At 67.6% G+C, this 113287-nt stretch carries 99 protein-coding genes, 1 tRNA gene and 3 pseudogenes (2 of these 103 running past the window's edge); 55 read left to right on the top strand and 48 right to left on the bottom strand.

Translation table 11 applies throughout. The features are described from left to right. Together P5F91_RS26600 and P5F91_RS26595 are read left to right on the top strand one after the other, a co-directional pair. A protein-coding gene (locus P5F91_RS26600; protein WP_338424085.1) for a DUF1365 domain-containing protein crosses the window boundary here: on the top strand, window positions 1–681 show its 3' portion. It extends 183 nt beyond the left edge of the window; the window shows 681 of its 864 coding nt (coding positions 184–864); its start codon lies beyond the left edge, outside the window; it ends in the stop codon at window positions 679–681. 13 nt (window positions 682–694) lie between these two features. Beyond that, window positions 695–1921, top strand: coding sequence for an SAM-dependent methyltransferase (locus P5F91_RS26595; RefSeq protein ID WP_246134329.1), 1227 nt, complete (start codon window positions 695–697; stop codon window positions 1919–1921). Between the two features lie 6 nt (window positions 1922–1927). On the opposite strand, the gene P5F91_RS26590 is transcribed toward P5F91_RS26595, so the two are convergent. Together P5F91_RS26590 and P5F91_RS26585 are read right to left on the bottom strand one after the other, a co-directional pair. Beyond that, window positions 1928–3256, bottom strand: coding sequence for a cytochrome P450 (locus P5F91_RS26590; RefSeq protein WP_186454684.1), 1329 nt, complete (start codon window positions 3254–3256; stop codon window positions 1928–1930). A gap of 13 nt (window positions 3257–3269) precedes the next feature. Continuing rightward, window positions 3270–3872, bottom strand: coding sequence for an acyl-homoserine-lactone synthase (locus P5F91_RS26585; RefSeq protein ID WP_145610201.1), 603 nt, complete (start codon window positions 3870–3872; stop codon window positions 3270–3272). 130 nt (window positions 3873–4002) lie between these two features. Between P5F91_RS26585 and P5F91_RS26580 the strand changes: the two genes are divergently transcribed. Further along, window positions 4003–4770, top strand: a complete 768-nt coding sequence (locus P5F91_RS26580; RefSeq protein WP_277908718.1) for a LuxR family transcriptional regulator — start codon at window positions 4003–4005, stop codon at window positions 4768–4770. An 86-nt stretch (window positions 4771–4856) separates the two neighbouring features. After that, window positions 4857–5630: a sulfite exporter TauE/SafE family protein gene (locus P5F91_RS26575; protein WP_277908717.1), complete on the top strand. Its 774-nt coding sequence runs from the start codon at window positions 4857–4859 to the stop codon at window positions 5628–5630. Here the strand turns inward: P5F91_RS26575 and P5F91_RS26570 are convergent, their stop codons facing one another. From P5F91_RS26570 to P5F91_RS26530, 9 genes are all read right to left on the bottom strand, one after another. Further along, a complete protein-coding gene (locus P5F91_RS26570) occupies window positions 5631–6371 on the bottom strand; it encodes an alpha/beta fold hydrolase (RefSeq protein WP_277908716.1) in 741 nt (246 codons plus the stop codon). It lies immediately after the preceding gene. Beyond that, window positions 6368–7591, bottom strand: a complete 1224-nt coding sequence (locus P5F91_RS26565; protein ID WP_277908715.1) for a GNAT family N-acetyltransferase — start codon at window positions 7589–7591, stop codon at window positions 6368–6370. Before P5F91_RS26565 ends, P5F91_RS26570 begins: the two co-directional genes overlap by 4 nt. Window positions 7592–7677: 86 nt before the next feature. Then, a complete protein-coding gene (locus P5F91_RS26560) occupies window positions 7678–8145 on the bottom strand; it encodes a RidA family protein (RefSeq protein ID WP_088873137.1) in 468 nt (155 codons plus the stop codon). A gap of 19 nt (window positions 8146–8164) precedes the next feature. Beyond that, window positions 8165–8821: a phosphatase PAP2 family protein gene (locus P5F91_RS26555; RefSeq protein ID WP_145610196.1), complete on the bottom strand. Its 657-nt coding sequence runs from the start codon at window positions 8819–8821 to the stop codon at window positions 8165–8167. Window positions 8822–8835: 14 nt separating this feature from the next. After that, a complete protein-coding gene (locus tag P5F91_RS26550) occupies window positions 8836–10653 on the bottom strand; it encodes an ArnT family glycosyltransferase (protein WP_145610195.1) in 1818 nt (605 codons plus the stop codon). 15 nt (window positions 10654–10668) lie between these two features. Next, window positions 10669–11004, bottom strand: a complete 336-nt coding sequence (locus P5F91_RS26545) for a lipid-A-disaccharide synthase N-terminal domain-containing protein (RefSeq protein WP_145610194.1) — start codon at window positions 11002–11004, stop codon at window positions 10669–10671. A gap of 3 nt (window positions 11005–11007) precedes the next feature. Next, window positions 11008–11727 carry a glycosyltransferase family 2 protein gene (locus P5F91_RS26540; protein ID WP_145610193.1) on the bottom strand — a complete coding sequence of 240 codons (720 nt, stop codon included), beginning with the start codon at window positions 11725–11727 and terminating at the stop codon, window positions 11008–11010. A gap of 209 nt (window positions 11728–11936) precedes the next feature. Further along, entirely contained in the window at window positions 11937–12608 is a 672-nt protein-coding gene (gene pncA / locus P5F91_RS26535; RefSeq protein WP_277908714.1) for a bifunctional nicotinamidase/pyrazinamidase, read from the bottom strand. 213 nt (window positions 12609–12821) lie between these two features. Further along, window positions 12822–15974, bottom strand: a complete 3153-nt coding sequence (locus P5F91_RS26530; RefSeq protein WP_277908713.1) for a ribonuclease E/G — start codon at window positions 15972–15974, stop codon at window positions 12822–12824. Between the two features lie 720 nt (window positions 15975–16694). Between P5F91_RS26530 and P5F91_RS26525 the strand changes: the two genes are divergently transcribed. Further along, window positions 16695–18059 carry an N-acetylmuramoyl-L-alanine amidase gene (locus tag P5F91_RS26525; protein ID WP_145610190.1) on the top strand — a complete coding sequence of 455 codons (1365 nt, stop codon included), beginning with the start codon at window positions 16695–16697 and terminating at the stop codon, window positions 18057–18059. A gap of 159 nt (window positions 18060–18218) precedes the next feature. Beyond that, window positions 18219–20672 (top strand): penicillin-binding protein 1A, encoded by a 2454-nt coding sequence (locus P5F91_RS26520; protein ID WP_246134327.1) that lies wholly within the window; start codon window positions 18219–18221, stop codon window positions 20670–20672. Window positions 20673–20742: 70 nt separating this feature from the next. Here the strand turns inward: P5F91_RS26520 and P5F91_RS26515 are convergent, their stop codons facing one another. Continuing rightward, window positions 20743–21549: an SDR family NAD(P)-dependent oxidoreductase gene (locus P5F91_RS26515; protein WP_145610189.1), complete on the bottom strand. Its 807-nt coding sequence runs from the start codon at window positions 21547–21549 to the stop codon at window positions 20743–20745. A gap of 149 nt (window positions 21550–21698) precedes the next feature. Between P5F91_RS26515 and P5F91_RS26510 the strand changes: the two genes are divergently transcribed. Together P5F91_RS26510 and P5F91_RS26505 are read left to right on the top strand one after the other, a co-directional pair. Beyond that, entirely contained in the window at window positions 21699–22637 is a 939-nt protein-coding gene (locus P5F91_RS26510; protein ID WP_145610188.1) for a GlxA family transcriptional regulator, read from the top strand. Window positions 22638–22719: 82 nt separating this feature from the next. Next, entirely contained in the window at window positions 22720–23601 is an 882-nt protein-coding gene (locus P5F91_RS26505) for a hypothetical protein (protein WP_145610187.1), read from the top strand. Between the two features lie 9 nt (window positions 23602–23610). Here the strand turns inward: P5F91_RS26505 and P5F91_RS26500 are convergent, their stop codons facing one another. Then, entirely contained in the window at window positions 23611–24048 is a 438-nt protein-coding gene (locus P5F91_RS26500; protein ID WP_145610186.1) for a MarR family winged helix-turn-helix transcriptional regulator, read from the bottom strand. 114 nt (window positions 24049–24162) lie between these two features. Here P5F91_RS26500 and P5F91_RS26495 point away from each other — a divergent pair, with 114 nt between their 5' ends. The 6 genes from P5F91_RS26495 (at window position 24163) to P5F91_RS26470 (ending at window position 28285) form a co-directional block, all read left to right on the top strand. Continuing rightward, window positions 24163–25587 carry an MATE family efflux transporter gene (locus P5F91_RS26495; protein WP_145610185.1) on the top strand — a complete coding sequence of 475 codons (1425 nt, stop codon included), beginning with the start codon at window positions 24163–24165 and terminating at the stop codon, window positions 25585–25587. Between the two features lie 282 nt (window positions 25588–25869). After that, window positions 25870–26052, top strand: coding sequence for a DUF1843 domain-containing protein (locus P5F91_RS26490; protein WP_040847170.1), 183 nt, complete (start codon window positions 25870–25872; stop codon window positions 26050–26052). 60 nt (window positions 26053–26112) lie between these two features. Next, window positions 26113–26292, top strand: coding sequence for a DUF1843 domain-containing protein (locus tag P5F91_RS26485; RefSeq protein ID WP_145610184.1), 180 nt, complete (start codon window positions 26113–26115; stop codon window positions 26290–26292). 29 nt (window positions 26293–26321) lie between these two features. Next, entirely contained in the window at window positions 26322–26504 is a 183-nt protein-coding gene (locus tag P5F91_RS26480; RefSeq protein WP_277908712.1) for a DUF1843 domain-containing protein, read from the top strand. A gap of 29 nt (window positions 26505–26533) precedes the next feature. Beyond that, the gene (locus tag P5F91_RS26475) at window positions 26534–26716 is read left to right on the top strand and encodes a DUF1843 domain-containing protein (protein WP_277908711.1); all 183 of its coding nucleotides are present in this window, start codon (window positions 26534–26536) and stop codon (window positions 26714–26716) included. A 78-nt stretch (window positions 26717–26794) separates the two neighbouring features. After that, entirely contained in the window at window positions 26795–28285 is a 1491-nt protein-coding gene (locus P5F91_RS26470) for a GDL motif peptide-associated radical SAM/SPASM maturase (RefSeq protein WP_277908710.1), read from the top strand. Between the two features lie 4 nt (window positions 28286–28289). Here P5F91_RS26470 and gmk read toward each other — a convergent pair whose 3' ends face one another. Both gmk and P5F91_RS26460 read right to left on the bottom strand, forming a co-directional pair. Beyond that, a complete protein-coding gene (gmk, locus tag P5F91_RS26465) occupies window positions 28290–28952 on the bottom strand; it encodes a guanylate kinase (protein WP_145610451.1) in 663 nt (220 codons plus the stop codon). A 26-nt stretch (window positions 28953–28978) separates the two neighbouring features. Further along, window positions 28979–29848, bottom strand: coding sequence for a YicC/YloC family endoribonuclease (locus P5F91_RS26460; RefSeq protein ID WP_277908944.1), 870 nt, complete (start codon window positions 29846–29848; stop codon window positions 28979–28981). A gap of 237 nt (window positions 29849–30085) precedes the next feature. On the opposite strand from P5F91_RS26460, the gene P5F91_RS26455 reads away from it, so the two are divergent. After that, window positions 30086–30862 (top strand): SDR family NAD(P)-dependent oxidoreductase, encoded by a 777-nt coding sequence (locus tag P5F91_RS26455; RefSeq protein ID WP_277908709.1) that lies wholly within the window; start codon window positions 30086–30088, stop codon window positions 30860–30862. Here the strand turns inward: P5F91_RS26455 and P5F91_RS26450 are convergent. After that, window positions 30859–32076, bottom strand: a complete 1218-nt coding sequence (locus tag P5F91_RS26450; RefSeq protein WP_277908708.1) for an aminotransferase class V-fold PLP-dependent enzyme — start codon at window positions 32074–32076, stop codon at window positions 30859–30861. The genes P5F91_RS26455 and P5F91_RS26450 overlap by 4 nt on opposite strands. Before the next feature lie 5 nt (window positions 32077–32081). Then, on the bottom strand, window positions 32082–32540 hold the full coding sequence (locus tag P5F91_RS26445) for a RidA family protein (protein WP_277908707.1): 459 nt from the start codon (window positions 32538–32540) through the stop codon (window positions 32082–32084). A gap of 138 nt (window positions 32541–32678) precedes the next feature. Here P5F91_RS26445 and gcvA point away from each other — a divergent pair, with 138 nt between their 5' ends. Both gcvA and P5F91_RS26435 read left to right on the top strand, forming a co-directional pair. Continuing rightward, window positions 32679–33662 carry a transcriptional regulator GcvA gene (gcvA, locus tag P5F91_RS26440; protein WP_277908706.1) on the top strand — a complete coding sequence of 328 codons (984 nt, stop codon included), beginning with the start codon at window positions 32679–32681 and terminating at the stop codon, window positions 33660–33662. A 134-nt stretch (window positions 33663–33796) separates the two neighbouring features. Then, on the top strand, window positions 33797–34936 hold the full coding sequence (locus P5F91_RS26435; RefSeq protein ID WP_277908705.1) for an acyltransferase family protein: 1140 nt from the start codon (window positions 33797–33799) through the stop codon (window positions 34934–34936). Window positions 34937–34947: 11 nt separating this feature from the next. Here the strand turns inward: P5F91_RS26435 and P5F91_RS26430 are convergent, their stop codons facing one another. Both P5F91_RS26430 and P5F91_RS26425 read right to left on the bottom strand, forming a co-directional pair. After that, the gene (locus P5F91_RS26430; protein ID WP_246134326.1) at window positions 34948–35619 is read right to left on the bottom strand and encodes a class I SAM-dependent methyltransferase; all 672 of its coding nucleotides are present in this window, start codon (window positions 35617–35619) and stop codon (window positions 34948–34950) included. 271 nt (window positions 35620–35890) lie between these two features. Beyond that, complete coding sequence (locus tag P5F91_RS26425; RefSeq protein WP_145610177.1) at window positions 35891–37777, bottom strand: ABC-F family ATP-binding cassette domain-containing protein; 1887 nt, start codon at window positions 37775–37777, stop codon at window positions 35891–35893. A gap of 144 nt (window positions 37778–37921) precedes the next feature. On the opposite strand from P5F91_RS26425, the gene P5F91_RS26420 reads away from it, so the two are divergent. The 11 genes from P5F91_RS26420 to P5F91_RS26370 all read left to right on the top strand — a co-directional run bounded on the left by P5F91_RS26420 (window position 37922) and on the right by P5F91_RS26370 (window position 49209). Continuing rightward, a complete protein-coding gene (locus P5F91_RS26420; protein WP_145610176.1) occupies window positions 37922–38239 on the top strand; it encodes a nucleotidyltransferase domain-containing protein in 318 nt (105 codons plus the stop codon). Between the two features lie 184 nt (window positions 38240–38423). Then, window positions 38424–38612: a hypothetical protein gene (locus P5F91_RS26415; RefSeq protein WP_246134324.1), complete on the top strand. Its 189-nt coding sequence runs from the start codon at window positions 38424–38426 to the stop codon at window positions 38610–38612. A 145-nt stretch (window positions 38613–38757) separates the two neighbouring features. Next, complete coding sequence (gene ndk / locus P5F91_RS26410) at window positions 38758–39180, top strand: nucleoside-diphosphate kinase (protein ID WP_040844830.1); 423 nt, start codon at window positions 38758–38760, stop codon at window positions 39178–39180. Window positions 39181–39606: 426 nt separating this feature from the next. After that, window positions 39607–40902, top strand: a complete 1296-nt coding sequence (aptA, locus tag P5F91_RS26405; RefSeq protein WP_145610447.1) for an omega-aminotransferase AptA — start codon at window positions 39607–39609, stop codon at window positions 40900–40902. Window positions 40903–41071: 169 nt separating this feature from the next. Next, on the top strand, window positions 41072–42400 hold the full coding sequence (locus P5F91_RS26400) for an NAD(P)-dependent oxidoreductase (protein WP_277908704.1): 1329 nt from the start codon (window positions 41072–41074) through the stop codon (window positions 42398–42400). Window positions 42401–42417: 17 nt separating this feature from the next. Further along, a complete protein-coding gene (preA, locus tag P5F91_RS26395; RefSeq protein ID WP_277908703.1) occupies window positions 42418–43704 on the top strand; it encodes an NAD-dependent dihydropyrimidine dehydrogenase subunit PreA in 1287 nt (428 codons plus the stop codon). Between the two features lie 17 nt (window positions 43705–43721). Next, window positions 43722–44978, top strand: a complete 1257-nt coding sequence (locus P5F91_RS26390; protein WP_277908702.1) for a Zn-dependent hydrolase — start codon at window positions 43722–43724, stop codon at window positions 44976–44978. A gap of 40 nt (window positions 44979–45018) precedes the next feature. Continuing rightward, the gene (locus P5F91_RS26385) at window positions 45019–45711 is read left to right on the top strand and encodes a TetR/AcrR family transcriptional regulator (protein WP_145610172.1); all 693 of its coding nucleotides are present in this window, start codon (window positions 45019–45021) and stop codon (window positions 45709–45711) included. A 22-nt stretch (window positions 45712–45733) separates the two neighbouring features. Next, a complete protein-coding gene (hydA, locus tag P5F91_RS26380; RefSeq protein ID WP_145610171.1) occupies window positions 45734–47194 on the top strand; it encodes a dihydropyrimidinase in 1461 nt (486 codons plus the stop codon). Window positions 47195–47287: 93 nt separating this feature from the next. After that, window positions 47288–48751, top strand: coding sequence for an NCS1 family nucleobase:cation symporter-1 (locus P5F91_RS26375; protein ID WP_277908701.1), 1464 nt, complete (start codon window positions 47288–47290; stop codon window positions 48749–48751). Between the two features lie 107 nt (window positions 48752–48858). Then, window positions 48859–49209 (top strand): tRNA-binding protein, encoded by a 351-nt coding sequence (locus tag P5F91_RS26370; protein ID WP_145610169.1) that lies wholly within the window; start codon window positions 48859–48861, stop codon window positions 49207–49209. 4 nt (window positions 49210–49213) lie between these two features. On the opposite strand, the gene P5F91_RS26365 is transcribed toward P5F91_RS26370, so the two are convergent. Continuing rightward, window positions 49214–51640 carry a tetratricopeptide repeat protein gene (locus tag P5F91_RS26365; RefSeq protein WP_277908700.1) on the bottom strand — a complete coding sequence of 809 codons (2427 nt, stop codon included), beginning with the start codon at window positions 51638–51640 and terminating at the stop codon, window positions 49214–49216. Between the two features lie 196 nt (window positions 51641–51836). On the opposite strand from P5F91_RS26365, the gene P5F91_RS26360 reads away from it, so the two are divergent. Then, the gene (locus P5F91_RS26360) at window positions 51837–52760 is read left to right on the top strand and encodes a LysR family transcriptional regulator (RefSeq protein WP_145610167.1); all 924 of its coding nucleotides are present in this window, start codon (window positions 51837–51839) and stop codon (window positions 52758–52760) included. Between the two features lie 30 nt (window positions 52761–52790). On the opposite strand, the gene P5F91_RS26355 is transcribed toward P5F91_RS26360, so the two are convergent. Together P5F91_RS26355 and P5F91_RS26350 are read right to left on the bottom strand one after the other, a co-directional pair. Further along, complete coding sequence (locus tag P5F91_RS26355) at window positions 52791–53018, bottom strand: hypothetical protein (RefSeq protein ID WP_004272315.1); 228 nt, start codon at window positions 53016–53018, stop codon at window positions 52791–52793. 101 nt (window positions 53019–53119) lie between these two features. After that, window positions 53120–54613, bottom strand: coding sequence for an FAD-dependent oxidoreductase (locus tag P5F91_RS26350; RefSeq protein WP_145610166.1), 1494 nt, complete (start codon window positions 54611–54613; stop codon window positions 53120–53122). Window positions 54614–54734: 121 nt separating this feature from the next. Between P5F91_RS26350 and P5F91_RS26345 the strand changes: the two genes are divergently transcribed. Then, entirely contained in the window at window positions 54735–55217 is a 483-nt protein-coding gene (locus P5F91_RS26345; protein ID WP_145610165.1) for a MarR family winged helix-turn-helix transcriptional regulator, read from the top strand. Here P5F91_RS26345 and purN read toward each other — a convergent pair. After that, entirely contained in the window at window positions 55214–55888 is a 675-nt protein-coding gene (purN, locus tag P5F91_RS26340) for a phosphoribosylglycinamide formyltransferase (protein ID WP_145610164.1), read from the bottom strand. The genes P5F91_RS26345 and purN overlap by 4 nt on opposite strands. Continuing rightward, on the bottom strand, window positions 55876–56943 hold the full coding sequence (purM, locus tag P5F91_RS26335; RefSeq protein ID WP_277908943.1) for a phosphoribosylformylglycinamidine cyclo-ligase: 1068 nt from the start codon (window positions 56941–56943) through the stop codon (window positions 55876–55878). Before purM ends, purN begins: the two co-directional genes overlap by 13 nt. A 146-nt stretch (window positions 56944–57089) precedes the next feature. Between purM and P5F91_RS26330 the strand changes: the two genes are divergently transcribed. From P5F91_RS26330 to P5F91_RS26320, 3 genes are all read left to right on the top strand, one after another. Next, entirely contained in the window at window positions 57090–58352 is a 1263-nt protein-coding gene (locus P5F91_RS26330; protein ID WP_277908699.1) for a DUF2066 domain-containing protein, read from the top strand. 71 nt (window positions 58353–58423) lie between these two features. Next, window positions 58424–59575, top strand: coding sequence for an AI-2E family transporter (locus P5F91_RS26325; RefSeq protein ID WP_277908698.1), 1152 nt, complete (start codon window positions 58424–58426; stop codon window positions 59573–59575). A 66-nt stretch (window positions 59576–59641) separates the two neighbouring features. Next, a complete protein-coding gene (locus tag P5F91_RS26320) occupies window positions 59642–60340 on the top strand; it encodes an HdaA/DnaA family protein (RefSeq protein WP_277908697.1) in 699 nt (232 codons plus the stop codon). A gap of 62 nt (window positions 60341–60402) precedes the next feature. On the opposite strand, the pseudogene P5F91_RS29935 reads toward P5F91_RS26320, so the two are convergent. From P5F91_RS29935 to P5F91_RS26300, 4 genes and pseudogenes are all read right to left on the bottom strand, one after another. After that, window positions 60403–60519 (bottom strand): annotated as a pseudogene (locus tag P5F91_RS29935) (type II toxin-antitoxin system RelE/ParE family toxin); the annotation flags it as partial. A gap of 25 nt (window positions 60520–60544) precedes the next feature. After that, window positions 60545–60673 (bottom strand): annotated as a pseudogene (locus P5F91_RS29930) (hypothetical protein); the annotation flags it as partial. Beyond that, complete coding sequence (locus P5F91_RS26305; RefSeq protein WP_145610157.1) at window positions 60673–60855, bottom strand: hypothetical protein; 183 nt, start codon at window positions 60853–60855, stop codon at window positions 60673–60675. The pseudogene P5F91_RS29930 and the gene P5F91_RS26305, both read right to left, overlap by 1 nt. A gap of 35 nt (window positions 60856–60890) precedes the next feature. Then, window positions 60891–62780, bottom strand: coding sequence for a CYTH and CHAD domain-containing protein (locus tag P5F91_RS26300; RefSeq protein ID WP_277908694.1), 1890 nt, complete (start codon window positions 62778–62780; stop codon window positions 60891–60893). A gap of 316 nt (window positions 62781–63096) precedes the next feature. Here P5F91_RS26300 and P5F91_RS26295 point away from each other — a divergent pair, with 316 nt between their 5' ends. Beyond that, window positions 63097–66276, top strand: a complete 3180-nt coding sequence (locus P5F91_RS26295; RefSeq protein ID WP_277908693.1) for a phosphoenolpyruvate carboxylase — start codon at window positions 63097–63099, stop codon at window positions 66274–66276. Window positions 66277–66356: 80 nt separating this feature from the next. On the opposite strand, the gene P5F91_RS26290 is transcribed toward P5F91_RS26295, so the two are convergent. The 3 genes from P5F91_RS26290 to P5F91_RS26280 all read right to left on the bottom strand — a co-directional run bounded on the left by P5F91_RS26290 (window position 66357) and on the right by P5F91_RS26280 (window position 69392). After that, the gene (locus P5F91_RS26290) at window positions 66357–67334 is read right to left on the bottom strand and encodes a malate dehydrogenase (protein WP_277908692.1); all 978 of its coding nucleotides are present in this window, start codon (window positions 67332–67334) and stop codon (window positions 66357–66359) included. Between the two features lie 163 nt (window positions 67335–67497). Next, window positions 67498–68529 carry a methyl-accepting chemotaxis protein gene (locus P5F91_RS26285; protein WP_145610153.1) on the bottom strand — a complete coding sequence of 344 codons (1032 nt, stop codon included), beginning with the start codon at window positions 68527–68529 and terminating at the stop codon, window positions 67498–67500. Window positions 68530–68969: 440 nt separating this feature from the next. Continuing rightward, a complete protein-coding gene (locus tag P5F91_RS26280; protein ID WP_277908691.1) occupies window positions 68970–69392 on the bottom strand; it encodes a SixA phosphatase family protein in 423 nt (140 codons plus the stop codon). 282 nt (window positions 69393–69674) lie between these two features. Here P5F91_RS26280 and P5F91_RS26275 point away from each other — a divergent pair, with 282 nt between their 5' ends. The 3 genes from P5F91_RS26275 (at window position 69675) to P5F91_RS26265 (ending at window position 74155) form a co-directional block, all read left to right on the top strand. Beyond that, a complete protein-coding gene (locus tag P5F91_RS26275) occupies window positions 69675–71861 on the top strand; it encodes an RNA degradosome polyphosphate kinase (protein ID WP_246134323.1) in 2187 nt (728 codons plus the stop codon). 29 nt (window positions 71862–71890) lie between these two features. Then, a complete protein-coding gene (locus P5F91_RS26270; RefSeq protein WP_277908690.1) occupies window positions 71891–73423 on the top strand; it encodes a Ppx/GppA family phosphatase in 1533 nt (510 codons plus the stop codon). A gap of 90 nt (window positions 73424–73513) precedes the next feature. After that, entirely contained in the window at window positions 73514–74155 is a 642-nt protein-coding gene (locus tag P5F91_RS26265) for a hypothetical protein (protein WP_145610150.1), read from the top strand. Between the two features lie 15 nt (window positions 74156–74170). Here P5F91_RS26265 and P5F91_RS26260 read toward each other — a convergent pair whose 3' ends face one another. Continuing rightward, window positions 74171–74620 (bottom strand): helix-turn-helix domain-containing protein, encoded by a 450-nt coding sequence (locus tag P5F91_RS26260; RefSeq protein WP_145610149.1) that lies wholly within the window; start codon window positions 74618–74620, stop codon window positions 74171–74173. A gap of 592 nt (window positions 74621–75212) precedes the next feature. Here P5F91_RS26260 and P5F91_RS26255 point away from each other — a divergent pair. Further along, the gene (locus P5F91_RS26255) at window positions 75213–75623 is read left to right on the top strand and encodes a hypothetical protein (RefSeq protein WP_145610148.1); all 411 of its coding nucleotides are present in this window, start codon (window positions 75213–75215) and stop codon (window positions 75621–75623) included. Between the two features lie 117 nt (window positions 75624–75740). Here P5F91_RS26255 and purF read toward each other — a convergent pair whose 3' ends face one another. From purF to radA, 3 genes are all read right to left on the bottom strand, one after another. Next, on the bottom strand, window positions 75741–77195 hold the full coding sequence (purF, locus tag P5F91_RS26250) for an amidophosphoribosyltransferase (RefSeq protein ID WP_145610147.1): 1455 nt from the start codon (window positions 77193–77195) through the stop codon (window positions 75741–75743). A gap of 61 nt (window positions 77196–77256) precedes the next feature. Further along, complete coding sequence (locus P5F91_RS26245; protein ID WP_145610146.1) at window positions 77257–77955, bottom strand: CvpA family protein; 699 nt, start codon at window positions 77953–77955, stop codon at window positions 77257–77259. Between the two features lie 6 nt (window positions 77956–77961). Further along, window positions 77962–79389, bottom strand: coding sequence for a DNA repair protein RadA (gene radA / locus P5F91_RS26240; RefSeq protein WP_145610145.1), 1428 nt, complete (start codon window positions 79387–79389; stop codon window positions 77962–77964). A gap of 244 nt (window positions 79390–79633) precedes the next feature. Here radA and P5F91_RS26235 point away from each other — a divergent pair, with 244 nt between their 5' ends. Next, entirely contained in the window at window positions 79634–80995 is a 1362-nt protein-coding gene (locus P5F91_RS26235) for an amidohydrolase family protein (protein ID WP_277908689.1), read from the top strand. A 236-nt stretch (window positions 80996–81231) separates the two neighbouring features. Further along, window positions 81232–81600, top strand: a complete 369-nt coding sequence (locus tag P5F91_RS26230) for a hypothetical protein (protein ID WP_145748691.1) — start codon at window positions 81232–81234, stop codon at window positions 81598–81600. A 125-nt stretch (window positions 81601–81725) separates the two neighbouring features. Here the strand turns inward: P5F91_RS26230 and P5F91_RS26225 are convergent, their stop codons facing one another. From P5F91_RS26225 to cysQ, 6 genes are all read right to left on the bottom strand, one after another. Further along, window positions 81726–82520: an ABC transporter ATP-binding protein gene (locus P5F91_RS26225; RefSeq protein WP_277908688.1), complete on the bottom strand. Its 795-nt coding sequence runs from the start codon at window positions 82518–82520 to the stop codon at window positions 81726–81728. Then, window positions 82517–83287, bottom strand: coding sequence for an MlaE family ABC transporter permease (locus P5F91_RS26220; RefSeq protein ID WP_145610143.1), 771 nt, complete (start codon window positions 83285–83287; stop codon window positions 82517–82519). The genes P5F91_RS26225 and P5F91_RS26220 overlap by 4 nt, the downstream gene beginning before the upstream one ends. 29 nt (window positions 83288–83316) lie before the next feature. After that, a complete protein-coding gene (alr, locus tag P5F91_RS26215) occupies window positions 83317–84504 on the bottom strand; it encodes an alanine racemase (RefSeq protein ID WP_277908687.1) in 1188 nt (395 codons plus the stop codon). A 19-nt stretch (window positions 84505–84523) separates the two neighbouring features. Continuing rightward, a complete protein-coding gene (locus tag P5F91_RS26210) occupies window positions 84524–86026 on the bottom strand; it encodes a replicative DNA helicase (RefSeq protein ID WP_186454679.1) in 1503 nt (500 codons plus the stop codon). A gap of 154 nt (window positions 86027–86180) precedes the next feature. Next, window positions 86181–87497, bottom strand: a complete 1317-nt coding sequence (locus P5F91_RS26205; RefSeq protein ID WP_277908686.1) for an SAM-dependent methyltransferase — start codon at window positions 87495–87497, stop codon at window positions 86181–86183. A gap of 128 nt (window positions 87498–87625) precedes the next feature. Then, entirely contained in the window at window positions 87626–88426 is an 801-nt protein-coding gene (cysQ, locus tag P5F91_RS26200) for a 3'(2'),5'-bisphosphate nucleotidase CysQ (protein ID WP_277908685.1), read from the bottom strand. Between the two features lie 232 nt (window positions 88427–88658). Here cysQ and P5F91_RS26195 point away from each other — a divergent pair, with 232 nt between their 5' ends. The 10 genes from P5F91_RS26195 to P5F91_RS26145 all read left to right on the top strand — a co-directional run bounded on the left by P5F91_RS26195 (window position 88659) and on the right by P5F91_RS26145 (window position 97659). After that, entirely contained in the window at window positions 88659–89216 is a 558-nt protein-coding gene (locus P5F91_RS26195) for a thermonuclease family protein (RefSeq protein WP_145610139.1), read from the top strand. Between the two features lie 218 nt (window positions 89217–89434). Continuing rightward, window positions 89435–89653, top strand: coding sequence for a translation initiation factor IF-1 (gene infA / locus P5F91_RS26190; RefSeq protein ID WP_044559220.1), 219 nt, complete (start codon window positions 89435–89437; stop codon window positions 89651–89653). A gap of 47 nt (window positions 89654–89700) precedes the next feature. Continuing rightward, a complete protein-coding gene (locus P5F91_RS26185; RefSeq protein WP_277908684.1) occupies window positions 89701–90297 on the top strand; it encodes a Maf family protein in 597 nt (198 codons plus the stop codon). A 13-nt stretch (window positions 90298–90310) separates the two neighbouring features. Further along, window positions 90311–91642 (top strand): ribonuclease E/G, encoded by a 1332-nt coding sequence (locus P5F91_RS26180; RefSeq protein ID WP_277908683.1) that lies wholly within the window; start codon window positions 90311–90313, stop codon window positions 91640–91642. 11 nt (window positions 91643–91653) lie between these two features. Next, window positions 91654–91866, top strand: a complete 213-nt coding sequence (locus P5F91_RS26175; protein WP_277908682.1) for a DNA gyrase inhibitor YacG — start codon at window positions 91654–91656, stop codon at window positions 91864–91866. Between the two features lie 210 nt (window positions 91867–92076). Next, window positions 92077–92152: transfer RNA gene (locus P5F91_RS26170), tRNA-Phe, on the top strand. A 758-nt stretch (window positions 92153–92910) separates the two neighbouring features. Continuing rightward, window positions 92911–93405, top strand: a complete 495-nt coding sequence (locus P5F91_RS26165; protein ID WP_277908681.1) for a hypothetical protein — start codon at window positions 92911–92913, stop codon at window positions 93403–93405. Further along, window positions 93398–93913 (top strand): hypothetical protein, encoded by a 516-nt coding sequence (locus tag P5F91_RS26160; RefSeq protein WP_277908680.1) that lies wholly within the window; start codon window positions 93398–93400, stop codon window positions 93911–93913. The genes P5F91_RS26165 and P5F91_RS26160 overlap by 8 nt, the downstream gene beginning before the upstream one ends. Continuing rightward, window positions 93868–95775, top strand: a complete 1908-nt coding sequence (locus P5F91_RS26155; RefSeq protein WP_277908679.1) for a 5'-methylthioadenosine/S-adenosylhomocysteine nucleosidase family protein — start codon at window positions 93868–93870, stop codon at window positions 95773–95775. Before P5F91_RS26160 ends, P5F91_RS26155 begins: the two co-directional genes overlap by 46 nt. Window positions 95776–96330: 555 nt before the next feature. Then, entirely contained in the window at window positions 96331–97659 is a 1329-nt protein-coding gene (locus tag P5F91_RS26145; RefSeq protein ID WP_277908678.1) for an IS66 family transposase, read from the top strand. Window positions 97660–97698: 39 nt separating this feature from the next. On the opposite strand, the pseudogene P5F91_RS26140 reads toward P5F91_RS26145, so the two are convergent. Continuing rightward, window positions 97699–98151 (bottom strand): annotated as a pseudogene (locus P5F91_RS26140) (IS5 family transposase); the annotation flags it as partial. A 259-nt stretch (window positions 98152–98410) separates the two neighbouring features. Continuing rightward, the gene (locus P5F91_RS26135) at window positions 98411–99532 is read right to left on the bottom strand and encodes a DUF5694 domain-containing protein (RefSeq protein WP_277908677.1); all 1122 of its coding nucleotides are present in this window, start codon (window positions 99530–99532) and stop codon (window positions 98411–98413) included. 174 nt (window positions 99533–99706) lie between these two features. Here P5F91_RS26135 and P5F91_RS26130 point away from each other — a divergent pair, with 174 nt between their 5' ends. Beyond that, window positions 99707–100264 carry a DUF3833 domain-containing protein gene (locus P5F91_RS26130; RefSeq protein ID WP_277908676.1) on the top strand — a complete coding sequence of 186 codons (558 nt, stop codon included), beginning with the start codon at window positions 99707–99709 and terminating at the stop codon, window positions 100262–100264. Window positions 100265–100314: 50 nt separating this feature from the next. Here P5F91_RS26130 and P5F91_RS26125 read toward each other — a convergent pair whose 3' ends face one another. The 5 genes from P5F91_RS26125 to P5F91_RS26105 form a co-directional block, all read right to left on the bottom strand. Beyond that, window positions 100315–101994: a methyl-accepting chemotaxis protein gene (locus P5F91_RS26125; RefSeq protein ID WP_277908675.1), complete on the bottom strand. Its 1680-nt coding sequence runs from the start codon at window positions 101992–101994 to the stop codon at window positions 100315–100317. A gap of 202 nt (window positions 101995–102196) precedes the next feature. Beyond that, complete coding sequence (locus tag P5F91_RS26120) at window positions 102197–102853, bottom strand: PqiC family protein (RefSeq protein WP_145610133.1); 657 nt, start codon at window positions 102851–102853, stop codon at window positions 102197–102199. Next, the gene (locus P5F91_RS26115; RefSeq protein ID WP_145610132.1) at window positions 102850–104487 is read right to left on the bottom strand and encodes a PqiB family protein; all 1638 of its coding nucleotides are present in this window, start codon (window positions 104485–104487) and stop codon (window positions 102850–102852) included. Before P5F91_RS26115 ends, P5F91_RS26120 begins: the two co-directional genes overlap by 4 nt. Then, window positions 104480–105199, bottom strand: a complete 720-nt coding sequence (locus P5F91_RS26110; protein ID WP_145610131.1) for a paraquat-inducible protein A — start codon at window positions 105197–105199, stop codon at window positions 104480–104482. Before P5F91_RS26110 ends, P5F91_RS26115 begins: the two co-directional genes overlap by 8 nt. Continuing rightward, entirely contained in the window at window positions 105196–105843 is a 648-nt protein-coding gene (locus P5F91_RS26105; protein ID WP_145610130.1) for a paraquat-inducible protein A, read from the bottom strand. Before P5F91_RS26105 ends, P5F91_RS26110 begins: the two co-directional genes overlap by 4 nt. Window positions 105844–106201: 358 nt before the next feature. Between P5F91_RS26105 and P5F91_RS26100 the strand changes: the two genes are divergently transcribed. The 4 genes from P5F91_RS26100 to P5F91_RS26085 form a co-directional block, all read left to right on the top strand. Then, a complete protein-coding gene (locus tag P5F91_RS26100; protein WP_277908674.1) occupies window positions 106202–109006 on the top strand; it encodes a M16 family metallopeptidase in 2805 nt (934 codons plus the stop codon). 171 nt (window positions 109007–109177) lie between these two features. Continuing rightward, window positions 109178–111496 (top strand): ATP-binding protein, encoded by a 2319-nt coding sequence (locus P5F91_RS26095; RefSeq protein WP_186454678.1) that lies wholly within the window; start codon window positions 109178–109180, stop codon window positions 111494–111496. Between the two features lie 155 nt (window positions 111497–111651). Then, window positions 111652–112965: a pentapeptide repeat-containing protein gene (locus P5F91_RS26090; protein WP_246134321.1), complete on the top strand. Its 1314-nt coding sequence runs from the start codon at window positions 111652–111654 to the stop codon at window positions 112963–112965. 195 nt (window positions 112966–113160) lie between these two features. Beyond that, window positions 113161–113287, top strand: partial view of a hypothetical protein gene (locus P5F91_RS26085; protein WP_145610126.1) — the 5' portion only. Its footprint extends 116 nt past the window's final position; 127 of the gene's 243 nt are visible here — the first part of the coding sequence; it begins with the start codon at window positions 113161–113163; the stop codon falls past the right edge of the window.

The following is a 113287-nucleotide window of genomic DNA, read 5'->3' as shown; positions in this document are numbered from 1 at the left end:
CTTCGGCTTTTCTCCCACAACAGTTTCAATCTGCTGTCCTTTCATGACGCGGATCATGGGGACGGTTCCGGCAGGCCCCTGGCGGACCAGGTGGCGGGCCTGCTGGCCGAGGCCGGAGCGGGGTACGACGGCGGCGCGATCCGGCTATGGTGCATGCCCCGCGTCCTGGGCTACGTCTTCAACCCCATCAGCATTTATTTCTGCCATCGCCGCGACGGCACGCTCTGCGCCCTGGTGCATGAGGTGAACAACACCTTTGGATTGCGGCACAGCTACGTCATCCCGGTGGATGCCCAGGCCACCGCCGATGGCGTGGTGCGCCAGCACTGCACCAAACACCTTCATGTCTCTCCCTTCCTGGACATGGACGCGCGGTATGAGTTCCGTGTGTCCCCGCCCGCAGAGCGCTTGACCGTTGCCATTCAGGTGCGCCCTGGCGAGGACCGGGACGGTCGGTCCGCGCCCATTCTGTCGGCCTGCTTCAGCGGGCGGCGCCTGGCGCTGACTGATGTCGGCGTCCTGGTTGCTTGGGTGGCGCAGCCGCTGCTGACCTGGAAGGTCGTGGCCGCGATCCACTGGCAGGCCCTGAAGCTGTGGCTGAAGGGGGTCGGCTTCCGGTCCAGCCCGCCGCCGCCGCCCCGCTCCGTCACCATCGTCACCTCCGCCGACCCTGGCCTCTAGGACTTCACCACCCATGTCATTGGACGTCTCTCCCACCCCCGTGGCCTCATCCCCATCCCTGCAACGGCTGCCTGCCGCCCTGGTGTCGCGCCTGATGGCGCGGCTGGCGGTGGGGCAGGTCACGGTGCGGTTGCCGGACGGCACTCGGCTGACGCGGCGGGCGGCGCAGCCTGGGCCCGAGGGCGTGTTGGAACTCCATCGCTGGCGCGCCGTGCGGCGGTTGGCGCTGGGCGGCGACATCGCCTTCGCCGAGGCCTATGCCGATGGCGATTGGTCCAGCCCCGACCTGCCGGCCTTGCTGGAACTGGCGGCGCGCAACATTTCGCGGCTGGACGGCGCCATGGCCGGTACGCCGCTGGCCCGCATGATGAACCGGCTGCTGCATCGCGGCCGCGCCAACACCCGGGCCGGCAGCCGCCGCAACATCATCGCCCATTATGATTTGGGGAATGACTTCTATGCCCGCTGGCTGGACCAGGGCATGGCCTATTCCTCCGCTCTCTATACGTCTCCCAATCAATCGCTGGAGGCGGCGCAGGCGGTCAAGCTGGACCGCATCGTCCAGCTGCTGGGCATCAGCGGCGGGGAGCGGGTGCTGGAGATCGGCTGCGGCTGGGGTGGCTTGGCGGAACGGATCGCGCGCGAAGGCTGCCATGTCACCGGCTTGACCTTGTCGCCCGCCCAGCTGGCGGCGGCGCAGGACCGGTTGATCGAGGCCGATCTGGGCTGCCGCGCGGATCTGCGCCTGCAGGACTATCGCGACGTCACCGGCACCTACGACCGCATCGTTTCCATCGAAATGCTGGAGGCGGTGGGGGAACGCTACTGGCCACTGTATTTCCGGACGCTGCGCCAGCGCCTGTCCGATGACGGGGTGGCGGTGCTGCAGGTCATCACCATCGACGATGCCCGCTTCGAGCATTACCGCAGCAATGTCGACTTCATCCAGCGCCACGTTTTCCCGGGCGGCATGCTGCCGCCCCCCGGCCGCCTTGCGCGGGAGGCGGCGGCGGCCGGGCTGCGACTGGACGGGGCGGAAACCTTTGGCGACAGCTACGCCCGCACCCTGGCGGAATGGCGTCGCCGCTTCCATGCCGCCTGGGCCGACATCCAGGCCCAGGGCTTCCCGCCCCGCTTCCGCCGGCTATGGGATTATTATCTGGCGTATTGCGAGGCGGGATTCCGCGCCGGCCTGATCGATGTGGGGCTCTATCGCCTGGTGCCGGCGTCCGGTGCTTGAGGCCTATCAGGCCACCCTGCGCAGGGGCTCGCGTACCGACAGGCGCACCTTCATGCCGGCGCGGGGGGCGCCCAGGGTGATGCCGCCCTCCGGCACCTGGGCGGCCAGCGGCCCGGATAGCGCTTCGATGTCGAAGGTGGTGACCAGCATGGCGGCCAGGGCCGTCAGCTCCGCCGTCGCCAGCTGTGCCCCGATACAGGTGCGCGGGCCGGCGCCGAAGGGCACATAGGCGAACTTGTCCGGCTGCGGGCCTTCCAGGAAGCGGGCGGGCTTGAGGTCCAGCGGGTCCGCCCACTGGTCCGGCTGGCGGTGCAGGGCCCAGGGGCACAGCAGGATCGAGGCGCCCTTGGGAATGGCCACGCCCGACACCACGTCGTCGGCCAGGGCCGTGCGGGCGAACCACCAGGCACTGGGGTAGAGGCGCAGCACCTCCTGCACCAGGGCGCGGGTGCGGGGCAGCTCGCGCAATAGGCCGGGGCGCAGCTCCCCGTCGGCGGGCAGCCTCTCCTCCACCTCCTGCCGCAGCCAGGCGGCCAGATCCGGTCGCCGGGCCAGGGCGTAGGCCAGCCAGCAGCCGGCGGTGGCCGTGGTTTCGAATCCCGCCACCAGGGCGGTGATAGCCTCGTCCCGCATGACCGCCGGGCCGTACTCCGCGACCAGGGGGTGCAAGGCCGCCAAGAAGCCCTTGGGGGCCTGGGCGAAGCCGGCGATCTGGCGCTCCATTTCCGCGATGGCGCCGCGGAAGGCCCGGCCTTCCCGCGTGGGCAGGTACATATCCAGATCCACCAGCCGCCACATGGACAGGCTGAGATGGCGATGGGCGACGCAGCCCGCCCGGTAGATGGCATCCGCGGCCGCCGCGTCCTCCAGCCGTTCATGGAACAGGGCCGCGATCACCATGCGCATGGTCAGCCGGCCCATCAGGCCATGCAAGTCGATCTCGGACCCGCTGGTCCGTGCCAGGCCCGCCGCCTCCCGCGCCAGCACGCACAGGGCCAGCTCCAGCCCGTGGTTCAGGCGGCTTTGCGAAAAGGCGGCCTTGGCGGCCTGGCGCGCGGCTTCCCAGCGCGGGCCGCTGGCGGTCACCATGCCCTCGCCGAACAGGGGGCGCAGGCGCGCCTGTTCCGCCCCCTTGCCATAGGCGTCACGGTTTTCCACGAGCACGCGCTGGAAGCCCGCCGGATGGCTGATCAGGAAGGCGGGCTTGGGGCCCAGGCGCAGGGCCACAGGGGCATCGGCACCGATGCCGTGGCGCTCGACGAAGCCGATGGGATCGGCGGCGAAATCGGGCAGATCGCCCAGCAGGGCGCGCCGCAGGGTGGTGATGAAGCTCATGGATTGGTCTCCGTCAGGCGGCGCGCGGATCGGCGCCGGCGGTGATCCTGGATGAGGGGCTGCCAGCGTAGGCCGGCACATCCAGGGCGATGATCACGGCATGGATATCGCCCTTGTGGCCTTGGCCGACATGGATGGGGGCGGTCTCCTCCGTCACCGGCAGGCCGCACAGGCGCACAAAGCGGCCGAAGGCTGGTTCCACCACCGCGATCAGGCGGGTGGCAGCGCGCGCCACGCCGAAGGCGCCGATGGCCTGCACCAGCACCTTGCCGACGTCACGCCGATGGGCCACGTCGGGGCAAATGACGAAGCGGCTGATTTCCCACACGTCCGGGGCGTGGGGGGCCGGTCTATCCCCCAGCAACATGGGAAAGTCGCGTTCCAGCAGATAGGGTTCGGTGGTGGGCAGCGCCCGCCAATAGCCCACCATGCGGCCCCCCTGCAGGGCCGCGCAGTGCCAGGCCTTCCGGTCGAATCCGTCGAACTCCAGCAGGTCGACCGAGGCCACGTCCCAGCCTAAGCCTTCACGAAAAACCCGGTGCCGCAGCCGCCAGGCTTGGGCCAGCAGCTCCGGCGAGTCCGGTCCTGAAAAACTCACGACGCGCAACGATGACATGGTCCAACTCCGCCCGTTTTTCCGGGGTCAGTACGACATCGTTAGGGGCTTCGAAAAAGCTGGGCAAATGCCGGGGTATTCCCCTCGCGCCGGCCGTGTCGAGGCATCCACCCGCGATGAAGAGATGGCCATGCAAAAGATTGAGGAGATGTTGTCGGCCTTCACGTCCGCCGGAACCTTGGACGCTTTGAAGACCGCCCTGGACAGGCAGGTCGCCAATTTGGGCTTCGATGCCGCCAGCTACGTTGATGTGCGGCGCCTGCCGATTGCCGAGGAACCCGTTCCGTTCTACCAGACGTCGTTACGACCGGATTTTCTAGAGACCTATTTGGCAGAGGATCTTCTGGGGTACGACCCGGTGGTGAACCGGGCGGCCACCACCAACGCACCCTTCACTTGGGCCGATGTCCCGGAATTCCGGCCGGCCAAGGGCGGCGGCCGGGGGGCGCGCAACCGGGCGCGGCAGGTCATGGATATCGCCCGCGACTTCGGTTACCGCCAGGGTTTCGTGCTGCCGCTGCATGCGGTGGATAGCCACGGTTTTCCTGCTTCCGCCCTGATCAGCCTGTTCTGGCGCCAGGAACCGGAGCTGCTGGACCGGCCGGAACACCGGCCCGCCTGGCTGCGCCTGGCCGGCTCCTTCTATCATGAGCGGGCGCTGAACCTGCGCCGCGAAGCGGCGTTGCCGCCCTTGGTCCCGCCCTCGCTGACGGACCGTGAGAGGGAATGTCTGGTGTGGGCCTGCCGCGGCAAGACACGGGCAGAAACGGCCGACATCATGGGTGTTTCCGACCGTACCGTGGAATTCCACCTGACCAACACCATGCGCAAGCTGGGGGTGCACAGCAAGTACCACGCCATCGCGGTGGCGGTGCAACTGCGGCTGATCGCGCCATAAAAAGGCGGCACGACTGATCCGGATCAAGTGATGCGGCCGGCGCATGGTTTATGGCTGGAGGCAGATCCTGATCCGGACATCGCCCGATGCACGACCATCTGTCCCTGCTGCAATCCGCCCCCCTCAGCCTGCCCGCGCTGATGGCCGCCGTGTTCATGGCGGGCCTAACCGGTGGCTTCGGCCATTGCGTGGGCATGTGCGGCCCCTTCGTGCTGGCCCAGGTGGGGGCGGCGGGTGAGGCGTCCGGTCCGGCGCTGGCCCGCGCCGGGGGCGCCTTGCTGTTGCCATATCATCTGGGGCGCTTGACCACCTACGCCGCCCTGGGCGCGGTGGCGGGCGGCCTGTCCGGCCTGGTGGTGCAGGCGACGGAGTATCGCTGGCTGCTGGCCCTGTTCCTGGGCATCGCGGCGCTGCTGTTCCTGCGCCAGGGACTGGCGGGCCTGGGCCGGGTGGCGCCGCGCCTGTTGCGCCTGGTTCCGGCGGGGCGATTCAGCCTGGGGACGGCAGGGGCCGCCCGCCTGACGGCCTTGCTGGCGCGGCCCCTGCGGGGCCTTTTCGCCGACCCGCGCGGCCTCAACGGCTATTTCCTGGGCGTGCTGCTGGGCTTCATTCCGTGCGGCATGGTCTATGCCGCCCTGGCGGTGGCGGTCAGCAGCGGCTCCGCCGCAGGTGGCGCCCTGGTGCTGGCGGCCTTTGCCGTCGGCACTGTGCCTAGCCTGGTGACTGTGGCGGTGGCGGGGCGCGCCGTGGGGCGGCAGTTCGCCGGCCTGGCCGCCTGGATCACCCCGCCCCTCATGCTGTTGAACGCTGTCGTGCTGTTCAGCCTGGCCTTCGGCGTGCTGGACCGGGCACCCTTCTGATCACGCCGCGCACAGCGCCCGTGCCCGCTCGATTGCGGCCAGCACGTCCCGGCGCCGGGTCCAGGGCAGGAAGTGGCCGGCCCCCTCCAGCCTGCGCACCTCCACCATCGCATGGGTCAGGTGGCGCTGCAGATAGGCGACGTTGCCATAGGGCGATTCCCGGTCGGCAGTGCCGTGCAGGATGACGACGGGGCAGCGCAACTGGCCCAGATCGCGCGCCAGGGCGCGCAGTTCCGGCACGATGGTCAACAGTTCCCGGTTGGCATTGCGCAGGGGGCGGGGCAGCAGGCGGCGCCACGGCTCCCTGTCCGCCCAGGGCTGCAGCGGGTGCTGGTGTTCCAGGTCCGGATCGAAGGAGGTTGCGACCAGCACCAGTGCCGCCACGCGGTGCGGCTGCTCCAGGGCCAGGCGGGCCACGACCGGACCGCCCATGGAATGGCCTACCAGGATGGCCGGCGGATTGGCCGGGTTCAGCGACAGCAGCGGCGTCAGGCGCCCGGCCTGCGCCTTCAGCCCTATCAGCGCCTGTTTCGGCTCGCTGCGGCCGAAGCCGGGCCGGTCGGGCGCCAGCAGCGACACCCCCTGGGGCCCGTGCCCCAGGAACCAGCGCCAGCCGCCGGCGCTGCCCGGCGTGCCGTGCACCATGATGATGGGCCTGGCGGCCTGCTCCACCGGATCGGGCCCGGCGGCCAGCACGCTCAGGCCGTGGGCGCCCACGGATAGCCGGTGGACCTGATTCATTCGGATCCGCCGTCGCCCTGGCGGTAGGGGCTTTCGGCCATCAGCGTCTCGATGTCGGCGGCCACGCCCTCCCGTTCCCGCTCCACGAAATCGGCCACGGCGCGGCGCAGGGCGGGATCGACGATATAGTGGGCGCTGTGGGTGGTGACGGGCAGATAGCCGCGCTGCACCTTATGCTCCCCCTGCGCGCCGGCCTCCACCCGTTTCAGCCCGCGCGCGATGGCGAACTCGATGGCGCGATAGTAGCAGGCCTCGAAATGCAGAAAGGGGTAGTCCCCGGCCGAGCCCCAGTTGCGGCCGTACAAGGTGTCATGGCCCATCAGGTTCAGGGCACCCCCCACCCAGCTGGGGCGGCCTTTCGCATCCGGTCGGGCGGGATCGCGGGCCATGACCAGAACGACGCTGTCCGCCATCTCCGCTCCCAGCCGGTGAAAAAAGTCCTCCGTCAGGTAGGCCCAGCCCCACTTGCGGTCGCTGGTGGCGTTGTACAGGCGGAAGAAGGCGTCCCAGTGCTCCTCCCGCAGCTCGGCGCCGGTCAGGGTCAGCACCTCCACACCGCTGTCGGCCACGGCCTGGCGTTCCTTGCGCACTGCCTTGCGCTTGCGGCTGCTGAAGGCGCCGAGGAAGTCGGCGAAGTCGCGGTAGTCGCGGTTCTCCCAATGGTACTGGATGCCGTGGCGGTCCAGCCAGCCGGCGCCCGTCAGCGCGGTCCTGTCTTCCGGGGTGGGGAAGGTTACGTGGACGGACGACAGCTTGTTGTCGACCGCCGCGGCGCGCAGTGCCGCCACCATCAAGCGGCGCACGCCGTCGGGATCGGGGCAGGCGGGATCCGCCATCAGGCGGGGCCCGGTCACGGGCGTGAAGGGGACCGAGACCTGGAGCTTGGGGTAATATTCCCCGCCGGCGCGCTCATAGGCGTTGGCCCAGCCCTGGTCGAACACGTATTCGCCGTAGGAATGGGACTTCAGGTACAGGGGCGCCGCGCCCACCAGGCGGCCCTGGGCGTCGCGCACCGTCAGATGCTGCGGCAGCCAGCCGGTCTTGCGCCCGACGGAGCCGCTGTCCTCCAGGATGCGCAGGAAGGTATGGCGGGTGAAGGGATGGCCGGGATAGGCGTCACTGGCTGCGAGCCGGTCCCAGTCCGCCGAGTCCAGCGCGCCGATACGCGGCGCCACGGCCACCTTGAGACCTGTCGTCCAGTCGCTGCTTCCATCCGCCATCACGCTATCCCGCTCTACCGGCACCCGACGTAAATAGTCGGGTGCCGACGGGCATTTAACAAGGGCGGGCGAACAGGTATGCGGCTTCAGGCCACTTCCAGGATCGCTTCCACTTCCACGGCCACGCCCAGGGGCAGCGAGGCGGCGCTGACGGCCGAGCGGGCATGGCGGCCGGCGTCGCCGAAGACCTGCACGAAGGTTTCCGAGGCGCCGTTGATGACCTTGGGCTGGTCGGTGAAGTCGGCGGTGGAGTTGACGAAACCCACCAGCTTCACCACGCGCACCACGCGGTCCAAGTCGCCGTCCAGGGCGGCCTTGGCCTGGGCGATCAGGTTCAACGCGCACAGGCGGGCGGCTTCCTGCCCCTGCTCGACGGTGAAATTGTCGCCCAGCTTGCCGACGCAGCGCAGCTCCCCATTCCAGAAGGTCACCTGGCCGGACAGGAACAGGGTGTTGCCGGTGCGTACGGCCGGCACATAGGCCGCCACCGGGATGGCCGGGGTCGGCAGTTCGATGGCGAGTTCTTTCAGACGGGCGTCGATACGGCCGGCCATGGTGTCCTCCAGTGGGTCGTTACGATTGAAACGGTTCTTGCGGCCGGACCATAGCGCCATCCGGCGCTGGCAGCCAGCCGCGGCGTGTGAAGCTATCGCGTAAAAGCCGGGTGGTCAGCACTGCCATGGCCGCCCCCCCCAGCACGTCGGACGGATAGTGCGCGCCCACCCACAGCCGGGTGGTGGCCAGCGCCAAGGCCAGCGCCAACAGCCCCAGGCGCCCGCGCGGCCAGAGGATGCCGACCGACAGGGCCAGCGCCACCAGCGTGTCGGCGTGGCCCGAAGGGAAGGAGTAGTAGCGGAAACCCATGTGGAAGGGCTGGGGCCAGATGGCGCCCTCGGTCAGGAACACCACCGGCCGGGGGCGGCCCACCACGGCCTTGACGGCGTCCACCGCCAAGCCGGAAAGGGCGACGGCCAGGAAGACGAAGGCCACGGCCCCCAGCCAGCGGCCCAGCCGCTCGCGTTGCGCCCCCTCCGCCTGGGCGCGGGCCGTTACCAGGGCGATGGCCGCCAGGCCCAGGGGCACCAGGCTGTAGAGGCTGTCGCCCGTCCGCGTCAGGTGATGGCTGAGAGCCCTGGTCCAGGGCGGCAGATCGGCCGCCCACCGGGTGAAGGGCCGGTCGACCCACAGTACCAGGCCGGCCTCCAGCACCAGGAAGCCGGCCCAAGCCATCAACGTCCTGCGGTTCACGGCTGCGGCGTCGCCTGTGCTGGCTGGTCCGCCGCCGGCGGCTGGGGCGCAGGTTCGGTCGCCGCTGGCGCGTTCTGGGGGGCGCCGGCGCGGTACAGGGCCAGGTTGGCCCAATTGCCCCGGGAATAGTTGAAGCCCCGGAAGTGCTTGACCAGCTCCGGCGACAGGCCGCGCGCGGCCAGCTGGGCGGCGAAGGCCGGCTCTTCCTTGTCGCGCACCAGCGCCAGGGCGCAACCGGGATCGTCGGCCAGGTGGTTGGCCACCATGTCGGGCTCACCCAGCTTGGTCTTGGTGCCAGCCAGGAAAACCAGGCTGGGCTCGGTGTAGCCGGCGGCGGCAAGCGTGGTGGTGGGACACAGGCGGTGGTCGGCCACGGCCTGGGCGATGGTGGGGCTCAGCCACATGGCCTTCAGGCTGGGCATGACCAGCCCCAGGATGGAGATCATGCTGAGGGCGCCGCCCGCGGCGACGCCCAGGGTCAGCCGCTTCAGGCAACCGATGCGCTCCAGCACCACGAAGGCGATGCCGGTGGCCAGCGCCAGGCCGCCGGCGACGAAGCCGGCCGGTAGGTTGGTGCCCTCCAGCCGCAGCGGCGCGCCGGCACCCAGCACGGCCAGGGCGGCGGTGATGATCAGATAAAGGATGACGACCGCCCAGCGGCCGATGCGGCCGGCCAGCGGGGGCCGGACACGCTCTTCCCGGGGGACGTTGCGGTTGGCGGCCTTCTCGGCCGCCGCCTTGGCGTCGATGCGCGACAGCAGCGCCGCCATCCCCAGCAAGGCCAGGGCGGGGAAGGTGGGCAGGACGTAGTGGGGCAGCTTGGTCGCCACCGCCTCGAAGATCAGCCAGGTGGGCACGATCCAGGCGAGGCAGAAGCGCACGGCGTCGTCATGGCGGCGGCGCCAGGCCCAGGCGGCGCCCAGGCCCACCAGCAGGCTGCCCGGCCAGAAACTGAGCCAGAAGGTGATGAGATAGTAGCCGGGCGGGCCGGCGTGCTTCTCCTGGCCCGAATTCACCTTTCCCAGGAACTCGTGCCCGATGGCGTCGGCGAAGAACTGCCCCTTGGTGGCGATGGCGATCAGGATGGCCCAGGGCAGCACCATGGCCAGCACGATGGCCAGGCCGGGCAAGGGGCGCAGGCTTTTCAGCCAGGACCAGTCGCGGTCGGCGAAGCCCAGGGTGATGATGCTGCCCAGCACGGGCAGCAGGATGACCGGCCCCTTGATCAGGATGCCCACGCCCAGGGCGATCCAGAAGGTCAGCGTCAGGCCCCAGGTGGGGGGCATGGGCTTGCGCCGGTCCAGATAGATGCGGCCCAGCGCGCCCATGGCGGCCACCACGGTGGCGAGCAGCACGGCGTCGGTCTTGGCCATGCGCGCCTCGACGCTCAGCAGGACGCAGACGGACATCAGCAGGGCGGCGCCGAAGCCGGCGGTGGCGCCGAACAGCAGCTGACCCGCCCAGGCGGTCAGCAGCACGGCGGCGACGGCGCCGATTAGCGAGGGCAGGCGGTAGGCCCAGATGGGCGTGGTCTCGGGGTCATGCTCGCCGGTGACGGCCTGCACCGCCGTGACCGTGGCGCTCTGCAGCCAGTGAATGCCCACCGGCTTCTTGTTGCGCGCCTCATCCTGGAAGCGGATGGAGACGAAGTCGCGGGTTTCCAGCATCTGCCGCGTCGCCTGGGCGAAGCGGCTCTCATCCCGGTCGAAGGGGGGGATGGTGGTGAAGCCCGGCAGGAAGGTCGCCAGCGCCAGCAGCGCCAGGATGACATAGTGCACGGGCCGCAGGACGGCGGGGCGGAAGGTGTCGTTCATCGATCGGGCGTCCCGTCAGGTCGCGGCGGCGGCTTCGGCGCGCTTGTGCTTATGGATCAGGTGCAGGTTGCGGGCATAGACCACCAGGCCGGGCAGCTGGCCGATGATGATGACCAGATCGGGCTTCAGCAGGCCGTACAGCAGCACGAGGGCGCCGCCCGCCAGGCTGAAATACCAGAAGGTCACGGGCACGACGCTGCGGCCGGCGCGCTCGCTGGAGATCCACTGCACGATGAAGCGCGACATGAACATGGCCTGGCCGAACAGGCCGAAGGCCGCGATCCAGCCGTTCTTGCCCAGCGCTTCCTGCCACCAGTGCATCAGGAACTGGGCGATGTGGTCCCACACCATGGGTCAGACCTCCCGAACCGTGCCGGGCATGGTGTTCCGCCGCAGCATCCACAGCATGCCCAAGAGGTCGAAGAAGCCGACGAAGGCGCGGCCGATGTTGGTGTACTTGGACCGGCCGGCATGGCGCTTGCGGTCATTGATGGGCACGTTGGCCATCTTCCAGCCGCTGTAGGTCGCGACCGTGGGGATGAAGCGGTGCACGGCGTCGAACTGCGGCAGTTCCAGCATGGCCGCGCGGTGGACCAGCTTGAAGCCGCAGCCCGTGTCGGGGCATCCGTCGCGCAGCAGGGCGCGGCGGATGCCGTTGCCCAGGCGCGAGGTGATCTTCTTGGCCAGGGTGTCGTCGCGGCGGCGGCGGATGCCGCACACCACCTTCACCTCCGCGTCCCGTTCCACCGCCGCCAGCATGGGCGCGATATCGCGAGGATCGTTCTGCATGTCGCCGTCGACCATCATGATCCAGTCGGTCTTGGCGGCATGGCAGCCCGTGCGGATGGCGCGGCTTTTGCCCGCCCGCTTGCCGTGGCGCACGACGCGCACGAAAGGATACTTGGCCTTGGCCTGCTGCAGCTCATCCGGCGTGCCGTCCGTGCTGCCATCGTCAACGAACAGAACCTCATAGTCCCCGGGGTAGGGAGCGACGGCTTGCAGTTCTTCCAGCAGCGGCAGGATGTTCCCCTGCTCGTTCAGGACGGAAATCAGGATGGTGTAGCGCAAACCCATCACCTCGGGGCACGAAGGGCATAAAAATGGACCGGGCCGCCGCCTGGCGAAGGCGGTCCGGATCATTTGGGCCAGAAAGCTACAGATTGCCGCCAGCGTCAACAAGGGCGGCCTTGTCCCGCCGGTCGCATAGGGCAGGGGTGCCCTGCGGCGGGGCGCCTTGAACGGCGCCGCCCCCGGGGTCTCGCGGCGTGTGAGGGATGGGTTGGTCAGGCCACCGAGGCCAGAGGGGGGGCCAGAGGGGTACCCAGGGCCACGACGTCGGCGACGCTGACGCTGCGCACGCCGGCCGCCATCCAGTCACGGCGGGCGGCGGTGAGCGAGCCGTGCAGGTCGATGGCGCGGCAGGCGTCCTCCACGATCAAGGCCTCGAAGCCCAGGCGGGCGGCGTCGGTGGCGGAGTAGGCCACGCAATAATCCGTGGCCAGCCCGGCCAGGTAGACGCGGTGGATGCCGCGTTCCCGCAAGGCGCCGGCCAAGCCCGTCGGCGTCACCCTGTCGTTCTCAAAAAAGGCGGAATAGCTGTCGATGTGGGGGCGGAAGCCCTTGCGCACCACCAGCTGCGCCTTCTCCACCGCCGGCGCCAGCCCGGGGTGGAACGCAGCACCGGCGGAGCCCTGGACGCAATGGTCGGGCCAGAGCATCTGCGGGCCGTAGGGCATTTGCACCATGTCATAGGGCCGATGCCCGGGATGGGCGCTGGCGAAGGAGCGATGGCCGGCCGGATGCCAGTCCTGGGTCAGGATCACGGTGTTGAAATGGGCCGCCAAGTCGTTGGCCGGCCCCACCACTGCGTCGCCGTCCTTAACCGCCAGGGCGCCCCCGGGACAGAAGTCATTCTGAATATCAATCAGGATCAAGGCATCGGTGTCAGTGTGCATGAGGACGACCTAGCGTTAAAAAGGGCGATTTCCGCGAGAAGGGCGTGTCGCGGGATGGCGTTCAGTGAACATCGTGCCCAAAGGCGCCGTCGCCTTCACACGGGAGAGCCATTCACTGAAACACATCGTACATGAAAAAACCCTCCCGAACCGCAGTTCGGGAGGGCTGATTCTTTTAGGATTATGGCACTAGGCCCTCTGTCCAGCAGGGGCTTACTTCAGGATACGGTTCCACCAGCCCTTCTTGGGCTGTTCCACCACCGGGTTCAGCTCCACCGAGGGGTGGATTGCCGGGGTGGCGGTCTCGGCGGGCGTGGCCTCGGCCGCGGGCTCCACCACCACCGGCTCGGCCACCGCCGTGTCGGCTATGGGCGCGTCAGCTACAGGCGCTTCGACCGGGGCTGCCTCAGCGACCAGAGCATCCGCCGGGGCGTCCACGGGGGCGGCCTTTTTGCGGCTGCGGGTGGCGCGCTTGGGCTTGGCCGGAGCCTCCTCCGCGACCGGCTCGGCGGCCGGGACCGCTTCGAGCGGGGCAGCCTCAGCCACCGGAACCTCGGCGGCGGGAGCCTCCTCCGCCACCGGTGCGGCCTTTTTGCGGCTGCGGGTGGCGCGCTTGGGCTTGGCCGGGACCTCCTCCGCGACCGGCTCGGCGGCGGGGGCCGCTTCGACCGGGGCGGCCTCGGCCGGAGCTTCGACGGCCGGTGCGTCCACCGGGGTGGCGTCCGCGGGGATCGTCTCCACCGGCTCGCTGGCGGGCATAGGCACGGCCTCGCCTTCGGGCGATATGGTCACGCCCTCGGCATCGACAGCGTCCTCACCCTCGGCGCCAGCCTCTTGATCCTCACCCTCGGCGGCGCCCTCGACACCGTGACGGCCGCGACGGCGGCCGCCGCGCTTGCCGCGCCGGCGCTTCTTGCGCTCGCCATTGGCGTCATCGCCCTCGGCCGTTTCCACAGATTCGGCACCTTCGCCATCGGCATCCTCGCCAACGGCCAGGTCGGCCTCCTCGGCGACGGGCTCACCCTCCTCGGCCGCGTCCACGGCCTGCGGCGCGCCCTCGTACCGGTCCTGACCACCGCCACGGCGGCGGCGGCGGCGGCGGCGGCGGTCATGGCCATTGCCTTCGCCGTTGGCGGCTTCGGCCGTGGTCTCTTCGACCTCGTCTTCAGTGACCTCGTCCTCCACCTCGTCCACGTGCTCCAGCGCACGATCGGTCTCGGCGTAGATGCGCTCGGCGCTCACGGCGGCGGCGGGCTGGTCGTCAGCGGCCGTGCGGGCGCGGATGCGTTCCAGACGATGGTCCGGCGGTACCAGGCTGTCGTCGGTCGAGAGGAAGACGCGCAGGCCATAGCGGCGCTCGATGGCCGTCAAGGCGTCGCGCTTCTGGTTCAGGATGTACAGCGTGACCGAGCTGGCGGCCGTCACCGTGATTTCGGTGGAACGGCGGCGGATGCCCTCATCCTCAATGGCGCGCAGGACGGCCAGGGCGGCACTTTCCAGCGACCGCACCATGCCGGTGCCTTCGCAGTGGGGGCAGCGCTCGAAGTTGATTTCCTGCAGCGACGGGCGCAGTCGCTGGCGCGACAGCTCCATCAGGCCGAAGGGCGAGATGCGGCCCAGCTGGATGCGCGCCCGGTCGGCCTTCATCGCCTCCTTCAGGCGCTTCTCGACGGCGGCGTTGTTGCGGCCGTCCTCCATGTCGATGAAGTCGATGACGATCAGGCCGGCCAGGTCACGCAGGCGCAGCTGGCGGGCCACCTCCTCGGCGGCCTCCAGGTTGGTGCGCAGCGCCGTCTCCTCGATGTTCCGCTCCTTGGTGGCGCGGCCGGAGTTGACGTCGATGGCGACCAGGGCTTCCGTCTGGTTGATGACGATGTACCCACCGGAGCGCAGCTGCACCACCGGGTTGAACATGGCGTCGATCTGGTTTTCCACCTGGAAGCGGTGGAACAGCGGAATGTCATCCGTGTACGGCTGGATCTTCTTGGCGTGGCTGGGCATCAGCATGCGCATGAAGTCCTTGGCGGTGCGGTAGCCCGCAGCGCCCTCCACATGCACCTCGTCGATGTCGCTGGCGTACAGGTCGCGGATGGACCGCTTGATGAGGTTCGCTTCCTCGTAGATTAGCGCCGGAGCCACCGCTTGCATGGTCTGCTCGCGGATGTTGTCCCACAGGCGCATCAGGTACTCGAGGTCGCGCTTGATCTCCTGCTTGGACCGTTCCATGCCTGCGGTGCGCAGGATGACGGCCATGCCTTTCGGGATGTCCAGCTCCTCCAGCAACTCCTTCAGGCGCTTGCGATCCTGGGGGTTGGTGATCTTGCGGCTGATGCCGCCGCCCCGGGGAGTGTTGGGCATCAGGACGCAGTAGCGGCCGGGCAGGGAAAGGTAGGTGGTCAGGGCCGCACCCTTGGTGCCGCGCTCTTCCTTCGTCACCTGCACCAGCAGGATCTGCCGGCGGCGGATGACTTCCTGAATCTTGTAGGAGCGCAGCGAGCGCGGACGGCGGCGTTCCTCGCCCTCCTCGTCGGCGTGCGCGGCCTCGCCATGGTGGCCGTTCTCCTGCGGGGCGCGATCCCCGCCGCGATCGTTACGGCCGCGACGGCCCCGGCGGCCGCGGTGACGGCGGCGATCGCCGCCCTGGCGGGCGTTCTCGCCTTCGGTCGCCTCACCGTCGGCGGCCTCGCCCTCTTCACCCTCGTCACCGTCTTCAGCGTCTTCCTCGGTGTCGCCTTCGGTGAATTCGGCGCCCTCGGTGAACTCGGCCGTCTCGCCATCGGCGTCGCCGGTGGCGGCGTGCTCCGCCGGCAGCTCCTCGGTGATGTAGGGCTGCTCGATGGTCAGGGGCTGGGCCGGGGGCACATAGGCGTCTTCCGGATGACCCTCCGGTACCACCAGGTCGGTGGCCACGGTCTCATGCGCGCCGACCTCGTCGGCCACCGCTTCATAAGCGGCGGCGGGGGCGGTCTCGCCTTCCTCATAGCTCACGGCGGAGGCGCCGGCTTCCAGCAGGGGCGGATGCTCCGCCGCGTGCAGGGCCTCCTCCTCCTCGTGCTCCATCGCCTCGCGCTCGCGCTCCAGCTCCTCCTGCTCACGCAGCAGGGCTTCGCGGTCGGCGACCGGGATGCGGTAGTAGTCGGGATGGATTTCAGAGAAGGCGAGGAAGCCGTGGCGGTTGCCGCCGTATTCCACGAAAGCCGCCTGCAGCGACGGCTCCACCCGGATCACCTTGGCAAGATAGATATTGCCCTTCAGCTGCTTCCGGCTGGCGATTTCGAAATCAAGCTCGTCCAGCTTGTTACCATTGACCACGACGACCCGGGTCTGCTCCGGATGCGTGGCGTCGACAAGCATACGCTTGGCCATTTTTTATCCTCATGGCACAGGGACGGCCGGCCCGCGCGACGAACGGGCTGACCGGTGTGCCACCGTTTAGTGCCGAAGCATCGGGTCCCCATCGCCGCCAAGGAAAGAACACCCCGAAACGGCGCTTCCAGGAAGCGGCCAGCGGGGGGGCGGGCGACAGGGACCTGGCGCCGGCCCAGACTTTCAAAGGGGCCAGCGCCGGCTTCGTGGTTTCACAGGACCGAGCATCCTTCCAGGCGTCACACCCACGGATCGCATCACAGCGGACTTGGCTGGCTGCGGCACGAAACCCGGGGGCGACGCCCCCGCCCCGGGGAGGGGCGGGCCAGGATACTGGTTGTCGCGAATTCAAGATAAACACGGGGTGGCCCATACTACAATGAAAGAATCACAGCCCGTGGAGTGTGCCCCTCGGGGTGGAAACGGGGCAGGTCATGACGCGTGTGCCGCTTGCAGCAGGCGCCGGGCCGGTGCCGGCGCCCCTCCGGCGCCACCTATCCGTCGTTTCTTAGACAAGATCTCATGATCATGCTTGAAGCGGTTGATTCAAGGGCGGTATAAGGCCGGGTGCTGAGCCCGTCTCGTTCTGTTTCGGGGGGATGTGTCTTGTCCGCCTTTGGGCGTCGACACCGTTTGTTCTGGGGGCACCGGGGGACGCGGCGCGCGGCCCTGGCCGGGACCCTGGCGGGCACCCTCAGCCTGATATCCGCAGTCATTCCCATGACGGTCTCCGCCGGCAGCCTGGGCACCATCGACATGGCCCAGGCCCAGGTGGCGCAGGCGCAGGTGCTGCGCGTGCCATCCGCGCCCAAGCGCAGCGCGGTGCTGGCCGTGCGCCTGGGTCTGCAGGGCGATGAGACCCGCTTCGTCCTGGAGATGAGCGAGCGCACCGATTACCGCGTGGCCACCTCGGTCAGCCCGACGCAGGTGGTCATCGACCTGCCGTCGGTCAATTGGCAGGCGGCGCTGCCCGGGGCCGGCCGGGGCTTGGTCAAGGCCGTTCGCATGACCAGCAGCCTGACCGGGTCGGCCCAGGTGGTGCTGGAGACGGACGGCCCGGTGCGCGTGGCCAACGCCGATTTCCTGCCGGCGCGTGACGGTCATCCGCCGCGCCTGGTGCTGGACCTGGCCCACGGCGACCTGGGCAGCCTGATGGCGGCCGTCGCCGGCCCGTCCGTGCCGCCAGCGCCCCGCACCGAGGAGAAGGCCGTCGCCGTCCTGCCGGAGGCGCCGCCTGCTGGCGTACCGTCCGTGGGGGCGGCCGTGGTGCCCGCCGCCAGCCGGGTAGGCGCCTTGCCAGCCCTGCCGACCGATCCGCCGCCCCTGCCCAAGGCGGGGCCGGTGGTGATGGTGCCGCCGGCGCCGGGTGCCAAGCCCACCCTGCGCGACCGCACGCCCCTGATCGTGCTGGATCCCGGTCACGGCGGCGATGATCCGGGGGCGACATCCGTCACCGGCGCCTATGAGAAGGACATCACGCTGGCCATGGCCCGGGCGGTGGCCCGCGCGCTGGAGGCCACCGGCCGCTATCGCGTGGCGCTGACCCGGGACAGCGACGTCTTCATCCCCCTGCGCGAGCGGCCCGGGAAGGCGCGGGCGCTGGGTGCCGACCTGTTCATCTCCCTGCATGCCGACATCGTGGTGGGACGGCCGGTGCGTGGCCTGTCGGTCTACACTCTGTCGGACAAGGCCACCGATCGCGAGGCCGACATGCTGGCCCAGCGCGAAAACCGGTCCGACGCCATCGTCGGCATGGACCTGGCGGACCAGAGCGCGCAGGTGGCCAGCATCCTGATCGACCTGGCGCAGCGCGACACCCGCAACCAGTCCCGGCGCCTGGCCAATCTTGTGGTGGAATCGGTGGGGCGCGACATCGCGCTGTTGAACTCGCCCCTGCGTTCCGCCGGTTTCGCCGTGCTGACCGCGCCCGACGTACCGGCCATTCTGGTGGAGATGGGGTACCTCTCCCATCCCACCGATGCCCGCCTGCTGGCCTCGGACAGCCACCGCCGCCGCTTCGCCGCCGACCTGGTGCGTGCCATAGACGGCTATTTTGGGCCGCGCCGGGCCGCCTCCCGCAAATAGGGCCCGCAAATAAGCCACACTCGGCGCGACAGGCTGTCGCCGCCAGTCGTGCGCCTGGGGCATGCGCGCCGCCGCCGCCCGGACGGCGACAGGGCGGGCGCTTCCTGCTAGGGTGCCGCCGTCTTTCGGTCTTATCGCCTGCGGGTGTCGGTCGGTTCCATGCGCATTCTCGTCAAGCTGTTGGTCGTGTTGTTGATTCTGGCGGGCGCCGGCTGCGTCGGCCTCTACCTGGGCTATCGCCATTACGCGGCCGACCTGCCGGACTATCACCAGCTGGTGGACTACCAGCCGCCCACCGCCACGCGGGTGCAGGCCGGCGACGGCCGCCTGATCGCGGAGTTCGCGGCCGAGCGGCGCGTGTTCGTGCCCATCAGCCTGATCCCCAAGCGCGTGCGCCAGGCCTTCGTCTCGGCCGAGGACCAGAACTTTTACCAGCATGGCGGCGTGGACTGGCTGGCTATCGCCCGCGCCATGGCCACCAACGTGGAGCGCGTGGGGCAGGATCGGCGGCCCATCGGCGCCAGCACCATCACCCAGCAGGTGACGCGCCTGTTCCTGCTGAACAACGAGGTCAGCTATGTCCGCAAGATCAAGGAGGCCATCCTCTCCTACCGGATCGAGGACGCCCTGTCCAAGGACCGCATCCTTGAGCTGTACCTGAACGAGATTTTCCTGGGCAACCGCGCCTTCGGCGTGGCGGCCGCGGCCCTGAACTACTTCAACAAGTCGCTGGATGAGCTGACGGTGGATGAGGCGGCCTTCCTGGCCAGCCTGCCCAAGGCGCCGGATCGCTATTACCGCGACCGCTTCCATGACGCCGCCATCGCCCGCCGCAACTACGTGCTGGGCCGCATGGCGGAGGATGGCTACATCACCGCGGCCGAGGCCAAGGAGGCGCAAGGCCGTCCCCTGACCTTCCGCGACCGCCATTCCGAGGGCCAGGTCGATGCCGACTACTTCGTGGAGGAGGTTCGGCGCGAGCTGTTGTCGGTCTACGGCGAGTCCAAGCTGTATGAGGGCGGCCTGTCCATCCGCACCACCCTGGATCCCAAGCTGCAGCAGGCGGCGGTGGAGGCCCTGCGCCATGGGCTGGAGGCGTTCGATCGCCGCAAGGGCTGGCGCGGCCCGGTGGCCCATCTGGACGGCCCGGCCAACTGGCAGGACCAGCTGGCCAAGGCGACCCTTCCGGCCGGTGGCGAACGCTGGCAGCTGGCCGTGGTGCTGAAGGCCGATGGGGAAGAGGCCGCCATTGGCCTGAAGGACGGCAGCCAGGGCAAGCTGCTGCCGGCCGACGTGCGCTGGGCCAAGCGGGCCAACGCGCTGACGCCCGGCGACCTGATCATGGTCGATGCCGCGATGTCGGAGGCCAAGCCGGCGGCGAAGGGCCAGAAGGCGGAGGAGCCGGCGCCCATTCCCGGCGTCTACGCCCTGCGCCAGATTCCCGAGCTGCAAGGCGCCGTGGTGGCCATGGACCCGCGCACCGGCCGCGTCCTGGCCATGAGCGGCGGCTTCAGCGCCCGCATCAGCGCCTTCAACCGTGCCACGCAGGCCAACCGCCAGCCGGGCTCCGCCTTCAAGCCCTTCGTCTACCTGGCGGCGCTGGACCGGGGCTTCACTCCCTCCAGCCTGGTGCTGGACGCGCCCTTCTCGCTGGAACAGGGGGCGGGGCAGGAGAAGTGGCGGCCCAGCAACTACACCGACCAGTTCTACGGCCCTACGCCGCTGCGGGTGGGCATCGAGAAGTCGCGCAACGTCATGACGGTGCGCCTGGCGCAGAACATCGGCATGCCGGCGGTGGTGAACGAGGCCAAGCTGTTCGGCATCAGCGACCACCTGGCGCCGGAACTGTCCATGGCCCTGGGTGCTGGCGAGACCACGGTGCTGAAGCTGACCACCGCCTACGCCATGCTGGACAACGGCGGCAAGCGCATCACCCCCACCTTCGTCGACCGGGTGCAGGACGCCGCCGGCAAGACCATCTACCGCCACGACCAGCGCGCCTGCGACGGCTGCCAGCTGACGCCGGGCTCCATCGCCCCCACCGCTGATGTCGGCGCGGTGCCGGACGTGCCCGACACGCGCGAGCAGATCGAGGATCCCCGCACCGTCTACCAGATCGTCAACATCCTGCAGGGCGTGGTTGATCGCGGCACGGCGGCGGCGCTGCGCGTGCTGGGCAAGACCCTGGCGGGCAAGACCGGCACCACCAACGACAGCCAGGACGCCTGGTTCGTTGGCTTCTCCCCCGATCTGGTGTTCGGCGTTTTCACCGGCTATGACCAGCCGCGCTCCCTGGGCGACCATGAGACGGGCGCCTCGGTGGCCGTTCCCATCTTCAAGGAGTTCATGGAGACGGCGCTGGCCGACAAGCCCTCGCTGCCCTTCCGCGTGCCGCCCGGCGTGCGCCTGGTGCGCGTGAACCCCGAGACCGGCCGCCTGGCCGAGCCCGGCGACCGCAAGGCCATCTGGGAAGCCTTCATCCCCGGCACGGAACCCAAGGGCGGCGAAGGCGTGCTGGACGGTGGCGACGGCGGCAGCGTCTGGGTGCAGGCCACCCCGGCGGCGCAACAGCAGAGCACGCAGATGGGGACGGGAACGGGGACCGTTTATTGAGTATGCCTCAGGTGTGAACAAACGGGCCGCCCCGGCGATGGAGCGGCCCGTTTCATTTCGTACGCTAAACTTACGCGGCCGGCTTCAGGCGGGCGGCGGCGCTGGAGTGGGACAGGTTGGGCCTCAGCTTCTGGCGGGCGTCTTCATAGGCCTGCCAGTCGGCCGGGTCAGGCAGGGCCGGGATGGTGATCAGCTCGCCCTGGTCCAGGCCGACGAGGGACGCATCCACCATCTCCTCCGCCGACATCACCCATTCCTGCGGGAGGTTGTCGGCCGGCACGCCGGCCACGTCCCAGAATTCCGTCCGCGTGGCCCCGGGCAGCACGGCCTGGACACGGAGGCCCTTGCCCGCCAGCTCATGATGCAGAGATTGAGTGAATGCCACGACGAAGGCCTTGGTGCCGCCGTAGGTGCCGTTCATCAGCTCCGGCACGATGCCAACGACGGAGGCGATGTTGATGACCAGGCCGCCACCCCGCGCCACCAGACCGGGGACCGCGGCGTAGGTCAGGCGGGTCAGGGCCGTGACGTTCAACTGGATCATCGCCTCCATGGCGTCCACGTTGCCCTCCAGCAGCGGGGCGGTTGCCCCCACGCCGGCATTATTGACGAGGGCGGTGATGCTGCGGTCTTCCCGCAGGCGGGCTTCGACGGCGCGCAGGTCGGCCGGCTTGGTCAGGTCGGCCGCCAGCACCTCCACTTTGCGCCCGGTCTCGGCCGCCAGGCGCTGGGCGTGGCTCTCCAGCCGGGCGGCGTTGCGCGCCACCAGGATGAGGTCATAGCCGCGGCGGGCCAGGCGGTCGGCGTAGATGGCGCCGATGCCGGAGGAGGCGCCGGTGACGACGGCGGTGCCCTTGGAGGAAGAAATGGTGCTCATGATCCGGTTCCCTTGTGTATGGGCCGGCGGGGCGCCGGCGTTGACAAGGGGAGAATACGAGCGCACGGTCGTGGCCTGAATGTCATTGATGCCACCTTTTAGGACATCATATTCGGCAGGGTGTTGCCGGCAGTGTGTTGGAGGTCGCCATGCGGCGCGTTGGTCTCGTTGTCTTCCCCGGTTTCCAGATTCTGGACCTGGTAGTGGTCACCGTATTCGAGGTGGCGAACGTCATCGCCGGGCGCGCCATCTATGATGTGCACCTGGTGTCGGAGACGGGCGGCCTGGTCGTCAGCTCCGCCGGGGTGGCCGTCGACAGCCGCGCCCCGGACGAGTTGGCCTATGATACGCTGATGGTGGCCGGGCAGATGGAGGTCACGCCGACGTCGCCTGGGCTGGTGGACCTGGTCCGGGACGCTGCCCGTGTTTCCCGCCGCACGGCCAGTGTTTGTACCGGCGCCTTTATCCTGGCTGAGGCCGGCCTGTTGGAGGGCCGGCGGGCCACCACCCACTGGGTCTATGCTCGCACGCTGCAGCGGGATTTTCCCGCGGTGCGTATGGATGAGGACTGCATCTTCATCCAGGACGGACCCATCTGGACCTCCGCCGGCATGACCGCCGCGATCGACCTGTCGCTGGCCCTGGTGGAGGCTGACCTGGGCGTGGAGATATCGCGGGCCGTGGCGCGCAAGATGGTGGTCTATCACCGCCGTCCGGGCGGGCAGTCCCAGTTCTCCGCCCTGCTGGAACTGGAGCCCCGGTCGGACCGCATCCAGAAGGCGCTGCGCTATGCGCGGGAGAACCTGACGGCGGATCTGTCGGTGGAGCGGCTGGCGGAGGTGGCGAACCTCAGCCCCCGGCAGTTCAGCCGCGCCTTCCATGCCGAAACCGGCCAGTCGCCGGCCAAAGCGGTGGAGAACTTGCGGCTGGAGGCCGCGCGCGTGCTGATGGAGGAGGGGCGCCACCCCATCGAGATCATCGTGCGCGAGACCGGCTTTGGCGATCGTGAGCGCATGCGCCGCGCTTTCCTGCGCGCCTTTGGCCAGCCGCCCCAGGCCTTCCAGAGGATGGCGCGGCTCAGCGCCTGATTAAAAAGTATTTTAATCGGTCATCGGCTGAGGGCGATGTATACGGGGAAATATAACGAAAATCCCGTAGGAAGTCCTCATCATGATCCGTCACACCGCCGTCGGCGCTGTGGTGTCAAGTTTGCTTGTCTTAGGCGCGCTGGCTGGCTCGGCGCATGCAGCAGGCACCGATGCCATCAGCGATTACTTCGACAATTGGTACACCCGCGTGGACCAAGCCCAGTCGACCCAGCCCAGCTGGGTGACACCCCTGGTCACGGTGACCCCGCGGCTGGAGCAGGAATTCCGCTTCGACCAGACCAACCAGTACCAGGGCACCGGCGCCATGGTTCGCAACTATGGCGGCGGCAAAGGTCTGGAATTGATCCCCTCCGCCACCACCGAGGTGGTGCTGAACATCCCGCCCTATCAGGTGCGCAGCAACGTCAAGCCGGTGCAGGGCTTCGGGGATGACCCCGTGCTGCTGGTGAAGCAGCGCCTGCTGTCCGCCAATGCGGCGCAAGGCGACTACATCGTCACGGCCTTCCTGGGCTTCCAGGCGCCCACCGGCATCAAGGCCTTCACCAACGACGCCTGGCTGGTGACGCCGACGCTGGCCGCCGGCAAGGGCTTCGGCCGCTTCGACGTGCAGGGCACCCTGGGCGTGGCCATCCCCATGGCGCATGAGAACACCATCGGCACGGCGGTGGCCACCAACGTCACCTTCCAGTACCACCTGGACGACTATTTCTGGCCGGAGCTGGAGGTGAACGATACCTACTGGTCCGGCGGCCTGCGCGACGGCAAGAACCAGGTGCTGCTGACCCCTGGTATCATCTTCGGCCGCTTCCCGCTGGGCGGCCATTCCAAGGCCAACTTCGGCTTCGGTTACCAGTTCGCCGTTTCGCCCAGCCTGCAGCGGGAGCCGGCGCTGACCCCGACCCTGGACCACGCCTGGGTCTTCACCGGCCGCGTCTCGTTCTAGGCGGGCCGGTCAGATTGGGATGCTCAGGCCGCCCAGTGTTTGGCGCAGGGCGGCCGTCTCGTCCTCGCCATTGGCCGCCTCGAATTCCCGCTGGGCTTCCCGCCATAGGGGGGTGCCGGCGCGCAGGGCCTCGCGGCCCTTGTCGGTCAGGGTAATCTCATGGCTGCGCCGGTCGGTGGGGCAGGGGGTGGTCTGGATCAGGCCCTCCCGCTCCAGCGGGCGCAAATTCTTGCCGGTGGTGGTGCGGTCCAGATCCAGACGCGCCGCCATCTCGTTCACCGACAGCGTGCCGGCCTCGTACACCATCGCCAGCATCGAGAACTGCGTTATGCGCAGACCGGCAGGCGCCAGCTTGGCGTCATAGAAATTGGTCATCCGCCGCGCCGCCCGTCGTAGGGCGCCGCAGTTGCAATGGGCGACGCCGTCGCGCTGCTGGTCGAAACTCATTCCGCTCTCCTTCCGCCGCTGTTTTATCAGGCGCTGGCGCACCGCGCCAGATAGGAGTATATGCTTCTATTTAAGAGCATATCCGCCTATTTCATCCAGACGGGGACGAGAATCATGACCACCGACATCGGCACGGCGCCGGCGGAGACCTTATCCGGGGCCGGGGAAGGCGCCCGGGTGGAGGCCAAGCCGGTGCCCCCCGCCCGCCACGCCCTGCTGCACGAGCCGATCGTGCCGACCATGCTGCGTCTGGCCCTGCCCACCATCGTGGTGCTGGTCATCCAGACGGCCGTCGGCGTGGCGGAGACGTATTATGTCAGCGCGCTGGGCACGGACGCCCTGGTGGGGGCGGCCCTGGTGTTGCCGGTGTCCATGCTGATGACCATGGTGGCGGCCGGCGGTATCGGCGGCGGCGTGGCGGCGGCGGTATCACGTGCCATGGGGGCGGGACGGGTGCGCGATGCCAACGCCCTGGTGTTCCACGCCCTGGTCCTGGCCATCGCCTTCGGCCTGGTCTTCACCCTGGCCCTGCGGCTGGGCGGGCCGGCGCTGTATCGAACGCTGGGCGGCACCGGCGGGGCGCTGGACGCGGCGCTGTCCTATTCCGGCTGGCTGTTCGCCGGCGCCATTCCGGTCTGGATCATCAACCTCATGTCGGCCGTGCTGCGCGGCATCGGCAATGTGCGGGTGCCGGCGCTGGTCACCCTGGTGGGGGCGGCGGTCATGATCCCGCTGTCGCCCTTCCTGATCTTCGGCATCGGGCCCATTCACGGCTTCGGTGTCGCCGGCGCCGGTATGGCGGTCAGCGGCTATTACACCGTGGCGGCGCTGGTGCTGCTGGCCTATATGGTGCGCGGCCGGTCGGGCCTGGTCCTGCGCCGGGTGCCGCTGGAGGGGCGGCTGTTCCGGGACATCCTGGGCGTGGGCATCGTCTCGGCCCTCAGCGCCTTGCAACTGAACCTGATCACCCTCCTGGTGACCGGCGCCGTCGGCCGCTTCGGGACGGAGGCGCTGGCCGGCTTCGGCATGGGCTCCCGCCTCGACTACCTGCTGATCCCGCTGCTGTTCGGCCTGGGTACGGCGGTGCTGACCTTGGTGGGCACAGCCATGGGAGCGGGCAACCAGGCCCGAGCGCGCCGTGTCGCCTGGATCGGCGCCCTGATGGGGGCCGCGGTGACGGAGATGATTGGCTTGGCCGTGGCGCTGTGGCCGTCCGCCTGGGTTGACCTGTTCAGCCACGACCCCGCCGTGTTGGCCCATGGCGCCCATTACCTGCGCACGGTGGGGCCGGTTTATGGCGCTGTGGGCCTGACCTTCATCCTTGGCTTCGCCTCTCAGGGCGGTGGCCGACCCCTGTGGGCTTTCCTGGCGGGTACGCTGCGCCTGATTGTCGCGGCGGGGTTGGGGTGGCTGGCGGTGGGTTTGGGCGCCGGCCTCGACATTTTGTTCAGCCTGGTGGCCGCGGCATCCCTGGCCTCCGCCGCGCTGTGTGTTGCCGCCACCCTCAGCGGCGCCATCTGGCGGCCGGGGCGGGAGTGATTCCATAAAGTTGTATTAACTGCATATTGCAATCATTTAAGTTGACTCCCGGGCGGCCTCGGGCCAGAAAAGTTCGGCCAATACAACGAAGCCGTGGCCTGACCATCCTGCCGCTCGGGAGGCGGCGCCCAGACGCTGGACCCGCCCCCCGGTCCGCAGGGACCGTGCTGTTTTTGACCATTCGATGATGTCAGGTCCCCGCCCCCAGGCGGGGCGGTCGCACCCGCGTGCCTTCCGCGACCCTTCGAAAACAGTGGCCCTTTCAAAACAGTGGGGAAAACAATGACGATCATCCAACCCTATGGCGTTGCCATCACCCAGGCCATCGCGAGCGGCGACCTGGAGGAAATGAAGCGGGCCAAGGCCCTGGCCGAGGACCATGTCCAGCGCTACGGCGATATCCCGACGCTGCTGACGCACCTGAAGGCGGCCATCGCTAAGCTCGAGGCCGGCAAGACGCCCTGATCCTGCCAGCCGGGACGGGGCCTTTTCATATCCGAAATCACAACTTATGAGGGAAATATCATGAGCCACATTCCCCTTTACGCCGTCGCCGCCACCCAGGCCATCGCCAAGGGCGACCTGGCGCACCTGAAGAGCCTGCACGCCGAGGCCGAGAAGCACCTGCAGGAATACGGTGACGTCGCCACCGTGCTGCAGCTGCTGAAGGTGGAAATCGCCAAGGCCGAGGCCGGCAAGCACTGATCCCAAGCGCCAAACCCGGGAGGAAAACCATGTCATCCCTTCACGTCCTTTACGGCGTTGCCATCACCGACGCCATCGCCAAGGGCGACCTGGCGGAGCTGAAGAAGCTGGCCGCCGAGGCCGAGGCGCATGTGCAGCAGTACGGCGACGTCCCCACCCTGCTGACGCACCTGAAGCTGGAGATCGCCAAGGCCGAGGCCGGCAAGCACTGATCCCAAGCGCCAAACCCGGGAGGAAAACCATGTCATCCCTTCACGTCCTTTACGGCGTTGCCATCACCGACGCCATCGCCAAGGGCGACCTGGCGGAGCTGAAGAAGCTGGCCGCCGAGGCCGAGGCGCATGTGCAGCAGTACGGCGACGTCCCCACCCTGCTGACGCACCTGAAGCTGGAGATCGCCAAGGCCGAGGCGCGCAAGCCCTGAGCCCGGTGTCGTCTTGAGGCCGGCCGGCGCTTTCGGGTGCCGGCCGCTTTCCCGCCTATTTTTCAAGGAACCCGCCCCATGGACATCAGCGCGTCCGCCCTGCCACCATCCCAGGAGGCGCCCGTCCGCTTCCGCCGAATGGAGGACCACCACAACCTGGTGCCGGTGCACGTGGTGTGGGAGATCACGCTGGCCTGCAATCTGAAGTGCCAGCACTGCGGCTCCCGCGCTGGCCGGCCCCGCGCCGATGAGCTGACGACGGCGGAGGCGCTGGACCTGGTGGACCAGCTGGCGGCCCTGGGCACGCGGGAGATGACCCTGATCGGGGGGGAGGCGTATCTGCGCCGCGACTGGATCGACATCGTGCGCCGCTGCCGTGCGCATGGTATGCGCACCGCCATCCAGACCGGCGCCCGCAACCTGACAGACGCCCGCCTGGACCAGGCGGTGGAGGCGGGCCTGCAGGGATTGGGCGTCTCCATCGACGGCCTGCCGGAGTTGCACGACCGGGTGCGCGGTGTCTCCGGCTCCTACGACCAGGCCATCAGCGCGCTGCGCCGGGCCAAGGTGCTGGGCCTGGACGTGTCGGTCAACACCCAGATCGGGCCGGAGACGCCGGCCCACCTGCCGGACCTGATGGACCGCATCATCGAAGCGGGCGCCACCCACTGGCAGATCCAGCTGACCGTGGCCATGGGCAACGCCGTCGATAACCCCGACCTGCTGTTGCAGCCCTATCAGCTGATCGACGTCATGCCGCTGCTGGCCCGCCTGTACCAGGAGGGGGTGGAGCGCGGGCTGCTGATGATCGTGGGCAACAACATCGGCTATTTCGGCCCCTATGAGCGCATGTGGCGCGGCTATGGCGACGAGACCATGCACTGGACCGGCTGCGCGGCCGGCCAGACCACCATCGGCATCGAGGCCGACGGCACCATCAAGGGCTGCCCCTCGCTGGCCACCTCGCTCTATTCCGCCGGCCATGTGCGCGACATGACGGTGGAGGACATCTGGCGCCATACCGAACGTATCAGCTTCGGCCGCCTGCGCTCGGTGGAGGAGATGTGGGGCTATTGCCGCACCTGCTACTACGCCGATGCCTGCCGCGCCGGCTGCACCTGGACATCCGAATCGCTGCTGGGCCGACGGGGCAACAACCCCTATTGCCACCACAGGGTGCTGGACCTGGCCAAGCATGGCCTGCGCGAGCGGGTGGTGAAGGTGAAGGAGGCGCCGCCGGAAAGCTTCGCCATCGGTGAATTCGCCCTGATCACCGAGGCCATCCCGGGCGTGACGGACGCCCCACCCCTGCCGGCGCACAACCCGGCCCAGGTACACATCCACCCCCGCGAACGCGCGGCGGGCGGCGGCACCACCCCGCCGAAGCTGGACGTCTGCCGGGGCTGCGACCAGTACATCTGGCCGCATGAAGAGACCTGCCCCCATTGCGGCTCAGACGTGGCCGCCGAGGCCGCCCGCCACGCGGAGGACACCGCCCGCCGCCGCGCCCTGATCGATCAGGCCAAACGCTTCCTGGCGGGGGTGCGGGCGGCGAGCGTGGCGGAGTAAGGGCTCACACCCCCGCCTGCAGGCCCTTCACGAACTCCGACAGGCCCACCTGGCGGCGGCGCACCAGGCGTTCGGCGGTCAGGATGGCGTGGGCCTTGGCGACGGAGCTGTCCACGTCGTTGTTGATGATGACGTAGTCGTACTCGGCCCAGTGGCTCATCTCGTTGGCCGCCTTGCTCATGCGCTTGGCGATCTCGGCCTGGCTGTCCTGGGCGCGGCTAGTCAGGCGGCGTTCCAGTTCGCGGGCCGACGGCGGCAGGATGAAGATGCTGACCAGATCGTCGCGGGCCTTTTCCTTCAGCTGCTGCGTGCCCTGCCAGTCGATGTCGAACAGCACGTCGCGGCCGCCGGCCAGCGCCTGCTCCACCGGCTCGCGCGGGGTGCCGTAGTAGTTGTCGAAGACCTTGGCGTATTCCAGCAGCTTGCCCTGGTTCACCATCAGGTCGAACTCGGTGAGGCTGGTGAAGTGGTAGTCCACGCCGGCCACCTCGCCCGGCCGCTTGGCGCGGGTGGTGGCGGAGACCGACATGGTCAGCTCATCGTCCTGCTCCAGCAGGCGGCGGGCGATGGTGGTCTTGCCCGCACCGGACGGCGAGGACAGCACCAGCATCAGGCCGCGGCGATGCATGTAGGGAGGCAGGGCGGGGGACGGGGCGTCGGCGGTCATGGGCGTACTCACTAGGGGGGGCGTGCTCATTCGATATTCTGAACCTGTTCGCGGAACTGCTCGATCGTGGCCTTCAAGGACAGACCGATGCGGGTCAGTTCCACGTCGGCGGACTTGGAACAGAGGGTATTGGCCTCACGGTTGAATTCCTGGCACAGGAAGTCCAGGCGCCGGCCCACGGCGGCCCCCTCGGCCAGCATGTCGCGGGCCTGGGCGATATGGGCGCGCAGCCGGTCCAGTTCCTCCTGCACGTCGGCCTTGGCGATCAGCAGGGCCGCCTCCTGGGCCAGTCGTTCCTCCGGCAGGGCCGGCACGGCGTCCAGCAGGGCCTGCACCTGGGCCTTCAGCTTGTCGCGGAGTGCCGCGGGCTGCAGCGCGGCGGTGCTGGCGGCGGCCTCGGTCAGCGACGCGATCTCATCCAGGTGGCCGGTCAGTACGGCGTGCAGGCGGGCACCCTCGGCGGCGCGGGCGCTGGCAAGGGCCAGGATGGCCTGCGTCACGGTCTTACCGATGGCAGCCTCAAGTTCCGCCCGTTCTTCCGGCTGTTCCGTCTCCTCGCCCGTGTCGATGACGCCGCGTACGGACAGCAGGGCGTCGATGCGGGGCGGGGCGGCGCCCGCCCCCTCGATCTCCCGCGCCAGTTCCAGCACCTGGGCCAGGAACTCGCGGTTCAGGCGCAGCGGCGCGGCGGCGGCGGTGCGGTTGACGGTCAGGTTCAGGGTGACGTTGCCACGGCGGATCAGGCGGTTCACCTCCGCACGGGCCAGGGCCTCGATGGCGTCGAAGCCGGAGGGCTGGCGGGTGCGCAGGTCCAGCGCGCGGCCATTGACGCTCTTCACCTCGACGATCCACGAGGTGCCGCCGGCGGCGCCTTCCGCGCGGGCGAAGCCGGTCATGCTGGCGAGGGGGGAAGTCTTGCTCAAAGGGCGGGTCCAAGGGAAGGAGGAGGGCGACAGGGACGCAATTTCCGCCGCGCTGCCGGCTGGACCGGCGGCGAGACATGCTGCATCGTCTTGAGGCTAGGGTTATAGCCCGTGGCGGCGGCGACAAACAAGCAAGGCCCGGGGGTGGGCCGGTTGCGGTAAGTGCGCGGCCACATTGACGATACGGGGACGAACGAAGGGGGAAGGGCGGTGCAGTCGCCGAACAGCATACTGATCACCGGCGCCTCCAGCGGCATTGGCGAGGCCCTGGCCCTGGCCTATGCGGCGCGAGGCCGCCAACTGTGGCTGACCGGCCGTGATTCGGCGCGGCTGGACGCGGTGGCCGAGGCCGCGCGCGCCAAGGGCGCCCGGGTGACGGCGGCGGCGCTGGACGTGCTGGATCGCCAGGCCCTGGCCGATTGGATCAAGGCGGCGGACGACGGCGTGCCCATCGACCTTGCCATCGCCAACGCCGGCATCTCCGGCGGCACCGGCGGCGGCGCCGCCGCCACCTCGGGTGAGACGGAGGAGCAGGCGCGCCGCATCCTGGCCGTGAACATCGAGGGCGTGCTGAACACCGTCCACCCCCTGATCCCCCGCATGGTCGCGCGCAAGCGCGGGCAACTGGCGCTGATGTCCTCGCTGGCCGCCTTCCGCGGCATGCCGGGGGCGCCCGCCTACTGTGCTTCCAAGGCGGCGGTGCGGTCATATGGCGAGGGCCTGCGGGGGGAACTGATGGGCAAGGGGGTGCAGGTCAACGTCATCTGCCCCGGCTTCGTGCGCAGCCGCATGACGGCGGTGAACAGCTTCCCCATGCCCTTCCTGATGGACGCGGACAAGGCCGCGCGCATCGTCGTGCGGGGCTTGGCCGCCAACCGGGCGCGCATCGCCTTCCCCTGGCCCACCTATGCTGTATCCTGGCTGCTGGGTGTTCTGCCCCCGGGCCTAACCGACGCCCTGCTGGCCCAGGCCCCGCGCAAGGTTTAGGGCGCCAGTCTGGCGATGGCGTCGGCCAGGCGGTCCAACTCAGCCTCCGTCGTCAGATAGCTCAGGGACGCGCGGGCGATTTCCGTCAGGCCCCGCGCTGTCATGTCCAGCGGCGTGTAGGGCACGCCGTTGGCGCCCAGGGTCAGGCCCTGGTCCATCAGCCGGGCGCGCACCGCCGAGCCGGCCAGGCCTTCCACCGTGAAGGACACCAGGCCGCTGCGCGTTTCCGGATCGCCGATGTCGCGCACAGTGACGCCGGGGATGGCGTCCAGTCGTCCGCGCAGGCCTTGCGCCAGATGGTGGATGCGGGCGCGGATGTGGTCGATGCCAAGAGCCAGAGCTTGCTCCAAGGCGTTGCCCAGGCCCAGCAGCAGGGCCACCGAGGCCTCCGACGATTCCAGGCGGCGGGCGTCATCGCGGGGCGACACCGGGCCATGGTCTGCCCCCCAATGCGTGGCCCAGGGCGAGGACTGCACGTCCAGCCAGGCCGGCGTGACCTTGTCCAGGAAATCGCGGCGGACATACAGCAGGGCGGTGCCGCGTGGCCCCCGCAGGTGCTTGCGCCCCGGTGCCTTCAGCATATCGCAGCCCAGCACCCGCACGTCTACGGGGATTTGCCCCACCACCTGGGCGGCGTCGATGACATAGGGGATGCCGGCGGCGCGGGTCACCCGGCCCACCGCCGCCGCGTCATTGACCAGGCCGCCATTGGCCGCCCCCCAGGTCAGGCTGACCAGCCGCACGCGGTCGTCGATCAGGCCGGCCAGGGCCTCGGCGTCCACCCGGCCGTCCTCCAGGCTGGGAATCACCTCCACTCCGGCGCCGGCGCGGGCGGCTTTGTCGCGCAGGGTGGTCAGGTTGCCGCCCCATTCCTGGCGGCCAACCAGAACGCGGTCACCGGGGCGCAAGGGCGGCAGGCTGGCGATGGCGGTGCCCCAGGCGGCGGATCCGCCGGTGGCGAAGGCGATTTCCTCCGGGGTGGCGTTCAGCAGGGTGGCCGCCGCCGCGCGCGTCCGGGCCACGCCGTCCGCCGCCATCACCGCCGCCTCCATGGGGCCGACCTCGGCCTCCAGGGCCAGATGATCGGTGATGGCCGCCAGCGTCTGGCGGGAGGACAGGCTGGCGCCGGCGTGGTTGAAGTGCACGCGGGGGCCCGTGCAGCCGGGCGTATCGGCGCGCAGCGCTTCGATCAGGGCATCGGTCAGGACGGGCATGGGGATCACTCCGCCAATTCGATGATGGCCTCGACCTCCACCGCCGCGCCGCGCGGCAGGGCGGCGGCACCGACAGCGGATCGGGCGTGGCGCCCGGCTTCGCCGAACACGGCCACCATCAGGTCCGACGCGCCGTTGGCCACCAGCGGCTGCTGGGTGAAGTCCGGCGCGCTGGCGACGAAGACGGTTAGCTTGAGCACCTGGCGCACCTTGGCCAGGTCGTCGCCGGCCGCCTTGGCGATATGGGCGATTACGTTCAGGGCCGCGGCCTGGGCCGCGCGCACGCCATCCTCCACCGCGACCTGGTCCCCCAGCCGGCCCTGGGCGCCCGCCGGATCGATCTGCCCCGCCACGAACAGCAAGGGGCCCACCCGGGTGGTGGAGACATAGTTGGCGGCAGGGCTGGAGGGCTGCGGCAGGGTCAGGCCCAGGGACTGGACCTTTCCGGCGATCGAGACGGGCATGGCGGCGGCATTCCTTGACGGCGGAATTCAATAATGTGGCGCCAGGATGCCCGCGGACAACGCTCGCCGCCAATTCAAAGGGGCACGGGGGAGCGATCGATCTGGCTCATGGGTCGGTCGCAGGTTACAGTCCGGTCCATGCGCCTGTCCCCCATCCTGCCGCCTCTGCCGGCCCTGCGCGCCTTCGAGGCGGCCGGCCGGCTGCTCAGTTTTCGCCAGGCGGGGGAGGAACTGCTGATCACCCAGAGCGCCGTCAGCCACCACATCCGCCAACTGGAGGACAGCCTGGGCGTGCCCCTGTTCCTCCGCCACGCCCGGGGCGTGACCTTGACGGAGGCGGGCGCCCAATATCTGGCGGCGGTGCGCCAGGCCTTCGGCCTGATCGCGGAGGCCACGCGCGACGTGCGGGCCCATGCAACGCGCCAGACGCTGCGGGTCAGCATGGTCCCGTCCTTCGCCGCCAACTGGCTGGTGCCGCGCCTGGACCGCTTTGCCGCCGCCCACCCGGACATCGACCTGGTCCTGGACCCCACGCTGCGCAAGGTGGACGTGCCGAATGGCGAGGCCGACATCGGCATCCGCTATGGCGCGGGGCCGGAGCCCGGTGACGGCTTGGCGGGCCGGTTGCTGCACATGGACCGCCTGGCACCCGTGGCCGCACCCGCCCTTCTGCGGCGTGGGCCGCCGCTCCGGGCGCCAGGTGACCTTCTTGCCCATCCGCTGCTGTTCACCATCCGCCCGCTGGAGTGGCGGGTGTGGGCGGCGGCGGCGGGCGTGGAGTTGCAGGCGGCCCGCACGGTGCAGCTCACCGACTACAACATCGTGCTGCAGGCGGCGGTGGAGGCGCAGGGCATCGCCATGGGCCGGGCTCTGTTGGTCCAGGATCGCGTGCGGGCCGGCACGTTGGTGTCGTTGTTCCCGGAGGTGGTGGTGGAGACGCCCCAGGTGGCCCACTGGCTGGTCTGGGCATCGGCGCGGGCGCCGACGCCGGCCATGACGGCCTTCACCGACTGGGTCGTGGCGGCGGTGGCTGATGCCGCCCCGGCCGCCTCCGGCGGCATGCTTGATGTCGCCCTGGCCGCCTCTGGCGGCATGCTTGATGTCGGGGGAAACGGTCTCTAGACTGCAAACATAAGTCGTGGTGGTCCTGCGACGATCTTGGGGTGCTCTGTCCACTGCCTGGGCGTCTTGGGGTTGGTTGGGGAACAGGCTCCTTGGCATCACATGCAGATGGTCGACCGGATCGGGACACGGGCGTGGGTGCAGCCAAGCTGCGTACGCTGGAACTTGGCCGTTTCCTTGCCGCGACCATCATCGTCCTGACTCACCTCCTCCTGTGGGTGAACAAGCTGGCGGCCCCGGGCACGGATCCGCTCTTGGGCGGATGGCGGCCTCCCGGGGCGTTCGGCGTGACTTATTTCTTCGTGCTGTCCGGCTTTGTCATGATGACGGCGCATCACCGGGATTGGGGCGACGCCGCCGCCGCGCCGCGCTTCTGGTGGCGGCGGCTGTGCCGCATCTATCCCACTTATTGGTTGGCCTTGCTGATCCCGGTTTACTACCTGCACAGCACCGTGGCGCCGGCGTCGCTGGCGCAGATGTATCTGCTCTCGCCCTGGCACGATAAGGATTTCATTCCCGCCGCCTGGTCGTTGCGCCATGAGCTGGTGTTCTATTTCTTCTTTGGCTTGGCGCTGATGCCGCGCGTTGGCCGTCCCATCCTGGCCCTCTGGATCGGCGCCACCCTTTGGCGGTGGGTGCCGTGGCCGGCGCTGGACATGCTGCGCCTGCCGCATCCCACCTGGCTCAATCACGTGGTGGAAACCTATTTGGGCGAGCGGCTTTTCAGTTACTTCAATTTTTATTTCATCGCGGGGCTGGCCGCCGGCTGGATCTTCCTCAAACGCCGCCCGGGTCCCCGGGCCAGCTTGGCCCTGGTGGCGCTGGGCGTGGTGACCATCCTGGCGACGTTGCCGGAGATCGATTGGGGCAGGGACTATGGGACGCCGGCCATGATGATGCGGATGTCCGTCCTGTTCGCCGTCACGCTGCTGGGCCTGGCGGGGCTGGAACGTCATGGCATGCTGCGACTGGGCCGCTTCGCCGATCGGGCGGGCGCCTTGTCCTATCCCCTCTATATTCTTCACATGCCGCTGCTACTGGCGCTGGAATTGAACCTGCCGGCGTTCACTGCGGGCGGATGGGCCCTGCGCGGGCTTTTCCTCGCCGGCCTCTTGCTGCTCTATGCCGCTTCCCTGCTGGTCAGCCTCACGTTTGACCAGCCGATGCAGCGCGCGTTGCGTGCCCTTGGGCGGTATGTGGGGGGACTGAGGGCGCGGCCAGCGGCCGATTCCCTTCCCGGGGAGGCGGTGGCGCCGCAGCGCCCCAACTTCTGACGCGTCGCGCCTCAGTCCCGCGTATAGCCCCATACCGCCGCCGGCGGAATGTTGGAGACGGCCCAGCCCAGGCGCTTGCCCGACAGGTGCAGGGCCTGGCGGCGCAGGGGGGAGCGCAGGGAATAGGTGAAGGACAGGAATTGCCGGCCCTTAGGCATGACGGCATAGGCCTCATCCATGATAAGGCGCTGCGCTTCCGCCGGGATCAGGATCATGGGGATGCCGCAGACGATGGTGCCGACCTTGCCCACCCATTGCGGCGGCAGCAGGCTGCGCACGTCCTTCACATCGCCCAGCAGCACGGTGACGCCGGGGAACTTGGCCGTCATGTAGGCGTGCAGTTCCTTGTCCCGCTCGATGACGAACAGGCGCGAGGCGGGGATGCCGGAGTCCAGCAGGGCCTTGGTGATGGCGCCCGTGCCGCCACCATACTCCACCACGATCTCATCCGCCTCGCGCCGCACATGGCGGGCCATCAGGCGACCCAGCGACGGTGCCGAGGGGGTGATGGAGGCGATGGAGACGGGGTTGGCGGCCCAGCGGCGGAAGAACAGCCAGGCGGGATTCTCATTGGCCGGGCTCTGCGCCCGGGGGGAATGGCCGCGCGGATGGCAGCTCTGGGCGGAACCCCGGGCGGCGAACTTCTTGCCGTTCAAGGTCGTCTCGGCGCGGTCGGTCGGCATGATTCAGGCGTTCCTCAGCATCGGCATTCCAGCGGCGGTGCGCCCAAACCGGGGCGTCAAGGCTCTGTTCAGGTCGGTACTCGGGGGGCCCAGGCCCCCGAAACGGTCGCGTGCACGGAACATAGGGGCAGAGATGGCATGCACCGCCCCGATTTGCAATGACGGGTGTGTTACACCCCCGTTTCCGTTACGCAATTCCGGATTAGACTTTAGGGGCGGGGTGCGGCGGTGGGGCGCAGGGCACGGGCGCTGGGCGGCATCGTGTGTTGGCTCATGCCCCTGCCGCCATCGCTTCCTCCAGCTGTTCCGACAGGGTCAGCCAGGCTTCTTCGGCGGCGTCCAGGTCCTTCTGCACCTGGCCCAGCTCGATCTGCAGCTTGGTCACAGCCTCCTTCGGACCCTGGTACAGGGCGGGGTCGGCCAGCTTCTCGTCCAGCTTGGCCTTCTTGGTGCCCAGCTGGCCCATGCGCTTTTCCGCGTCCTCCACCTTGCGGCGCAGGGGGGCCAATTGCTGGCGCAGCTCGGCGGCGGCCCGCCGCTCTTCCTTGCGGTCACGGCCGGCGGCGGGGGTGACGTCGCGTGAGGCGCTGTCGCTGCGCCGCTGGTCCAGCAGCCAGGCGCGGTATTCGTCCAGGTCGCCGTCATAGGGCTTGCACGTGCCGTCGGCCACCAGCCACAGCCGGTCGGCCGTCAGTTCCACCAGGTGGGGGTCGTGGCTGATGAGGATGACGGCGCCCTGATAGCCGTTGATGGCCTCCACCAGGGCCTCGCGGCTGTCGATGTCCAGGTGGTTGGTCGGCTCGTCCAGCAGCAGGATGCCCGGCGCCTCGCGGCTCATCAGCGCGAACAGCAGCCGCGCCTTTTCCCCGCCCGACAGGTCGCGGATCAGGGTGTCGGCCTTCACCTGGGGGAAGCCGAAGCGGCCCAGGTGGTTGCGCACCTGCTGCTCGGTGGTCCCCTTCATGGCGGCCTGGGTCTGCTGCACCGGCGTCCAGGCCAGGTTCAGCTCTTCCGCTTGGTGCTGGGCGAAGTAGCCGACCTTCAGCTTGGAGGAGCGTCGGACCTCGCCGCCCATGGGGGCCAGCCGCCCGGCCAGCATCTTCACCAGCGTGGACTTGCCGTTGCCGTTGGCGCCCAGCAGGGCGATGCGGTCCTCGGGATCGATGCGCAGGTTCAGGTTGCGCAGGATGGCCTTGTCGCCATAGCCGACGACGGCGCCGTCCATGTTGATCAGCGGTGGCGACAACTCCTCGGGTGAGGGGAAGTCGAACCGGGTGCGGTGCTCCTCCAGCACGGTGATGGCCGGGCCCAGCTTCTCCAGCGCCTTCAGGCGGCTTTGCGCCTGCTTGGCCTTGGTGGCCTTGGCGCGGAAGCGGTCCACAAAGTCCTGCATATGTTTGCGCTGGGCTTCCTGCTTGGCCGACTGGGCCTTCAGGTTCTCCAGTTTGGCGGCGCGCACGGTGACGAACTGGTCATAGCCGCCGCTGTAGGCGGTCAGCTTCTGCTGATCCAGGTGGATGGTCGTGGTCGGGACCTTGTTCAGCAGCTCCCGGTCATGGCTGATCAGCAGGATGGTGTGGGGGTAGTTCTTGAGATAGCTCTCCAGCCACACCGTGGCTTCCAGGTCCAGATGGTTGGTCGGCTCGTCCAGCAGCAGCAGGTCGGGCTGGGTGAACAGCACGCCGGCCAGCGCCACGCGCATGCGCCATCCGCCGGAGAAGTCGGCGCACGGCCGTTGCTGCGCTGCCGCGTCGAAACCCAGGCCGGACAGGATCTGCGCCGCCCGTGCTTCCGCCGAATGGGCACCGATGTCGGCCAGGCGGGTATGCACCTCCGCGATGCGTGTGGGATCGGTGGCGGTCTCGGCCTCCGCCAGCAGGGCGGTGCGTTCGGTGTCCGCCGCCATGACCGTGTCCAGCAGGCTGGTGGCGCCGGCAGGCACCTCCTGCCGCACCATGCCCATGCGCACGCCGCCGGGTAGGGTGATCTCCCCACCGTCGGGGTGCAGCTCTCCCGCAATCAGCTTGAACAGGGTGGACTTGCCTGTGCCGTTGCGCCCCACCAGCGCCACTTTGTGGCCCTTGGGCACGACGACGGAGGCCTGGTCCAGAAGGGTGCGGCCGGCGATGCGGTAGGTGAGGTCGGTGATGGTCAGCATGGCGGCCCTCTTAGCATGAGGCGCGCATGGATGGCAGGGGCGAATGGACAAGACGACGCGACTGAGGCGGTTGCAGATTCAGCCTGCCTTGCCGGTCGTTGTGCTACGATACCGCCGGGTCCCTCAGGACAGAAGGTCGTTTTCATGGCGCTGACAGACGATCCCGTTCTCTACCGTTTCCGTTCCGCCATTGATGAGATGTATGGCGACCGGCTTGACCGTGTGGTGCTTTTCGGTTCCCGCGCCCGGGGGGACGCGCGGGCGGATTCCGACTACGATGTGGCTATATTCCTGAAATCCCTCACCGATCGCTGGAAGGAACTGGATCGGCTGGCGGCCTTGCGGGTGCGCATGATTGATGCAACCGGCGCGTTCTTTGACGCCAAGCCCTATCTCGCGTCGGCTTATAATGAACGCACGCCGTTGATGCATGAAATCCGGCAGGATGGCGTCTTCTTATGACGCCAGAGGCTGAGCAGTTTCTGGCCAAGGCGCGTCATCTACTGGATGAGACGGCTACCATGCTGCGCGGCGGCCTGAACGATGCCGCCGGCCGCAACGCGTATCTTGCGGCTTACCATGCATTTTCGAGCACACCGGTAAGATCGCGAAGACCCATAACGGGGTTCAGACGGAATTCCTGCGTTTGACCAAAGATGACCAGCGGTTGGCCCCGGAAATGCGTATCTTCCTGTCACAAGCCTACAATCTCAAGGCGATCGCGGATTATGAAACCGGACCCGACGCTGAGGTCGGGTCTCAGCGAGCCGCGCAGGCGGTGGAGGGTGCCAAATTGTTCGTCGTTCAAGTGATTAGCTTGATTGAGACCTTTTGAACCCCGACACTCTCCCCCGCGCACATGCCCCCGTTGCCGGTGTGGCACATGAACCTTGGGTTACGGCAGTTGCAGCCCCGCGTGCGCCCGTATATAACGCCGCCACTTTCGAGATTCCTCGTATCAAATCCCAGGAGATCCGGCCATGGCCGTCGAACAGACCTTCTCGATCATTAAGCCCGACGCCACCCGTCGCAACCTGACCGGCAAGATCAACGCCAAGTTCGAGGAAGCCGGTCTGCGCATCGTCGCGCAGAAGCGCATCCAGATGACCAAGCAGCAGGCCGAGAAGTTCTATGAGGTGCACGCCGCCCGCCCGTTCTACGGCGACCTGGTGTCCTTCATGACCTCCGGCCCGGTGGTCGTGCAGGTCCTGGAAGGTGAGAACGCCGTGGCCCGCAACCGCGAGATCATGGGCGCCACCAACCCGGCCAACGCCGACGCCGGCACCATCCGCAAGGAATTCGCGGAATCGATCGAAGCCAACTCCGTCCACGGCTCCGACAGCCTGGAGAACGCGAAGATCGAGATCGCCTACTTCTTCGCCGGCACCGAGATCGTCGGCTGACCGCCGGCGTCACGGATGACGATCTAAGGAAAGCGGCCCTGGGGATGCCTCAGGGCCGCTTTTCTTTTGTCCGCGCCGGCCCCTCCTGGGTGTCAGGGCGGCGGCAACCATGGGTTTAGGGGATTGGAAACGGTGGGATTTTGCCATTAAATTAGGCAGCGGCAGGCGCTGGCGCGGTTTTGCGCATTTTTCTGGCCGCGCGGTCAAAAAAAACCTGACCAAATGGTCAAATTCATGTCACTCTCCATTCCATAAATTACGGGCTATAGAATACGGGTCCGCCTGGCCGACAGGGGCCGGGCGCCTGCTGGGAGAGTGGCTTTGGCACAGCGTCAAGACGGCTTCGGCATCCATCCCTCCATCCCCTACGCGGCCCCTGACGGCCGTGGGGCCGGCCCGGGCTTGAGCGGCAGCGTTCCGAACAACATGGACGCCTTCTGGATGCCGTTTACGGCCAACCGCCAGTTCAAGAAGGCGCCGCGGCTGTTCGTGGGTGCCAAGGACATGCACTACACCACCGACGACGGGCGCCAGGTGCTGGACGGCACCGCCGGCCTGTGGTGCGTGAACGCCGGCCATTGCCGGCCTGAGATCGTTCAGGCGGTACAGGCTCAGGTGGCGGCCATGGACTACGCCCCCGCCTTCCAGATGGGCCATCCGGGCGCCTTCGAGCTGGCGGCGCAACTGGCGGCCCTGCTGCCCACCGGCATGGACAAGGTGTTCTTCACCAATTCCGGTTCCGAATCCGTGGACACCGCGCTGAAGGTGGCGCTCGCCTACCATCGCGCCCGGGGGGAGGGGACGCGCACCCGCTTCATTGGGCGCGAGCGCGGCTACCACGGCGTGGGCTTCGGCGGTATCTCCGTCGGCGGCATCGTCACCAACCGCAAGTTTTTCGGGCCCATGCTGGCCGGCGTCGACCATCTGCCGCACACCCATGACAAGGCACACCAGGCCTTCACCAAAGGCCAGCCGGAATGGGGCGCGCACTTGGCGGATGAGCTGGAGCGCATCGTCACCCTGCACGACGCCTCCACCATCGCCGCCGTGATCGTGGAGCCGGTGGCGGGGTCCACCGGCGTGCTGCTGCCGCCCAAGGGCTATCTGGAAAAGCTGCGGGCCATCTGCGACCGCCACGGCATCCTGCTGATCTTCGATGAGGTCATCACCGGCTTTGGCCGCCTGGGCGCGCCCTTCGCCACCGACTATTTCGGCGTGGTGCCGGACATCATCACGGCGGCCAAGGGGCTGACCAACGCCACGGTTCCCATGGGCGCGGTATTCTTCAAGAACCACATCTACGACGCCTTCATGACCGGGCCGGAGAACGCCATCGAGCTGTTCCACGGCTACACCTATTCCGGCCACCCGCTGGCCACCGCCGCCGGGCTGGCGACCCTGAAGATCTACAAGGAAGAGGGGCTGCTGACCCGGGGGGCGGAACTGGCGTCCTATTGGCAGGAGGCGGCGCACAGCCTGCGCGGCCTGCCCCATGTCATCGACGTGCGCAACCTGGGCCTGATCGCCGGCATCGAGCTGGAGCCCATCGCCGGCAAGCCCACGGCGCGCGCCTTCGACGCCTTCCTGCGCGCCTTCGAGAAGGGTCTGCTGATCCGCACCACCGGCGACATCATCGCCCTGTCGCCGCCGCTGATTATCGAGAAAAGCCACATCGACCAAATCTTCGGCACGCTGGCCGAGGTGCTGCGGGAACTGCCGTGAGGATTGACGACCCAAAGGCGACGAATGGCTTGGCAGAAAATAAAGATCGAAAAATAAAACGAACAAAGGCATACGCCTGCGACACGCGTACCTCTGAACAGGATCGCCGGAAACGCACGACCGTTCCGGCGGTGGCCCAGTAAAGGGCGGGAAAAGACGGGAGCAGTAGATGAGTGGCGTAAACGGGGCCGCCCACAGTAACCAGCTTAGCCTGGACCGGGACTTGGTCTCCCCCTTCACCGCCCTGCAGGCCATGGCGGAGAGCAGCCGGTGTCTCTATTGTTACGAGGCGGCCTGTGTTACGGCCTGCCCCACCGCGATCGACATTCCGGGCTTCATCCGCAAGATCGGCACCGGCAATGTGAAGGGGGCCGCCCGCACCATCCTGGACGCCAACATCATGGGCGGCACCTGCGCCCGCGCCTGCCCGACGGAGGTGCTGTGCGAGCAGGCCTGCGTGCGCAACAAGGCGGAGGCGGAACCGGTGCTGATCGGCAGGCTGCAACGCTATGCCACCGATGTGCTGTTCAAGGCGGGCGTGCAGCCCTTCACGCGACAGGCGCCGACCGGCAAGCATGTCGCGGTGGTGGGCGGCGGCCCGGCCGGCCTCGCCTGCGCCCACCGGCTGGCCCTGCTGGGGCACGAGGTCACGGTGTTCGAGGCCCGGGCCAAGGCCGGCGGCCTGAACGAATATGGCCTGGCCGCCTACAAGATGGTCGATGATTTCGCCCAGCGCGAGGTGGACTTCATCCTGTCCCTGGGCGGCATCACGGTGAAGACGGGCGTGGCCCTGGGCCGCGACGTCACGCTGGCCCAACTGCGCCAGGACCATGACGCCGTGTTCCTGGGCCTTGGTTTGGCGGGCATCAACACCTTGGGCGTGGCCGGCGAGAATTTGGCCGGTGTGGCCGACGCGGTGGACGTCATCGCCGCGCTGCGTCAGCGGGCCGCCCCGCCGGTGGCCCTGGCCGGCCCCCTGGCTGGGCGCCGGGTGGTGGTCATTGGTGGCGGCAACACGGCGGTGGACGCCGCCATCCAGTCGCTATGCGCGGGGGCGGCGGAGGTCACCATGGCTTACCGCCGGGGCACGGCCGAGATGGGCGCCACCGGGCATGAGCAGGATCTGGCCCGCACCCAGGGGGTGGTCCTGCGCACCTGGCTGGCGCCGCGCGAGATCCTGGGGGCCGGCGGCGCCGTCAGCGGCATCGTGCTGGAACGCATGGCGATGGACGCCGGCCGCCTGGTCGGGACCGGCGAGACGGTGACCATCCCTTGCGACGTGGTGCTGAAGGCCGTAGGCCAGAAGCTGGCGCCCGGCGGGTTGGACGGCCTGGCCGTGGCGGGGGGCCGCATCCAGGTGGACGAGACCCTGGCCACCAGCCTGCCCGGCGTCTATGCCGGCGGCGATTGCATCAAAAGCGGCGAGGACCTGACCGTGCAGTCCGTGGCGGACGGCAAGGCGGCGGCCTTCGCCATCGACGCTTATCTCAAGGCTTGAGCAGGGAGGGACGACCCATGGCCGATCTTCGCGGCACCATCGCCGGCATCAAATCGCCCAACCCGTTCTGGCTGGCCTCCGCCCCGCCCACGGACAAGGAATACAACGTCGTCCGGGCCTTCAAGGCCGGTTGGGGGGGTGTGGTGTGGAAGACCCTGGGCGAGGACCCGCCCGTGGTCAACGTCAGCAGCCGCTATGGCGCCCTGCTGGACAGCAACCGCACCATGATCGGCTTCAACAACATCGAGCTGATCACCGACCGCCCGCTGGAGGTAAACCTGCGGGAGATCGCGGCGGTGAAGAAGGCCTGGCCGGACCGCGCCGTCGTCGTCTCCCTCATGGCGGTGATGACGGAAGAGGCGTGGGCCGGCCTGGCGCGGCGCATCGAGCCGACGGGCGCCGACGGGCTGGAGCTGAACTTCGGCTGTCCCCACGGCATGTGTGAGCGCGGCATGGGCTCCGCCATCGGCCAGGTGCCGGAAATGGTGGAGCAGGTGACCCGCTGGGTGAAGAACGCCACCCGCCTGCCGGTGATCGTGAAGCTGACGCCCAACATCACCAACGTGCTGTGGTCGGCGGAAGCGGCCAAGCGCGGCGGGGCCGATGCCGTGTCGCTGATCAACACCATCAATTCCATCGCCTCCATCGACCTGGACGCCATGGCACCCACGCCCACCGTGGGCGGCAAGGGCACCCACGGCGGATACTGCGGCCCGGCGGTGAAGCCCATCGCGCTGAACATGGTGGCGGAGATCGCGCGAAATCCGGACACGCGGGGCCTGCCCATCTCCGGCATCGGCGGCATCGGCACCTGGCGCGACGCGGCGGAGTTCCTGGCCCTGGGCTGCGGTTCCGTCCAGGTCTGCACCGCCGCCATGACCTACGGCTTCCGTATTGTCGAGGACATGATCGACGGGCTGTCGGCCTGGATGGATGAGAAGGGCTATCGCACCCTGGCCGATTTCCAGGGCCGCGCCGTGCCCAACGTCGTCAACTGGAACGACCTGAACATGAACTTCGTCACCAAGGCGAAGATCGACCAGGATTTGTGCATAGACTGCGGCCGCTGCCACATCGCCTGCGAGGACACCTCGCACCAGGCCATCCGCATCCTGCCCGGCGACGGCAAGCGCCTGTTCGAGGTGGTGGATGAGGAATGCGTAGGCTGCAACCTGTGCGCCCATGTCTGCCCCGTGCCGGACTGCATCACCATGCATGAGCAGGAGACGGGCCGTCCCTACCTGACCTGGCCGGAGCATCCGCAGAACCCCGCCCGCGTCCTGCCGCCAAAAGCCGCCGAATAAGCTGGAGCGTTTGCGATATGAGCACGGAAGCAAAATTCGGAACGAACGTCGCCATCAATGGCAGCCGGCTGTGGGACAGCCTGATGGAGATGGCCAAGATCGGCGCCACGCCCAAGGGCGGCGTCTGCCGCCTGGCCCTGACGGACCTGGACAAGCAGAGCCGCGACCTGTTCGTGCGCTGGTGTGAGGATGCCGGCTGCACCATCACGGTGGACGCCATCGGCAACATCTTCGCCCGCCGCCCCGGCCGCAATAACGCGCTGCCGCCCATCCTGATGGGCAGCCACCTGGACAGCCAGCCCACGGGCGGCAAGTTCGACGGCGTTTATGGCGTGCTGGCCGGGCTGGAGGTGGTGCGCACCCTGAACGACCTGAACTACCAGACCGAGGCGCCCATCGAGGTCGTGGCCTGGACCAATGAGGAAGGGTCCCGTTTCGCACCGGCCATGGTGGCATCGGGCGTTTTCGCCGGCACCTTCGATCTGGAGTATGGCCTGTCGCGCAAGGATCTGGACGGCAAGACCATGGGGGAGGAGCTGGCGCGCATCGGTTACGCCGGCGACGCTCCCATTCGCGGCCGCGACCTGGGCGCCTACTTCGAGGCGCATATCGAGCAGGGGCCCATCCTGGAGGCGGAGGACAAGACCATCGGCGTGGTCACCGACTGCCAGGGCCAGCGCTGGTATGAGGTCACCTTCACCGGGCAAGAGGCCCACGCCGGCCCTACGCCCATGAGCCGCCGGCGCGATGCCCTGCTGGGCGCCGCGCGCGTGGTGGACGCGGTCAACCGTATCGGCCTGGAACACGCCCCCTTGGCCTGCGCCACCGTGGGCCTGATGCAGATCCACCCCAATTCCCGCAATGTCATCCCTGGCCGGGTGTTCTTCACCGTCGACTTCCGCCACCCCGACGACGCCGTGCTGGCGGAGATGGACGCCAAGTTGCGTAACGCGGTTACACGAGTCGCCCAGGAAATCGGCCTGGAAACGGAATTCGAGCAGATTTGGTACTATGCCCCGGTGAAGTTCGACGCGGGTTGCGTCGATGCCGTGCGCGGCGCCGTGGCGGAATTGGGCTACAGCAACCGCGACATGGTGTCCGGGGCGGGGCACGACGCCTGCTACCTCGCCCGTGTAACCCCGACATCGATGATCTTCATTCCTTGTGTGGACGGCATCAGCCATAACGAGATTGAACACGCGCATCCGGAATGGTGTGAGGCTGGGTGCAATGTTCTGTTGCGGGCCGTGGTGGCCAAGGCCGACGCCACCTGACCCGCTTTCCAGGCAATGGGTCGAGGGGTTGGGAGTACAGATGGCGCAGGGTGTTGGGGGAGCGTCCAAGAAGGACCAGAAGACGGTACGGGCGGACGCGTCGGCCGCGGCGCCCGAGGGCGGGATTCGGCGGGAGAACCTGCGGCGCATCCTGACGGCGGCGGAACAGGTGTTCGCCGAGCAAGGTTACGGTGGCGCCACCACGGCGGCCATCGCGCTGCGCGCCGGCCTGCCCAAGGCCAACGTGCATTATTATTTCAGCACGAAGCACGACCTGTACCGCGCCGTGCTGGCCGATATCCTGAAGCAATGGCTGGACCCCCTGGCCCACGTCACGCCGGACAGTGACCCGGCCCAGGCGCTGGCGGGTTACATCCGCGCTAAGATGCGGGCCACGCGCGACCGCCCGGTGGTGTCCAAGGTCTTCGCCAGCGAGATCATCCACGGTGCCGCCGAGATCGAAGGTTTCCTGACGTCCGACCTGAAGAAACTGGTTGATGAGAAGTCGGCCGTGCTGGACGGCTGGATCGCCGAGGGCCGCATGGCGCCGGTGGATACCCGGCACTTCTTTTTCTTCATCTGGGCGGTGACCCAGCACTACGCCGACTTCGACGCCCAGGTGCGGGCCGTGCTGGGCCGCAAGAAGCTGACCCGTCGCGACTTCGACGCCATCACGGTGGAGGTCGTGCGCTTCATCCTGCGGGGTGCCGGGCTGTCGCTGCCCGCCGCTTAGTCCATTGAGAAGGGAGTTACCCATGACCACCACCCCCTCCGCCCGCACCCTGATCCGGGGCGGCACCGTGGTCACCGCCGACCAGACCTTCCGCGCCGATGTCTACGCCGAGGATGGGGTGATCAAGGCGGTAGGACCGGACCTGGACGCGCCGGCGGGCGTGACGGTGGTGGATGCTGGCGGCTGCTACGTCATGCCAGGCGGCATCGACCCGCACACGCACATGCAGTTGCCCTTCATGGGCACGGTGGCCAGCGATGATTTCTATACCGGCACGGCGGCGGGCCTGGCCGGCGGCACCACCATGATCATCGACTTCGTCATCCCCAACCCCAAGCAGAACGTGATGGAGGCCTACCGCACCTGGCGCGGCTGGGCGGAGAAGGCGGCGGCCGATTATTCCTTCCACGTCGCCATCACCTGGTGGGACGACAGCGTGCACGCCGACATGGGCACCCTGGTGCGTGAGCACGGCGTGAACAGCTTCAAGCACTTCATGGCCTACAAGAACGCCATCATGTGCGATGACGAGGTGCTGGTGAACAGCTTCACCCGTGCCCTGGAACTGGGGGCCATGCCCACCGTCCATGCCGAGAACGGCGAGCTGGTGTTCCAACTGCAGAAGCAGCTGCTGGCCCAGGGCCTGACCGGCCCCGAGGCCCACCCCCTGTCCCGCCCCACGGCGGTGGAGGGGGAGGCGGCCAACCGCGCCATCCAGATCGCCAAGGTGCTGGGTGTGCCGCTGTACATCGTGCATGTCAGCTGCCGCGAGGCGCTGGAGGCCATCGCGCGCGGCCGCATGGACGGCCACCGCGTCTATGGCGAGGTGCTGGCCGGCCACCTGCTGGTGGACGACAGCGTCTACCGCCATCCCGATTTCGAGGTGGCGGCCGCCTATGTCATGAGCCCGCCCTTCCGTCCCAAGGAGCATCAGGCGGCCCTGTGGCATGGCCTGCAATCGGGCACCCTGCACACCACCGCCACCGACCATTGCTGCTTCTGCGCGCCGCAGAAAGCCGCCGGCCGCCATGATTTCACCCGCATCCCCAACGGGACGGGCGGGGTGGAGGACCGCATGGCCGTGCTGTGGCATCACGGGGTGAACAGCGGCCGGCTGACCATGAACGAATTCGTCAAGGTCACCTCGGCCAACGCCGCGCAGATCTTCAACATCTACCCGCGCAAGGGTTCGGTCGCCGTCGGTGCCGACGCTGACCTCGTGGTGTGGGACCCGGCGGCCACCAAGACCATCTCCGCCAAGACCCATCACCAGAACGTGGACTACAACATTTTCGAGGGCATGGAGGTGAAGGGCCTGCCGCGCGTGACCCTGACCGCCGGCCGCGTCGCCTGGCAGGACGGCGACCTGCGGGCTGTGCGCGGCGCCGGCCGCCACGTCAACCGCCCGGCCTTCGCCCCCGGCTTCGACGCCGCCGCCAAGCGCAAGGAGGCCCTGAAGCCCACGGGGGTAGACCGGGGCTGAGTGGCCCTAATTTTTCTCAAAAAATAAGAAAATGAGAACGGGATTGGGATTGCCGCAGGTATAAGCAACCATAAGGTTGGGCTGGGGGCACATATGGGCACAGGGCACGGGGTCGATACGACCTCCGAAATCTGGAATGCGGATCTGGCGCCGGTGGATGCGGCTCACCGCACCTGGCGATGGATACACTTCGCGGCGCTGTGGGTGGGCATGGTCATGTGCATCCCCTCCTACATGCTGGCGTCGGGCCTGATCGAACAAGGCATGTCGGCGTGGCAGGCCGTCGGCACGGTGCTGCTGGGCAACCTGATCGTGCTGGTGCCCATGCTGCTGGTGGGCCATTCCGGCGCCAAGTACGGCGTGCCCTTCGCCGTCATCGTCCGCTCTGCCTTCGGGGTGCGCGGCAACAAGCTGCCCGCCCTGCTGCGCGCGCTGATCGCCTGTGGCTGGTTCGGTATCCAGTGCTGGGTGGGCGGCAGCGCCATCTACGCCATCGGCAACATCCTGACCGCGGGCGCGCTGGACGGGGCCAAGCTGGGCTGGGTCGGCATCAACGCCGGCCAGCTGGTGTGCTTCTTCCTGTTCTGGGCCCTGCACCTCTATTTCATTGCCAAGGGGCCCGAATCCATCCGCTGGGTGGAGACGGTGACGGCGCCCCTGAAGATCCTGATCATCCTGGCGCTGCTGTGGTGGGCCTATGACAAGGCCGGCGGTTTCGGCAGCCTGCTGTCCGCTCCGTCGCAGTTCGGCTCCGGCGGCGCCAAGGAGGGCGGGTTCTGGGCGGCCTTCCTGCCGGGCCTGACGGCCATGGTGGGGTACTGGTCCACCCTGGCCATCAACATCCCGGACTTCACCCGCTTCGCCCGCAGTCAGAAGGACCAGTACCAGGGCCAGGCGCTGGGTCTGCCGCTGCCCATGGCGGGCCTGGCCTTCATCAGTGTGGCCGTGACGTCGGCGACCATTACCGTCTATGGCAAGGCCATCTGGGATCCGGTGGACCTGGCCGGCCGGATGGAGGGCTTTGCCGTCGCCATCGGCCTCGCCATCATCGTCATCGACACGCTGTGCGTGAACCTGGCGGCCAACACCGTGGGGCCGGCCTACGACTTCGCCGCCATCTTCCCCCGGGCGGTGAACTTCAGCCGCGGCGGCTACATCACCGCCGCCATCGGCGTCATCATGATGCCGTGGAAGCTGATCGAGAGCACCGAGGGTTACATCTTCACCTGGCTGCTGGGCTATGGCGCTCTGCTGGGGCCGCTGCTGGGCATCATGCTGGCCGACTATTGGCTGGTGCGCCGCGCGCGCCTGAGCCTGGAGGGCCTGTTCGACCTTGACGGACCCTACGCCTACAGCGGCGGCTGGAACCTGACGGCCCTGGCGGCCTTCGTCCTCGCCGTGCTGCCCAATATCCCGGGCTTCCTGCACACCGCCTTCCCGGCGGCCTTCGCCGGCGTGCCGGCCTTCTTCCAGGCCATCTACAGCTACGCCTGGTTCACTGGCCTGTTCATTTCCACCATCCTGTACGCCGCGCTCATGCGCCGGCCGGCGGCATGATGACTTGTGACGAAGTGGAGGCCAGGCCCAGGAAACCGTAGCCTGGGCCAAGACGGCGCCTCCGCCGCCTGCCATAGTCCCAGGCATCGAGGCGTGGGAGGACGACGATGGCGGTGGCACCCCTGAAGCCGCAGGCGGAGGTGGCGAATTTCCTGAACCTGGACATCCGCGTGGGCCGGGTGGCGGAGGTCCAGCCTTTCCCCAAAGCGCGCAACCCGTCCTACAAGGTGGCGGTGGATCTGGGCGACCTAGGCATCAAATGGTCCAGTGCCCAAATCACGCACTACGCCCCCGATGACCTGGTGGGCGCCCAGGTGGTCTGCGTCTGTAATTTCCCGCCGCGCAACATCGCCGGCTTCCTGTCTGAGGTTCTGATCCTGGGCGCCCGCAACGCCGAGGGCAACGTCATCGTGCTGACCCCGTGGTCGGCCGTGCCGCCGGGCGAGACGGTCTACTGAGGGTTCAGGCCCCCCGCATCAGCCGGATGAAGTCATCGGCGAAGGTGTCGGCGTCGCAGAGCGGGGAGGCGGCCATGGCCGGGCGCAGCCGCTGGCGCAGGTCGGCGACCTCGTCCAGGTTGGTGGCCAGCCGAACGGCGATGTCGACATACTCCTGCACGGTTGTCGCCATGAGCGACGTCAGCCCCAGCACGCTGAGGAAGCAGGTGGAGTGGCGGCCCGAAAAGGTCTGCCCCGTCAGCGTCACCACGGGCAGGCCCATCCATAGCGATTCAAGGGTGGTCGTGCTGCCGGCATAGGGGAACGGGTCCAGCGCGATGTCGACGCGTTCCTTGCAGGCGACATGCTCCGCCGGCGAGGTGGCACCAATGAAATCGATGCGGGCGGCATCGATGCCGTCCTCGCGGAACTGGGCAAGGATGCGGGTCTGCAGCGGCAATTCGTCCATGCCCCGCGTCTTCATCAGCAGCCGGGACCCCGGCACCCGGTTCAGGATGCGCGACCAGCACGCGATGACGCCGGCGTTGATCTTGGCGGCGATGTTGAAGCAGCCGAAGGTGACGTGGCCGTTGCGCAGCGCCGGCAACGGCGTCACCGCGGGGAAGAAGGCCGGCGGGTCATAGCAGAGGAAGCTGTGCGGCATGCGCACGACCCTTTCGGTATAAAACCTCTCGACCCCCGCCGGGATATGGTGGGGATCGACGATGATCATGTCCATCTGCGGCAGCCCTGTCGTCGCCATATAGCCGGCCCATGTCGCCTGCCGGGTGGCGGGCCGCAGGGCGAACACGTCCAGCCTGTTGCCGGCGATATGGCCGGTCAGGTCGATCAGCAGGTCGATGTCGTCGTCGCCCACCTGCTGCGCCACCGTTTGGGCGTCCGCGCCCTGGATGGGCCGCCAGACGCAGACGGCCTGTACACGGCGCGTCAGCGCGTCCTCCACCCGCTGGTTGGCATAGGCGATCAGCGTCACTCCCCGGGCGGCCAGGGCTTCCAGCGCCCGTATGGTGAAATAGCCGACCGGATGGTTGCGGAAATCGCCGGAGACCAACCCGACACGCCAGGTTTGGCCGGGGTGCCGACGCGCCGGGGGCGGCGGCACCGGCCGCGCGTGCCGGTCCGCCCAGGCCACATGATCGGCCCGGACCTGGGCCAGGGTGACGTCGGGATGGAAAAGGCGCGTGAAAACCAGGTTGGAATGGATGTCCGCCCGCGCTGGCGCGACGGTCACGGCCTGGGTCAATGCCGCCAGCGCCTCATCGATTTCCCCAAGGTCGCGCAGGGCGTTGCCCAGCGTCAGAAGGATGCCGGCGTCGTTCGGCGCCAAGGTTTGCGCGCGGCGGACATGGGTCAGGGCGGCGGCGGGCCGGCCCATGGCCAGCAGCAGGTCGCCATACGCCGCCTGTGCCAGGGCGGAATCCGGCAGATCGCGGGCGCACCGTTCCAGTAGGGTGCGCGCCTCCTCGGCCCGATCAAGGCGACGCATCAGCAAGCCCAGCCCCAGCGTGGCCTGGCCGCTGCCCGCGTCCAGCGCGATGGCGCGCCGGAAAAGCTGTTCCGCCAGGGCATCGTCGCCCAGTTCCATGAAAGCGTCGGCCAGCGTGGTCAGGGCCTGCGGCGGGGTGTCGTCGCCCCGGCCCAACCAATCGCTCAAGGCGCGATGGGCGTCGGACTTTCGGCCCTGGGCGGTCAGGACATTGGCCAGCATGACGATCGGCTCGACGGCCGCGGGGGCGAGCGCGAGGGTCTGCCGCGCCAATTCCTCGGCGGCGGCCATCTCACCCATCGCCAGCCGGTGCGCCGTCAACTTAAGGCGCAAGGGCACGTCCGCCGGGCGATGGGCCACCGCCGATGCCAAAGCTGGCCCCAGGTCGGCGGATTGGGCCTGTTCCAGCGCCGTGATCAGGCCGGTCCAGCAGTCGGCATGGTGTGGGCTCAGCGCGATGCCGTCTCGGAAGCTGGTGGCCGCCTCGGCCGGCTGGCCGGTTCGCAGCAGGGCCAGGCCCAGGTTGCGGTGCGTTTCCACACGCCCGGGGTTCGCCTTGATGGCGCGGCGGAGCGGGGCGACGGCGTCCTGGGCTTGGTCCAGGCGCAGCAGGGCGGCGCCCAGGTTGGTCAGGGCATCGGCCATGGTGGGATTCAATTGCAGGGCCCGCCGGCAGGCGGCCACCGCCCCCGCCGCATCCCCGGCCTCCAGCAGCACCATTCCCAGGTTGGAATGAAATTCCGGCACCCGCTTGTTCAGCGCGATGGCTTGGCCAATGAGGGCGACGCCGTCGGCGGCCCGGCCGGTTTGGGCATACAGCACCCCCAACAGGTTGCGGGCATGCCCGGCGTCGCCTGTTTCGATGGCGCGACGATAGTGTTGCTCCGCCTCGGCGAATTGACCCGCCTGATGAAACCGGATCGCCGCATGCAGGTGGTTCGACATTGTTTAGGGCCCTGAAGTCATTTGATGAACTGATATGTCGCGGTGCCGTGCGGCGCAATGCCCACGCGGACCTTTGGGATAAGGCCCCTATACCCAGATATGATGGCGCCTGGCCGTTCCCAAAACCACACTGCCCTTCATCAACGGCGCCTTATTCACAACGAGGGCCGAGACCACGCGTCAAGGAGGCGGTCAGATGGATTGGGACAGGGTTCGGGTGTTCCACACGGTGGCGGAGGCCGGCAGCTTCACCCATGCCGGCGCGATTCTGGCCCTCAGCCAGTCGGCCATCAGCCGGCAGATCAGCAGCCTGGAACAGCAATTGAAGGCCCGCCTGTTCCACCGCCATGCCCGTGGCCTGGTGCTGACCGAGCAGGGAGAGGTGCTGTACCAGACCGCCCGCGACGTCATCGACCGCCTGGCGATGGCGGAGGCGAGGGTGAGCGACAGCCTGGAACAGGCGGGCGGCACCCTGCGGATCAGCACCACGGCGGCCTTCGCCCAATGGCTGGCGCCCCGGCTGAAGGCCTTCCAGGACCGGCATGCGGACGTACGCGTGGTGCTGCAGTTGGATGAGGGCAACGCCAACCTGGCGCTGCGCCAGGCCGACGTCGCCATCCGCATGGGCGCGCCCAGCCAGCTGGACTTGATCCAGCGGCCGCTGTTCGCCACCCACATCCAGGCGTACGCCACGGCGGACTACGTCCGGGCCCACGGTCTGCCGCAGCGGCCGGAGGATTTGGACGGGCACCGCCTGATCGCCTACCGCGACAGCCTGACGGCCCCCGGCTCCGCCCTGGCGGCGGAGGGAAACTGGCTGCTGCGCGCGGGGGCGGGGGAGGAGGGTGGGCGCCAGCCGGCCCTGGCGGTCGATGACGCGCAGGCAGTGCATCTCGCCATCCGCAGTGGCCTCGGCATCGGCACGCTGCCCTGTTTCTTCGCCGAGGATGCCAAGGCCCAGGACCAGGGCCTGATCCGGATTCTGCCGGCGGTGCCGGCGCCGCGCCTGGATGCCTATCTGGTCTACGCCGTGGCGCTGCGAGGCTCAAAACGCATCGGCGCCTTCCGCGACTTCGTGATGCACGAACTGCGGAAGGCGCCGATGGGTAAGGCGGCCTGATGGCCCAACCTGATGGCCCAGGGGGAAAGGCTAGACCTTGCCCAACAGCAGGGCCAGGACCAGGATGATGTCGCCGACGATCATCAGGAACATGGAGAAGCCCCAGCCCAGGGCGAAGTGCGCCAGGAACATCAGCAGCAGCAGAACGACGGAGATGATGCCCGCCTTCACGAAGCGGGTGAACGAATGCCAGCCGTCGGCATGTTCCTTGACCACCGCGTCGCTGACCGCGACCGCACCGCTGTGAGCACCGGCCATATCTTGCCCTCCCTTATCCCGAGACGAAACCCGTTTCCCAAGGTTTATGCGCAAACGCGGGCCCCTGGCAAGGGGCCGCGTTGTTCGCCGAACGGTTCAGGTCACGCCTTGGTTGTGGCCTGCAGCCACCCGCGGATGGCGCCGGCGTTCCGGGCGGTGGCGGCGATGTGGCCGTCCGGCCGCACCAGCACCCAGGTGCCCGGGGTGAGGTCATAGGCCTGGGCGACGTGGCCGGCGTCGTCCATCAGGTCGGCCGCCTGGTCGCTGCCCTGAGGGGCCACGGTGACAGCCTTGACGCTTTCCGGCCAATTGCCGCCCAGAGCCTCCCGGTCGATGCCGTAACCCAGCAGGGTGAGATGCGGACCTTGGAAGATGTCGAACAGGCGGATGGCGCTACCCTCCGCCGTCTGGCAAGGAGCGTCGGGGGCGCGGTCTCCCGCCCTCACCCGCCCGTGATCGGCCCGGGCTTCGGTGCCCAGCGGGCCGTCGCGGTAGCTCAGGTCCAACTCGCGCGTCTCCCGGCCCCGGCGCATCCCCTCTGCCGTGCCCATCTGGCCCAGCAGCCGGCCGCTGAGGCCCAGCACGTGGGCGGCGATGGGCCGGCGCTCCGCCTCATAGCTGTCCAACAGGCCGTCAGGCGCCCCCCGCAGCACGGCGGCCAGCTTCCAGCCCAGGTTATAGGCGTCCTGCACGCTGGTGTTGAGGCCCTGGCCGCCCGTCGGCGGGTGCACATGGGCGGCGTCGCCGGCGATGAACACGCGGCCCACGCGGTAGCGGTCGGCCAGACGCAGGTTGACGCGCAGGGTGGACAGCCAGGTGGGTTCCCCCACCGTCAGGTCGTCGCGGCCGGTGCGTTCCCGCACGATGGCGCTGATCAGGTCCCGAGTGGGGGTCACCTCATCCGGCACCTGGGCCACCACCTGGAACAGGTCGGTGCCGGCCAGGGGGCACAGCGCCAACTGGGCGCCGGGGGTGTGCCAGCGATGCCAGGCGTCGAAGCCCAGGCCGGCGATGGGCATGTCGCCGATGACGGCGCGGAAGGGCAGCGTCTCCCCCGGGAAGCCGATGGCCAGCGCGTGGCGGACGAAGCTGCGGCCGCCATCGGTGCCCACCAGGTAGCGGGCGCGCAAGCTGACCTCCCCCTCAGCGGTGCTTAGTCGGGCGGTGACGCCCTCGGCGTCCTGGTCGAAGCCCGTCACCTCCATGGCGAAGGCGGGGGCGTGACCGAAGTCCGCCAAATGGCGGCGCAAGACCGCCTCCGTCTGGAATTGCGGTACCATCAGCGGGTTGCCATAGGGCTCCGCCGGGGTAGGCGGCTGCACGTCGTGCAACTGGGTGCGCACAACCTGGCCGCCTTCGTAGGTCAGGACGGTGGGGTAGGGGCCGCCCACGGCCTGCAGGTCGGCCAGCACGCCCAGATCCTCGAACACCTCCAAACTGCGGGGCTGCAGGCCTTTGCCGCGCGAGCCGGGGAAAGGCCCGGCGTTCTTCTCCACCAGGCGGAAATCCACGCCCCGGCGGGCCAGATCCAGCGCCAGGGTCAGGCCGGCGGCGCCCGCGCCCACGATCAGGATATCGGTATCGAAACGAGTCATGAGACTCTCCAGTTATGTGCGTGATGCACGGATATGGGCGCGATCAGCCGCGACATCCGTGTATAATGCACATATATCGATACCCTGGACGCTTGCCAAGGAAAATGTGCATAATGCACACATGAGGAACGAGCTGCATGAAGCGCTGATGGATCTGGTGGGGGTGGTGAACCGCCCCCAGCCGGACCAATACCTGTTGAACCTGGCCGGTGTGTCGCTGGACCGGGCGCTGTTCCCCCTGCTGGTACGCATCGGCCTGCGCGGGCCCCTCGGCGTGGTGGAACTGGCCGAACTGGCGGGCCGCGACCATTCCACCGTCAGCCGGCAGGTGGCGAAGCTGGAAAGCCTGGGCTTGGTTGAGCGGCGGGCCGGTGCCACCGACGCGCGGGTGCGCGAGGCCGTGGTGACACCCGCCGGCCAGGCCATGGTCGAGGCGATAGGCCGGGCGCGCAGTCGCATGTACGCGGCGGTGCTGGCCGACTGGACGGAAGAGGACAAAGCCACCCTGGCCCGGCTGCTGCGCCGCTTGGCTGACCAGGCCAAGGCATGGGTGGAGGACGGCAGCCCTCCCCCTGGTGGGGAGCAGGGCGCGGACAGGCCTTAAACAGTGGGGTTGAGGGCGATGGCCGGAAGGGGCAAGGGACCGCTCAGCACGGCGCGATTGCCTTCCACACTCACCCGGCCCTCGGCGATGAGGCGCACGGCCAGAGGATAGAGCTCATGCTCCGCCGTCAGGACGCGGGCCGACAGGGTGTCGGCGGTGTCGTCCGCCTGCACTGGCACGGCGGCCTGGGCCACGATGGGACCGCTGTCCACCTCGCTGCGCACATAGTGCACGGTGCAGCCGTGGAAGCGCACGCCGGCGTCCAGCGCCCGCTGGTGAGTATCGATGCCGGGGAAGGCGGGCAGCAGCGACGGATGGATGTTGATCAGCCGGTCGCGCCAATGGTCCACGAACCAGGGCGATAGCAGGCGCATGAAGCCGGCCAGGCAGACCAGTTGCACGCCGGCATCCTCCAGCGCATGGGTCATGGCCTGCTCGAACGCCGGCTTGTCGGCGTAGTCCTTGTGCGGCAGCGCCAGGGCCGGGATGCCGGCGCCCCGCGCCCGCTCCAGACCCGCCGCATCCGCCTTGTTGGACAGGACCAACGCCACCGTGGCCGGGAAATCCGGCGCAGTGGTGGCGTTCAGCAGGGCCTGCAGGTTGCTGCCCCGGCCGGAAATGAGAACGCCCAGCTTGAGCCTGCCGGGCGTTCCGCTGTTTAGGAGTGCCATGCCTTGTCCGTGCCGGTCACCGTGACGCGATGGGCGGCATCGCCTGCCACCGGCACGACCTGGCCGATGCGGGTGACGGTCTCGCCGCCCTGGGTCAGGACGGAGATCGCCTCATCCGCCTTGTCGGCGGGCACCACCACGGCCATGCCGATGCCGCAGTTGAAGGTGCGGGCCAGTTCCAGGTCGGCGATGTTGCCGACACCGGCCATCCAACGGAACACCGGCGGCAAGGTCCAGGACGTGGCATCCAGGGTGACGCCCAGGCCGTCGGGCAGCACGCGCGGAATGTTCTCGATCAGGCCGCCGCCGGTGATGTGGGCCATGGCCTTCACCAGGCCGGCGCGCACCGCCGCCAGCGTGCTCTTCACATAAATCCGGGTGGGGGTCAGCAGCGCCTCGCCCAGGGTCTTGCCGGGGGCGAAGGGGGCCTCGTCCTCATAAGTCAAGCCGGAGACGGAGACCAGCTTGCGCACCAGGGAATAGCCGTTGGAATGCACGCCGCTGGACGCCAGGCCCAGCACCACGTCGCCGGCGGCGACGCCGGCGCCGGTCAGCACTTGGCTGCGTTCCACGGCACCCACGGAGAAGCCGGCCAGGTCATAGTCGCCATCGGCGTACATGCCCGGCATCTCGGCCGTCTCACCGCCCACCAGGGCGCAGCCCGCCTGGCGGCAACCCTCGGCGATGCCGGCAACGATGGCGCGGCCGGCGGCCACGTCCAACTTTCCGGTCGCGAAATAATCCAGGAACAGCAGGGGCTCGGCTCCCTGCACCACCAGATCGTTCACGCACATGGCAACCAGGTCGATGCCGACCGTGTCATGGCGCTTGGCGTCGATGGCGACCTTCAGCTTGGTGCCGACGCCGTCGGTGGTGGAGACCAGCAGCGGATCGGTGAAGCCGGCGGCGCGCAGGTCGAACAGGGCGCCGAAGCCGCCCAGGCCGGCGTCGGAACCGGTGCGCGCGGTGGACTTGGCCAGGGGCTTGATGGCCTCGACCAGGGCGTTGCCCGCGTCGATGTCGACACCGGCGTCCTTGTACGAATAGGTGCTTATGGCGTCCTCGCAGGGCCTGGGCTAAGAAGGGGCGTCCGTCAGGGCCGGCTGCGCTCAAGGCCGCCGCCCGCGACCGTCCGTTTAAGACGGTTCCATGACCCGCCCGGGTTTCGGGGCCGAACATAGCAATATCGGAAGGCTTTGCAATGCCGCACCGCTGCATCCCCCTCTTGCGCCAGACCGGGTTTCGGGGCGCCCTTTTCCTGGCCCTGGCCGCCGGCGCCCTCGCCGGCACCGCCCGTGCCGAGGCGGGCAGGAGCGTCGCCGCGGAACAGGCCTTTGTCGAGCAGGGCGTGGATGTGGACGTCACCGCCGGCAACGCCAACCAAGCCCGCGACCAGGCCATTCTGCAAGCCCAGCGCGAGGCCTTGGCCCGCCTGTTCCGCAAGCTGACGCCGGCCGCCGACGGCCGCCAACCCCCGACCGTCAGCCAAGGCGAGCTGGAGGCCCTGGTGGCCGGCTTCGAGCTGGAGCAGGAGCGTGCGTCCTCCGTCCGCTATGTCGGCCGCTTCACTGTCCGGTTCCGGCCCACCGCCGTGCGCCAGCTGCTGCAGCAGAACGGCGTGCGCTATGCCGAGATGGTGGGCAAGCCCGCCCTGGTGCTCCCCCTGGACGCCACCGGCGCCGAGCCCGCGCTGTGGACGGATGGGCCTTGGCGCCAGGCTTGGTCGCAGATCGGCCTGGTGGACGGGCTGGTGCCCGTGGCCCTGGTGCCGCCGGACCCCGCTGATCAGAACGAGCTGCCGGCCAAGGCGGCGCTGACACCGGACGCGACCGTTTTGGCCCACATCGCTGCCCGCCACGGTGCCGGCCAGGTCGTCGTCGCCCGGTTGGAGGGCGACGCCGCCAAGGGCTATCAGCTGACGCTCAGCACCTTTGTGCCGGGCGAAGGCCTGTCGCCGGCTGAGACGGTGCCGCAGTCGGCCTTCGTCCCCCGCCCGCTGCCCACCGCCGCCGACACCCAGGCGCCCGCCGCCGGTGCCGCCGCCCCGCCCCCGCTGCCGGCCGCCTTGGGCCTGGCCGTGGCCACCGTGGTGGACCGGGTGGAGGAGGGGTGGAAGCGCCGCGTGGTGGTGGACGCCCACCAGTCCGGCCAAGTGGCCGTGCGCGTCCCCCTGACCGACCTCACCACCCTGGTGGAGGTGCGGCGGCGCCTGGCCGGCGTGCCCATGGTCACGCAGGTGGACACCAGCGCGCTCAAGACCACGGAGGCCCTGCTCACCCTGACCGTGCTGGGTGACGTGGGCCACCTGAAGACGGCCCTGGCCCAACGCGACCTGGTGCTGTCCGAGATGGATGCCGCCCCGGTACCCACCCCCGGGGCCGCACCGGGGGCCGTCCCCGCCTCCGCGTCGGCCACGCCGGCTGAGGTGCGTTACCAGATCAGCCTGGCCGTCGCCCCATCATAAGAGTGCCTGATTCCAGGGTCTTATCTGTTACTGTCTGGGCTTGTGCCTGATTCGGTGTTGGTGGGGGGACGATGGCGGAAACGCATGCGGGGCGGCAGATACGGTTCTGGCTGATCGGTCTGGTTGTGGGCGTCGCGCTGATCTGGCTGCTGCGCGGCATGCTGCTGCCCTTCGTCGCCGGCATGGCCATTGCCTATCTGCTGGACCCCGTGGCCGACCGGCTGGAGGGGTTCGGGCTGCCACGCCTGGCTGCCACCTGCGTGGTGTTGCTGGCCTTTGTCGTCGTTGTGGTGCTTTGCGTCCTGCTGCTGGTGCCCTTGATCCAGCAGCAGGTCACCCAACTGATCGAAAGCCTGCCGGCCATCATCACCTGGGCCAGGGATGAGACCATGCAGCGCATCCGCAGCCTGATGGCCGCCTTGCCCCCGGATGACATCGAGCGGCTGCGCAGTGCCGCCAGCGAATATGTCGGCACCCTGGTGGGCTGGGGGGCGGACTTCATTAAGAACCTGTTCACCGGTGGCGCCGCCCTGTTCGGCCTCGTGTCCCTGCTGTTCATCACGCCGGTGGTGGCCTTCTACTTGCTGCGCGACTGGGACCGCATGGTGGCGACCCTGGATGGCTGGCTGCCGCGCGAGCACGCCGAGGTGGTGCGCGAGCAGTTGCGCGCCGTGGACCGCACGCTGGCCGGATTCGTGCGCGGCCAGGCCACCGTCTGCCTGGCGCTGGGCGCCTTCTACGCCCTGGCCATGACAGCAGTGGGGCTGAACTTCGGCCTGGTCATCGGCCTGATCGCAGGCATCCTGTCGTTCATCCCTTATGTCGGCACGGTGGTGGGCTTCGGCGCCAGTGTGGGCGTGGCCCTGTTCCAGTTCCACGACCTGTGGCGCGAGGGACTGGTGGTGGCGCTGTACATCCTGGGCCACCTGCTGGAAGGCTATGTCCTGACGCCCAAGCTGGTGGGCGACAAGGTGGGCCTGCATCCGGTCTGGGTGATGTTCGCCCTGCTGGCCGGCGGCAGCCTGTTCGGCTTCACCGGCGTGCTGCTGGCGGTGCCGGTGGCGGCCGTCATCGGCGTGCTGGTGCGCTTCGGATTGCGCCAATACCTCGCCAGCAGCTATTACACCGGCGTGCCTCCGGAAGAGGTGCTGCGCGAGGATCTGGTCCAGGAAGGCCTGGTCACGCCGGGAACGGACGCCGGGGCGTCGCCGCCGGTGCCCTGACCCGGCGTTCCGCCAGCGCCCCGTCCGTCCGCCTTTCGTGCCCGTTGCCGGTAAGACCCTGGAATCATGGCCGACTTGAGACAATTGCCCCTGGATCTGGGGCACCGTTCCGCCATGGGCGAGGCCGACTTCCTGGTGGCGCCGGGCAACGCCGACGCGGTGGCCTGGCTGGACGCCTGGCCGGACTGGCCGGCGCCGGCCCTGGTGCTGTACGGCCCCCCTGGCTGCGGCAAGAGCCACCTGGCCCAGGTGTGGCGCGCCCGGTCGCGCGCGCCCCTGCTGGGGCCGGAGGATTTGGACCCGGCGGAGGTGCCGCACCTGCTGGGCCCCACCCGCACCGCCGTCATCGACCGCACGCATGAGATCGCGGGCGACACGGTGCGCGAACGTGCCCTGCTGCATCTCTACAACGTGACCAAGGAGGCGGGCGGCCAACTGCTGCTGCTGGCGCACTACGCCCCCGTCAACTGGACCCTGCGCCTGCCCGACCTGCGCTCCCGCCTGGTGGCCGCCCCGGCCGTGGGCATGGCCGCCCCCGACGACGCCCTGCTGATGGCCGTGCTGGTCAAGCTGTTCGACGACCGCCAGGTGCGGGTGGGGGAGGAGGTCATCGCCTGGCTGATGACCCACACGGAACGCTCCTTCGACAGCGCCCGCCGCACCGTTGCCCTGCTGGACCGCGCTGCCCTGGCCGCCAAGAAGCCCATCACCGTGGCCTTCTGCCGCCAGATGCTGGAGCCCAAGGACAAGTCGGCGGGCACCTGATCCGACTATTGCCTCGCTGGCGACTATTCCAGCATCCATTGAAAGTTGATGTGGATAGGACCTTAGCGTTCCTGCGAACCGTGCCAGACACGCAGGATAAGCACGCGGTCGTCTTCGATCTTATAAACGATCACATAGGGGTAAATGACTGTGACCTCGCGTGTTCCAGGCTTGGAGCCTGGGCGACCACGGCTGAGGGAATGTCTTCAGGCTATCACCCGCAGCGGCCAAGCGTTGGGCAATGTCGATAGCGGCGATGGGATTGAATTGGGCGATATAAGCGCGGTGTCCGATCACGTCCCGAAGTGCGGGGACCGACCAGACGACACGCATTAAGCGCCTTTCACGGGGATCGGGGCGGGCAAATCCTCGCCTGCGGCCAGCCGCAGCAGCCACTCGCGCACGACCTCATGGTCGACGTAATCACCACGAGCCACCGCTTCCAGCGCCTCATCGATCGCTCGATGTTTTGCGCCGTTGTCATCAATATCAAAGATGGAAGCTGGCTTGGTCATGCGCCCAGGATAGCATGCTTTCCGCCGGGGCCCAACTACCGCCCCATCATCCAGAACATGCGCCGCCGGCTGTAGCCGCGCCAAGTGGCCGGCAGCTTGGCCAGCGCCACGGCCTCCTCCTGTGCCAGGCGGGAAAGCAGGCGGGTGCTGCGGGCCTTGGGGCCGGTGGCCTTGGCCAGTTGCGCCACCAGTTGGGCGGCCTGGCGGGCGATGGCGGGGGCGGTGACGGCGCCGTGCAGGCGGGCGAGGGGCGCCAGAGGGTCGGCGGCGGGGCGCTTGGGTGGGGCGGTCTTGGCGCCCTTTGCCGCTTTGGGCTTGGCCGTCGCCAGGGGATAAAGGCCGCGGCAGACCTCCGCCGTCTCATACAGCCGCTGTGCCCGGCGGCGCAGGCGTTCCAGCGCGTCGGCGGCGGGGGGCGCCTTGCCCATCAGCACGGCTGTCTTGGCGCCGGGCGGGGGTGGGGCCGGCAGCTCCAGCCGGTCGATGGCCCGGGCCACCTTGTCCTGCAGCTCGGCCAGCAGGCGGGGCGCCACGGTCTTCAGGGGCTGGTCCAGCGCGGGGGAGGTCCAGCCGCCGCCCTCGACCCAGGCGGCCAGGTCCAGCACCAGGGCGGTATGTCCGGCGCCGCGCAGATGCTTCATCACCCGCCGGCGCGCCTGCGTGGCGGCGTGGTCCAGGGCCAGGCGCTGGCGCTTGCTCAGGCCGGCGGCCCCCTTGCGGTCGGGCAGCAGGGCGGCGCGTTCGGCCAGGCGATCCCAGCCGCGCGCGGTTTCCAGCAAGGCGCGCAGGGGGGCCAGGCGCCGGCGCAGGGCGTCCGCCGCTTCCGCATGGGGGTTGGCAGCGGTCTTGGTCCCCACCCTCGCCAGCGGCGCGGGGCCGGCAGCCGGTGGCAAGGTCATCGCCAGACGCAGCAGGCGCATCGCCGTGTCCAGCCGGCGGCTGGCCGTGGCCATCTCGCGCAAGGCCTGCGTGTCGCCGCTTTCCAGCAGCACCGTGGCGTTTTCCAGCAGGTGGCCCAGGGCATGGCGGGTGGCGTGGCGGAAGCCCTCCGCTACCGTGGTCACAGGCGTCAGGGCCGCCGGTTGTGCGGGAACGGCCGCCGCCGGCTTGCCGGTCAACAGGCGCAGGCCTGCGTCGGCCTTGCTGCCTGTGGTGATGCGCAGGGGGGCGTGGTGGTGCAGGGCGGCGGCCACCTCGAATAGCGCCGCGACCCGGCCGCCCTTCAGCTCCAGTTCCACTTCCGCCACCGGCCAGGTGGTCTCCTCACTCCCGCCTGTTTCACGCTCATTGGACATGGACAGGCGCACCTCGCCCTGGTCCAGGGCTAGTTCCACGCTGGTACGCGGGTCCGGGTGCAGCAGCAGTGCGGTGCGTTCGATGTCGGTGGCGAAGCGGGGGGCGACCTGTGCCCACTGTTCCGATGTCAGCAGGTTGAAGACGCCGGCGGGCAGCAGGCCCAGGTCGGGGCCATCACCCTCCGCCGGCAGCTGCCATTCCCACTCGCGCCGGCCGGCGGCGGCGGCGGTGCCGGCGTCGGAGGCCCAGGTCTTCACCGTCTGCACCCGCCGGCCGCCTTGCCGCCGCACCCGCAGGGCCAGGCCGTGGGCGGCCAGGGCCAGGTCGGGGGTGTCGTAATACGTCGTCACCTGGTGGCGGTGGGCGGGGGCCCCATCGGCCATGCGCGCCAGCAGCGGCAGCGCTTGCAGGCGGGCCAGCGCCGCCGGTGTCGCCGCCAGCTTCACCTCCACCTCCCGCACGGCCAGGGCGCGCTTGGGCGGCTGGGGGGTGGCGATGGCCGGGGAACCGTCTGGCGACGGTGGTGTTTCAAAAGCGGCGGGGGAGGAAACGGCGGTCAGCCCCGCCTCCTGGGCGGAGGTGTCGGGACCGCTGGTGGTCGGTGTGGGGCGGGCTGGGCCGTTCGTCATCCTGCATGGATAACCGAAGATGGCGCTTACGTTAAGATCGTGTTGCGGAATTACATCGATTCCGTGCAATCGGTAAATTTCTTTCCGTTATGTTGCCTTGCAGCGCACAGTTGCGATAGTCTCACGGTTCCGTTGCGTCACAATAAATCGCCACCCTTACCCGTCCTTACTCGGCCCCCGCCCCACCGGCCCATTTCGCCGTTGCGAGGTAGGATAATGACTCAACGTCATGCTTAACGCCGGATGGATGCGGAACCATGGGCACAGGCGGTCCGGCGCATCAGGGATGAGCAACCAAACTGGGCATCGAACCATCATGAAGTCATCGCTGGCAGCGTCGCGGGATGCTGAGAAGTCCGCGGAAAAGTCCACCGACTCCGGGCAGGCCCCGGCCAAGACCGTGACGCCGGCGAAGACCCCTAAAACCACTTCCACCAGCACCGCCACGCCCGGCGTGGATGTGAAGGCGGCCGACGCCGCCACGCTGGCGGCCCTGGCCAAGGCCGGCCCGCTGCTGGACCGTCCCGTCGCCAAGTTCGCCAGCCTGGATCAGCCGGGCGCGTCCAAGGCCGACGCCGTGGGCCTGACGGCCGACCTGGTGGCGCGCCTCACCCGCTATACAGAGCTGGCGGACGCCGATCCCTTCGCCAACCCCGTCTCCCTGCTGGCGCTGGACGTGTCCCGCCGCCTGCATTCCGGCGAGCTGGATCTGGCGGCGGTGGAGCAGGCCATCCAGTACCTGGGGGCCGAGGGCTTCCTAGCCCGCGCCCGCCGCCTGGGCGCCTATCTGGGCGAGGCCGATCCCGCCGCCAACGCCGCCCGCATCCGCGCCCTGATCGACGGGCTGGCGGTGGACGCGGACGGCAAGGCCGTGCCGTTCGACGCCTTCCGCGCCCAGGTGGAGAAGGAGATTTTCGGCATCGTCATCACCGCCCACCCGACGTTCAACCTGACGGGGGAACTCATGGACGCCATGGCCAAGCTGGCCACAGGGCGGGACGCGGCGGGCGTGCCCCTCACGGCGGAGGCGCGCAAAGGGTTGATTGCCGCCGTCGCGGCGACGGAGCTGCGGCCCGGTGAGCTGTCGCTGGTGGATGAGCACCGCCTGTCGCTGGCGGCCATCACCAACATCCAGGCGGCGCTGCGCACCGTCTACGACATCGTGCTGTCGGTGGCGCGGGAGCGTTACCCCGACCAGTGGTCCGAGCTGACGCCGCGTCTGCTGACCGTGGCCAGCTGGGTGGGGTATGACTTGGACGGCCGCTCGGACATCCGCTGGTCCGACACCTTGCACAAGCGCCTGGTGGTGCAGGTGGGGCAGCTGCGCCACTACTTGGCCGAGGTGCAGGCCATTCGCAAAGTGGCGCCGGTGCAGGAAGACCTGCGCAACGCCCTGGACCTGCTGGAATCGCGTCTGGCCCTGGCCATCGCCCAGGTGACGGATGAGGTTGCCGCCTTTGGCAGGGAAACGAGCACTCAGAAAGACATCGAAGCCATCGCCCAGCGCATGCATGAGGGCCTGCCCCTGCGCTTGGTGGAAGCCGCGCACGCCATCGAGCAGGTGGACCGTGCCATCCGCCTGGCCTCTGTCGCCGGGAAGGGGGCGAAGGGCGATGACGTGGTGCGCCGGCTGGCCATCCTGAAGGCGGAGCTGTCGAACTACGGACTGGGGCAGGCGCACACCCATGTGCGCATCAATGCGACCCAGCTGCACAACGCCGTGCGCAAGACCGTGGGCATGGAAACGGCGCCGGACGACCCGCGCTACCGCCAGTCCTACCTGAACGCTATCACCGGCCTGCTGGATGAGGTGCGGCCGGTGCGCATCAATTTCGGCAGCATCATCGCCGAACGCACCTCGGCTAAGCGGCTGTTCATGGTCGTGGCCCAGATGCTGAAGTACGCCGACGCCTCGGTGCCCGTCCGCTTCCTGATCGCGGAATCGGAATCGGCCTTCACCGTGCTGACGGCGCTCTACTACGCGCGCCTGTTCGGCGTGGCCGACAAGGTGGACATCAGCCCCCTGTTCGAGACGGAACGGGCACTGGAGGTGGGCAGCCGCGTCATCGAGCAGCTGCTGGACAATCCGCATTACCGCGACTACGTGAAGCGTCGCGGCCGGCTGTGCATCCAGACCGGCTTCTCCGATGCCGGCCGCTATCTGGGCCAGACGCCGGCGTCGGCCAGCATCGAGCGCCTGCGCCTGCGCATCGCCCGCCTGTTCACCCGCCACCGCCTGGATGGCGTGCAGCTGGTGATCTTCGACACTCACGGTGAATCCATCGGCCGCGGCGCCCACCCGGCGGGCTTCCCCGAACGCCTGGGCTATGTCGCGGCCCCGGCCACGCTGTCGTTCATGGCCCACCACAAGATCGCCTTCAAGCAGGAGGTCAGCTTCCAGGGGGGCGACGGCTATCTCTACTTCGTGACCCAGCCGGGCGCCCTGGCCGTGGTCACGCGCATCCTGGAACACATGCTGGGCGGCAAGCATGCCACCCTGGACGACGACCCGTTCTATGGCGACGCCGACTACATCCGCGAATTCTTCACCACGGTGAAGCAGTTCCAGGTGTCGCTGGTGGAGGATCCGAACTACGGCGCCCTGCTGTCTGCCCTGGGCACCAACCTGCTCTATCCTTCGGGCAGCCGGGCCATCAAGCGCCAGCATGACGGCAACGCCGATGATGTGGACCAGAGCCGCGCCTCGCAGTTCCGCGCCATCCCCCACAACGCCATCCTGCAGCAGATGGGCCTGCCGGCGAACACCGTCAGCGGCGTGGGCGAGGCCATCGACAAGGATCCGGAGCACTTCGCCGACCTCTACCGCACCTCGCCCCGCTTCCGGCAACTGCTGGGCATGGTGGAGTACGGCGTGGCCATCGCGAGCCCGGATGCGCTGAAGGCCTACATCGACACCCTGGATCCGGCCTTCTGGCTGCTGCGCGCTGCCCACACCGCCGACCCCGCCCGGGTGGAGGAGATGCGGCGGCTGGCCAGCATCCTGGAGGACAACCCCCTCCACAGCCGCCTTATCCGCATCTTCCGCAAGCTCTACCGCGATTTCGACGTGCTGGAGGAAGGGCTGGCCCGGGTGGAGCGTCATCCGGTGCCGGGCCAGGTGCCGCCGCCGGATGAGGCGCTGAGCAATGGCCTGCTGGTGCTGCACGCCTTGCGCATCGCCTTGATCCAGGAGGTGTTCCTGCGGGCGACGCACATCCCGCAGTTCTCCAGCCAGCACAACATCACCCATCGCCGCCTGCTGGCCCGCCTGATGCAGCTGGACGTACCCTGGGCGCTGGACCTGCTGTCCCGCATCTTCCCCGTGGCGGAGACCGCGGGGGAGGGCGATTTCGGCGAAAGCGCCACCTACGTCAGCGATGACAGCCAGAACTATGGGCAGGAGAACGAGCGCATCTTCAAACCCATCGCCAGCCTGTACGACCTGGTGCGTCGGGTGGGCAACGGTATTACCCAGCGCATCGGCTTCTTCGGCTGACGCGCCATGAAAAAGGGCGCCTTCCCCGGGGTGGGGAGGGCGCCCTTTGTTTTTGTGCGTCGGGTCTTCGCAGGACGGGTTCAGAGGTCGGCGACGGCCGCGCGCTCCTCCATCAACTCGGCCACCGTGCGGTCCAGCATGCGGCGGGCGAAGGCGTCGAGTTCCAGCCCGCGTACCCGTTCGACGCGGCCATCACGGCATAGGGCGGGCACGCCGCAGACCAGGCCCTGAGGCAGGCCGTAATCGCCCTCCGACGCCAGGCCCATGGAAACCCAGCGGTCGCCGCTGCCCTGCACCCAGTCGCGCATGTGGTCGATGGCGGCGTTGGCGGCCGAGGCGGCGGAGGATAAGCCGCGCGCCTCGATGATGGCGGTGCCGCGCTGGGCCACTGTGGGGATCAGGGTGTCGCGGTACCAGGCGTGGTCGCCGATCAGGTCGGGCAGGGGACGGCCCTGCACCATCGCGTGTTGCCAGTCGGCGAACATGGTGGGGGAGTGGTTGCCCCAGACCACCAGCCGTTCGATGGCCGTCACGTCCACCCCCGCCCTGGCCGCCAACTGCGCCTGGGCGCGGTTGTGGTCCAGACGGATCATCGAAGTGATGGCGTCGTGCGGCAGGTCGGGCGCGTGCCGGATGGCGATCCAGGCGTTGGTGTTGGCGGGGTTGCCCACCACCAGCACCTTGGCCGTGCGCTTGGCCTGCTCGTTCAGCGCGCGGCCCTGCGCCTTGAAAATGGCGGCGTTGGCCGACAGCAGGTCACGCCGCTCCATACCCTTGCCGCGGGGGCGGGACCCCACCAGGAAGGCCGCGTCGATGTCGCGGAAGGCCACGGCCGGATCGTCGCTGACGCTGATGCCGCTCAGCAGCGGGAAGGCGCAGTCCTCCAGTTCCATCACCACCCCGCGCAAGGCGGCCAGGGCCGGCGTGATCTCCAACAGCGACAGGTGGATGGGCTGGCCGGCGCCGAACACATCGCCCTTGGCCAGGCGGAACAGCAGGGAATAGGCGATCTGCCCGGCGGCACCGGAAACGGCGACGCGAACGGGGGCGGTAGTCATGATAGGCACCTCAGGATTGGTTTGCGCTTGCCCATGAAGCTGCGCGCCATCCTGCGATCGTTCCAATAGAACGTATTGAACCAACCAATCGTGTTTGTTGATTAATGGGCGTGACGCCCGGTGGCGACAGGTTCGACACCGGGCGAGGCGGCTCCGGATAGGCTCAGCTTTGGCCGGGTGGGTTGTGCACCAGGACGCCATACCACCCCAGGCCGCGATAGGTCTCATATCCCGGCGTCCGGGCGAAGCCGATCAGGCGGCCATGTCGGTCCAGGTAATGGCCCATGGGCTGGCCCTGGGTCACCAGGTGGAAACTTTCCGTCAGTTCACCCCGGCCGTCGCTGGCGGCGATGATGCGGCCGGCGGCGTCCAGCAGCAGGCAGCGTGTGTTGGACCGTTCCGACGTTTCCAGGCGGACACCGGTCACCACGGCGCGGGCCTGTGGCTCCCAATCGAAGAAGATGCCCAGCGCGCCCAGGACCTCGCCGTCCTGGGCACCGTCGCGGCGCACGGCGGTGGAATAGGTCGCGACGGTACGGTTCTCCAGCACCGGGTTCGGGCGGACGTCCTCAACCGCGAAGTCGCCGCCGTCGCGGGTGCGCAGGGCGTCGATGAACCAGGCCTCGTTGGAAACGTTGGTGCCGATGGCGTGGGGGAAGCGGTCGGGTCGGCCGGTGGCGATGACGCGGCCGCTGCGGTCGGCCACCCACAGGTCGAGATAGACGGTATAGCTTTGCAGGATGACGTTCAGCCGCTCGCTGGCGTGGCGGAACGCCTCCTGCGACGGGGTCTGCAGGCCGGCGACCACGGCGCTGTCCGTCGCCCACCACCGCACGTCGCATGACCGCTCATAGAGGTTGCGGTCGATGATGTCGATGCTGTTCAGCGCCAGGTCGGCCAGGCGCTGGCCCCGGAAGCGGGTCATCAGATCCTCGCCCACCGTGGTCATGCGGTCGACCAGTTGGCCGATCTCGCTGCGCAGTTCACCCGCCACCACGCTGACGCGCTGGGAGATGGAGTTGACCTCATTGGCCACCACGGCGAAGCCCCGTCCGGCGTCGCCGGCGCGGCCGGCCTCGATCAGGGCGTTGAAGGCCAGCATCTTGGTGGTCCGGTTGATATCCTCGATCACCGAAACCTTCTGGCTGGCGACATCCAGAACGTTCTTCGTCAGGTCGATCAGGCTGTTGTCCATCGGCTCCCCACTCTCTTGATTAGCTTTTGTGCGTCGCAGCAAAGAACGTCACGTTACTACGCTAACGCAAAAGACGTGCCGGAAGCCGAATGGTGTACCATCCCATTAATAAGTCGTTAAGAATCAAGGGGGATGGCCTGTTCATTCGTGGCAGTGACGCCGCCCCGTTCCTAACCGAAAGTGGAGGATTGGCCAAATTGCGGGCAAAGGGCTGCACAGTCGATGTGCAACCTATAGGCGGTGTCCGAAAGTGAAATCGGTTTCGTCTTCCGCCGCCGCATAATCGTGGAATGCGGCGCTTATATCATTGATACAGCGCGCTGCCATTTACTTTTTTGATGGAGTCTGCAGATTTGGGATGGGATGGTTTTCGCCTGCGGGCGCATCGCTTGATTGTATGGATTATACAACCCTGACGGTTGATCCCATAGTGCCGGCCATTACGCCGCCGCTACCTCTCTCGGCGTGACGAATTCGGCCAGACGACCGGTCCCCGCAGCGAGATCGGCCCATCGGTCCAGGGGGAATTCCAGCCGCGCCAGGGCGCCGGTCGGATATTTTTCCATGATGCGGGTGCGAAGGGGAGTCTCTTCCGCCTGGGCCAGGTCCAGCGCCAGCTCCTCCAGCCCGGGGTTGTGCCCGATCAGCAGGACGGTAGCGGTGGGGTCGGCCAAGGCGCGCAGCCGATCGGCCAGGGCGCGGGCCGATGCCATATAAAAGACCCGGTCCACGCTCATGGGTGGCGTCTCACGCCACAAGGGCAGCAAGCCCGCCAGCGTGGCCCTGGTACGGGCGGCGGTCGAACAGAGGATGAGGTCGGGCTGGGGTGTTCCACCCTTGCGGCGTCTGAAATAGTCGGCCATGGTCGTTAACGCGCGCTCCCCCCGCGGCGACAGGGGACGCTCATGATCAGGGACGCTGTCATCGTCCCAGGAGGATTTCATATGCCGGAGCAGGAACAGGGTCTTCACGCGACATCCCCCAGGATGGACCGGCTGCCCGAGCCCGCTGTGGAACCGGCGGCCCCGGAAAAGAAAAAAGGAACGGGTACGAAAACAACGGGATCGACAACGCGGGAACCAGAAACGGTAACGTTGGCGGCCTATGGTGATCGACCCGATACCCGTGCTGTTAATGAGGCGACCATGTCCACGGCGGTGGAAACCCCGATCCGCGAAGCTGAGCCCGCCCCCATCGATATGACGTCGGCGGACCGGTTCATCAACCGCGAACTGTCCTGGCTGGCCTTCAATCAGCGCGTTCTGGAGGAAGCGTACAACGCCCAGCATCCGCTGCTGGAGCGGCTGCGTTTCCTGTCCATTTCGGCCAGCAACCTGGATGAGTTCTACACGGTCCGTGTCGCGGCGCTGAAGGCGCAGGTGACGGCCGGCGTCGCCACCCCCTCGGACGACAACCTGACCCCGGCGCAGCAACTTGCGGCCATTAACGAGCGCGCCGCCGAGTTGATGCGCGAGCAGCAGGCCTGCTGGCTGATGATGCGCGCCGACCTGGCCAAGGCCGGCATCGCCGCCATCGACCCCGGCGAGCTGACCCCGTCGGAGACCGACTGGCTGGAAGCGAAGTTCCTGGACGACATCTTCCCGGTGCTGACGCCCATCGCCGTCGACCCGGCCCATCCTTTCCCCTTCATCGCCAATTCCGGCTTCTCGCTGGCCGTCCAGCTGTTCGACCCGGCGCGCAACACCCACCTGGACGCCCTGGTCCTGCTGCCGGCGCAGCTGGACCGTTTCGTACGCCTGCCGGGCAGCGATGTGCGCTTCATCCTGCTGGAAGAGCTGGTGCTGCTGTTCATCGACCGGCTGTTCCCGCCCTTCACCCTGAAGGGCCACGGCTTCTTTCGCGTGCTGCGCGACAGCGACATCGAAATCGAGGAAGAGTCCGAAGACCTGGTCCGCACCTTCGAAAGCGCGCTGAAGCGCCGCCGCCGCGGCAGCGTCATCCAGCTGTGCGTCAACGCCGGCATGTCGCGCGACCTGCGCGACTTCCTGGCAGGCCAGCTGCATGTGCCGACCGACGACGTGTTCGTGCTGGACGGCCTGATCGGCTTGGCCGAGACCAAGCAGCTGATCATCGATGAGCGGCCGGACCTGCTGTTCCAGCCCTACAACGCCCGCTTCCCGGAGCGTATCCGCGATTTCGGCGGCGACTGCTTCGCCGCCATCCGCCACAAGGACATCATCGTCCACCATCCGTTCGAGAGCTTCGACGTGGTGGTGCAGTTCCTGCGCCAGGCGGCCCAGGACCCGTCGGTGCTGGCCATCAAGCAGACGCTGTACCGCACCTCCAAGAACTCCCCCATCGTCGCCGCCCTGATCGAAGCGGCGGAGGCGGGCAAGAGCGTCACGGCGATGGTGGAGCTGAAGGCCCGCTTCGATGAAGAGGCCAACATCCGCTGGGCTCGCGACCTGGAACGCGCGGGCGTGCAGGTGGTCTACGGCTTCGTCGACCTGAAGACCCACGCCAAGGTGTCGCTGGTGGTGCGCCGGGAACAGAAGGGCCTGCGCTCCTACGTTCATTTCGGCACCGGCAATTACCACCCCATCACCGCCAAGATTTACACCGACCTCAGCTTCTTCACCTGCGACCCGGCGCTGGTGCACGACGCGGCCCACATGTTCAACTACATGACCGGCTACGCCACGCCCAAGGCGCTGGAGAAGATCGCTATCGCCCCCATCGGGCTGCGCGACCGGCTGGTCAGCCTGATCGACGCGGAAATCGCCCATGCCCGCGCCGGCCGGCCGGCGCAGATTTGGGTCAAGCTGAACTCCCTGGTGGACGCCCGTATCATTGACAAGCTGTACGAGGCGTCGCAGCAGGGTGTCAGCATCGACATGGTCATCCGCGGCATCTGCTGCCTACGGCCCGGCGTGAAGGGCCTGTCGGAAAACATCCGGGTGAAGAGCATCGTCGGCCGTTTCCTGGAGCATGGCCGCGTGGTCTGCTTCGGCAACGGCGTGGGCCTGCCGCACCCTGGCGCCAAGGTCTTCATCTCCTCCGCCGACTGGATGCCGCGCAACCTGGACCGCCGCATCGAGACGCTGGTGCCCATCGAGACGCCGTCCTGCCACCGCCAGGTGATGGACCAGATCATGGTCGCCAACCTGAAGGATGAGGCGCAAAGCTGGCGGCTGAGCCCCGATGGCGAGTATCATCGTATCGAAGCACCGCTGGGCGCCTTCAACGCCCACACGTTCTTCATGACCAACCCCAGCCTGTCGGGGCGGGGCAGTAGCGCGGTCACCGATCCCAAGGGGCCGGCCAAGCTGTTGCTGAAGGCGGCCGCCAAGGCCGCGAAGCGCGCCGACTGAATTGCCTGCCTTAGCCCGTACCGGATGCCATGCCCGTAAAGTTTGACCGACCCGCCCCTGAACGCCACGTTGGCGCCGACCGGTTGGCCGTCATCGACATCGGTTCCAACTCCATGCGGGTGGTGGTCTATGACCGCCTGGAACGCTCGCCCATCGCCATCTTCAACGAGAAGATCATGTGCGGATTGGGCCGGTCGGTGGAGAAGACCGGCAAGCTGCACCCCGAGGGCGTGAAGCTGGCCTTAGCCAATCTGGCCCGTTTTCGCCGCTTGATCGAGGGCATGCAGGTGGGGCGGGTGGACATCCTGGCCACCGCCGCCGTGCGCGACGCCAAGGATGGCCCCAAGTTCGTGGCGGAGGTGGAGGCGCTGACCGGCGTTCCCGTCACCGTGCTGGCGGGCGAGGAGGAGGCGCGGCTGTCCGCCATGGGTGTGCTGTCGGGCACGCCCGGCGCCGATGGCCTGATGGGCGACCTGGGCGGGGGCAGCCTGGAGCTGGTGACGCTGGACAAGGGCCTCATCGGCCGCCAGGCGACCTTGCCGTTGGGGCCCCTGCGTCTGATCGAGGCGGTGGAGGGCAAGCCGGGATCGGCGGCCAAACTGATCGACGCCCAACTGGCCAAGCTGCCGTGGGCCCTGGATGGCCGCGGGCGGGACTTCCACCCCGTGGGCGGCGGCTGGCGCGCGCTGGCCAAGATGCATATGGAACAGACGGGCCACCCACTGCACATCATCCATCACTACGTGGTCGATGCCCGGGTTATGGCCGACTTCGCCGGCCTGGTCGGGCGGCAAAGCCGCGCCTCGTTGGAGAAGATGCCGGGCGTTTCCCGCCGCCGGCTGGAAACACTGCCCATGGCGGCCCTGGTTATGGAGCGGGTGCTGCGCACCGTGCAGCCGTCCAACGTGGTCTTTTCCGCCTACGGACTACGCGAAGGCTTCCTGTTCGACCAGCTGTCGGCGGAGGAGCGGCGGCGCGACCCCCTGATCGACAGCTGTACCCAGGTGGCGGAGCGGCTGGGCCGGTTCGGCGAGGCCGCCACCCTGACGCAATGGACGGCCCCCTTGTTCGCCGGCGAGGATGAGGCGGCCGCACGCCTGCGCACCGCCGCCTGCCTGCTGTCCGACCTGGGGTGGTCGGAACATCCCGACTATCGCGCCGAGCACGCCTATCTGCGGGTGCTGCGCATGCCGTTCGCCGGCGCCGACCATGCCGAACGCGCCTTCCTGGCGCTGGCCTCCTTCGTGCGCTATGCCGGCACCATGGACGGCCAGCCCCTGGGTCTGACCCGCACCCTGCTGTCGGAGGCACAGCTGAGCCGGGCCATGATCGTGGGACTGGCGTTGCGCCTGGCCCATACGCTGACGGGTGGCGCCGCCACGCTGCTGCAGCGCACGGCCTTGCGGCTGACGCCGGACACCTTGACCCTGCTGTTGCCCCGCGACGCCGCCATGCTGGATGGTGATGCCGTGCAGCGCCGCCTGGACGGCTTGGCCAAGGTCCTGGGCCGCAAAGGCGCGGTGGTGGTCCAAGGCCCCGCCTTGGCGGAGGCTGGCGCCTGAGCGACAGCCGGTGACGGGGCATTCCGTTGGAATACCGGGCCCCGCCGCCATATAAGGTCAATCCCGTTCATTCCCGCCCGGACAGCAGCCATGGCTCTCTTTCCTCGACTTGTCCTCGCGCTTGGTGTTCTGGTGGCGCTGGCGGCCGGCGATATGCCGGCCCGGGCCGACTTCCTTCCGCCCGCGCGCCCCGGCGAGACCGATCCCATTATCCAGCAGGTTCTGAATTGCTGGAGTTATGGCCACCGACCCAACGCGAAGGGCGCTGGCGTGGGCGTTGGCGGGCAGAATCTGGTATGCGCCCATGGCGAGGCCAAGACCACGGTGATGCGGGACACTATCGCCCGCATCACGTCGGTCGATGCCCAGACGCTGGTGATCTGGTCGCAAGGGGGCGGTGACGCGCAGGCGGCGGCCGACCTGGCGCAAACCATCGTCGACCGGGGCATCACCGTCATTATCGACGGCCCTTGCGCCGGCCCCTGCGTGTGGTGGTTGGCGGCCGCGCCCAAGCGCCTGGTGACGCCGGAAGCTGTCTTCGACTTCAGCGCCGGCCCGGACGCGCCGCCGGCGGTGGTGGAGCGGGTGCGCCAGGCCACGGGCATAGACCTGAACGCCCTGCGGCAGACCGGCGGCCCCCGGCAGCCGCGGGACGAGGCCGCCTTGCGCGCCCTGGGCTTGGGCGTCACCCAACTGCCGCCCATCGTGGCGGTGAGGCCGACGCCCACCTGAGGTGCCGGCCTGTCCTCACGGTGGCCCGTCGGTCACCGCCCTGAACAGATCCTCCCGCGCCTGTTCCAGCGCGTACCGCAGGGCGCCACGCCTTTCCCTGTCGTCGGGTATCGCGATCAGCCGGTCGTAGATGCGGCTGATCAGCTGCCCTTGCTCCGTCGGCATAGGGCGCAGCCCGTCATGGGCGTAGAGGGTCAGCACACCGTCGATGATCTGGCTCAGCAACTGGGCGTCCAGCCCTGGCCGGTTGCCCGTCAAGTGCATGTTGCCGTGGCCGGTCAGCAGCCAGTCCACCGAGATGTCCAGTTCCAGCAGGCGGGCCAGAGTTTCGCCCTTGGGCAGCTTGCCCAGGCGTTCGTATCCCTGCCAGGTGTTCACGCCCAGGGCGAACCGGGCGGACATGCTTTTCTGGGTTTCGCCCAGGTGCTCACGAACCTGGCGCAACCTGTCCTTCAATCCCGTCATGGCGTCGCGCGCGGCCCTTCGGAGCGCGGACGGAGGGATGGGGGAGTGGCGGCAAGAGAAAGACGGCAGCACGAAATTTTGTGCTTCATTGGCACGAAAAAACGTGCCATGTTCAATCTCGCGTTCAGTCGGAACACTCCTTGACCACTCCTGATGTCACGGGGTCGCATAGGGGCGCCGGTGTCTTGAACGGCCATAGGATGGCGTTCCAAGGCACCGTCGTTGTTGGGGATTAAGACGGTTGCTGGGGTCGGGGTGTGCGGGTCGCGCCCCACCCGCGGAAGACGCAGGCAGTCGAGACGGGCGCACCGGTGGTGCTGAAAAAAGATGCCCAAACAGGCCGGCGATCCTCCTCGGGCCAAGCCACCATCCAAGTACGTGTAGCTTCTCCCCCGAGCGGTACATCCGTTCAGGTAAAAGTTTGATTAAGACCTGATAGAATAAAGCTCCCGGACCTGATCGCAACGCCCAATCTGCACCAACACAGCGGGCCGGAGCCTTTGCCTATCGCGGTAGGACAGGGTTAATGCACAGGGCTGATTACCGGCTTTTCCCGCAACTGCGGTTAATATGCATTATCTATAGTGGGGACATGGATGGCGATGAAATAGCGGATCATATCGGGAAGATCATACAGGGCGGCGCTGTTGGCCGGACTTGGAATTGCCTGGTTGATCTGCGGTCATTCATCGGCAACATCCATCATTCGTCTTTGGAGCGGATGTCCAAGCTACTTAATGAAAAAGAAGAATCGGGGACGCTGAAGCGATCTCCGGACAACGATGGCAGTCGGGTCGCTGTTGTAAGCTACAACGCCGGCCAGAAATTTCTGGTCAATTTGGCCCGTGTTTATATGCGGGACTATGACCTCCGGCACTTTTCCGACATGCGGCAAGGCTTTGCTTGGGCCTGCGGCCAAGATGCCCTGCCGCCGGAGATGAGGTCTCTGGACTGGCATCTGGAGAGGGCGGGCGGCGATATGCCGCCCAAACTCCGGACATAGGGGCGATCATCTCATGCGCCGCCCTGGCGCGGCCGGGGTTGGGGGAATCGAAACGCCCCCGGAAGAAGAAGACTTCCGGGGGCGTTCGTGTGTGTGAAGAACTATTTGGCGTGGCGTTTAGGCCCGGCGCTCCGCCAGGAAGGCGACTTCGCCACCCGGCGTGCCCTCGTAATCGGTCAGCGGGATGGGGTAGTCGCCGGTGAAGCAGGCATCGCAATACTGGGGGCCGCTGGTGTCGCGGCCGGCATGGCCCAGCGCCTTGTAGAGGCCATCGTTGGAGATGAAGGCCAGGCTGTCGGATCCGATGTAGCGGTTCATCTCCTCGACCGACAGCTTGTGGGCCAACAGCTTTTCCTTTTCCGGCGTATCGATGCCGTAGAAGCAGGAATGCCGGGTGGGCGGGCTGGAGATGCGCATATGCACCTCTTTGGCGCCGGCCGCCCGCATCATTTCCACGATTTTCACCGAGGTGGTGCCGCGCACGATGCTGTCATCCACCAGGATGACGCGCTTGCCCTGGATATAGTGGCGATTCGCGTTGTGCTTCAGCTTCACGCCCAGGTGGCGGATCTTGTCGGTCGGCTGAATGAAGGTGCGGCCGACATAGTGGTTGCGGATGATGCCCAGCTCGAAGGGAATGGCGCTCTGCTCGGCATAGCCGATGGCCGCCGGCACACCGCTGTCCGGCACCGGAATGATCACGTCGGCATCCACGTGGCTTTCCTGGGCCAGGTGCGCGCCGATGGCCTTGCGCACCTTGTAGACGCTGGACCCCTCGACCAAGCTGTCGGGCCGGGCGAAGTAGATGTACTCAAAAATGCAGAAGCGGCTCTTTTCCGGCTGGAACGGGCGCAGGCTCTGCACCCCGGCGGCGGTCAGCACCACCATCTCGCCCGGCTCGATGTCGCGGACGAACTCGGCGCCGATGATGTCCAGGGCGCAGGTTTCCGACGCCAGGACCGGCGCGTCGCCCAGCATGCCCAGCACCAGCGGGCGCACGCCGCGCGGGTCGCGCACGCCGATGATCTGGTCCTTGGCCATGGCGACCAGGGAATAGGCGCCCTCCACCTGGCGCAGGGCCTCGACCATGCGGTCGATGACGCTGCCGCCCCGGGCGGTCGCCATCAGGTGGACGATGACCTCGGTGTCGGTCGTGGACTGGAACAGGCAGCCGCGGCGCACCAGCTGGCGGCGCAGCGTCATGGCGTTGGTCAGGTTGCCGTTGTGCGCCAGGCCGAAACCGCCGAACTCAAAGTCCGCGAACAGCGGCTGCACGTTGCGCAGCGCGGTGTCACCGGTGGTGGCGTACCGCACGTGGCCGATGGCGGCATTGCCCTTCAGGGGGCGCATGACCGCCTCGGAACTGAAGTTGTCCCCGACCTGGCCCAGCGCGCGGTGGACGGCGAAATGCTCCCCGTCAAAGGCGACGATGCCCGCCGATTCCTGGCCGCGATGCTGCAAGGCATGCAGGCCCAGGGCGACCAGGGCGGCCGCGTCCGTGGCGCCCAGGATACCAAAGACGCCGCATTCCTCGCGCAACTTGTCGTCGTCGAAGGGGTTCGTGGTCAGCATGAGCGGTCACCGGGCGCCTTTCGCGCGAGGTTGGTACGTTGCGGTCCGTTGTGAGGAATCCTTACTCCGGCTTCCTCTTATCGACGGAATTCTCGATCAGCTGATCAAGGCCCGTGCGTTCGCGGTCGTTATAGCCCTGTTCACCCGGCTTGGCACCCGCGTTCCCCGCAGGGGTGATCGCCGGGGTTTGAAGCCGTTCCAAGTCCTGCTTGGCGGCCAGGGCCCGCTCGGCTTCGATCCGGGCGGCGTCAATTCGTCCTTCACCCTCGTGCCGCAGGTCGGACGGCGCAAGGGTGCGCAGCATGTCCGCCCCGGCCTCCAGCGCCGGCCGGGTGCGCGCGTCGCGCAGCCAGTCGGGCTTGTTGTCCGGCCAGATGTAGCCCATGAGCATGTAGCCCAGGCTGACCAGCACGGCACCGCGCACCACCCCGAAGCCGAAGCCCAGCGACCGGTCGATGGCCGACAGGGCGCTGTCGCTGACCCGGCCCGCCAGAGTGTGGCAGATCATCTGCAATACCAGCAAGGCCGCCACGAACAGGGTGATGATGGCGACGCCGTCGGCAATCATCTGACGCTCGATATGGGCGCGTACGAAGGGTTTGACCAGGGGAAAGGCATACAGCGTGACCAGGGCAGCCCCGACCCAGGCGCCGATCGACAGCACCTCGCGCACGAAGCCGCGGGCGAAAGCCAGCAGGGCCGACAGCACGACGATGACGACGACCGCGATGTCCAGGGGGTTCAGACCGTTGATATCCATGATGCCTCAGCCCCGCCCGCCGCCGGATACGGCCTTGGGTGTGTTCTTGGGCGATGCGCTTTTCTGTGCGGGAGCGGCCTGGAACAGGGGCAGCAGGTCCGACAGGTGGTGCAACTCGATGCGGCGCATGCCGGCATCGCCGCCCGACCCCTTGCGCCGGGTGGGCACCAGCGCCGTGCCGAAGCCCAGCTTCGCCGCCTCCTTCAGCCGCGTCTCGCTCTGGCTCACCGCCCTGATCTCCCCCGACAACCCGATCTCTCCATAAACCACCGCGTCGGCCGGCACCGGCTCCCCCGTCAGGGAGGAGACCAGGGCTGCGGCCACCGCCAAATCCGCCGCCGGCTCCGTGACCTTCAGGCCGCCGGCGACGTTCAGATACACATCATTGGCGCCGATGGCGAGGCCGCAGCGCGCCTCCAGCACCGCCATCACCATGGCCAGGCGCGCCGTGTCCCAGCCCACCACCGCCCGGCGGGGTGTGCCCAGGGGCGATGGCGCCACCAGGGCCTGCACCTCCATCAGCACGGGGCGGGTGCCCTCCATCCCAGCGAAGACGGCGGTGCCCGTCACGTCGCCGCGCCGTTCCGCCAGGAAGATCTCCGACGGGTTGGCGACCTCGCGCAGACCATCCTCCGCCATCTCGAACACGCCGATCTCGTCGGTGGCGCCGAAGCGGTTCTTCACCGCGCGCAGGATGCGGAACTGGTGCCCGCGCTCGCCCTCGAAATACAGCACCGTGTCGACCATGTGTTCCAGCACGCGGGGGCCGGCGATCTGGCCGTCCTTGGTGACATGGCCCACGATCAGCAAGGTGATGCCCCGGCGCTTGGCCACCCGGATCAATTCCGAGGCCGAGGCACGCACCTGGGCCACCGTGCCCGGCGCGCTGTCCAGCGTGTCCACATACATGGTCTGGATACTGTCGATGACCGCCACGCGGGGGCCATCGGCCGCGTCCAGCGATGCCACGATGTCGCGGACGTTGGTGGCGGCCGCCAAGTTCACCGGCGCCGCCGCCAGACCCAGGCGCAAGGCCCGCATGCGCACCTGGTCCACGGCCTCTTCACCGGAGATATAGGCGCAGGACGTGCCCTGGGCCAGGCGGCAGATGACCTGCAGCAGCAGCGTGGACTTGCCGATGCCGGGGTCGCCACCCACCAGCAGGGCCGAGCCGTGCACCAGGCCGCCGCCGCACACCCGGTCGAATTCCTGGATATGGGTCATGCGGCGCGGCGCCTGCTCCGATACGCCGGACAGTTCCACGAATTCCAGCCGGCGGCCCTGCACCTTGTTGCCCAGCCCCTTGGGCGCCGCCTCGGGGGCGGCCTCCTCCACCAGGGTATTCCAGGCGCCGCAGCCCTCGCACCGGCCGCTCCACTTGGGGTGAGCGGTGCCGCAGCTCTGGCAGACGTAGCGGTTGGTGTTTCGGGCCACGGGAAAGGGTTCCTGACGGGGTGTTCTGGCGGTCGCCATCATAACAGCTTAGGCGGCGGAACCGCCACCCCGGCGCCGGGTATACAGCCACTAGATTTAGGGGGTAGGGGCGTGCTGGACGCACGACAGGATGGTGTGGACGGTCATGCCACGATGCCGCCGCGAATTGACAGCGCCCGGCCCGGCGCCCACAGTTGCGACCACCCGTTTCCTGTCTGGATGTACCGCCTTGAAGCCCTTCGCCATGCTTCTCCGTTCCGCCCTGCTGGTCTCGTCCGTACTGGTCCCGCCCATGGCGGCGGCGGAGGAGACACAGCCGGCGCCCGAGGCGGTGGTGATCTATCGCGGCGCCACCCTGATCGACGGCACGGGGGCGGCGCCGCGTGCCGGCATGGCGGTCGTGACCAAGGGCCAGGACATCGCCCTGGTGGCGCCCGTGGGCCAAGTGCCGGCCGAGCTGGCCCGGGGTGCCACGGTGGTGGACGCCAGCGGCCTCTACGTCCTGCCCGGCCTGATCGACACCCATGTGCATCTCGCCACCGTGCCCAACCGCAAGGCCGAGGAGGCGCTGCTGCGCCGGGCGGTCTACGGCGGCGTCACGGCGGAACGCGACATGGCGGGCGACACCCGCGCGCTGGCCGACCTGTCGCGATCGGCGCTGCTGGGCGAAATCCCGGCGCCGGACGTCTACTACGCCGCCCTGATGGCCGGCCCCAGCTTCTTCAAGGACCCGCGCACGGCGGCATCGGCCAAGGGCGAGACACCGGGGGAGGTGCCGTGGATGCAGGCCATCACCCCGGCCACGGACCTGAAGGTGGCGGTGGCCTTGGCGCGCGGCACCGGCGCCAGTGCCATCAAGATTTACGCCAACCTGCCGGCCGACCTGGTGGCCGCCATCACGCGCGAGGCGCACGCCCAGGGCTTCCGCGTCTGGGCCCATGCCATGGTCTTCCCCGCTACCCCGGCGGAGGAGATCGAGGCAGGCGTGGATGTGCTGTCCCACGCCTGCATGCTGGCCTACCAGGCCTTGCCGGTGAAGCCGACGCAGTACCATGACCGCGCGCCGGTGGACCCGGCCCGTATCGGCAATCCCGATCCCCTTCTGGCCGGGCTGTTTGACGGCATGAAGCGCCACGGCCAGGTGTTGGACGCCACCGTGCGCGTTTATGCCGAGGGCGACAAGCGCTGGGCCGGCAAGCCCAACCCGCCCGGGTCCTATTGCCCCGGTGAGCTGGCTGCCCGCATCACCGCCCAGGCCCATGCCGCCGGCGTGGCCGTTTCCGCCGGCACGGATGGCGAGACGCCCGCCGCCGATGCCTATCCCGCCCTGCATGAGGAACTGGAGCTGCTGGTCCACCAGGCTGGATTCACGCCCCTGGCCGCCATCCAGGCCGGCACGCAGATGGGGGCCCGCGCTCTGAACCTGGAGTCGCGTATGGGCACGGTGGCGGCGGGCAAGCTGGCCAACCTGGTGTTCGTCGCCAAGGACCCGACCCAGGACATCGCCAACCTGCGCAGCGTCGTTTACACCGTGAAGAGCGGCCGCCGGTACAACCGTGCCGACTTCCGCCCCATAGCTGCGGATGAGGCCGGCGACGTCGATTGAACAAGTGACTCCAAGAAAGATCGGTGCGGGCCGTCGGCCAGTATTGGCGCCGCCTGCCTGCTACCTATGTAGCTAAGCCGGTTATGTTTTTGAAATTGTGACCGGTAAAATGATCATGCCGGTAAAGTTTCAGCTGTGTTACCCCTTCCGCCGTCCTCGTTTCCGGTGGCAGTGCGGAAATGTATAAAATACAGCATAAATTGAATCCTTCATCCAGGATCATCTGTGTTCTGATCATGGATGATGTCGGCGGGGAAACCATCGCCGATTACATTGAGGAAATCCTGGCCTGGAATATGGACGTCGCCACGTGGAACAGCGTGACCGACCTGCGGCTGCATGTCGGCAACGTATCGCCGGATGCCATCCGGCGCATGGGCGCCATAATGGGTGAGGCCATGCGCGGCCGTGCCGGCGGCCGGGCGGCCGTAGTCAGCCATAACGCCGGCCTGCGCTTCCTCCTGAACCTGGCCCGCCTGTTCATTCCCGGCCATGAGCTGCGTGCCTTCAGCGACATGGCTACCGCCTATGCCTGGGCGGCGGGGCAAAAGGTAGACCTGCCGGCGGAAATGGCCACGGCCGGCTGGGGGCGCGTCGCCGCCTAGAGCGGAACGCGATCAGGTGGAATCACCTGATCGCGTTCCGCTCTATCATGAACAGGTTAAGAGCAAGATGCGATCATGACTGATCGCATCTTGCTCTAGGTTTCTCCTTCGGGCGTCAGGGCACCTTAACCCAGCTTCACCTGCATCTGGATCGGGCCCTCGGCCCGGCCGTGGATGAACTGGTCGACGTAAGCGTTGCCGCTGTCGTCGATGGCGCTGGTGGGGCCCTGCCAGATCAGCTTGCCCTGGTACAGCATGCCGATGCGGTCCGAGATTTTGCGGGCGCTGGCCATGTCGTGGGTGATGGTCAGGGCGGTGGCGCCCAGGTCGCGCACGCACTTCACGATCAGGTCGTTGATGACGTCGGCCATAATCGGGTCCAGGCCCGTCGTCGGTTCGTCGAAGAAGATGATTTCGGGGGTGGTGGCGATGGCGCGGGCCAAGCTCACGCGCTTTTGCATACCGCCCGACAGTTCCGCCGGGGACAGGTTGGCGACATCGGGGCCAAGGCCCACGGCGGCCAGCTTTTCGATGGCAATGTCGCGCGCCTGGGACCGCTTCATGCCCTGGCCCTGGATCAGGCCGAAGGCCACGTTCTGCCAGACGGGCAGACTGTCGAACAGGGCGCCACCCTGGAACAGCATGCCGAACTTGGTCATCACCCGGTCGCGGGCACGGCCGCCGATGTGGGTCGTCTCCTCCCCGTCCACCTTGATGGTGCCGGCATCGGGACGCAGCAGGCCCAGGATGGATTTCAGCATCACCGACTTGCCGGTGCCCGAACCGCCGATGATGACGAAGGACTCACCCCTGGCGACGCTGAGGTCCACGCCGTCCAACACCTTCTTCGGGCCGAAGGCCTTCTTGACGCCGATGAGTTCAATCTTGGGGGTGTCAGAGTGGGGGGATACCGTGCTCATGAGAAGAACAGCCCCGTCAGCAGATAGTTGATCATCAGGATCATGATGGAGGCGGAAACCACGGCGTGCGTGGTGGCCGCGCCCACGCCCTGGGCGCCGCCCTTGGAATGGTAGCCGTTGTAGCAGCCCATCAGCGCGATGATGAAACCAAAGGCCGCCGCCTTCACCAGGCCGGAGACGACGTCGATGGTCTGCAGGTACTGCGCTGTGCTGGTCAGGTAGGCCGACGGGTTGAAGCCCAGGCGGTAGATGCTGACGACATAGCCGCCGAACACGCCGATGATGTCGGCCACCAGCACCAGGCAGGGCAGCATCAGCGTGCCCGCGAGGAGGCGAGGCGCCACCAGGTACTTGAACGGGTTGGTGGACAGGGTGGTCAGCGCATCGACCTGTTCCGTCACCCGCATGGTGCCGATTTCGGCCGCCATGGCGGCGCCCACACGGCCCGCCACCATCAGGCCCGCCATGACGGGCCCCAGCTCACGGGTGATGGACAGCACCACCACGGTGGCGATGGCGCTCGAGGCGTTGAAGCGGGCGAAGCCGGTATAGCTTTGCAGCGCCAGCACCATGCCGGTGAACAGGGCCGTGAGCCCCACCACGGGCAGGCTGTTGTAGCCGATTTCCCGCATCTGCTGGACCAGCAGGCGGGGATAGAAAGGGGGACGGACGCAGTGCGACAGGCCGCGCGCCGTGAACAGGGCCAGCCGCCCGGTGGCGGCCAGGAACACCAGGGTGGCCCGGCCGATCCCGCTCAAGAACCCCATCCGCTCCGCTCCTCAGTCATATAAGGGACTTACAATGCCAAACTGCCAGTGTCCCGTCGCGGTTGCGCCGCAACAGGCCATGCCCCCTGATACACGCGGCAAAACCTCCGGCCAAGCCCTGTTAGGATCTCATAGCCGATGGTGCCGGCATCTGCGGCCACGTCGTCCAGCGGCCGATCGGGACCGATCAGCTCGGCGAACGCGCCGGGAACCAGGGCTTCCGGGGGCACTTGCGTCGCGTCCACGCTCAATAAATCCATGGATATGCGGCCCACCACGGGGGCGCGGGCCCCGGCGATGGTGACGTGGCCGGAGGACCCCAGGGCGCGGAAATAGCCGTCGGCGTAGCCCACCGCGATGGTGGCCAGGCGCGCCGGTGCCGTGGTGCGGTATGTCGCGCCATAACCCACCGTGGCCCCGGCCGGCACGTCCCGCACCTGCAGGATGCGGCCCAGCAGGCGCAGCGCCGGCGCCATGGGATTGGGCGCCTCCGGTGTCGGGTTCACGCCGTACAGCGCCGCCCCCGGCCGCACCAGGTCATGCAGCAGGGCGGGCTCCCGGAAGATGCCTGAGGAGGCGGCCAGGCTGGCCGGCGCCCGGGGCAGTCGGGCCAGATGCGCGCGGAAACGGGCGTCCTGCTCGGCGGCGAGGCCGTCGCCGGCCACGTCGGCGCTGGCCAGGTGGCTCATCCACCCCGCCAGCGTAAGGCCGGTCAGCAGAGCTGGGTCCGTTGCCAGGTGCCGCGCGTCGCGATCGTCCAGGCCCAGGCGGTTCATGCCGGTGTCGATGTGGATGTAGGCGGGCAGGGCGCGGCTAAGCTCCACCGCCGTGGCCCGCCAGCGGGCGATATCGTCCAGGCTGTTCAGGACCGGCGTCAGGCCCAAGGCCGCCATCTCCCGTTCCGTGCCCGGCGTGGGGCCGTGCAGGACCAGGATGCGCGTATCGGGAAAGGTGCCTGGGGATAACGCCGCGCGCAGGGCTGCGGCCTCTTCGAGGTCGGCGACAAAGAAGCTGCGGCAGCCGGCCTCGGCCAGCGTCAAGGCCACCGGCACGGCCCCCAGGCCATAGCCGTCGGCCTTGACCACGCCGGCGCATTCGACCGGGCGGTCGGCACGCTGGGCATGGTCGCGCAGGATGCGCCAATTGCCCGCGATGGCGTCCAGGTCGATGGCCAGGACGGCACCGGCGCCGACCGGCACCTGGCTCGGAAAATCCACGGACGACACCCCCGGCTCCTCAGTAATCGTCGCCGGCACCGGCCAGGGCGTGGTGGGTGTCGAGGTCGGAGAAGCGGGTGAACTCGCCATGGAAGTGCAGGCGCACGGTGCCCACGGGGCCGTGACGCTGCTTGGCGATGATGGCCTCGGCCGTGTCGTGCACCTCTTCCAGCCGCTGCTGCCAGCGCTGGTAGCGGTCGTTGAACTTGTCCTCCGCCTCCTCCGGGCGGCGCGATGGTTCGGCACGCTCCAGATAGTACTGCTCGCGGTAGACGAACATCACCACGTCGGCGTCCTGCTCGATGGAGCCCGACTCGCGCAGGTCCGACAGCTGCGGGCGCTTGTCCTCGCGGTTTTCCACCTGGCGCGACAGCTGCGACAGCGCGATCACCGGCAGGTCCAGCTCCTTGGCGATAGCCTTCAGGCCGCGCGTGATCTCGGAGATTTCCTGCACGCGATTGTCGGTCTTGTTGATCCCGCCGCCGCGCAGCAGCTGCAGGTAATCCACCACGATCATGCCCAGGCCGTGGGTGCGCTTCAGGCGGCGGGCGCGCGTGCGCACGGCGGTGATGGACAGGGCCGGCGTGTCATCCACGAAGAACGGCACCTTGGAGATGTAGTTGCTGGCCTCGATGAAGCGGGGAAAGTCGCTGCCGTGGATTTCGCCGCGGCGGATCTTGTCGCCGCTGACCTCGGCCTCATCGGCCAGAATACGGGTGGCGAGCTGTTCCGCCGACATTTCCAGCGAGAAGAAGCCGACCGGTGCGCCTTCCTTGCCGCTGCTCTTCATGTGCGCGCGGGCGGCGTTGAAGGCGATGTTGGTGGCCAGCGCCGTCTTACCCATCGACGGGCGGCCGGCCAGGATGATCAGATCCGAGGGGTGCAGGCCGCCCAGTTTGCCGTCCAGGTCGCGCAGCCCCGTGGTGACGCCCGTGACGTGGCTGGACCGTTTGTAGGCCGCCTCCGCCATCTCGATCGCCGCCTTCAGCGACCGTTCGAAGGGGATGAAGCCGCCCTGGGCGTCGCCGGTGGAGGCGAGGTCGAACAGCTTCTTCTCCGCCTCCTCGATCTGATCCGTGGCGACCACGTCCAGGTCGTGCTTGTAAGCGGCGTTGACCATGTCCTCGCCCACGTCGATCAGCTGCCGGCGCAGGTAGGCGTCATGGATGATGCGGCCGTAGTCCTCGGCGTTGCTGACGGTGACGACGCCGGCGGCCAAGCGGGCCAGGTACTCGGTGCCGCCGATCTCCTTCAGGTCCGCGTCCTGCTCGAAATAGGCCTTCAGCGTCAAGGGGCTGGCGATCTGCCCCCGTTCCACCAGCTTGGCGATGGCGGCGAAGATGCGGCCGTTGGCGGGGTCGAAGAAGTGTTCCGGCCGCAGGAACTCGGCCACCTTCTCCAGCGCCTTGTTGTTGACCAGGGCGGCGCCCAGCAGCGCCTGTTCCGCCTCCAGGTTATGGGGCGGCGTGCGATAGGGCAACGCGCCGGTGGGGGCGGTCGGATCGGTCAACTTGGTGTCCATGGGCATCAGTGTAGCAGCGGGGGAGGCATGGCATAGCCGGCCGCCGCGCACACGGCAAGTGCAACATGCGGATGGATTTTATCCACAGGGGGATAATAATGGGGATAAGGGCGGCAATGGGGTGCCAATCCCGCCCTTAACCCCTGATTTTCCTTTATTCCGCAACCATCGCCGGTGTATGGGCGCGCGGTGCCATGGCTTCCTCTGCCTTGTGGATATAATCCCGGGTGAGGGGCACGGCGGCCAAGGCGTTGGACAGCTGGATCTGGAAGACCATATGCCCTTGGTAGCGGAAAGCGCATTCCGATCCCGCCAGGTAGAATTCCCACATCCGGACGAAACGCTCGTCATACAGCGCGGCCGCCTCGTCGGCCCTGGCCAGGAAGCGGTGGCGCCAGGCACGCAGGGTCTCGGCGTAATGCAGGCGCAGGATTTCGATGTCGGTGGTGACGACGCGCGCCTTCTCCACCGCGGGCATGACCTCCGACAGGGCCGGGACGTAGCCGCCGGGGAAGATGTACTTGCGGATCCAGGGGTTGGTGGCGCCCGGCCCGTCCAGGCGGCCGATGGAATGGATAAGAGCCACCCCCTCTGGTGTCATCAGGTCGCGCACCGCGGCGAAATATTCGGGATAGTGGGGCAGGCCTACATGCTCGAACATACCCACCGAGACGATGCGGTCGAAATGGCCGGCGTAGCCCTGGCCTTTCAGGTGGCGATAGTCCACCAGCTCGAACCTCACCCGGTCGTTGACGCCTTCGTCGATGGCGCGCTGGCGAGCGACGGCCAACTGCTCCTCCGACAGGGTGATGCCCAGGATCTGGGCGCCCGGCACCCGGCGGGCGATCTCCAGCGCCATGCCGCCCCAGCCGCAGCCGATGTCCAGCACCTTCATCCCTGGCTCCAGCCGCAGCTTGGCGATGATGTGCCGCTTCTTCAGGCTCTGCGCCTCCTCCAGCGTCGTCTCCGGCGTGGGGAAGTAGGCGCAGGAATATTGGCGGTCGCTGTCCAGGAACAGGGAGTAGAGCTTGCCGGACAGGTCGTAATGGTGGGCCACGTTGGCCTTGGACCGCTGCGCCGGGTTGAACTGCTGGGCGTACCGCGTCAGTGTCTCGATGGGGCCCATCAGGTAGTCGGACCAGCCGATATGCTGCCAGCCGCTGTTGCGGGTGACCAGCGCCAGCAGGTCATAGATGCTGCCCTCCTCCATCACCAGCGTGCCGTCCATGTAGGCCTCGCCGGCGTACAGGCGTGGCGCGAGCGCCAACTTCCAGTGCAGGCTGGGATCGGTCACACGCACGGTGACGGGGCCGTAGCTGGCGGGGCCGCCGTCGGCGATACCCCCGGGGCTGACTCCGCCCGGCAGGGCGTCCGGATCGCGCCGGCCGAATTCGTAGCGGCGGCCGTGGGCGTCGATCAGTGTCAGATGGCCGGTCTTGATAAGCGACCGGAACAGGCTGGCCAAGAGCATGCCGAAGGCTCCCTCGTCTCAAATCACCTGCATATCAAAGACATGTAGGTAGTCTGCGAGCGGGAGGCCAGGGGGTCTATTAGCTCTAAGATTTACTCAAAAGGGCAGGGTTCGTCTGTGCCTCGGCCTTATTTCCCGTGGGCGATGAAGGGACCGTTACGGAAGCCGGCCTTGCCGTAGCGGAATGGGTCGCCTTCGGGCGTGGTCATGCCGCCGCCGGCGGCCAGCAGCACGGCGTGGCCGGCGGCCGTGTCCCATTCGCAGGTCGGCCCGAAGCGGGGATAGAGGTCGGCCACGCCCTCGGCGATGCGGCAGAACTTGACGGAACTGCCGCAGGCCAGGGTCTCGGCCACTGAATAGGCCTTGAGATAGGCCGCCAGCGCCTCGTCATTGGCGTGGGAGCGGGAGGAGACGACGGTGACGCCGGCGCGCGGCTGCGGGCGGCAGGCGATAGCCTCCCGCTCCCCACCCGCGCGCTGGCGCCATGCCAGGGGCTTGGGCGCCAGGGAACCCGCGAACAGCTCGCCACTGGCCGGGGCATAGACCACGCCCAGCACGGGCTGGCCCTTGTCGACCAAGGCGATGTTCACCGTGAACTCGCCATTGCGCTTGATGAACTCCTTGGTGCCGTCCAGCGGGTCCACCAGCCAGAAGGGCTGGCGGGCCGCCACGGCCGGAATCTCGCCCCGTTCTGCCGCCTCTTCCGACACCGCCGGGATGGCGGGCGTCAGGCGGGCCAGGCCGGGCAGGATGATGGCCTCGGCGGCGTGGTCGGCCAGGGTGACGGGGCTGCCGTCCGACTTGGCGGTGGCGCCGTGGTCGCCCTCATAGAAGGGGAGGGTGGCATGGCCCGCCTCGACCGCCAGCGCCGCGATGTCATCCAGAAGGGCGACAAGGTCCATTCGGGAGAGGACGGGGGCGGTGGTCATGGGGCCAAGCCTATCTCTGTAGTGTCGCGGGGGTGATCGGGGAGGGGAATAGTGCATCGGGGCCCCGCTCAGCAACAGTCCAAACCCGGATGCCCACGCGCGGCTCTCATGCGCGCGGCTGTCCAATTTTAAGCCGCATTCTAAGGACAGGGCCATGGGGTGACGCCAACCGCGCCGCGAACCCGCGCAATGAGGGCGGCGGTCGACGGCAGTGAATGCTAGACTGGCGCCCATGAGACTGACGCTTTCCTTCCTCATCGCCGTCCTGGCCGTGTCCGCCGACGCCCTGGCCGCCCCCCCGCCCCCGGTGGGGGGTGGGGGCGATGTCATCGAAGGGCATGCCCAGGCGACGGAGGGCGATACCCTGCTGGTGGATGGGGGGGAGATCAGGCTGTACGGCATCGACGCGCCCGACCCCGGCCAAACCTGCCAGAACCGGCGCGGCGCCACTTATGACTGTTTCGCCCAGGCGACCAAGGAATTGCAGGCCATTGTCCAGGACAAGATCGTCCGCTGTACCACGAAGGAAAGCCCGCCCAAGCAGCGGCGCCTTGGTGTATGCACGGTGGAGGGACGCGACGTCGCCGGCATCATGGTGCGGGCCGGCTGGGCGCTGGCCTACACCGCCCTGACGCCGGACTATTACAACACCCAGGTCCTGGCCATGAGCCACCGCGCCGGCATGTGGGGCGGGCGGGTGGAACCGCCCTGGCTGTGGCGCGACCGGCAGGCGACGCTGGAAGCCGATGCCACCGGCAAGCCTAAGAAAAAGCCCTCGGGCCAGCCGTGAGGCCGGCCTGAAGACAGGGGCCGCCTGCAATCCACCGGGTTGCCACCCGTATGATTGGGGGGTGCGATAGGGGGCCAGAGCCACAGTGCCGCGCAAAGACGCGGGCGCACCCCTGCTGCCGCCTGGAAAACACTTGACCGCGACCGCCGGGGCCATCACCTATGTCGCCGAAATTGCGCGTATCCCGCAGTCCACCCGTTTTTTCCTGAAAGGAAGTTATGTCGAAGGAGGATTTGATCGAGTTTTCCGGCACGGTGACCGAACTGCTGCCGAACGCGATGTTCCGCGTCAAGCTCGATAACGAACACGAAGTGCTGGCCCACACCTCCGGCAAGATGCGGAAGAATCGCATCCGCGTGCTAGCGGGTGACCGGGTCAACGTCGAAATGACGCCCTACGACCTGACCAAGGGCCGCATCACCTTCCGCTTCAAGTAAGCGGACGGTCGCCCATGGTGCGCGTGCAAGCGGACGGGACGGGGCGGATGCCACGACAGCTCCCGCCGCTGGTGCTGGCGTCCAGTTCCCCGCGCCGTCGGGAACTGCTGGCCCAGATCGGGGTGACGCCGGCCGGCATCGACCCGGCCGACATCGACGAAAGCCCGCTGGTGGATGAGCTGCCGGCCCATCACGCCCTGCGCCTGGCCAAGGCCAAGGCGGAGGTGGTGGCCGCCCGCAGCGCGGGGTCGGTTGTGTTGGCCGCCGACACGGTAGTGGGCTGTGGCCGCCGTATCCTGCCCAAGGCGGAAAGCGCCGACGACGTGCGCTGCTGCCTGGATCTGCTGTCCGGCCGCCGCCACCGCGTCTATGGCGGCCTGTGCGTCATCGACGCGGCGGGCAAGGTGCGCACCCGGCTGGTGCAGACCGCCGTGCTGTTCAAGAAGCTGAGCCGCGCCGAGATCGACGCCTATCTCGCCTGTGGCGAGGGCGTTGGAAAGGCTGGAGGCTATGCCATCCAGGGCCGGGCCGCCCTGTTCGCGCGCGGGCTGGTCGGGTCCCATAGCAATGTCGTGGGTCTGTCGCTGTTCGAGACGGCGGCCCTGCTGCGTGCCGCCGGCATCGATCCGCTCTTGGCCGCGTGACGGGCCGGCCCTGATGGCCCGCGAACTCCATATCGACGTCACATTGCCGGCGCAGGGGCCCGCCTTGCGCCGCGCCGCCGTGCTGACCGACGGCGTGTTGTCGGATCTTTATATCGACCGGGTAGAGCGGCCCACCCTGGCCGGCGCCGTGATTCGCGGCCGCGTCACCCGCATCGTCGCCGGCATGAACGCCGCGTTCGTTGACATCGGCACCGGCCGCGACGGTTTGCTGCCCGCCGCCGACGTGCGCGTGCCCCAAGGGGGTGGCCCCCAGGGAGGCGGCAAGGGCGCCCCGAAGGATCGCCCGGCCGCGCGGCCCCAGGGGCCCATCGGCACGGCCCTGCGGGCGGGGCAGACCATCATCGTCCAGGTCAAGGCCGACCCCGTGGGCGCCAAGGGCGCGTTGCTGTCCATGGACGTGGCGCTGCCCGGCCGTTTCCTGGTGCACACGCCCTTGGCGGCCGGTATCCACGTGTCCAAGCGCCTGGGCCAGGGGGCCAGCGCCGCGGCGGAGCGTGCGCGCCTCACCACCGTGGTGCGCGACGCGGTGCCCGTCAGCGGCCAAGGCTGGGCCGGTGGCTGGGCAGGTGGCTGGATCGTGCGCGCGGCGGCCGCCGGCGTGCCCGCCGACTGGCTGGCGCAGGAGGCGGAGGCCTTGGCCATGGACTGGCGCGGGGTGGCGCGGGCCGGCGACGGACCGCCGGCCACGCTGCTGGCGGCCCCCCATGCCGGCATCCGCGCCCTGATGGAACAGACGGGCCAGCCGGTATCGGCCATCCTTGTGGACGACCGCGCCGCCGCCGGCCAGGACCTGTATGCGGAGCTGCGCCGCTGGTGCGACGACCGCGCCACCGACCTGCTGCCGGTGCTGAAACGCGTCCCCACCGGCCTGCCGCTGTTCGACGGCGGGGACCTGGACGGCGCCATCGCCACCCTGTTGCGCCCGCGCGTCCCCTTGCGGGGGGCCGCCGCCGGCAGCCTGGTCATCGAGCGGACCGAGGCGCTGACCGTCATCGACGTGAACGGGGGGGAGAAGGGCGACCCCCTGGCCGTCAACCTGGCGGCGGTGCCGGAAATTGCTCGCCAGCTGCGCCTGCGCAATGTGGGCGGCATCGTGGTGGTGGACTTCATCAACCTGTCGCGTCCGCCGGACCGCGAGCGGCTGATCCTCGCCCTGACCGGGGCGGTGGCGGACGATCCCGGCAATACCCAGGTCTATGGCATGTCCCGCCTGGGCCTGGTGGAGATGACGCGCCAGCGCCGGGGACCTTCCCTGCTGGACCTGGTGGCGGCGGACGCGCCGACCCCGGGCGTTTTGTCCGACGACGATGACGCCGTGATGTGAGTGATGTTGCCATGACCGACCAACCGATACTCCTGAAGCCCCGCAGGTCCCGCGCGGCCTGCCCCATCTGCGGCCGGCCGCCAGCGCCCGAGGTAAAGCCCTTCTGCTCCCCCCGCTGCGCCGACGTCGACCTGGGCCGCTGGCTGAACGAAAGCTATCGCGTGCCCGTGACCGAAGAGACGGATGAGGATGGCGAGACCGCCTCGGGAGCGGAGCGCGACTGAGTGCCGGCACCCCGCCATATCCAGAAATTTTCCAGTAAAATCAACCGCCTAAAAAAAATCTGAAAAAGATCGAAACAACAGGCTGGACAAGCCCGCCGGACTTGTCTACATACAGCCACCTCGACGCGCTGCGGACGCCAACGCCACGGCAACGGGTCACAAAAACCCACGCGAGATCAGGGACTTAGCGTCCGCTAGGTTTCTCTGGATGCCCAGGTAGCTCAGTTGGTAGAGCAGGGGACTGAAAATCCCCGTGTCGGTGGTTCGATTCCGCCCCTGGGCACCATTTTCCCGACCAATTCTCATCATTTTGTGTCGTTTTCAGCTCTAAATGGGATCCAACCTGCTTTAACTGGGATAGGGTCAGGCATATGTGAGACTGATCCGTTCGCCTAACGCCGCCGGATCGAGGGCCTAGGGCGAGTATCGTTGTTCCCCGCTACCGGTTGCGAAAAACGCGTCGTTCAGCATACCTTCCAAATCCATCTCGTCTATAGCCAGCTCAGATGGCTTTGGGCCTCATTCGTCCAGCAGTTAGTTCAGATGATCGTGGCGCGGGTTCATTGGGACGGCCTGGATCAGCTGGAGATGCCCCGTCGGCGCCTCGTTGACGCTGACAGCCATGAGATGCCTCTGCAGCCCGACCGCACCAGTGGGCAGCATATCGCGCAGCCTTTCTATGATTGCTGGACGACATCAGGGGCCGCCCGGGCATAGAATGTAATCCGAATGTCTAGCTGACGCTTGGCCGCTCCAACTTTTCCTATGAAATTTGGCAGCATGCGCCACATCCTCTCCTGATTGCGGGCATTCTGTCGCTTATACACCGTTTGGCGCAGCAGACAGCTGAGGGACGATAGATCGCCGCTAGCGCATCCTTGGTTGTTGCTTCAGATGGGCCGCCCCTATATCGTGAAACCCGCCTAAGCGCCTCTTTGCCGCAATATGTTGTTGGTCAAATTGGACAGCAGCCCTATCTATGGCAAGCAGCCTGAAGCTGCAGTTAGTTACCAGTGTGCTTGGACGGACAGCAAGATCGTGATCATGGAACAGCAAATGCCAATCTTGTCTGTGGCAATTATAGGGAGTTTTCGTCAGCACTATGATCGGGTTGTCCAGGTCATTCATGAGTTTCGAGGCGCGGGATGGTCAGTAACCTCTCCGGTTGGTGCTGATGTAATTGAGCCAGATATTCAATTCGTTCGCTTTGAGAGCGACAATCCAGAGCATTCGGATGAGGAAATTCAGACACTTACGCTTAAGAATATTTTTTCTGCAGATCTAGTTTATGTTGTGTGCCCCGGCGGCTACATCGGGCGTACAACATGTTATGAAGTTGGCCGTATCATTCAAGCACGGCGGCCAATTTATTTTTCAGAGAAGCCGAAAGACTTGCCTATATCCGTGGGAGATTCATTTCTCGTTTCTGTGCAAGATTTGGTTTCTCAGGCAACGAAAGGCATTTTTCCTGTATGGTTATTTGGAAAAGGTGATGGGGTGCTGGCTGTCGCAGAACGGGAGTTAGTAAATCATGACTGAACATAGAAGCCGTTTACGAATAAATAAGTCAATCGAGCATGGAAATAAGCGCCATCTAGTGATTTGTGGCAGCATGAGCTTCTATAGTTATATGCGGCAAGTGCAACATTATCTAGATTCATTTGGTGTTCCGTGCCTATTGCCCGATCCGGACGATGATCGCATTCTTTCCATGGCAAATGAGCAAAGCGATGCCTTCAAGCGCAAGGTGTCTTTGGCTCACATGAAGCGTATTCAAAACATATGGACATATGGCATATTAGTAACTAATTTTGATAAAAATGGCATATATGACTATATTGGACCGAGTACGTTCGCGGAGATTGCCATTGCTGCAACATCAGGAAAAGCGGTTTTTCTACTAAATGGTATTCCTTCCATGTATGAACATGAATTGATGCCTTGGAGGGTTATTCCCTTACACGGACACCTTGATCCAGTCATTAAGCAATATGAGTTGCAATGTCGATCATCTCATCAGCAGCTTGCGATCCCACTTCACCTTTGAGTGATCGGTCAGGCGGGAGAAGGTACTTTTTACATTTCTTTGATGTGCATCTTTTGGAGGAAAAAGGTGCTTCTCGGATTTTGCCAAATGTCTATAAGGAAATGAAATTAGCAATACGGTTAGCATTGCTTTATGGTGAAGAGCTTCTAATTCCCGCTTCGTCTTACTTTGAAAGCCCTTTGTGTCGAGAAATACTCGATGATCTTGGCGCAGATTTTTTAAGTTTCCGAGTTAGCTTGGTTGCTAGCGGTCAGGGGCTAGACGAGTTTCTTGGAGAGAAGTTGCGTCAATATACGGAGTCTCAGTTCCAGGGCCGCATATACAGATCAAATTCTTTAAGTCAGCTATTCCCATGGCGCGCTCGCCAGCGTAGCGCAACGGCAGACATTAAGCGCAGTTGGCGGAACGCGTTAGAGACCGAGAGAGCATCATTTACCCTCCGAAGACTTGGAGTGGATTTGCCTGTCGATATAGAGCGCCAGTGGGACGCAGTGCCTGAACAGTTAGGTGAGCTTGCATTTATTGTTGATAACATTTTTCCACTACTTTTCCCTTGGGAGCCAAATGTAGCTCACCGGAATTTATTTCACTCTATAATAAATGAGGCATATTTTCAGAGTTATGCAGATGACTATGGTGCTTCTGTTCTTCAGAACATGATGTTCCTTAATACAGGATATCGCATTCCTTCTGGGTTCCCAGGAGAAGATATAGATTATGGCGTGTGCATTAGGCGACTTCAGCGCATGGGTGTTTTAAAAATATTAGAGAGCCAACCTGTTCAGACTCTTTTGTCGCTCCGTGACGATGAAAAATTTAGAATAGCGCTGCCTAGCATGCCAGAAGGGCAGCAATTCTCGGCCTCAGAATCTGGCCTTTTGATTCCGGCACAGCCAGTCTTACTTATTCCTGGAGGTACGCCCATGCAGCGATCAGGAGAATATACGCAAGAACAATCGGGGATAGAAAAATATCGCGGCCGAATTGATTTTGGAATAATCACCATTAGAGAGGACGAATTCGAGGCTTGTTTGAGTAAGTTTAAAAGCCAAGAATTCGTTAAAGGGAATGCATATTATAATATAGCTCACATATCGTGCACTAATGGCAGGCAGTATAAGGTTGCTATCAGCCGTTCTCGCGCTCAAGGAAACGGCGAATCGCAGTCATTGGCCACGCAAATGATGAATGACCTCGAGCCAAAATGGATAATTCTGGCCGGAATTGGCGGGGCCGTGCCCTCTGATGACTACACTTTGGGCGACGTTGTTTGTGCTAGTCATGTGCATGATTTCTCTGTAAGGGCTGCAGCAGAGGATACATACGACAGTTATAATGTGGCTGGCGGATCAATGCACGTCGAAATTCGAAATTTACTCGCTCAATTGCCAGCATTCCGATCGAATTTGGGAGATTGGAGTAGTGAAGGTGCAGTTGGTTGCCAGAAGCCAATTATAGACGCTAATTCTCTTCATGAGGATAGATTTTATGGCTCCGATATCTGGAGGCAAAAAGTAAAGGAAAGCATAAAACTTCATTTCCCGGGACTCGGTACGCCAAGGGCACCCAGGGTTACCTCTCAACCTGTTGTTTCGAGTGACGCGCTGATTAAGGAGCCTTCTTTGATTCAGCAATGGCAAGTGGCCGCTAGATCTTTAGCTGCTGTTGAGATGGAATTGGCTGGAGTATACATCGCCGCCCGAAGCAGGGGCAAAGAAACACCTGTTTTGGCCATTCGCGGCATTAGTGATATTGTCGGATTTAAACGTGAAGATAATTGGACGAAATACGCGTGCTCGACTGCAGCTTCCTTTGCTTATTCTCTTGTTTCATCTGGGGTAATTGATATGAGCGAAAAATAGCCGCTTAGAGTCCGGCCCAGACTCGGATAGGTGGTTTTATGCCCTAGCCAATCTCCTGGTGAAGAGCTTGACACTGGCGGCGAAGATCCCAGGCCGTTGCGGTGTCGGTTCCCCGCTCGAAGTCATTGGCGAGGCGCCGATTACGGCCCAGCCAGGCGGAAGCCAGCACCAAGGGCGCGCCATCGAGGTCCTGATATCGGCGCCATGAACAACGGCACCGAGTAACAGGAGCAAAACCCCGGGCGCGTCAAACTGATTCGGCGTGCGTGAAGGTTGTTTCGCGGCCCGGCTTTTTCTGATTCTGTGGGGTGATGTCACCGCCCCCCGATCTTGACGTGCTGTCTGTTGCCGACCTGAAGGCGCTGGTTGTCTCGCTCTTGGGCGAGGTTGGGGCGCTGAAGCAGGTTGTATTGGAACAACGGGCTGAGATCGCGCGGCTGAAGGGCTTGAAGGGCCCCCCCCTCGATCAAGCCGAGCGGGATGGAGCAGGCGACCGGTCCGAAGCCGCGTGCTGGCGGCGGTAAACGCCCAGGCCGGGGAGCCAGGCGGACACGGGTGGTAATCGAGGACCGGGCGGTCCCCGTGGCGGCGCCGGCCGGGTCGCGCTTCAAGGGGTACGAGAGTTTCTTCGTTCAGGACTTGGAACTGCGGCCGGTGGCGATCCGGTTCCAGCGCGAGCGGTGGCTGACACCCGACGGGCGCACAGTGGTGGCGCCGCTGCCGGCTGGGATCGACGGTCATTTTGGTCCGGCGCTGCGCCGCTTCGTGCTGATGCAGTACCATCAGGGGCAGGTGACCATCCCCCGGCTGACGACACTGCTGGACGCGATCGGCATCGCCGTTTCCAAGCGGCAGGTGGTGCGGCTGCTGATCGATCGCCAGGACCGCTTCCGGAATGAGGCGCAGGACGTGTTGCGCACCGGCCTGGCCGCCGCTTCCTGGATCACGGTGGATGACACCGGGGCGCGGCACCAGGGCCGCAACGGTGTCTGCACCCACATCGGCAACGACCGTTTCGCCTGGTTCGCCAACACCGGCTCCAAGAGCCGGCTCAACTTCCTGGGCCTGCTGCGGGCCGGCCGGGAGGACTATGTGATCAACGACGAGGGCCTGGCCTATATGCGCCGCCGGGCGCTGGCCGGCCCGGTCGTCCGCCTGCTGGCGGATCACCCGGACAAGCGCTTCGCCGACGAGGCGGCCTGGCGGGCCCATCTCGACCGGCTGGGCATCACCTCTCTCAAGGTCTCGCCCGATCCGGTGCTGGTCGCCACCGAGGGCGCGCTCTGGGGCAGCGTCAGGGCGCAGGACCTGCTGGCCGACACCGTCATCGTCAGCGACGACGCCGGCCAGTTCCACGTCGGGCGCCATGCCTTGTGCTGGGTCCATGCCGAGCGCCTGGTCCACAAGCTCGACACCTTCACCGATCATCATCGCGCCGCCCAGCAGCGCATCCGCAGCCTGATCTGGTGGTTCTACGCCGACCTCAAGGCCTATCGCCACGATCCCACGCCGGCGCGAAAGGCCGCCTTGCGTGCCCGCTTCGACCGCATCTTCAAACGCAAGACCGGCTTCGCCACCCTCGACAGGCTGCTCGCCCGCCTCCACGCCAACAAGCCGGAATTGCTGATGGTCCTCGACCAGCCCGATATCCCGCTTCACACCAACGGCTCGGAAAACGACATCCGCTGCCAGGTCGCCAAGCGCAAGATCAGCGGCGGTACCCGCAGCGACGCAGGCCGGCAATGCCGCGACGCCTTCCTCGGCCTGGCCAAGACATGCGCAAAACTCGGGCTCTCCTTCTGGGACTATCTCGGCAACAGGCTCGCGGTCCCCCAAACCGTCGACATCCCCAGGCTCCCCGCGCTCGTCGCCAAACCAGTCTGACAATCAGCAGGCCGCCCGGGGTTTTGCCCCTGTTACGGCACCGACCAGCAAGCCGTTGGTATCCGTGATGATATGGCGTTTGCGACCCTTCACTTTCTTGCCCGCGTCATACCCGCGCGCACCTCCAGCCTGCATAGTCTTGGCCGATTGGCTGTCGATCACCCCGGCACTGGGGCTCGCTTCACGGCCCATCCCTTCTCGCGCACGCATCAACAGCAGATGGTTCACCCGCTTCCACGGCCCATCGCTCCGCCAGGCGTAGAAATAACGCTGAACCGTCGTGCGCGGCGGAAAGCTGTCCGGCAGCATCCGCCACGCGCACCCGCCCTCCAGCACATAGAAGATCGTTTGCGCCACCGACTGCAGTTCGACTTCACGAGGACGGCCCCGCTTGTTTGGTCCAGGTAGGGCCGGGCACAGGACTGCCCACTCTTCGTTCGTCAGATTGCTTGCATACTTCAGGTGGTCCCGCCGATACTGACGACGGGTGATTTTGCTTCGCTGCCCTTCGGGTCAGTCCGCATAACCTTGGGATCCGTTCTCGTCTTCGCAAACAGAACGAGTCACAAGTGACTGATATCGCCCAACTTATTTATGGGCCGGACTCCAAAAGAAAGATGGTTGTGATATCATCTCACTTATAGATGATAACCACTCCTAGTTATCGATAATCGCAAGAGGATGAGTTATATTTATCGTCTCACTTAAGGCTGAAAACGACATTTTGCTTGAGGCGGCGCCTGTATGCACGTCAGCGCAGCACCTCCCGCGTGTCGGCCAGGCGCAGGTCGTGCATCTGGTCCAGGTAGGCCTCGTAATACCCTTTGTGTGACGCGCCGACGATGGCGAGCAGGCGGGTGCCGGGGTGCTGGCCCAGGACGTCGCGGATGTTCGCGACCATGCGCAGGTTCCGCGTCTCCCAATACCCCACGTAATTCCGGCCAAATCCCTGGGGCGACGGCTCCCGCAGGGCGGCACCGAAGTCCGCCTGATAGGCCTGCAGCGCGGCCTGCGGCGCGTTGTATGCGCGATACAGGGTCATCAGGCCGTCTGGTTTGGCGACGCCTGCCTCCAGCCGCTCATCCTCCGCCCGGCGCGCCTTGGCGACAGGATTGTCCCAGGCGTGCGTGATGGCGGCGGCATAGGCGTTTGCGTCCGGCGGATCGGGGAAGTCGGCGCTGTGGTCATCCACGCTCCACAACCGTTCCAGGCCCAGCCGCGCCGCCAGCACGGCCGAGATAAGGTTGGTTTCGTTGCGGCGGTCCTTGGCCCGCTCCAGCGCCGCCACCAGGTCGGGCGTGAGCCCGTCGCCGTCGTGCCGCTCCTCCACCGGCAGGCGCAGCCATTGCACCAGGGCGGAGCTCCGCTCCCCCGCCGCCAGGAAGATCGCGGCCAGGTGTCGCCGGTCGGCAGGGGTGGGGGCGGCCGGCCATGCGGCCAGCAGCCGTTCCGCCTCCGCGTTGGCGGCGGGCACGTCCAGTCCGGTCGCCTTCCCGGCGGGACCGGGGTCTGGGCAGTAGTCGGCGACGGTCGAGGCATAGCGGGTGGGATAACGGCGCAGGCTGTCGCACTGCAGGCCGGACATGTCCTCGGTCGCGATGGCGTCCGGATGCCAGGCTGCCAGGCGGGCCAGCAGGGGTTCCAGCATATCCGGCCGCAACTCGCCCTTGAGACCCGACAGATGCGGCGTGCCGAGCACCAGCACCTCGTTGGCCTTGCCCGCCGGCGGCCCCTTCAACTGGCCGGGCTTGAATGAGGGGTGGTAGTCCGGCGCGCCGGTCCCGGCATCCGCTGGGATGACCTTGGCGACTGCCAGGATGCCGGCAAGCAGGGCCAAGCCCAGGCTGGCTGAGCGACGACGGACATGTGTCATGATTTCCCCCAAAGGACTGCATAGCGCTTCCGTCATCATCTTGATCGGCCGGCATCGCGAAAGGGCCGCTTTGGCGCCTGTCGTCCGGTCCGGCCATGATCCGCCGCGCCTCCTTCACCGTATCGTCCGGCGCCAGGGACGACGGGTCCTGGGCAGGCCGGGAAAGGGTTTGAGATGTGGAGACGGATTTGCGCCGCGCTGCTGTGCGCACCCCTGCTCACCAGTTGCGCCGGGATGGCGCCCAAGGATTTCGCGAGCGGCACGCCGCCGCTGGTCTTGGAGGATTATTTCACCGGCCATACCAAGGCCTGGGGACTGTTCGAGGATCGTTTCGGCAAGGTGCGCCGCCAATTCACCGTCGACATCGACGGCACCCGCCAGGACGGCGCCCTGATCCTCCACGAACGCTTTCTGTACAACGACGGCGAACGGGAGGAGCGGACCTGGACGGTGCGGCGGGTGGCGCCGGACCGCTATGAGGGGACCACCGGCGATGTCGTGGGCGTGGCGCGGGGCGTGGCATCGGGCAACGCCTTCAACTGGGCCTACCGCCTTGATCTCAAGGTCGGCGACGGCACCATGCGCGTCGCCTTCGATGACTGGATGTTCCTGCAACCCGGCGGCGTCCTGCTGAACCGGGCCCACGTCACCAAATGGGGCGTCGAAATCGGATCGGTCAGCATCTTCTTCCAGAAGGCGCCGGCGATGGCCGCCCCGGACATGCCGGATTAGAGGGGAAGGGCCAGACGCGGCGGTCCGCCGCCCCTGGCCTGGCCTTGGCTTCAGGCGGCGCGCAGCTTGGCGAAGAAGTCAGCCACGGCCTCCTGCAGGCGGGCGGATTCCTTGGCCAAGCTTTGCGAGGCACCCAGCACCTGGACCGAGGCGGCTGCGGTCTCTTCCGAGGCCTCGGCCACTGCGCCGATGTTGTTGGAGACCAGTACCGTGCCCTTGGAGGCTTCGCTCACGTTGCGGGTGATTTCCCGCGTGGCCGCACCCTGCTCCTCCACCGCGGCGGCGATGACGGAGGTGCCGGCGCCGATGTCGCGGATGGTGGACTGGATCTGGCGGATGGCGCTGACGGCGTCCGTCGTCTCCTGCTGGATGGCGGCCACCTGGGCGCCGATGTCCTCGGTCGCCTTGGCGGTCTGGTTGGCCAGGGCCTTCACTTCGGTGGCGACGACGGCGAAGCCCTTGCCGGCCTCACCCGCCCGGGCCGCCTCGATGGTGGCGTTCAGCGCCAGCAGGTTGGTCTGGCTGGCGATTTCGCGGATCAGGCTGATCACCGCCTCGATGCGCTGGGCGCCCTCGGCCAGACCGTTCACGGTGGCGTCGGTCCGCTCGGCCTGGCGCACGGCCTCGTCGGCCACGGTGGCGGACTGCAGGGCCTGGCGGCTGATCTCGCCGATGGAGGCCGTCAGCTCCTCCGTGGCGGCGGCGACCGTCTGCACGTTGGTGGAGGCCTCTTCGGCGCCCGTGGCCACGGCCTGGACCTGGCGGCGGTTGCCGTCCACGATCTGGGTCAGGCGGGCGGCCGTCTGGCCCAGTTCCTCCGACGCGTGGGCGACGAAGTTGACCAGCTCGGTGGAGACCTTGTCGAACTCCTCAATGTACTGCTCGCGCAGGCGCACCCGCGCCTCGCGGCGCAACTGTTCCTGCCGGGCCTGCTCCGCCAACTCATCGGCGCGGATCATGCTGTCGCGGAAGACGGCGACGGCGGCGGCCATGCGGCCGATCTCGTCCAGGCGGTCGGCGCCGGGGATCTGCACCGACAGGTCATGGTCGGCCAGGCGGCCCATGGCGCCCGTCATGTCATCCAGCGGCTTGGACACCAGGCGGATCAGCGCGAAGCCGGCCAGGCCACCCAGCGCCAGCGACAGGATCAGCGCGCCGATGACCACCGCCTTGGCGGTCTGATAACTGTCGCGGTTGGCCTTGGCGGCCTCGTCCGCGCCCTTCATGTTAACGTCGGCGTCGGTCTTCAACGCCTGGCGCAACTTGGTGAAGGTGTCGATCATCTCCCCCCGGAAGGAGGCGACGGCCTCGTCCAACTTGCCGTCGTGGGCGGTGGCCAGCAGCTTGTCATGCAGGCCCAGATAGGTCTTCCAGATGCGCTGGATGTCGTCCGCCGCGGCGCGTTCCTCGCCGGCGCCGATCAGCGGCTGGTACGCCGTCCAGGACTTGTCGAAGTCCGCCAGGGTCGCGGCGAAGCGCTTTTCCACCTCTTCCCGCATGGCCGGTTCCTTGACCAGCAGATAGGAGCCCTCCAGCGAGCGGAAGCGCTCCGTCGCCTGGACGATCTGTCCCACCGCACGGGTGGAGGGCAGCCAGTCGTCACGGATATCCATCGCGGAGGCGTTCATGCGTGCGGCCTGCATCATGGCGACCACGCCCAGGATCAGGGTGATGCCCAGGACGGCGCTGAACGCCAGGATCACCTTGTGGCGGATGGACAAGTTTTTCATGGCCTTCGACGCTCCTCACCCTAGCGGGGGCCCTCAACGCGGGTGCCCCCCAAAAATCAGGGCGCCATCGCCATCAATTGGTCCTCGACCAGACAGCTTGAGGACTTTCGGAGGGACGGCGCCATGAAGCCGAATACTCCGTTAAGCATATTAAGGATCGGTAAAGCGCGGACCTATGCTGTGGGTTAGGATGCCAATCCCCTCAGTTCGCGCCGCCGGCGCAGGGGGACGCAGCGCCAGGCGCCGCCGCGTCCAGGCGGCCCAGGCTGTCGGCCACGGCGGCGGCCAGCTGCGCCGCGCCATTGGACAGGGCGGCGGCGGCCGCGTCGGATGAGGCGGCGGCCACCGGCAGGCTGAAACCGGCGCGGCAGGTGGAGGCGGCCCCCTGGGGCAGGCGCCGCATGGTCCAGCTGCCGTCCACCACGGCGGTGCCGCCGGGGGTGGCGTCGAACCGCTCGATGCGCAGGGCCAAGCGGTACTGCGGCGGGCCATTGGGGGCGGGGGCCACGGGCGCCTGATAGATGTCGGTGGCGCGCAGCCGCTGCCACAGGGCGTTGGCCAGCGCCAGCCGCATCTCATCCGCCACCGGGGCCGCCCAGCGGTCGTCGTCGCGCACGTCCAGCCGGCCGCCCGCATCGGTCAGCACCAGCTGGGTGCGGTTCAGCCGCTCCGGCACCGTCACGGGCAACACCTCCACCAACACCCGCGCGGCGCCGGTCGCGGGCGCGTCGGCCGGCTGCGGGGCCAGCGCGTGGTAGCGGATGGGGGTGGAACCGCCGCAACCGGCCAGCAGGACCAGGCCCGTCAGGCCGGCAAGGGCGGAAAGGGAACGGGGGAACGGGGCGGGGTTCGTGCTCATTCGTCCTTGTCCTTCCGGCCGCGCACCAGGGATTCCGGGTGGCGTTCCAGGCTGTCGCTCAATGCTTTAAGGGACCGGGTGGCGTCCATGACGCCCTTCAGGGCCTGGCGGGTGTCCTGCTGCAGCGGGGCGTCCGGCGCGACGCTGGCCTGGGTGGCGGCCAGGGTCTGTTCCATCTGCTTCAGGCTGTCGCGGATTTCGGGCAGCACGTCGTGGTCGGCATGCTGCACCAGCTCGTCGATATGGCGGGTGGCGCCGTCCACGCTGGCCAGCGCCTTGCGCGCGTTCTCGCCGATGGCGTCGAAGGGGATCTTGTCCAGCTTGGCCACGATCTCCTGCACCTTCTGGTACAGCTCCTCCAGATCGCCCGGCACGGTGGGCAGTTCCACGGGATCGGTGTTGGGGTTAAACTGCACCGGCGGCGCCTTGGGCATGAAGTCCACCGCCACATACAGCTGCCCGGTCAGGAAGCTGCCGGTGCGCAGCTGGGCGCGCAGGCCCCGGTTCACCAGTTCTGCCAGGCGCTGCATCCGGGCGGCGCGCTCGCTTTCCGGCGGCAGCGTCTGCTCGAACGAAGCCAGACGGTCCGGGAAGATGTTGACCATGACGCGGGAGGTGAAGTCCTGCGTGGCCGGGTCGTAGTCGATACCCACCCCGGTGACGTTGCCGATCTCCACCCCGCGGAAATCCACCGGCGCGCCCACGGTCAGCCCGCGGATGGACTGGTGGAAGCGCATCACCATGGCTACGTGGTAGCCCTCCGGCGCCTTCATGGCGTCGACATGGTTGGCGGCCAGCCAGAACTGGCTGCCGGCCGCCGCCGGGGTCATGGGCGTGTCCGGCGGATCCTCGAAAGCGATGCCCCCCATCAGGATGGTGGCCAGCGCCTCGGTATCCACCTTAAGGCCCGAGCCGTCGATGCGCACGTCCACGCCGCTGGCGTGCCAGAACTTGCTGTCCTTGGTGATGAAATGGTCGTAAGGCGACTTGATGAAGACATGCAGGGTGATGTGGCGGCCATCCTCATCCAGGGTGTAGCGCTCGACATGGCCCACGGGGATGCGCTTGTAGTAGACGGGCGATCCCGCCGCCAGCGAGCCGATGTCGTCGGTGTGCAGCACATAGCGCTGCCCCGGCACGTCGGAAGCCACCACCGGCGGATCCTCCAGCCCGGTGAACTCCTTGCGGGGGTTGTCCGACTTGCCGGCATCGACGCCGATGTAGGACCCGGACAGCAGGGTATTCAAGCCGGAGACGCCCGTCTCGGCGAAGCGTGGGCGTACCACCCAGAAACGGCTGTCGTCCACGGCGAAGCCCTTGGCGTCCTTGGTCAGCTCCACCGTCACCAGCACCCGGGCGTGGTCGTCGGTGAGGGTGACGCCCTTGACCTCGCCGATGTCCACGTCCTTGAACTTCACCTTGGTCTTGCCCGGCTCGATGCCGTCCGCGGTCAGGAAGCTGATGGTGATGCTGGGGCCTTTCATCCAAACCGTCTTCACCACCAGGGTCAGGCCCACGATGGCGGCGATGGCCGGGATCAGCCATACCAAGGACGGGATCCAGCGGCGGCCCGAGTCCACCACCGGTTCCGGCAGGTCGTCCTGATGGGGGGCGGGGGGCGTGGTTTCAGCCATGGCGGGTTCCGAAGACTAGTCGTTTCTTGGGATCGCGCCCCCTGCGCGGGCGGTGGGCGCGATCCCAGATCATGCGGGGGTCGAAGCTGTGGGCGGCCAGCATGGTCAGCACCACCACGGCGCCGAAGGCGGCCGCACCCGGGCCGGCCTGGATGACGGCCAGCCCCTGGAAGTGCACCAGGCCCACCATCAGGGCCACGACGAACACGTCCAGCATGGACCAGCGGCCGACGAACTCGACGATGCGGTAAAGGCGGGCGCGCTGGTCGGCGCGGCTTCGCGCGCCGCGCTGGATGGACACGGCCAGGGTGCTGAGCGTCGCCAGCTTCAGCAGCGGTACCAGGATGCTGACGGTGAAGATCAGCACCGCCAGTTCGGGCGAGCCGGTGTTCCAGAAATAGAGGATGCCGGACAGGATGGTGTCGTTCTGGGTGCTGAGCAGGGTGGAGGTCTGCATCACCGGGAAGGCGTTGGCCGGGATGTACAGGATGGCGGCCGCGATCAGCAGCGCCCAGGTGCGTGACAGGCTGTCCACCTTGCGCGGGTGCAGCCGCCCGGCGCACCGGGGGCAGCGGACGCGGCCATCACCGTATCCATCCCGGGCGGCCGTGTCGCGGCATACCAGATGGCAGTGCGGACAGGCGACCAAACCCGCTTGCGCCGCCGTGGTCACGCGTGCTTCCGAAGAGGAGGTGGTCGGTGCCGCGCTCATGGATGCACCGATTGTTTGGGCCGGAGGCGCCGCCTTGGCCGCACGACGACACGTTCGCCCGCGCGCCACAGGCTGCGCAGGTCCAGCGACAGGATGACCGCCAGCAGGACGGTCAGCAGGCCGAAGGCCCACAGCGCGATGCCCGGCACCACCTCGGCCATGTTGGACAGCTTCACCAGGGCCACGACGATGCCCAGCATGAACACCTCGATCATGCCCCAGGGCCGCAGCGCCTGCAGGAAGCGCAGCATGGGGGCGAAGGCCAGGGCTGGCCGGTCCCGCCGGATCATGAGCAGCAGGGCGAACAGGACGCCCAAATCCACCAGGGGGAACAGCTGGGTGGTGGCGAAGACCAGGACGGCCACGATCTCCCGCCCCTCCCGCCACAGGGCCAGCACGCTGCCGACCAGGGTGGTGCTGTTGCTGCGCCCCTGGATCTCAAGGTCGACGATGGGGAAGCTGTTGGCGATCAGGTAGATCAGGATGGCGGCGGTCACCAGCGCCAGCTGGTGGTCCGGTTCCAGGTAGGAGCGGCGGTAGAGCACGGCCCCGCAGCGCACGCATCGGGCCTTGGTGCCGGGCGCCAGCTCACGCCGTTCGTGCAGGGCGTCGCATTCAGGACAGGCGACCAGGGAGTCGGTCACAGGGGATGCCAGTTCGTCGTCATGGTTCGGCCCCGGTGCATGGCCGTTGCCGCGTTGGCCTTCATGGTGAGCGGCTTGCCGCTGCCACGATAGCCCGGCTTCCTGAATAGCACCATCGGGTGGGCGGGTGCGAACCCGATGCTGTTCGGGGGAGGCCGGTCGATGTAGCGGTCGTGCAACGGATAGGCCCTGCGCTGCCGCCACATGGGGCGGGCGGGTGCGCTGATAATTCCCTGCCCAGACGATGCGGCCTCGTGCACACTGGCCGGCCTGCCCATTCGGTGGGCAATGTTGTGGTGCGCCCCCGCAGGGTGTGTCCTGCGGCGGGTGTGTGCGGGTGAGAAAGAAAGGGACGACTTTGGCCTCTGGTAAGACCTTCCTGGCGGCGGCCCTCGCCACCAGTTGCGCCCTGTCCGCGTTGATGGCGCCTGCTCTCGTTCCCGCTGTGGCGTATGCCGCGGACCAACCCAAGGTCACCGCCCCCGCCAAGGCGGGCAAGGCCGATTTCGCCGCCCCCAGGGCGGTCGCCAGCGTCGAGGGCATCACGGAATACCGCCTGGCCAACGGCCTGCGCGTGCTGCTGTTCCCCAGCGAGGCCAAGTCCACCATCACCGTCAACGTCGTGTACCGCGTCGGCTCGCGCATGGAAGGGTATGGCGAGACGGGCATGGCCCACCTGCTGGAACACATGATGTTCAAGGGCACGCCCGATCACCACGACATCCCCCAGGAAACGCAGAAGCGCGGCTTCCAGAACAACGCCACCACGGCCGAGGACCGCACCAATTACTACGAGACCTTCGACGCACGGCAGGACTATCTGGACTGGGCCCTGGGCCTGGAAGCGGACCGCATGGTCCATTCCTTCGTCGCCCGCAAGGATCTCGACAGCGAGATGACGGTGGTGCGCAATGAGATGGAGATGCGGGAGAACAACCCCGTCGGCATCCTGATGGAGCGCATGCACTCCTCAGCATATCTCTGGCACCACTACGGCCATTCCACCATCGGCGCGCGCTCGGACGTGGAGAACGTGGACATCGGCCACCTGCAGGCCTTCTACCACCGTTATTATCGGCCGGATAACGCCACCCTGGTCATCGCCGGCAAGTTCGACCCGGCCAAGGCCCTGGCCAGCGTGCAGGCGGCCTTCGGCGCGCTGAAGAACCCGGCCGAGGCGCTGCCGCCGGAATATACGGTCGAACCGGCACAGGATGGCGAGCGGTCCGTCACCCTGCGCCGTGTGGGCGACACGGGTTACGAGGGGCTGGCCTATCACATCCCGGCCGCCACCCATCCCGACAGCGCCGCGCTGTCCATCCTGTCCTTCATCCTGGGCAGCACGCCCTCGGGACGCCTGCACAAGGCGCTGGTGGAGCAAAAGCTGGCCACCGGCGTGTCGGCTTCGGCCGAAAAGCGTGTGGACCCCGGCCTGGCCATGGCCCTGGCAGAGGTGCCCAAGGGCGGCGACGCCGCCAAGGTGCTGTCGGTCATGACGGGCGTGGTGGAGGGCGTGCACGACCATCCCATCACGGACGAGGAGGTCGACCGCGCCAAGACCCGCATGCTGAAGAATTACGACCAGTTGATGGATAACCCCGGCGGCGTGGCGCTCAGCCTGACCGATGTCATCGCCCAAGGGGACTGGCGCCTGCTGTTCGTGGGGCGCGACCGCATCGCCGCGGTGACCACGGCGGATGTGCAGCGCGTGGGGGAGACCTATTTCCGCCAGGCCAACCGCACCGAGGGCCACTTCATTCCGACCGCGGCGCCGGAGCGTGTGGACATCCCGGTCGCGCCCACCGCCGCGTCCCTGGTGGATGGCTACAAGGGGCGGGAGGCGGCCGTGGCCGACACCGTGTTCGACAGCAGCCCGGCCAACATCGACACCCATACCCAGCGCCTGGAGTTGGCGGACGGTGGCAAGTTGGCCTTGCTGGCCAAGCCGGCCCGGGGGCAGGCGGTAAACCTGGTGATCCGCCTGCGCTATGGCGACGATGCCAGCCTGACGGGGAAGGACGCCGCGTGCGAGGCGGTGGCCAGCATGCTGCTGAAAGGCACGACCAAGCACAGCCGCCAGCAGATCGCCGACCTGCTGGATAAGATGAAGGCCAATTTGGCCATCTCGTCCGGTACGCAGCAGACCAGCATCGCCGTGCGTACCGACCGCGCGCACGTGGCCGAGGTGCTGGCGCTGGTGTCCGAGATCCTGCGGGAGCCTGCCTTCCCGGCCGATGAACTGGAGCAGTGGCGCGCCGCCACCATTTCCGATCTGGAATCGTCCCGCACCGATCCCCAGTCCCTGGCCAGCAACGCCTTCGACCGGGCCTTCGACACGACGCAGCCCGACCACCCCGGCCATATCGACACGGTTGACGAGTGGATCGCCAAGATCAAGGCGCTGAAGCTGGAGGAGGTGAAGGCCTTCTATCACGCCTTTTACGGCGCTCGTGGGGCCCAGGTGGCTGTGGTGGGCGACTTCGACGCCGCCGCCATGCCGCAGCTGGTACAGGCGGCCCTGGGCGGATTCGTGGCGCCGCAGCCTTACACCCGCATTCCCGAGACCCCCGCCCAGGTGGCCGGCCTGGACCAGGTGATCCAGACGCCGGACAAGGCCAACGCCATCCTGCTGGCCGGTCTGCCCCTGGCCATGACCGAGGATGACCCCGACTACCCCGCCCTGCTGATTGCCAATCGCATCCTGGGGGGCAGCACCCTGCATTCCCGCCTGGGCGACCGTGTGCGGCAGAAGGAGGGCCTGTCCTATGGCGCCGGCTCCGCCCTGTCGGTCGGGGCCATCGACCACGTAGGTCGGCTGACACTGCAGGCCATCGCCGCCCCCCAGAACGTGGCCAAGGTGAAGACGGCCTTCAGCGAGGAATTGGCACGCCTGGTGCGCGACGGTGTCACAGACCAGGAACTGGCGGAGGCCAAGAGCGGTTTCCTGGATCAGTTCCGCATGGGCCGGACAGAGGATGCGCGCCTGGCCAGCCTGCTGGCCACCAACCTTTACCTGGGTCGCACCATGGCCTGGTCGGCGGAAATGGAAGCCAAGGTGGCGGCGGTGACGTCGGCACAGGTGGCGTCGGCCCTGCGCACCCGCATCGATCCGGACAAGCTGTCCTATTTCCGTGCCGGGGACTTTGCCAAGGCGACGAACTGAAGCTCTGCCTTTGGGCGTATCCTGGCCGGCGGCGCCACCCAGCACGGAATACCTCCTCTAGTCAGGGGCGCATGGCCGGGTTAGCTTGGCGCCCCGGCTATGGACGGCGGACCGGGCAGCGGCTTCATGCGGCGTAGGCGTGCGGCCAGACCCCGGCGAAGGGATCGAGACGTGGCGGATGGCGAGGACATAGCGGCGGGGGGACGGGGCATCGCGGCCGCGATGCCGACGCCGGCCGGTCTGCGCGTGGCCGCTCCTCAGCGCTCGGCCCGGACCTCCTCTTCAGCGCTGGGGGTGCGCGGGCGGCTTTTGCTGGCCGCCGTCACCCTGTTGTTGCCGCCCCTGCTGGGCGGCGCCCTGCTACTGGGCGGGGCCTACACGCGGGAGCGCCGGGTGGCGGAACGCCACCTTGATGAGACGGCCCACATGCTCGCCCTGGCGGTGGACCAGCAGTTGGGGCAAAGCCAGGCCTACTTGCGCGCGCTGATCGCGTCTCCCGCCCTGGCGCACGGGGATATCGCGGCGCTGGAAGCCCAGGCCAGGGCCATCGACCTGCCCAAGGGCTACTGGTTCCGTCTGGCGTCGGCCAGCGACGGCCGGGTGCTGATGAACACCGCGCTGCCGCCGGGAACGCCGCTCTCGGGCGGCCAGTTGGGTCCGAACCTGCGTGCCGCGCTGGAGGCGAGGCACAGCCGTGTCGGCAATCTGTTCAACAGCACCCTCACCAACCAGCAGGCCATCGCCCTGCACGAGCCGGTGTTCCAGAATGGCGCCCCGGCCTACATCCTGTCGCTGGTCATGCCATCGACGGAATTCACCCAGCTGTTGACGGACCAGCAGCTGCGGGCCGGCTGGATCGGCGCCGTCGTCGACCGCTCCGGCGTCATCATCGCCCGTACCCGCGATCCCGAGCGTTACGTCGGGCAGAAGGCCCGGCCGGAATTCGTCGAGGCGTATGCCAAGCAGACATCGGGCCGCATGCCCGGCGTGTCGCTGGAGGGCATGCCGACCATGGTTTCTTTCCGGCGCACGCCCAGCCAGGATCTGGTCGTGGCGGTCGCCGCGCCTCGGGACGAGTTGGGGCGGGAGGCTTGGCGTGGCCTGTTGTTGGCGCTGACGGGGGCGGTGGCCTTGTTGGCGCTGGCCCTGGGCTTGGCCCTGCGCTTGGCCCGGGGCATCACCTATCCGGTGGAACAGTTGGCCGCCCGGGCGGCCGCGCTGGGCCGTGGGGCTCCCGTGCCGACGGAGACACTGGGCTTGGCCGAGGCGGATGCCGTAGCCCAGGTGCTGGCCGACGCCAGCCAGCGCCTGGCCCGTTCCAGCGCCGAGCAGGAGGATAAGGTGCGGGCGGCGGTGGCGGAGGCGGAGAGCGCCAACACCGCCTTGTTCCAGGCCCACCGCATGGAGGCCGTGGGCCGTCTGACCGGCGGCATCGCCCATGATTTCAACAATCTGCTGCAGGCGGTGTCCGGTTGTCTGGACATGCTGTTGCGCCGGGCCCCGGATGATCGCAGCCGCGACCTGATTCGCGCCGGCATGCAGGCGGTCGACCGGGGGGCCGGTTTGACCCGCCAGCTGATGGCTTTCGCCCGCCGGCAGGCCCTGCGTCCCGAGCCGGTGGACGTGGCCGAACTGGTGCGCACCATGCGCCAGCTGCTGATGCACGCCCTGCGCGCCGACATTGTGTTGGAAATGGTGCTGCCCCAAGGGCTTTGGCCAGCCATGGCCGACAGCGCCCAGTTGGAACTGGCGTTGCTGAACGTGGCGGTGAACGCCCGCGACGCCATGCCCAACGGCGGCGTGCTGCGCTTCGTGGCCGAAAATGTGCACTTGGCGCCGGACCAGACGGAGGATGCGCTGAAAGGCCAGTTCGTGCGCCTGGCCATCACCGACACCGGCTCCGGCATCGACCCTGCTGTGCTGCCCCACGTGTTCGAGCCCTTCTTCACCACCAAGGAGGTGGGCAAGGGTTCCGGCCTGGGCCTGTCTCAGGTCTATGGCTTCGCCCGCCAGTCGGGCGGCACCGTCCACCTGGACAGTGTGCCGGGCGTGGGCACCACGGTCACCTTGTTCCTGCCCCGCGCTGCCACCGCTCCCCGCCGGCCCCCGGCACCGGCCGAGGCCCGCCCGGCCGACCGGGTAGAGACGCGCACCGTGCTGGTGGTGGAGGATGACGCCACCGTGTCCGCCACCGTGTCGGCCAGCCTGAAGGAACGCGGCTTCACCGTGCTGCAGGCCTCGCGCGCCGACCAGGCCCTGGCCCTGCTGCAGGATGGCGACACCATCGATATCCTGTTCTCGGACATCGTCATGCCCGGTGGCATGAATGGCGTGGAACTGGCCAAGGTCGCCCGGTTGCTGCGGCCCGAGCTCGCCGTGCTGTTGACGACGGGCTATGCGGAAAACCTGCCGCCGCTGGAAGGCATGCGCCTGCTGCCCAAGCCCTACCGCATGGACCAGTTGCTGGACGCCCTGGACGCTCTGGACTGACATTCCGCCGCCCTATGCGGATTTTCCAGCCGGCTTTCAGTTTCCATTAACCCGCCGCGCCCATACTCCATACCGGCGGAGCGACCCCGCCCATTTGGGATTGGCCCGGAGGGCTGTCCCGCATGCCTGTTACTTGGTCGCGAGCGGATGGTTCCATGTTCGGCGCCCAGCTGACCCAGATTATTGATGAGCACGAGCGCTGGTTGGCGGCCAAGCCGGGCGGGCGCCGCGCCAATCTGGCGATGCTCATCCTCCGCGGCATTGACTTGTCGAACCGCAACCTGTCCCGCGCCCAGTTGGGCGGGGCCGACCTGTCCGGCGCCATCCTGACGAATTGCCGGTTGGAGGGGGCCGACCTTTATGGCGCCGATCTCACGGATGCCGACCTGACCCAAGCCTGCCTGGCGGCGGCCGACTTGCGCGGCTGCGCCTTAAGGGGCGCTCTGCTGGACCGCACGGATTTGCGCGGCGCCGATTTGCGCTCCAGCGACATGTTGATCGCGGTGCCTGATGCCGGGGGGGAAGGCGAGGGAGCGGCGGAGGTGCCACGCTCCGGCCAGGGCATCGTCTTCCGCCAGGCTCATCTGGGCCGCGCCTTGTTGGTGGGGGCCCGCCTGCCCGGTGTGGTCATGCTGGAATGCGACATCACCGGCGCGGTGCTGCGCGGCGCCGACCTGCGGGGTGCCGACCTCACCGGTTCCGTCCTGCGAGAGGTCGATTTGACTGGCGCCGACCTCAGCCAGGCCAACCTCTCGGCCGCCCGCCTCAACGGCGCCCTGCTGGTGGGCGCGCGGCTGGGGGGGGCGTGTTTCGCCGGTGCCGACCTCGTGGGGGTGGAGCTGGGCCATTGCGACCTTAGCGAGGCGTTGCTGGATGAGGCGCGCTTCTCCCGCCCCCTCGATTCGCTGGCCCTGGATATGCGCCACCGCGTCCACGACCACGAGCGCTGGATAGACAGCGGCGGCGCCCGTGGCGCCCGTGCCGAGTTGGAGGGCGCCAATCTCGACGGTGCCGATCTGCGCGGCGCACGGCTGTCGGGCGCCACCCTGCGCGGCGCGCATCTGCGGGGCGCCCTGCTGGGCGGCGCAGACCTGACCCTGGCCGACCTTTCCGGTGCCGACCTGACGGAAGCCAGCCTGCGCGGCGCCGTGCTGCGTGGGGCCACGCTGGGTCATGCCCGGCTGGCGGGCGCCGACATGGCCGACGCCCGCCTGGACCCCGCGGATATCCTGCAACCGGACGGCCATCCCAACGGCCGGTCATGGCCCGCCGACCTGACTGGCGCCGACATGGCTGGGGCCAGCCTGTGGCGCGCCCAGCTGCAATACGCCAACGTCACCGGTGCCGACTTGCGCGGCGCCGATTTGGCGCAGGCGGACACCACCGGCGTGCGCTTTGCCGACGCTCGCCTTGACGGGGCGGTGGGCCTGGACCGCCCTGAGCTGTCACCGTCGGCCCGGGTGGGCTGAAACCGGTCCCGACACGCTTCCCCGAACCCTTGCCCATCTCCGTCCCGGGTCATAGTGAACCGGCGTCCAGCCAGTACTCTTGGCCGGTATTACTCACCCAAACCGCATAGACCGAATTAATGGGCGCTAAACGAAGCGTCTTTGATTACGGTCCCTTCTATCAAGTCGTCCATGGGAAGCGGGTGGGAGCGTTAGATGAACGATCGACTAAGGCCGGAATTGCGGGAACTGGCGGTCAAGATCGCAACGTCATACGCCCGGTCCAATCCCGTCAGTGTCGAGGCGTTGCCTTCGGTCATTGTCATGGCGTACCAGGGGCTTG

Source organism: Nitrospirillum amazonense, assembly GCF_029594735.1.
GTDB classification, from domain to species: Bacteria; Pseudomonadota; Alphaproteobacteria; order Azospirillales; family Azospirillaceae; genus Nitrospirillum; species Nitrospirillum amazonense.
This window is presented reverse-complemented; position numbering and strand designations above follow the sequence as displayed.

Bases quoted from the DNA above. Each gene is read 5' to 3' on its own strand.
- P5F91_RS26560 (WP_088873137.1), bottom strand. From the start codon at position 8,145: ATGGCCGGCCGTATCGACGCCCGTCTGAAAGAACTCGCCATCGAACTG.
- P5F91_RS26120 (WP_145610133.1), bottom strand. From the start codon at position 102,853: ATGAGCACGAACCCCGCCCCGTTCCCCCGTTCCCTTTCCGCCCTTGCC.
- P5F91_RS26090 (WP_246134321.1), top strand. From the start codon at position 111,652: ATGTTCGGCGCCCAGCTGACCCAGATTATTGATGAGCACGAGCGCTGG.
- purN (WP_145610164.1), bottom strand. From the start codon at position 55,888: ATGGCACTCCTAAACAGCGGAACGCCCGGCAGGCTCAAGCTGGGCGTT.
- P5F91_RS26175 (WP_277908682.1), top strand. From the start codon at position 91,654: ATGACCGACCAACCGATACTCCTGAAGCCCCGCAGGTCCCGCGCGGCC.
- P5F91_RS26280 (WP_277908691.1), bottom strand. From the start codon at position 69,392: ATGGCCGACTATTTCAGACGCCGCAAGGGTGGAACACCCCAGCCCGAC.
- P5F91_RS26220 (WP_145610143.1), bottom strand. From the start codon at position 83,287: ATGGGGTTCTTGAGCGGGATCGGCCGGGCCACCCTGGTGTTCCTGGCC.
- P5F91_RS26545 (WP_145610194.1), bottom strand. From the start codon at position 11,004: ATGGTGTGGGACCACATCGCCCAGTTCCTGATGCACTGGTGGCAGGAA.
- P5F91_RS26345 (WP_145610165.1), top strand. From the start codon at position 54,735: ATGAGGAACGAGCTGCATGAAGCGCTGATGGATCTGGTGGGGGTGGTG.
- P5F91_RS26470 (WP_277908710.1), top strand. From the start codon at position 26,795: ATGGACATCAGCGCGTCCGCCCTGCCACCATCCCAGGAGGCGCCCGTC.
- P5F91_RS26580 (WP_277908718.1), top strand. From the start codon at position 4,003: ATGCAAAAGATTGAGGAGATGTTGTCGGCCTTCACGTCCGCCGGAACC.
- purF (WP_145610147.1), bottom strand. From the start codon at position 77,195: ATGCTGACCACGAACCCCTTCGACGACGACAAGTTGCGCGAGGAATGC.
- P5F91_RS26385 (WP_145610172.1), top strand. From the start codon at position 45,019: ATGGCGCAGGGTGTTGGGGGAGCGTCCAAGAAGGACCAGAAGACGGTA.
- P5F91_RS26160 (WP_277908680.1), top strand. From the start codon at position 93,398: ATGACTGAACATAGAAGCCGTTTACGAATAAATAAGTCAATCGAGCAT.
- gmk (WP_145610451.1), bottom strand. From the start codon at position 28,952: ATGACCGCCGACGCCCCGTCCCCCGCCCTGCCTCCCTACATGCATCGC.
- P5F91_RS26290 (WP_277908692.1), bottom strand. From the start codon at position 67,334: ATGACTACCGCCCCCGTTCGCGTCGCCGTTTCCGGTGCCGCCGGGCAG.
- infA (WP_044559220.1), top strand. From the start codon at position 89,435: ATGTCGAAGGAGGATTTGATCGAGTTTTCCGGCACGGTGACCGAACTG.
- P5F91_RS26445 (WP_277908707.1), bottom strand. From the start codon at position 32,540: ATGCCCGTCTCGATCGCCGGAAAGGTCCAGTCCCTGGGCCTGACCCTG.
- P5F91_RS26270 (WP_277908690.1), top strand. From the start codon at position 71,891: ATGCCCGTAAAGTTTGACCGACCCGCCCCTGAACGCCACGTTGGCGCC.
- P5F91_RS26420 (WP_145610176.1), top strand. From the start codon at position 37,922: ATGGCGCTGACAGACGATCCCGTTCTCTACCGTTTCCGTTCCGCCATT.
- P5F91_RS26195 (WP_145610139.1), top strand. From the start codon at position 88,659: ATGAGACTGACGCTTTCCTTCCTCATCGCCGTCCTGGCCGTGTCCGCC.
- P5F91_RS26390 (WP_277908702.1), top strand. From the start codon at position 43,722: ATGAGCACGGAAGCAAAATTCGGAACGAACGTCGCCATCAATGGCAGC.
- P5F91_RS26460 (WP_277908944.1), bottom strand. From the start codon at position 29,848: ATGACCGGCTTCGCCCGCGCGGAAGGCGCCGCCGGCGGCACCTCGTGG.
- cysQ (WP_277908685.1), bottom strand. From the start codon at position 88,426: ATGACCACCGCCCCCGTCCTCTCCCGAATGGACCTTGTCGCCCTTCTG.
- P5F91_RS26515 (WP_145610189.1), bottom strand. From the start codon at position 21,549: ATGAGCACCATTTCTTCCTCCAAGGGCACCGCCGTCGTCACCGGCGCC.
- P5F91_RS26230 (WP_145748691.1), top strand. From the start codon at position 81,232: ATGGATGATGTCGGCGGGGAAACCATCGCCGATTACATTGAGGAAATC.
- P5F91_RS26400 (WP_277908704.1), top strand. From the start codon at position 41,072: ATGAGTGGCGTAAACGGGGCCGCCCACAGTAACCAGCTTAGCCTGGAC.
- aptA (WP_145610447.1), top strand. From the start codon at position 39,607: ATGGACGCCTTCTGGATGCCGTTTACGGCCAACCGCCAGTTCAAGAAG.
- P5F91_RS26550 (WP_145610195.1), bottom strand. From the start codon at position 10,653: ATGAACGACACCTTCCGCCCCGCCGTCCTGCGGCCCGTGCACTATGTC.
- P5F91_RS26235 (WP_277908689.1), top strand. From the start codon at position 79,634: ATGCTTCTCCGTTCCGCCCTGCTGGTCTCGTCCGTACTGGTCCCGCCC.
- P5F91_RS26590 (WP_186454684.1), bottom strand. From the start codon at position 3,256: ATGAGCTTCATCACCACCCTGCGGCGCGCCCTGCTGGGCGATCTGCCC.
- P5F91_RS26135 (WP_277908677.1), bottom strand. From the start codon at position 99,532: ATGACACATGTCCGTCGTCGCTCAGCCAGCCTGGGCTTGGCCCTGCTT.
- hydA (WP_145610171.1), top strand. From the start codon at position 45,734: ATGACCACCACCCCCTCCGCCCGCACCCTGATCCGGGGCGGCACCGTG.
- P5F91_RS26370 (WP_145610169.1), top strand. From the start codon at position 48,859: ATGGCGGTGGCACCCCTGAAGCCGCAGGCGGAGGTGGCGAATTTCCTG.
- P5F91_RS26110 (WP_145610131.1), bottom strand. From the start codon at position 105,199: ATGAGCGCGGCACCGACCACCTCCTCTTCGGAAGCACGCGTGACCACG.
- P5F91_RS26480 (WP_277908712.1), top strand. From the start codon at position 26,322: ATGTCATCCCTTCACGTCCTTTACGGCGTTGCCATCACCGACGCCATC.
- P5F91_RS26485 (WP_145610184.1), top strand. From the start codon at position 26,113: ATGAGCCACATTCCCCTTTACGCCGTCGCCGCCACCCAGGCCATCGCC.
- P5F91_RS26475 (WP_277908711.1), top strand. From the start codon at position 26,534: ATGTCATCCCTTCACGTCCTTTACGGCGTTGCCATCACCGACGCCATC.
- P5F91_RS26450 (WP_277908708.1), bottom strand. From the start codon at position 32,076: ATGCCCGTCCTGACCGATGCCCTGATCGAAGCGCTGCGCGCCGATACG.
- P5F91_RS26275 (WP_246134323.1), top strand. From the start codon at position 69,675: ATGTCCACGGCGGTGGAAACCCCGATCCGCGAAGCTGAGCCCGCCCCC.
- P5F91_RS26225 (WP_277908688.1), bottom strand. From the start codon at position 82,520: ATGAGCACGGTATCCCCCCACTCTGACACCCCCAAGATTGAACTCATC.
- P5F91_RS26555 (WP_145610196.1), bottom strand. From the start codon at position 8,821: ATGGCTTGGGCCGGCTTCCTGGTGCTGGAGGCCGGCCTGGTACTGTGG.
- ndk (WP_040844830.1), top strand. From the start codon at position 38,758: ATGGCCGTCGAACAGACCTTCTCGATCATTAAGCCCGACGCCACCCGT.
- P5F91_RS26255 (WP_145610148.1), top strand. From the start codon at position 75,213: ATGGATGGCGATGAAATAGCGGATCATATCGGGAAGATCATACAGGGC.
- P5F91_RS26285 (WP_145610153.1), bottom strand. From the start codon at position 68,529: ATGGACAACAGCCTGATCGACCTGACGAAGAACGTTCTGGATGTCGCC.
- P5F91_RS26180 (WP_277908683.1), top strand. From the start codon at position 90,311: ATGGCCCGCGAACTCCATATCGACGTCACATTGCCGGCGCAGGGGCCC.
- P5F91_RS26430 (WP_246134326.1), bottom strand. From the start codon at position 35,619: ATGCCGACCGACCGCGCCGAGACGACCTTGAACGGCAAGAAGTTCGCC.
- gcvA (WP_277908706.1), top strand. From the start codon at position 32,679: ATGCGCCTGTCCCCCATCCTGCCGCCTCTGCCGGCCCTGCGCGCCTTC.
- P5F91_RS26305 (WP_145610157.1), bottom strand. From the start codon at position 60,855: ATGACCAAGCCAGCTTCCATCTTTGATATTGATGACAACGGCGCAAAA.
- P5F91_RS26490 (WP_040847170.1), top strand. From the start codon at position 25,870: ATGACGATCATCCAACCCTATGGCGTTGCCATCACCCAGGCCATCGCG.
- P5F91_RS26365 (WP_277908700.1), bottom strand. From the start codon at position 51,640: ATGTCGAACCACCTGCATGCGGCGATCCGGTTTCATCAGGCGGGTCAA.
- P5F91_RS26205 (WP_277908686.1), bottom strand. From the start codon at position 87,497: ATGCTCTTGGCCAGCCTGTTCCGGTCGCTTATCAAGACCGGCCATCTG.
- P5F91_RS26595 (WP_246134329.1), top strand. From the start codon at position 695: ATGTCATTGGACGTCTCTCCCACCCCCGTGGCCTCATCCCCATCCCTG.
- P5F91_RS26210 (WP_186454679.1), bottom strand. From the start codon at position 86,026: ATGGACACCAAGTTGACCGATCCGACCGCCCCCACCGGCGCGTTGCCC.
- P5F91_RS26115 (WP_145610132.1), bottom strand. From the start codon at position 104,487: ATGGCTGAAACCACGCCCCCCGCCCCCCATCAGGACGACCTGCCGGAA.
- P5F91_RS26245 (WP_145610146.1), bottom strand. From the start codon at position 77,955: ATGGATATCAACGGTCTGAACCCCCTGGACATCGCGGTCGTCGTCATC.
- P5F91_RS26530 (WP_277908713.1), bottom strand. From the start codon at position 15,974: ATGGCCAAGCGTATGCTTGTCGACGCCACGCATCCGGAGCAGACCCGG.
- P5F91_RS26295 (WP_277908693.1), top strand. From the start codon at position 63,097: ATGAAGTCATCGCTGGCAGCGTCGCGGGATGCTGAGAAGTCCGCGGAA.
- P5F91_RS26505 (WP_145610187.1), top strand. From the start codon at position 22,720: ATGATCCGTCACACCGCCGTCGGCGCTGTGGTGTCAAGTTTGCTTGTC.
- preA (WP_277908703.1), top strand. From the start codon at position 42,418: ATGGCCGATCTTCGCGGCACCATCGCCGGCATCAAATCGCCCAACCCG.
- P5F91_RS26355 (WP_004272315.1), bottom strand. From the start codon at position 53,018: ATGGCCGGTGCTCACAGCGGTGCGGTCGCGGTCAGCGACGCGGTGGTC.
- P5F91_RS26330 (WP_277908699.1), top strand. From the start codon at position 57,090: ATGCCGCACCGCTGCATCCCCCTCTTGCGCCAGACCGGGTTTCGGGGC.
- pncA (WP_277908714.1), bottom strand. From the start codon at position 12,608: ATGCACACTGACACCGATGCCTTGATCCTGATTGATATTCAGAATGAC.
- P5F91_RS26525 (WP_145610190.1), top strand. From the start codon at position 16,695: ATGACGGTCTCCGCCGGCAGCCTGGGCACCATCGACATGGCCCAGGCC.
- P5F91_RS26375 (WP_277908701.1), top strand. From the start codon at position 47,288: ATGGGCACAGGGCACGGGGTCGATACGACCTCCGAAATCTGGAATGCG.
- P5F91_RS26500 (WP_145610186.1), bottom strand. From the start codon at position 24,048: ATGAGTTTCGACCAGCAGCGCGACGGCGTCGCCCATTGCAACTGCGGC.
- P5F91_RS26165 (WP_277908681.1), top strand. From the start codon at position 92,911: ATGGAACAGCAAATGCCAATCTTGTCTGTGGCAATTATAGGGAGTTTT.
- P5F91_RS26260 (WP_145610149.1), bottom strand. From the start codon at position 74,620: ATGACGGGATTGAAGGACAGGTTGCGCCAGGTTCGTGAGCACCTGGGC.
- P5F91_RS26360 (WP_145610167.1), top strand. From the start codon at position 51,837: ATGGATTGGGACAGGGTTCGGGTGTTCCACACGGTGGCGGAGGCCGGC.
- P5F91_RS26540 (WP_145610193.1), bottom strand. From the start codon at position 11,727: ATGGGTTTGCGCTACACCATCCTGATTTCCGTCCTGAACGAGCAGGGG.
- P5F91_RS26185 (WP_277908684.1), top strand. From the start codon at position 89,701: ATGCCACGACAGCTCCCGCCGCTGGTGCTGGCGTCCAGTTCCCCGCGC.
- P5F91_RS26565 (WP_277908715.1), bottom strand. From the start codon at position 7,591: ATGGCGGATGGAAGCAGCGACTGGACGACAGGTCTCAAGGTGGCCGTG.
- P5F91_RS26520 (WP_246134327.1), top strand. From the start codon at position 18,219: ATGCGCATTCTCGTCAAGCTGTTGGTCGTGTTGTTGATTCTGGCGGGC.
- P5F91_RS26130 (WP_277908676.1), top strand. From the start codon at position 99,707: ATGTGGAGACGGATTTGCGCCGCGCTGCTGTGCGCACCCCTGCTCACC.
- P5F91_RS26425 (WP_145610177.1), bottom strand. From the start codon at position 37,777: ATGCTGACCATCACCGACCTCACCTACCGCATCGCCGGCCGCACCCTT.
- P5F91_RS26300 (WP_277908694.1), bottom strand. From the start codon at position 62,780: ATGACGAACGGCCCAGCCCGCCCCACACCGACCACCAGCGGTCCCGAC.
- P5F91_RS26325 (WP_277908698.1), top strand. From the start codon at position 58,424: ATGGCGGAAACGCATGCGGGGCGGCAGATACGGTTCTGGCTGATCGGT.
- P5F91_RS26495 (WP_145610185.1), top strand. From the start codon at position 24,163: ATGACCACCGACATCGGCACGGCGCCGGCGGAGACCTTATCCGGGGCC.
- P5F91_RS26125 (WP_277908675.1), bottom strand. From the start codon at position 101,994: ATGAAAAACTTGTCCATCCGCCACAAGGTGATCCTGGCGTTCAGCGCC.
- P5F91_RS26570 (WP_277908716.1), bottom strand. From the start codon at position 6,371: ATGAATCAGGTCCACCGGCTATCCGTGGGCGCCCACGGCCTGAGCGTG.
- P5F91_RS26265 (WP_145610150.1), top strand. From the start codon at position 73,514: ATGGCTCTCTTTCCTCGACTTGTCCTCGCGCTTGGTGTTCTGGTGGCG.
- P5F91_RS26320 (WP_277908697.1), top strand. From the start codon at position 59,642: ATGGCCGACTTGAGACAATTGCCCCTGGATCTGGGGCACCGTTCCGCC.
- P5F91_RS26585 (WP_145610201.1), bottom strand. From the start codon at position 3,872: ATGTCATCGTTGCGCGTCGTGAGTTTTTCAGGACCGGACTCGCCGGAG.
- P5F91_RS26155 (WP_277908679.1), top strand. From the start codon at position 93,868: ATGTCGATCATCTCATCAGCAGCTTGCGATCCCACTTCACCTTTGAGT.
- P5F91_RS26575 (WP_277908717.1), top strand. From the start codon at position 4,857: ATGCACGACCATCTGTCCCTGCTGCAATCCGCCCCCCTCAGCCTGCCC.
- P5F91_RS26510 (WP_145610188.1), top strand. From the start codon at position 21,699: ATGCGGCGCGTTGGTCTCGTTGTCTTCCCCGGTTTCCAGATTCTGGAC.
- P5F91_RS26350 (WP_145610166.1), bottom strand. From the start codon at position 54,613: ATGACTCGTTTCGATACCGATATCCTGATCGTGGGCGCGGGCGCCGCC.